Source organism: Flavobacterium adhaerens, from assembly GCF_040045115.1.
Taxonomy (GTDB): Bacteria; Bacteroidota; Bacteroidia; order Flavobacteriales; family Flavobacteriaceae; genus Flavobacterium; species Flavobacterium adhaerens.
Genome location: NZ_JBDLZX010000005.1, coordinates 115,343 through 230,685 on the forward strand (window position 1 = coordinate 115,343; position 115,343 = coordinate 230,685).

At 32.8% G+C, this 115,343-nt stretch carries 102 protein-coding genes and 1 tRNA gene (2 of these 103 running past the window's edge); 50 read left to right on the top strand and 53 right to left on the bottom strand.

Annotated elements, in window-relative coordinates:
- The 6 genes from ABEB18_RS08495 to ABEB18_RS08520 all read left to right on the top strand — a co-directional run.
- Window positions 1-697, top strand: the 3' portion of a protein-coding gene (locus ABEB18_RS08495; protein WP_348798839.1) for a glycoside hydrolase family 43 protein. The gene continues 440 nt to the left of window position 1, outside the view; only the last 697 of its 1,137 coding nucleotides appear in the window; its start codon lies off the left edge, out of view; it ends in the stop codon at window positions 695-697.
- 5 nt (window positions 698-702) lie between these two features.
- A complete protein-coding gene (locus tag ABEB18_RS08500; protein ID WP_348798841.1) occupies window positions 703-1,896 on the top strand; it encodes a BT3233 family polysaccharide utilization protein in 1,194 nt (397 codons plus the stop codon).
- Window positions 1,897-2,024: 128 nt separating this feature from the next.
- Window positions 2,025-3,944 carry a family 43 glycosylhydrolase gene (locus ABEB18_RS08505; RefSeq protein WP_348798843.1) on the top strand — a complete coding sequence of 640 codons (1,920 nt, stop codon included), beginning with the start codon at window positions 2,025-2,027 and terminating at the stop codon, window positions 3,942-3,944.
- A gap of 23 nt (window positions 3,945-3,967) precedes the next feature.
- Entirely contained in the window at window positions 3,968-6,382 is a 2,415-nt protein-coding gene (locus ABEB18_RS08510) for a glycoside hydrolase family 2 TIM barrel-domain containing protein (protein ID WP_348798844.1), read from the top strand.
- A gap of 10 nt (window positions 6,383-6,392) precedes the next feature.
- A complete protein-coding gene (locus ABEB18_RS08515) occupies window positions 6,393-9,482 on the top strand; it encodes a glycoside hydrolase family 2 TIM barrel-domain containing protein (RefSeq protein WP_348798845.1) in 3,090 nt (1,029 codons plus the stop codon).
- 10 nt (window positions 9,483-9,492) lie between these two features.
- Window positions 9,493-11,517, top strand: coding sequence for a DUF2264 domain-containing protein (locus ABEB18_RS08520; RefSeq protein ID WP_348798846.1), 2,025 nt, complete (start codon window positions 9,493-9,495; stop codon window positions 11,515-11,517).
- Between the two features lie 180 nt (window positions 11,518-11,697).
- Here the strand turns inward: ABEB18_RS08520 and ABEB18_RS08525 are convergent.
- Window positions 11,698-11,771 (bottom strand) — tRNA-Met (locus ABEB18_RS08525).
- A 153-nt stretch (window positions 11,772-11,924) separates the two neighbouring features.
- Between ABEB18_RS08525 and ABEB18_RS08530 the strand changes: the two genes are divergently transcribed.
- Entirely contained in the window at window positions 11,925-12,317 is a 393-nt protein-coding gene (locus ABEB18_RS08530) for an START-like domain-containing protein (RefSeq protein ID WP_348798847.1), read from the top strand.
- 52 nt (window positions 12,318-12,369) lie between these two features.
- The gene (locus tag ABEB18_RS08535; protein ID WP_348798848.1) at window positions 12,370-13,209 is read left to right on the top strand and encodes an aminotransferase class IV; all 840 of its coding nucleotides are present in this window, start codon (window positions 12,370-12,372) and stop codon (window positions 13,207-13,209) included.
- On the opposite strand, the gene ABEB18_RS08540 is transcribed toward ABEB18_RS08535, so the two are convergent.
- The 5 genes from ABEB18_RS08540 to ABEB18_RS08560 all read right to left on the bottom strand — a co-directional run bounded on the left by ABEB18_RS08540 (window position 13,201) and on the right by ABEB18_RS08560 (window position 17,769).
- Entirely contained in the window at window positions 13,201-13,761 is a 561-nt protein-coding gene (locus ABEB18_RS08540; protein WP_348798849.1) for a YqgE/AlgH family protein, read from the bottom strand. The two genes, ABEB18_RS08535 and ABEB18_RS08540, sit on opposite strands and share 9 nt — an antisense overlap.
- 126 nt (window positions 13,762-13,887) lie before the next feature.
- Complete coding sequence (locus ABEB18_RS08545; protein ID WP_348798850.1) at window positions 13,888-14,160, bottom strand: HU family DNA-binding protein; 273 nt, start codon at window positions 14,158-14,160, stop codon at window positions 13,888-13,890.
- A 180-nt stretch (window positions 14,161-14,340) separates the two neighbouring features.
- Complete coding sequence (gene fmt / locus ABEB18_RS08550; protein WP_348798851.1) at window positions 14,341-15,288, bottom strand: methionyl-tRNA formyltransferase; 948 nt, start codon at window positions 15,286-15,288, stop codon at window positions 14,341-14,343.
- Window positions 15,276-17,183 carry a RecQ family ATP-dependent DNA helicase gene (locus ABEB18_RS08555; RefSeq protein ID WP_348798852.1) on the bottom strand — a complete coding sequence of 636 codons (1,908 nt, stop codon included), beginning with the start codon at window positions 17,181-17,183 and terminating at the stop codon, window positions 15,276-15,278. Before ABEB18_RS08555 ends, fmt begins: the two co-directional genes overlap by 13 nt.
- Before the next feature lie 52 nt (window positions 17,184-17,235).
- The gene (locus ABEB18_RS08560; protein ID WP_348798853.1) at window positions 17,236-17,769 is read right to left on the bottom strand and encodes an AAA family ATPase; all 534 of its coding nucleotides are present in this window, start codon (window positions 17,767-17,769) and stop codon (window positions 17,236-17,238) included.
- Window positions 17,770-18,044: 275 nt separating this feature from the next.
- On the opposite strand from ABEB18_RS08560, the gene ABEB18_RS08565 reads away from it, so the two are divergent.
- On the top strand, window positions 18,045-18,716 hold the full coding sequence (locus ABEB18_RS08565; RefSeq protein WP_348798854.1) for an alpha/beta hydrolase: 672 nt from the start codon (window positions 18,045-18,047) through the stop codon (window positions 18,714-18,716).
- A gap of 32 nt (window positions 18,717-18,748) precedes the next feature.
- Here ABEB18_RS08565 and ABEB18_RS08570 read toward each other — a convergent pair whose 3' ends face one another.
- Both ABEB18_RS08570 and ABEB18_RS08575 read right to left on the bottom strand, forming a co-directional pair.
- Window positions 18,749-19,441: a TlpA family protein disulfide reductase gene (locus tag ABEB18_RS08570; RefSeq protein WP_348798855.1), complete on the bottom strand. Its 693-nt coding sequence runs from the start codon at window positions 19,439-19,441 to the stop codon at window positions 18,749-18,751.
- 166 nt (window positions 19,442-19,607) lie between these two features.
- Window positions 19,608-20,123 (bottom strand): DUF2892 domain-containing protein, encoded by a 516-nt coding sequence (locus tag ABEB18_RS08575; RefSeq protein ID WP_348798856.1) that lies wholly within the window; start codon window positions 20,121-20,123, stop codon window positions 19,608-19,610.
- A gap of 167 nt (window positions 20,124-20,290) precedes the next feature.
- Here ABEB18_RS08575 and rpmH point away from each other — a divergent pair, with 167 nt between their 5' ends.
- Together rpmH and carB are read left to right on the top strand one after the other, a co-directional pair.
- The gene (gene rpmH / locus ABEB18_RS08580) at window positions 20,291-20,452 is read left to right on the top strand and encodes a 50S ribosomal protein L34 (RefSeq protein ID WP_008464848.1); all 162 of its coding nucleotides are present in this window, start codon (window positions 20,291-20,293) and stop codon (window positions 20,450-20,452) included.
- A gap of 146 nt (window positions 20,453-20,598) precedes the next feature.
- Window positions 20,599-23,454 carry a carbamoyl-phosphate synthase large subunit gene (gene carB / locus ABEB18_RS08585; protein ID WP_348798858.1) on the top strand — a complete coding sequence of 952 codons (2,856 nt, stop codon included), beginning with the start codon at window positions 20,599-20,601 and terminating at the stop codon, window positions 23,452-23,454.
- A gap of 96 nt (window positions 23,455-23,550) precedes the next feature.
- Here carB and ABEB18_RS08590 read toward each other — a convergent pair whose 3' ends face one another.
- The 4 genes from ABEB18_RS08590 to ABEB18_RS08605 form a co-directional block, all read right to left on the bottom strand.
- On the bottom strand, window positions 23,551-24,390 hold the full coding sequence (locus ABEB18_RS08590) for an amidohydrolase family protein (protein WP_348798859.1): 840 nt from the start codon (window positions 24,388-24,390) through the stop codon (window positions 23,551-23,553).
- A 131-nt stretch (window positions 24,391-24,521) separates the two neighbouring features.
- The gene (locus ABEB18_RS08595) at window positions 24,522-24,965 is read right to left on the bottom strand and encodes an SRPBCC domain-containing protein (protein ID WP_348798861.1); all 444 of its coding nucleotides are present in this window, start codon (window positions 24,963-24,965) and stop codon (window positions 24,522-24,524) included.
- A gap of 142 nt (window positions 24,966-25,107) precedes the next feature.
- Window positions 25,108-26,001, bottom strand: a complete 894-nt coding sequence (locus ABEB18_RS08600) for a dienelactone hydrolase family protein (RefSeq protein WP_348798862.1) — start codon at window positions 25,999-26,001, stop codon at window positions 25,108-25,110.
- A 98-nt stretch (window positions 26,002-26,099) separates the two neighbouring features.
- The gene (locus ABEB18_RS08605; RefSeq protein WP_348798863.1) at window positions 26,100-27,584 is read right to left on the bottom strand and encodes a glycosyl hydrolase; all 1,485 of its coding nucleotides are present in this window, start codon (window positions 27,582-27,584) and stop codon (window positions 26,100-26,102) included.
- Between the two features lie 214 nt (window positions 27,585-27,798).
- Here ABEB18_RS08605 and ABEB18_RS08610 point away from each other — a divergent pair, with 214 nt between their 5' ends.
- The 5 genes from ABEB18_RS08610 to guaB all read left to right on the top strand — a co-directional run bounded on the left by ABEB18_RS08610 (window position 27,799) and on the right by guaB (window position 33,395).
- Window positions 27,799-28,818 carry a quinone-dependent dihydroorotate dehydrogenase gene (locus tag ABEB18_RS08610; protein WP_348798864.1) on the top strand — a complete coding sequence of 340 codons (1,020 nt, stop codon included), beginning with the start codon at window positions 27,799-27,801 and terminating at the stop codon, window positions 28,816-28,818.
- A 55-nt stretch (window positions 28,819-28,873) separates the two neighbouring features.
- Window positions 28,874-29,737 carry a hydroxymethylglutaryl-CoA lyase gene (locus ABEB18_RS08615; protein WP_348798865.1) on the top strand — a complete coding sequence of 288 codons (864 nt, stop codon included), beginning with the start codon at window positions 28,874-28,876 and terminating at the stop codon, window positions 29,735-29,737.
- A gap of 104 nt (window positions 29,738-29,841) precedes the next feature.
- Window positions 29,842-30,393, top strand: coding sequence for a hypothetical protein (locus ABEB18_RS08620; protein ID WP_348798866.1), 552 nt, complete (start codon window positions 29,842-29,844; stop codon window positions 30,391-30,393).
- Window positions 30,390-31,790, top strand: a complete 1,401-nt coding sequence (locus tag ABEB18_RS08625; protein WP_348798867.1) for a DUF5723 family protein — start codon at window positions 30,390-30,392, stop codon at window positions 31,788-31,790. Before ABEB18_RS08620 ends, ABEB18_RS08625 begins: the two co-directional genes overlap by 4 nt.
- A 132-nt stretch (window positions 31,791-31,922) precedes the next feature.
- Complete coding sequence (gene guaB / locus ABEB18_RS08630) at window positions 31,923-33,395, top strand: IMP dehydrogenase (RefSeq protein ID WP_348798868.1); 1,473 nt, start codon at window positions 31,923-31,925, stop codon at window positions 33,393-33,395.
- A 491-nt stretch (window positions 33,396-33,886) separates the two neighbouring features.
- On the opposite strand, the gene ABEB18_RS08635 is transcribed toward guaB, so the two are convergent.
- The 3 genes from ABEB18_RS08635 to ABEB18_RS08645 all read right to left on the bottom strand — a co-directional run bounded on the left by ABEB18_RS08635 (window position 33,887) and on the right by ABEB18_RS08645 (window position 38,037).
- Window positions 33,887-36,220, bottom strand: coding sequence for a T9SS type B sorting domain-containing protein (locus ABEB18_RS08635; RefSeq protein ID WP_348798869.1), 2,334 nt, complete (start codon window positions 36,218-36,220; stop codon window positions 33,887-33,889).
- A gap of 12 nt (window positions 36,221-36,232) precedes the next feature.
- Window positions 36,233-37,069 (bottom strand): ABC transporter permease, encoded by an 837-nt coding sequence (locus ABEB18_RS08640; protein WP_348798870.1) that lies wholly within the window; start codon window positions 37,067-37,069, stop codon window positions 36,233-36,235.
- A gap of 71 nt (window positions 37,070-37,140) precedes the next feature.
- Window positions 37,141-38,037 (bottom strand): ABC transporter ATP-binding protein, encoded by an 897-nt coding sequence (locus tag ABEB18_RS08645; RefSeq protein WP_348798871.1) that lies wholly within the window; start codon window positions 38,035-38,037, stop codon window positions 37,141-37,143.
- 175 nt (window positions 38,038-38,212) lie between these two features.
- Here ABEB18_RS08645 and ABEB18_RS08650 point away from each other — a divergent pair, with 175 nt between their 5' ends.
- Window positions 38,213-39,280: a hypothetical protein gene (locus tag ABEB18_RS08650; protein WP_348798872.1), complete on the top strand. Its 1,068-nt coding sequence runs from the start codon at window positions 38,213-38,215 to the stop codon at window positions 39,278-39,280.
- Window positions 39,281-39,282: 2 nt separating this feature from the next.
- On the opposite strand, the gene ABEB18_RS17510 is transcribed toward ABEB18_RS08650, so the two are convergent.
- From ABEB18_RS17510 to ABEB18_RS08685, 8 genes are all read right to left on the bottom strand, one after another.
- Window positions 39,283-39,525: a DUF1660 family phage protein gene (locus tag ABEB18_RS17510; protein ID WP_498371371.1), complete on the bottom strand. Its 243-nt coding sequence runs from the start codon at window positions 39,523-39,525 to the stop codon at window positions 39,283-39,285.
- Window positions 39,526-39,723: 198 nt separating this feature from the next.
- Entirely contained in the window at window positions 39,724-40,782 is a 1,059-nt protein-coding gene (locus ABEB18_RS08655; protein WP_348798873.1) for a nucleoid-associated protein, read from the bottom strand.
- 138 nt (window positions 40,783-40,920) lie between these two features.
- Window positions 40,921-41,463 (bottom strand): IS1096 element passenger TnpR family protein, encoded by a 543-nt coding sequence (locus ABEB18_RS08660; protein WP_348798875.1) that lies wholly within the window; start codon window positions 41,461-41,463, stop codon window positions 40,921-40,923.
- A 182-nt stretch (window positions 41,464-41,645) separates the two neighbouring features.
- On the bottom strand, window positions 41,646-42,245 hold the full coding sequence (locus tag ABEB18_RS08665) for an HPP family protein (protein WP_348798876.1): 600 nt from the start codon (window positions 42,243-42,245) through the stop codon (window positions 41,646-41,648).
- Between the two features lie 4 nt (window positions 42,246-42,249).
- A complete protein-coding gene (locus ABEB18_RS08670) occupies window positions 42,250-43,530 on the bottom strand; it encodes a chloride channel protein (RefSeq protein ID WP_348798877.1) in 1,281 nt (426 codons plus the stop codon).
- A 147-nt stretch (window positions 43,531-43,677) separates the two neighbouring features.
- Complete coding sequence (gene gloA2 / locus ABEB18_RS08675) at window positions 43,678-44,079, bottom strand: SMU1112c/YaeR family gloxylase I-like metalloprotein (RefSeq protein WP_348798878.1); 402 nt, start codon at window positions 44,077-44,079, stop codon at window positions 43,678-43,680.
- 30 nt (window positions 44,080-44,109) lie between these two features.
- Window positions 44,110-44,568: a YciI family protein gene (locus tag ABEB18_RS08680; protein ID WP_348798879.1), complete on the bottom strand. Its 459-nt coding sequence runs from the start codon at window positions 44,566-44,568 to the stop codon at window positions 44,110-44,112.
- An 18-nt stretch (window positions 44,569-44,586) separates the two neighbouring features.
- Complete coding sequence (locus ABEB18_RS08685; RefSeq protein ID WP_348798881.1) at window positions 44,587-45,048, bottom strand: DinB family protein; 462 nt, start codon at window positions 45,046-45,048, stop codon at window positions 44,587-44,589.
- A 144-nt stretch (window positions 45,049-45,192) separates the two neighbouring features.
- Here ABEB18_RS08685 and ABEB18_RS08690 point away from each other — a divergent pair, with 144 nt between their 5' ends.
- The 11 genes from ABEB18_RS08690 (at window position 45,193) to ABEB18_RS08740 (ending at window position 53,803) form a co-directional block, all read left to right on the top strand.
- Window positions 45,193-47,358, top strand: coding sequence for a TonB-dependent receptor (locus ABEB18_RS08690; RefSeq protein ID WP_348798882.1), 2,166 nt, complete (start codon window positions 45,193-45,195; stop codon window positions 47,356-47,358).
- Between the two features lie 162 nt (window positions 47,359-47,520).
- Window positions 47,521-48,141 (top strand): tetratricopeptide repeat protein, encoded by a 621-nt coding sequence (locus tag ABEB18_RS08695; protein ID WP_348798883.1) that lies wholly within the window; start codon window positions 47,521-47,523, stop codon window positions 48,139-48,141.
- A 21-nt stretch (window positions 48,142-48,162) separates the two neighbouring features.
- Window positions 48,163-48,585 carry a VOC family protein gene (locus ABEB18_RS08700; protein ID WP_348798884.1) on the top strand — a complete coding sequence of 141 codons (423 nt, stop codon included), beginning with the start codon at window positions 48,163-48,165 and terminating at the stop codon, window positions 48,583-48,585.
- Between the two features lie 66 nt (window positions 48,586-48,651).
- The gene (locus ABEB18_RS08705) at window positions 48,652-50,007 is read left to right on the top strand and encodes a histidine kinase (RefSeq protein WP_348798885.1); all 1,356 of its coding nucleotides are present in this window, start codon (window positions 48,652-48,654) and stop codon (window positions 50,005-50,007) included.
- Between the two features lie 2 nt (window positions 50,008-50,009).
- The gene (locus tag ABEB18_RS08710; RefSeq protein ID WP_348798887.1) at window positions 50,010-50,309 is read left to right on the top strand and encodes a 2TM domain-containing protein; all 300 of its coding nucleotides are present in this window, start codon (window positions 50,010-50,012) and stop codon (window positions 50,307-50,309) included.
- A gap of 13 nt (window positions 50,310-50,322) precedes the next feature.
- Entirely contained in the window at window positions 50,323-50,688 is a 366-nt protein-coding gene (locus ABEB18_RS08715; RefSeq protein WP_348798888.1) for a 2TM domain-containing protein, read from the top strand.
- Between the two features lie 2 nt (window positions 50,689-50,690).
- Complete coding sequence (locus ABEB18_RS08720) at window positions 50,691-50,996, top strand: 2TM domain-containing protein (protein ID WP_348798889.1); 306 nt, start codon at window positions 50,691-50,693, stop codon at window positions 50,994-50,996.
- Between the two features lie 16 nt (window positions 50,997-51,012).
- Entirely contained in the window at window positions 51,013-51,363 is a 351-nt protein-coding gene (locus tag ABEB18_RS08725) for a 2TM domain-containing protein (protein ID WP_348798890.1), read from the top strand.
- Between the two features lie 128 nt (window positions 51,364-51,491).
- The gene (locus ABEB18_RS08730) at window positions 51,492-52,262 is read left to right on the top strand and encodes a LytR/AlgR family response regulator transcription factor (protein WP_348798891.1); all 771 of its coding nucleotides are present in this window, start codon (window positions 51,492-51,494) and stop codon (window positions 52,260-52,262) included.
- Window positions 52,263-52,706: 444 nt separating this feature from the next.
- Window positions 52,707-53,183 carry a TlpA family protein disulfide reductase gene (locus tag ABEB18_RS08735; protein WP_348798892.1) on the top strand — a complete coding sequence of 159 codons (477 nt, stop codon included), beginning with the start codon at window positions 52,707-52,709 and terminating at the stop codon, window positions 53,181-53,183.
- Window positions 53,184-53,197: 14 nt separating this feature from the next.
- A complete protein-coding gene (locus ABEB18_RS08740; RefSeq protein ID WP_348798893.1) occupies window positions 53,198-53,803 on the top strand; it encodes a thioredoxin family protein in 606 nt (201 codons plus the stop codon).
- Window positions 53,804-53,860: 57 nt separating this feature from the next.
- Here ABEB18_RS08740 and ABEB18_RS08745 read toward each other — a convergent pair whose 3' ends face one another.
- The 8 genes from ABEB18_RS08745 to ABEB18_RS08780 all read right to left on the bottom strand — a co-directional run bounded on the left by ABEB18_RS08745 (window position 53,861) and on the right by ABEB18_RS08780 (window position 62,828).
- Window positions 53,861-54,631 carry a CDP-alcohol phosphatidyltransferase family protein gene (locus tag ABEB18_RS08745; protein ID WP_348798894.1) on the bottom strand — a complete coding sequence of 257 codons (771 nt, stop codon included), beginning with the start codon at window positions 54,629-54,631 and terminating at the stop codon, window positions 53,861-53,863.
- Window positions 54,632-54,796: 165 nt separating this feature from the next.
- Window positions 54,797-55,819, bottom strand: coding sequence for a COX15/CtaA family protein (locus ABEB18_RS08750; RefSeq protein WP_348799059.1), 1,023 nt, complete (start codon window positions 55,817-55,819; stop codon window positions 54,797-54,799).
- A 3-nt stretch (window positions 55,820-55,822) separates the two neighbouring features.
- Window positions 55,823-57,241 (bottom strand): CCA tRNA nucleotidyltransferase, encoded by a 1,419-nt coding sequence (locus ABEB18_RS08755; protein WP_348798895.1) that lies wholly within the window; start codon window positions 57,239-57,241, stop codon window positions 55,823-55,825.
- Between the two features lie 65 nt (window positions 57,242-57,306).
- Window positions 57,307-57,873 carry an L-threonylcarbamoyladenylate synthase gene (locus tag ABEB18_RS08760; protein ID WP_348798897.1) on the bottom strand — a complete coding sequence of 189 codons (567 nt, stop codon included), beginning with the start codon at window positions 57,871-57,873 and terminating at the stop codon, window positions 57,307-57,309.
- A 290-nt stretch (window positions 57,874-58,163) separates the two neighbouring features.
- A complete protein-coding gene (locus tag ABEB18_RS08765) occupies window positions 58,164-59,138 on the bottom strand; it encodes a glycosyltransferase family 2 protein (protein ID WP_348798898.1) in 975 nt (324 codons plus the stop codon).
- Window positions 59,139-59,199: 61 nt separating this feature from the next.
- The gene (locus tag ABEB18_RS08770; RefSeq protein ID WP_348798899.1) at window positions 59,200-60,792 is read right to left on the bottom strand and encodes a capsule assembly Wzi family protein; all 1,593 of its coding nucleotides are present in this window, start codon (window positions 60,790-60,792) and stop codon (window positions 59,200-59,202) included.
- 60 nt (window positions 60,793-60,852) lie between these two features.
- Window positions 60,853-61,803 (bottom strand): WaaS/CpsH family glycosyltransferase, encoded by a 951-nt coding sequence (locus ABEB18_RS08775; RefSeq protein WP_348798900.1) that lies wholly within the window; start codon window positions 61,801-61,803, stop codon window positions 60,853-60,855.
- Window positions 61,804-61,901: 98 nt separating this feature from the next.
- Entirely contained in the window at window positions 61,902-62,828 is a 927-nt protein-coding gene (locus ABEB18_RS08780) for a glycosyltransferase family 2 protein (RefSeq protein WP_348798902.1), read from the bottom strand.
- Between the two features lie 222 nt (window positions 62,829-63,050).
- On the opposite strand from ABEB18_RS08780, the gene ABEB18_RS08785 reads away from it, so the two are divergent.
- Entirely contained in the window at window positions 63,051-63,815 is a 765-nt protein-coding gene (locus tag ABEB18_RS08785) for a Kdo domain containing protein (protein WP_348798904.1), read from the top strand.
- On the opposite strand, the gene ABEB18_RS08790 is transcribed toward ABEB18_RS08785, so the two are convergent.
- Genes ABEB18_RS08790 through ABEB18_RS08800 form a run of 3 tightly spaced genes read right to left on the bottom strand, consistent with a single transcriptional unit; the run spans window position 63,796 to window position 66,668 of the window.
- Window positions 63,796-64,587, bottom strand: coding sequence for a glycosyltransferase family 2 protein (locus tag ABEB18_RS08790; RefSeq protein WP_348798905.1), 792 nt, complete (start codon window positions 64,585-64,587; stop codon window positions 63,796-63,798). The two genes, ABEB18_RS08785 and ABEB18_RS08790, sit on opposite strands and share 20 nt — an antisense overlap.
- Window positions 64,584-65,543, bottom strand: coding sequence for a glycosyltransferase family 2 protein (locus tag ABEB18_RS08795; RefSeq protein ID WP_348798906.1), 960 nt, complete (start codon window positions 65,541-65,543; stop codon window positions 64,584-64,586). The genes ABEB18_RS08790 and ABEB18_RS08795 overlap by 4 nt, the downstream gene beginning before the upstream one ends.
- A 57-nt stretch (window positions 65,544-65,600) precedes the next feature.
- Window positions 65,601-66,668 (bottom strand): glycosyltransferase family 9 protein, encoded by a 1,068-nt coding sequence (locus ABEB18_RS08800; RefSeq protein WP_348798907.1) that lies wholly within the window; start codon window positions 66,666-66,668, stop codon window positions 65,601-65,603.
- 125 nt (window positions 66,669-66,793) lie between these two features.
- On the opposite strand from ABEB18_RS08800, the gene ABEB18_RS08805 reads away from it, so the two are divergent.
- Entirely contained in the window at window positions 66,794-67,540 is a 747-nt protein-coding gene (locus ABEB18_RS08805; protein ID WP_348798909.1) for a glycosyltransferase family 2 protein, read from the top strand.
- A 69-nt stretch (window positions 67,541-67,609) separates the two neighbouring features.
- Here ABEB18_RS08805 and ABEB18_RS08810 read toward each other — a convergent pair whose 3' ends face one another.
- Entirely contained in the window at window positions 67,610-68,425 is an 816-nt protein-coding gene (locus ABEB18_RS08810; protein ID WP_348798910.1) for a 2,3,4,5-tetrahydropyridine-2,6-dicarboxylate N-succinyltransferase, read from the bottom strand.
- A gap of 181 nt (window positions 68,426-68,606) precedes the next feature.
- Here ABEB18_RS08810 and ruvX point away from each other — a divergent pair, with 181 nt between their 5' ends.
- The gene (gene ruvX / locus ABEB18_RS08815; RefSeq protein WP_348798911.1) at window positions 68,607-69,017 is read left to right on the top strand and encodes a Holliday junction resolvase RuvX; all 411 of its coding nucleotides are present in this window, start codon (window positions 68,607-68,609) and stop codon (window positions 69,015-69,017) included.
- Between the two features lie 113 nt (window positions 69,018-69,130).
- Window positions 69,131-70,627 (top strand): malate:quinone oxidoreductase, encoded by a 1,497-nt coding sequence (locus ABEB18_RS08820; RefSeq protein WP_348798912.1) that lies wholly within the window; start codon window positions 69,131-69,133, stop codon window positions 70,625-70,627.
- A gap of 65 nt (window positions 70,628-70,692) precedes the next feature.
- Here the strand turns inward: ABEB18_RS08820 and ABEB18_RS08825 are convergent, their stop codons facing one another.
- Window positions 70,693-72,915 carry an FUSC family protein gene (locus ABEB18_RS08825; RefSeq protein WP_348798913.1) on the bottom strand — a complete coding sequence of 741 codons (2,223 nt, stop codon included), beginning with the start codon at window positions 72,913-72,915 and terminating at the stop codon, window positions 70,693-70,695.
- A gap of 190 nt (window positions 72,916-73,105) precedes the next feature.
- Here ABEB18_RS08825 and def point away from each other — a divergent pair, with 190 nt between their 5' ends.
- The 3 genes from def (at window position 73,106) to mazG (ending at window position 75,167) form a co-directional block, all read left to right on the top strand.
- A complete protein-coding gene (gene def, locus ABEB18_RS08830) occupies window positions 73,106-73,693 on the top strand; it encodes a peptide deformylase (protein WP_348798914.1) in 588 nt (195 codons plus the stop codon).
- A gap of 83 nt (window positions 73,694-73,776) precedes the next feature.
- Window positions 73,777-74,262: a DUF5606 family protein gene (locus tag ABEB18_RS08835; RefSeq protein ID WP_348798915.1), complete on the top strand. Its 486-nt coding sequence runs from the start codon at window positions 73,777-73,779 to the stop codon at window positions 74,260-74,262.
- Between the two features lie 131 nt (window positions 74,263-74,393).
- Window positions 74,394-75,167, top strand: a complete 774-nt coding sequence (gene mazG / locus ABEB18_RS08840; protein WP_348798916.1) for a nucleoside triphosphate pyrophosphohydrolase — start codon at window positions 74,394-74,396, stop codon at window positions 75,165-75,167.
- 64 nt (window positions 75,168-75,231) lie between these two features.
- On the opposite strand, the gene ABEB18_RS08845 is transcribed toward mazG, so the two are convergent.
- Complete coding sequence (locus ABEB18_RS08845; RefSeq protein WP_348798917.1) at window positions 75,232-75,912, bottom strand: Crp/Fnr family transcriptional regulator; 681 nt, start codon at window positions 75,910-75,912, stop codon at window positions 75,232-75,234.
- Window positions 75,913-76,224: 312 nt separating this feature from the next.
- Here ABEB18_RS08845 and ABEB18_RS08850 point away from each other — a divergent pair, with 312 nt between their 5' ends.
- From ABEB18_RS08850 to ABEB18_RS08885, 8 genes are all read left to right on the top strand, one after another.
- Window positions 76,225-78,609: a heavy metal translocating P-type ATPase gene (locus tag ABEB18_RS08850; RefSeq protein ID WP_348798918.1), complete on the top strand. Its 2,385-nt coding sequence runs from the start codon at window positions 76,225-76,227 to the stop codon at window positions 78,607-78,609.
- Window positions 78,610-78,726: 117 nt separating this feature from the next.
- A complete protein-coding gene (gene ccoS, locus ABEB18_RS08855) occupies window positions 78,727-78,909 on the top strand; it encodes a cbb3-type cytochrome oxidase assembly protein CcoS (RefSeq protein WP_348798919.1) in 183 nt (60 codons plus the stop codon).
- 58 nt (window positions 78,910-78,967) lie between these two features.
- Window positions 78,968-81,145, top strand: a complete 2,178-nt coding sequence (gene ccoN / locus ABEB18_RS08860; protein ID WP_348798920.1) for a cytochrome-c oxidase, cbb3-type subunit I — start codon at window positions 78,968-78,970, stop codon at window positions 81,143-81,145.
- A gap of 15 nt (window positions 81,146-81,160) precedes the next feature.
- Window positions 81,161-81,328 carry a CcoQ/FixQ family Cbb3-type cytochrome c oxidase assembly chaperone gene (locus tag ABEB18_RS08865; RefSeq protein ID WP_348798921.1) on the top strand — a complete coding sequence of 56 codons (168 nt, stop codon included), beginning with the start codon at window positions 81,161-81,163 and terminating at the stop codon, window positions 81,326-81,328.
- A 28-nt stretch (window positions 81,329-81,356) separates the two neighbouring features.
- A complete protein-coding gene (locus ABEB18_RS08870; RefSeq protein ID WP_348798922.1) occupies window positions 81,357-82,277 on the top strand; it encodes a cbb3-type cytochrome c oxidase N-terminal domain-containing protein in 921 nt (306 codons plus the stop codon).
- Between the two features lie 64 nt (window positions 82,278-82,341).
- Window positions 82,342-83,760, top strand: a complete 1,419-nt coding sequence (gene ccoG, locus ABEB18_RS08875; RefSeq protein ID WP_348798923.1) for a cytochrome c oxidase accessory protein CcoG — start codon at window positions 82,342-82,344, stop codon at window positions 83,758-83,760.
- Between the two features lie 48 nt (window positions 83,761-83,808).
- Window positions 83,809-84,261, top strand: coding sequence for a FixH family protein (locus ABEB18_RS08880; RefSeq protein ID WP_348798924.1), 453 nt, complete (start codon window positions 83,809-83,811; stop codon window positions 84,259-84,261).
- Window positions 84,262-84,355: 94 nt separating this feature from the next.
- On the top strand, window positions 84,356-85,057 hold the full coding sequence (locus ABEB18_RS08885) for a sulfite exporter TauE/SafE family protein (protein WP_348798925.1): 702 nt from the start codon (window positions 84,356-84,358) through the stop codon (window positions 85,055-85,057).
- A 52-nt stretch (window positions 85,058-85,109) separates the two neighbouring features.
- Here ABEB18_RS08885 and hemN read toward each other — a convergent pair whose 3' ends face one another.
- The 3 genes from hemN to ABEB18_RS08900 all read right to left on the bottom strand — a co-directional run bounded on the left by hemN (window position 85,110) and on the right by ABEB18_RS08900 (window position 89,647).
- On the bottom strand, window positions 85,110-86,474 hold the full coding sequence (gene hemN / locus ABEB18_RS08890; protein ID WP_348798926.1) for an oxygen-independent coproporphyrinogen III oxidase: 1,365 nt from the start codon (window positions 86,472-86,474) through the stop codon (window positions 85,110-85,112).
- A 121-nt stretch (window positions 86,475-86,595) separates the two neighbouring features.
- Entirely contained in the window at window positions 86,596-87,069 is a 474-nt protein-coding gene (locus tag ABEB18_RS08895) for a hypothetical protein (protein WP_348798927.1), read from the bottom strand.
- 604 nt (window positions 87,070-87,673) lie between these two features.
- Window positions 87,674-89,647: a DUF349 domain-containing protein gene (locus tag ABEB18_RS08900; protein WP_348798928.1), complete on the bottom strand. Its 1,974-nt coding sequence runs from the start codon at window positions 89,645-89,647 to the stop codon at window positions 87,674-87,676.
- A 301-nt stretch (window positions 89,648-89,948) separates the two neighbouring features.
- Here ABEB18_RS08900 and ABEB18_RS08905 point away from each other — a divergent pair, with 301 nt between their 5' ends.
- Window positions 89,949-90,902, top strand: a complete 954-nt coding sequence (locus tag ABEB18_RS08905) for a hypothetical protein (RefSeq protein ID WP_348798930.1) — start codon at window positions 89,949-89,951, stop codon at window positions 90,900-90,902.
- Between the two features lie 4 nt (window positions 90,903-90,906).
- Here ABEB18_RS08905 and ABEB18_RS08910 read toward each other — a convergent pair whose 3' ends face one another.
- From ABEB18_RS08910 to ABEB18_RS08935, 6 genes are all read right to left on the bottom strand, one after another.
- Window positions 90,907-91,173, bottom strand: coding sequence for a hypothetical protein (locus ABEB18_RS08910; protein WP_348798931.1), 267 nt, complete (start codon window positions 91,171-91,173; stop codon window positions 90,907-90,909).
- Between the two features lie 45 nt (window positions 91,174-91,218).
- Window positions 91,219-91,605, bottom strand: coding sequence for a hypothetical protein (locus tag ABEB18_RS08915; protein ID WP_348798932.1), 387 nt, complete (start codon window positions 91,603-91,605; stop codon window positions 91,219-91,221).
- Window positions 91,606-91,730: 125 nt separating this feature from the next.
- Complete coding sequence (locus ABEB18_RS08920; protein WP_348798934.1) at window positions 91,731-92,480, bottom strand: shikimate dehydrogenase family protein; 750 nt, start codon at window positions 92,478-92,480, stop codon at window positions 91,731-91,733.
- A complete protein-coding gene (locus ABEB18_RS08925; protein WP_348798935.1) occupies window positions 92,480-93,877 on the bottom strand; it encodes a tetratricopeptide repeat protein in 1,398 nt (465 codons plus the stop codon). Before ABEB18_RS08925 ends, ABEB18_RS08920 begins: the two co-directional genes overlap by 1 nt.
- Before the next feature lie 146 nt (window positions 93,878-94,023).
- Entirely contained in the window at window positions 94,024-95,205 is a 1,182-nt protein-coding gene (locus ABEB18_RS08930) for an aspartate aminotransferase family protein (RefSeq protein ID WP_348798936.1), read from the bottom strand.
- A gap of 35 nt (window positions 95,206-95,240) precedes the next feature.
- Complete coding sequence (locus tag ABEB18_RS08935; protein ID WP_348798938.1) at window positions 95,241-96,869, bottom strand: OstA-like protein; 1,629 nt, start codon at window positions 96,867-96,869, stop codon at window positions 95,241-95,243.
- Between the two features lie 356 nt (window positions 96,870-97,225).
- On the opposite strand from ABEB18_RS08935, the gene ABEB18_RS08940 reads away from it, so the two are divergent.
- Complete coding sequence (locus ABEB18_RS08940; protein WP_438861441.1) at window positions 97,226-99,019, top strand: alpha-amylase family protein; 1,794 nt, start codon at window positions 97,226-97,228, stop codon at window positions 99,017-99,019.
- Here ABEB18_RS08940 and ABEB18_RS08945 read toward each other — a convergent pair.
- The 6 genes from ABEB18_RS08945 to ABEB18_RS08970 all read right to left on the bottom strand — a co-directional run bounded on the left by ABEB18_RS08945 (window position 99,003) and on the right by ABEB18_RS08970 (window position 109,179).
- Window positions 99,003-101,933, bottom strand: a complete 2,931-nt coding sequence (locus ABEB18_RS08945; protein ID WP_348798940.1) for a PAS domain-containing hybrid sensor histidine kinase/response regulator — start codon at window positions 101,931-101,933, stop codon at window positions 99,003-99,005. The two genes, ABEB18_RS08940 and ABEB18_RS08945, sit on opposite strands and share 17 nt — an antisense overlap.
- Before the next feature lie 268 nt (window positions 101,934-102,201).
- The gene (locus ABEB18_RS08950; protein WP_348798941.1) at window positions 102,202-104,220 is read right to left on the bottom strand and encodes a PAS domain-containing protein; all 2,019 of its coding nucleotides are present in this window, start codon (window positions 104,218-104,220) and stop codon (window positions 102,202-102,204) included.
- Between the two features lie 248 nt (window positions 104,221-104,468).
- Window positions 104,469-106,058: an MDR family MFS transporter gene (locus ABEB18_RS08955; RefSeq protein WP_348798942.1), complete on the bottom strand. Its 1,590-nt coding sequence runs from the start codon at window positions 106,056-106,058 to the stop codon at window positions 104,469-104,471.
- Between the two features lie 97 nt (window positions 106,059-106,155).
- Window positions 106,156-107,235, bottom strand: coding sequence for an HlyD family secretion protein (locus tag ABEB18_RS08960; protein WP_348798943.1), 1,080 nt, complete (start codon window positions 107,233-107,235; stop codon window positions 106,156-106,158).
- Window positions 107,236-107,243: 8 nt separating this feature from the next.
- The gene (locus tag ABEB18_RS08965) at window positions 107,244-108,563 is read right to left on the bottom strand and encodes a TolC family protein (RefSeq protein WP_348798944.1); all 1,320 of its coding nucleotides are present in this window, start codon (window positions 108,561-108,563) and stop codon (window positions 107,244-107,246) included.
- The gene (locus ABEB18_RS08970) at window positions 108,553-109,179 is read right to left on the bottom strand and encodes a TetR/AcrR family transcriptional regulator (protein WP_348798945.1); all 627 of its coding nucleotides are present in this window, start codon (window positions 109,177-109,179) and stop codon (window positions 108,553-108,555) included. Before ABEB18_RS08970 ends, ABEB18_RS08965 begins: the two co-directional genes overlap by 11 nt.
- Window positions 109,180-109,446: 267 nt before the next feature.
- On the opposite strand from ABEB18_RS08970, the gene ABEB18_RS08975 reads away from it, so the two are divergent.
- The gene (locus ABEB18_RS08975; RefSeq protein ID WP_348798946.1) at window positions 109,447-110,013 is read left to right on the top strand and encodes a DUF4494 domain-containing protein; all 567 of its coding nucleotides are present in this window, start codon (window positions 109,447-109,449) and stop codon (window positions 110,011-110,013) included.
- 76 nt (window positions 110,014-110,089) lie between these two features.
- Here ABEB18_RS08975 and yaaA read toward each other — a convergent pair whose 3' ends face one another.
- Complete coding sequence (gene yaaA, locus ABEB18_RS08980; RefSeq protein WP_348798947.1) at window positions 110,090-110,848, bottom strand: peroxide stress protein YaaA; 759 nt, start codon at window positions 110,846-110,848, stop codon at window positions 110,090-110,092.
- A 153-nt stretch (window positions 110,849-111,001) separates the two neighbouring features.
- Here yaaA and ABEB18_RS08985 point away from each other — a divergent pair, with 153 nt between their 5' ends.
- From ABEB18_RS08985 to ABEB18_RS09000, 4 genes are all read left to right on the top strand, one after another.
- Window positions 111,002-112,420, top strand: a complete 1,419-nt coding sequence (locus ABEB18_RS08985) for an adenosine deaminase (protein WP_348798948.1) — start codon at window positions 111,002-111,004, stop codon at window positions 112,418-112,420.
- Window positions 112,421-112,533: 113 nt separating this feature from the next.
- Window positions 112,534-113,745 carry an ATP-binding cassette domain-containing protein gene (locus tag ABEB18_RS08990; protein ID WP_348798949.1) on the top strand — a complete coding sequence of 404 codons (1,212 nt, stop codon included), beginning with the start codon at window positions 112,534-112,536 and terminating at the stop codon, window positions 113,743-113,745.
- A gap of 101 nt (window positions 113,746-113,846) precedes the next feature.
- Window positions 113,847-114,824, top strand: a complete 978-nt coding sequence (locus tag ABEB18_RS08995; protein ID WP_348798950.1) for a GNAT family N-acetyltransferase — start codon at window positions 113,847-113,849, stop codon at window positions 114,822-114,824.
- On the top strand, window positions 114,821-115,343 hold the 5' portion of the coding sequence (locus tag ABEB18_RS09000) for a DegT/DnrJ/EryC1/StrS family aminotransferase (protein ID WP_348798951.1). Its footprint extends 557 nt past the window's final position; only the first 523 of its 1,080 coding nucleotides appear in the window; the start codon lies at window positions 114,821-114,823; the stop codon falls past the right edge of the window. Before ABEB18_RS08995 ends, ABEB18_RS09000 begins: the two co-directional genes overlap by 4 nt.

Here is a 115,343-nt window from a genome sequence, read left to right on the forward strand (position 1 = left end):
ACCAACTGGTCCTTATCAATTTATTAGATCCTATAGACCAAATGCAGGTAATTGGCCTTTGGACTTTAATGAAGAATGGAAAAAATCGGTCAAAGGCGAAGATACGCTCAAATGGTGGACACCCAAATGGAGAGAAGAAATCAAGAAAGGACTTTTTGTGAGAAGAGATTTCAACAGAGGACAAATGTCTAGAGATATGCAACTTTTTGTTGATGACGATGGAAAAGCTTATCATATTCATTCAGCAGAGGATAATGTAACCTTGCACTTGAGCGAACTTACAGATGATTATCTTGACTTTACTGATAAATTCATTACAATTGCACCATCAAATCAAAATGAAGCTCCTGCATTATTCAAACAAAATGGGACTTATTATATGATAACTTCTGGTTGTACGGGTTGGGATCCTAATGCTGCAAGATCCTTTAAGGCAAAATCTATTTGGGGACCTTGGGAATCATTAGGAAATCCTTGTGTTGGCGAAGGTGCCGAAACTACTTTCGAATCTCAAGGAACGTACATACTTCCTGTTTCAGGGAAGAAAGATGCTTTTATTTTTATGGCCGATCGTTGGAGACCTAAAAATCCTATAGACGGGAGATACATATGGTTGCCTATTCAAATGAAAGATGGGAAACCTATTTTGGAATTCAAAAAAGATTGGAATCTGGATTTTTTTAATTTGAAAAAATAAACACAATGATACAAAAGGGGGCAAAATACAATTCATCACTACTCTCATTGGCTACAGTGCTATTTTCTATAAACTGTATTGCTCAAAAGTCGATTAAGATAACGGTTAGTAATCCGTCAAAATTTGAGCGTCAAGAAGTAGTGAGTATCCAAACTAAATCGATAACGGCTTTTTTAAAAGGAAAAAAAGCAGATGACATTCGAGTGATTGCTAATGATTCAAAATTGTCACAACCCTTACAATGGCTTGATAATGATGGAGACGGAACTAATGATGAGTTATTAATGTATGCCAAAGTACCTTCTACCAGTTCAATAGTTTATACTTTAGAAGAAAATAATACAATCGCCCTAGCCGAAAATAAAGTAGCTACTTTTTCTCGTTTTGTCCCAGAACGTACTGATGATTATACTTGGGAAAATGATAAAGTTGCTTTTCGTACTTACGGGCCTGATGCTCAAAAACGTACTGAAGAACACCGAGAAAATGGCACATTGAGTAGCGGAATTGATCTTTGGCTAAAGAGAACTGATAAGCTTATTATCGATAGTTGGTACAAAGGTTATCTAACCAACCCAATGTATTACCATAGTGATCGTGGCGAAGGTTATGATCCTTATCATGTAGGCGGAAGCCGTGGTACTGGAGGAACTGGAATTTGGGAGAAAGACAGTTTACAAGTTTCTAAAAATTTTGTGACGTACAAAACCATAACTACAGGGCCTTTACGAACTGTTTTTGAACTCACTTATAATCCTTACAGTTCCTTCGGAGTTACCGAAACCAAAAGAATTTCATTGGATGTAGGCTCTAATTTTTCAAAGTTTGAAATTAAATACAATTCAAATAAAAAATTACCAAACTATACCGTTGGGATTACTTTACACGATAAAAAAGGAGAAACCGAGGTTTTCAAAGATCACGGTTTCGTTTTGCACCACGAACAAATGGATGGTGTTTATTTAGGTGAAGCATTGGTTTTTCAGCCTAAAAATGTGCAAGATGTAATTGTAAATAAATCGAATACTAAAGACCAAAGCAATCTATTGGTGTTAACAAAACCTACAGGAGAAATTACGTATTTTGCAGGATTTGCTTGGGCAAAAGCAGGTCAGGCTACCAATAGCCAAGAATGGAAAGCGCTTGTTCAGCAACAAACCGAAGTTTTAGCACATCCGCTAAAAGTGACTATTAAATAAAATTTCTAAAAATTGAAATAACTCCTCAGAAGGTGTTTTGAAAATCTGATTTTTGTTATCAATTGATTTTTAAAGCGTATTAAAATTATTGAGGTTTGGAGTATTTTTTTCAAAAAAATAAGTGTAAAATGAACAAATATTTTTTAGCAACAGTTGTAGTGTTTCTTTTGAGTTTAACAGATTTATGGGCTCAAAATAATAATTTTGAAGGTTATTTATTTGCTTATTTCGAGGGCAAAGGTACTGGTGACAAGCAGGAACAATTGCGTTTTGCAGTAAGTCAGGATGCGGTAAATTGGAAAGCATTAAACAATAATAAGCCTATTTTAAATTCTAAAGATATTTCGGCTACTGGCGGAATTAGAGATCCGCATCTTTTACGTGGCGAAAAGGATGGCCAGTTTTATATGGTAGCAACCGATATGTTTACCAAGAAAAACGGTTGGGATAATAATCCAGGAATTGTGATGCTGAAATCGAAGGATTTAATCGATTGGAAATCATCTGTAATTAATCTGGAGAAACAATATCCTAAGAAATTTAAAAATGTAAAATGGGTTTGGGCGCCTCAAACCATTTTTGATCCAGTAGCAAAAAAATATTTAGTGTATTTTACTGTACGTTTTCATCATAATACAAAATTGGATTTCTACAGTGCTTATGCTAATAAAGATTTTACTGGTTTTGAAAAAGAACCAATCCTTATGTATAGTGCCAAAGATGGTGCAATTGATGGAGATATTATCTACAAAGACGGCACGTATCATTTGTTTTATAAAGGAAACACTAAAGATTCAGAAGGGAAAGAAATTAAAAATGGTATTAAGCAAGCAACTAGTAAGACTTTAAAAGGACCTTGGAAAGAAAGTTTCGATTATCTTGATTTTTATGCCGATAAAGAAACTGTTGTAGAAGGATCTTCTGTTTTTAAACTCAATAATTCTGACGAATATATTTTGATGTATGATTTGTATGCAAATGGGAAATACGAATTTCAACGAACAAAAGACTTGTATAATTTTACTAAAGAAACTGAATCGTTTACCAAAGATTTTTCGCCAAGACATGGTAGCGTTATCGGAATAACTAGAGAAGAAGCTCAAAAATTAAATGCCAAATGGGGTGGTGTTCCGCAACCGTTATTGATTAATAAAGACGGACTGTATCATTTCGAAGCCAAAGGAAATCCAATTATAGATTATAAATATACTGCTGATCCAGCTGCCATTGTCGAAGGAAATACTTTGTGGCTTTATACAGGACATGATTTTGCAGGAGGGCAAAAGGGCTATAAAATGAAGGATTGGTGCGTTTTATCAACCCAAGATATGAAAAACTGGACGGAGCACCCAATGCCTTTAGATATCAAAGAATTTACTTGGGCCAAAAGTGGTGATGCCTACGCAGGTCATGTTGAGAAAAAAAACGGAAAGTATTATTGGTATATCAGTACTAATTGGACAGGTATAGGTGTGGCGGTTTCCGATCATCCTCAGGGACCTTTCAAAGACGCATTGGGAAAACCTTTGCTAACCAACAAAGATTGTTTTGCATCAACACATTCTTGGGCTTGTATTGACCCAGCTATATATACTGATGAAAAGGGACAAAGTTGGATCTTTTGGGGGAATAGAGAGTGTTACTATGCCAAGCTCAAAGACAACATGATCGAAATTGATGGTGAAATTAAAAGAATGGAATTTGAAGGTCTTGATTTTACCGAAGCGCCTTGGGTACACAAATACAAAGGAAAATATTATCTGAGTTATGCTACAGGTTTCCCCGAAAAAATAGCTTATGCAATGGCTGATTCTGTAGAGGGGCCTTATGAATATAAAGGAATTTTAAATGAAATTGCTGGAAACAGTAATACCAATCATCAAGCAATTGTTGAATTTAATGGTCAGTCTTATTTCATTTATCATAACGGAGCCATTCAAACCGATGGTGGAAGTTATAGCAGATCAGTTTGCATCGAAAAACTAGAATATAATGCTGATGGTACCATAAAACCAATAATAATGACCACTGAAGGTATTAGAAAATAGCATAAAGAATAAATAAGACTCAAATGAAAACTATACGATTTTGGTTTATACTTTTTATGGTAACACAATTAGCTGTTACTTTAAATGCACAAAATGAAGGAAAAAAAATAAATAAACAACTTTTTGATTTCGGTTGGAAATTTAATCTAGGAGATGCTAATGAGTATTCTGCAACTGGTTTTAATGACAATAGTTGGAGAAAACTCAATTTGCCTCATGATTGGAGCATCGAAGGAAAATCTGAAAAAAATAATCCAAGCGAAGGTGATGGAGGATTTTATCCTATGGGGACAGGATGGTACAGAAAAACTTTCTCGGTTCCAGCTAGTTGGGATAATCAAAAAATAGCCATCTATTTTGAAGGGGTGTATATGAATGCTGAAGTTTTTATAAACGGAAAATCAGTAGGAATTCAGCCTTATGGTTATACTTCTTTTGAGTTTGATTTGACGCCACATATACAATTTGGTAAAGAAAATACCATTGCTGTTAAAGTCGATAATTCACAACAAAAAAACTGTAGATGGTATAGTGGATCTGGGATTTACCGCCATGTTTGGTTGAAAGTCAGGAATCCGTTACACATCAAAACTTGGGGTGTTGCCATTACTACTCCAGAGGTAACAAAGGAAAAAGCTACAGTACAAGTTAAAACCGTAGTTAAAAACGAATCTACTACACCTCAAACATTCTCTTTATCAGCAAATATTAGTAGTCAAAATGGGAAAAAAATTGTTTCCGAATCAAGCCAAATAACGCTTCAACCCAATGAAGAAAAAGAAATTTCTCAAAATGTTTTGGTAAAAAAGCCTTTGCTTTGGTCACCATCAAGTCCAAATTTATATCAAGCTAAAATTGTTGTTTCGAACAAATCGAATGAAGTAGATGTTGTGACTAAGAATTTCGGAATTAGAACAATTGCATTTAGTGCCGAAAATGGTTTTGTATTAAATGGTGAAAAAATGTTGTTAAATGGTGGTTGTGTTCACCATGACAACGGGGCTTTAGGTGCTGCAGCTTATGACCGCGCCGAAGAACGCAAAGTTGAGCTGATGAAAAAAGCTGGTTTTAATGCTTTAAGAACCTCTCATAATCCACCTTCGGAAGCTTTTTTAGATGCCTGTGATCGTTTGGGAATGTTGGTTATTGATGAGGCTTTTGATGGTTGGCGAGAAAAGAAAACCGATTATGATTATGCTTCTATTTTTGACAAATGGTGGAAACATGATGTAGAATCGATGGTGATAAGAGATCGTAATCATCCTTCTATTATCATGTGGAGTATTGGAAATGAAATTATAGAAAGAACAAAACCTGAAGCTGTCGAAACGGCCAAGATGCTTGCGAATGCAGTTCGAGCAATCGATCCAACTCGTCCCGTAACATCAGCTATGACAACCTGGAATCAAGGTTGGGAAATTTTTGATCCCTTAATGGCGGCTCACGATGTGGCAGGTTACAATTACGAATTAAATCGAGCCGAATCAGATCATGCCCGAGTGCCATCTCGAATTATTGTACAAACAGAATCCTATCCAAAAGATGCTTTTGCTAACTGGAATTTAGTTCAAAAACACAGTTACATCATCGGCGATTTTGTTTGGACAGCTATGGATTATTTAGGAGAATCGGGTATTGGACGTTATGTATATCCAGAAGAGCCAAAAGGAGAACATTGGGAAGCAAATCTATATCCTTGGCACGGTGCTTATTGTGGTGATGTAGATTTGATAGGATGGCGTAAACCCATTTCGCATTATCGAAGCATGCTGTACAATAATAATGAGAAATTGTACATGGCTGTTCGAGAACCGAATCCAGATAATGGAGCGATCACATTAACAAGATGGGCGGTTTGGCCAACTTGGGAAAGTTGGAATTGGCCAGGTTATGAAGGGAAAAATATAAATGTTGAAATCTATTCAAAATATCCTAAAGTGAGATTGTATCTGAATGGAAAAGTAATTGGGGATAAAGAAACAACTGTAAAAGAAGAATTTAAAGCTGTATTTTCTATTCCATATACAAGTGGCGAATTAAAAGCTGTAGGAATCGAAAATGGTAAGGAAAAAGAAGCTGTTATTTTAAAAACCGCTAAAAAAGCTTCTGTAATTAAACTTTCAGCAGATAGAAACAAGATAAAAGCCGATGGTCAAGATCTGTCTTATATTCAGGTTGATATTACAGACGAGGATGGAATTTTAGAACCAAATGCAAATAATCAATTAGAATTTAAAGTTTCAGGCCCTGCCGAAATTGTGGGTGTTGATAATGCGAATCTGAAAGATACCGATTTATATATTTCGAACAAAAGAAAAGCATGGAAAGGGAAAGCTTTGGTTATTATTAAGAGTACAAATGAGGTAGGAGAGGTTTCTGTAGAAGTAACAGGGAATGCATTAAAAAAAGCTTCAACAATTATAAAAACAGTGAATTAAGTTGTATAAGATGAAAAATAAAATTGTTTTCCTATTTGTTATAGTAGTAAATTTTTGTTCATTCGGTCAGTCTAATGAATGGCAAAATCCAAGAGTAAATGCTATCAATAGAACGTCCATGCATACCAATTATTTTGCGTATGAAAATTTAGATTTGGCCAAAAAGAATAGCAAAACCGAGTCAAATAATTATATGACCTTAAACGGTTCTTGGAAATTCAATTGGGTAAGAAATGCCAATTCACGCCCTACAGATTTTTGGAAAACTGGTTTTAATGATAAAGGCTGGTCCAATATAGCCGTTCCTGCTCTATGGGAACTCAATGGTTATGGTGATCCTGTTTACGTAAGTGCTGGATATGCATGGAGTAATTTTTTTAAAAATGATCCTCCAAATGTACCTTTAGATGATAATTACGTTGGATCTTATCGACGTGAAATTGTGGTTCCAGCCAATTGGAAAGGGAAAGACATAATTGCTCATTTCGGATCGGTAACCTCTAATATGTATCTATGGGTAAATGGCAAATACGTTGGTTATAGTGAGGATAGTAAATTAGAAGCAGAGTTTGATTTAACTCCTTATTTAAAGCCTGGTCAAAAAAATTTAATTGCCTTTCAAGTATTTCGTTGGTGCGACGGGACGTATTTAGAAGATCAAGATTTTTTTCGTTTTAGTGGTATAGCTCGTGATTGTTTTTTGTATGCTCGCAGTAAAAAAAGAGTTCATGATATTCGAGTAACTACTGATTTAGATGCCGAATACAAAGACGCAGTATTATCTGTAAAACTGGATTTGAAAGGAAGTGGAAATGTGAATCTAAAATTGATAGATGCATCAGGAAACCAAGTAGCTGCTACTACAACTAAAGGAAGCGGAAACACCACTATAAAGGTAACAGCTCCTCAGAAATGGACAGCCGAAACCCCTTATTTATATACATTGTTTACCGAAATGCAAGGCAGTAATGAAATTATTCCTGTAAAAATTGGTTTCCGTAAGATTGAGGCCAAAGGAAATCAGGTTTTGGTCAATGGAAAAGCGGTTTTGTTTAAAGGGGTTAATCGTCATGAAATTGATCCTGATAAAGGATATATTGTTTCTCCTGAAAGAATGTTGCAAGACATACAGCTTATGAAAAAATACAATATCAATGCTGTGCGTACTTGTCATTATCCAGATGATAATTTATGGTACGATTTGTGTGATCAATACGGACTTTATGTTGTGGCCGAAGCAAATGTAGAGTCGCATGGGATGGGGTATAAGGAGCAAACATTAGCCAAGGATCCGGCTTTTGCGCAAGCTCATTTGGAACGTAACCAAAGAAACGTACAACGCAATTTTAATCATACCAGTATTATCTTTTGGTCATTAGGAAATGAAGCTGGATTTGGACCTAATTTTGAAACTTGTTATAAGTGGGTAAAAGCCGAAGATAGTAGCAGACTCTGTCAATACGAACAAGCTCACGGAAATCAGTTTACCGATGTTCTTTGTCCGATGTATGCCAATTATGAGTACATGGAAAAATACGGAAAACGAACGGATACGAACAAACCTCTTATTCAATGCGAATATGCGCATGCTATGGGAAATTCTCAAGGTGGAATCAAAGAGTATTGGGATTTGATACGAAAATATCCAGCTCTACAAGGTGGATTTATTTGGGATTTTGTTGATCAATCGATTCATAAAAAAGGTTTGAATGGAGTAGATATTTACGCTTATGGAGGTGATTTTAACCGATTTGATGGCTCCGATTTTAATTTCTGTGATAACGGATTGTTCAATCCTGACCGTAAACCTAATCCACATTTGTTTGAAGTGGCTTATTATTATCAAAATATCTGGACGACTCCCGTTGATTTGGCAAAAGGTGAAATCAGCGTGTATAACGAAAACTTCTTTACCGATTTGTCTGCCTATTACATGGAATGGGAAGTGTTAGCTAATGGAAAGTCAATCCGAACAGGAAGAATTGATAATTTAGATGTAGCTCCACAAAGTAGCCGTACCATTACATTAGATATTGGGAATACGAGTCAAGATAAAGAGTGGTTGTTAAATATAACCTATCGATTGAAAGAAGCAACAGATTTGCTTTCGGCAAGGGAGGTTGTTGCCAAACAACAATTAATTTTGGTTCCATTCAAAGCGCCATCGTTGGAATTAAAATCAATTGAAAAGACAAATACGATAACAGTTATGCCTAGCATAATTACAAACCAAAGTAATTATTTAGTTATTAATGGAGAAAATTTCACAATTGAATTCAATAAAAAATCAGGGTATTTAAGTAACTATTTAGTCGATGGTGCCGAATTTATTCAAGAGGGCCAAGCGCTTACGCCTAATTTTTGGAGAGCTCCAACAGATAATGACTTTGGAGCAAATCTTCAACGCAAATTTGTTGCTTGGAAAAATCCCGAAATAAAACTTCTTTCTTTAGAATCAAAGATTCAAGATGGATTTGTTGTAGTAAAGGCTGAATATGAGATGAAAGAGCTTTCGTCAAAATTGAGTCTGACTTATACTATCAATAATGAAGGTTCTATAAAGATTTCTCAAAAAATGATTACCGATAAAACGGCAAAAATTTCACCAATGTTCCGTTTTGGGATGCAGTTGCAAATGCCAAAAAAATATGAAACAATCGAATATTATGGGCGTGGCCCTATAGAGAACTACAGCGATCGAAATAATTGTACCGACTTAGGTGTTTATTCTCAAAGTGTCGAAGAACAATTCTATCCTTATATTCGACCACAGGAAACAGGAACAAAAACAGATATTCGTTGGTGGAAACAATTGGATAAAACAGGAAACGGTTTGAAAATTATAGCTGAAGCGCCTTTTTCGGCTTCGGCATTACACTACAGTATAGAATCATTGGATGATGGAGAGGAAAAACAACAACGTCATTCTCCTGAAATAGCAAAAGCAGATTTTACTAATCTAATTATTGATAAAGTGCAAATGGGACTTGGAAGCGTAAACAGCTGGGGAGCTTTGCCATTGGAACAATATATGGTACCTTATGGAGATTATGAGTTTACATTTATACTTTCGCCTTTAAAAAATAGTTATAATTTTTAAAAATAATTTGATGCCTACCAAAGCCATGAATTTAAGTTTGACTAAATTAAAAATAGCATTGTTTTTGCTATTCAGTATATCCGTCTTTTCTCAAGAAAGGGGAACTGAAAATGTGTTTCAAATTGAAAATCCAAATTATGAGCTCAGCCCTTATACTGGAATGACCAAGAAGCACTGGAAAGATGCGGCGTTGTATTTACTTGAGGGGGCTTTTAGTTATGTTCATACTTTGGAAGATCCAATGAAGTTCCCGAAACAAGAAGGGAAAAGTTATCCAAGAAATGAAAATCAAGTGCCAACCGAAAAGTTGGAAGGCCTTTGCAGAACTTTGTTTGTTGCAGCTCCTTTGCTGAAAGAAAATCCCAATTTGGTAATCAATAAAATCAATGTTGCCGATTATTATCGTTATCAAATAGGGAAATTATGTGATCCTTTGAGCCTATCATACATAGTTCCTAGAGCAAAAAACGGTGGCCCAAGTCAGAATTTAGTAGAATTTGGCGCTTTGGCGGTTTCAATGCTTACTAATCCTGAAGTTTTATGGAAACCATTGCCACAAAAACAAAAGGATGATTTAGCCAAAATTATGTTGAGTTATGGTGATGGTCCTACAGTCGATTCGAATTGGAAATTCTTTAATGTTTTTGTTTTGAGTTTTTTCAAAGAACAGGGTTATACTGTCAACGAAAAATTACTGGTTGAATATTTAGAAAAGTCTTTAAAACATTATAGAGGGAATGGGTGGTACAATGATAGTCCGGCCTACGACTATTATAGTATGTGGGCTTTTCAGATGTATGGAGTGATTTGGTCGGAGTATTTTGGAAAGAAACATTATCCTGAAATAGCATCAAAATTTGAAAACAATTTTAATGATTTAAAAAATAATTACCCTAATTTATTCAGTAGAGATGGCGAAATGATTATGTGGGGTAGAAGTATCAGTTATAGAACAGGTGCTATTGTTCCTTTTCCGCTTATGGGTTTTCAAAATGATTCGAATACAAATTTTGGTTGGATGCGCAGAATTTCATCTGGTGTGATAAAACAATTTTTTACCCATCCTGATTTTATGAAAGATAGAGTGCCTACACTAGGTTTTTACGGTGCTTTTGAGCCATCTGTACAAATTTACAGTTGTAGAGGGAGTGTGTATTGGATGGGAAAAGCTTTTTTAGGACTATTAGTACCCGATGATAATCCGTTTTGGACAGCCAAAGAAAATAATGGGGATTGGGATACCAAATTTAAAAAGGATGAGGTGTATAATAAATACCAAGGCGATTCTCAAATTTTAATTACTGATTATCCCAATATTGGTGCTTCCGAAGTGAGAGCTTGGTGTCACGAAAAAGTAAAAGACGATTGGCAAAAATTTAGATCAACAGAAAACTACAATCGCCTTTCTTATAATAGTGCATTTCCTTGGCAGGCCGATGGCGAAAACGGAGAGGTAGCCATGAATTATGTCATAAAAAATAAAGAACAAAAATGGGAGTCTTTTAAATTATATTCTTTCAAGAAATTTGAAAATGATATTTATTTTAGAGATGTTGTTCTGGAAACTGATGAAAATATCAAATTTAGCTTGGCTGATATTCCTTTGGCTAATGGAATCCTGAGAGTGGATAAAAACAATTCAGATAAACCAATAGAAATGCGATTAGGGCATTATGCTTTGCCTAAATTAGATAAAGAAATTACTACGACAACTACAAAAGTTGATGGCTATGAAGTAACAATTATCGATAACGGTAAATACCAATTGGCAATGATTCCTCTTTTGGGTTGGGAACAATCCGAAGTTGTTACTGCCAAGGGATTGCATACTGAAAGCGAAGAAAGTTCGGTTATAGATGTAACGGCCAAATATGATCCTGAAAACAAAAAAAACAGCACATACGCTACTTTAATGCTTTGGAAAGAATCTGGAAAAAAATGGAGTAATAAAGAATTACTTCCTATAAAAAGTATTAAACAAACTAAAGAAGGAGTTAAGGTTGACTTTAGCGATGGAACTTTTAAAGTGATTTAAAATCTTTTTTTTAATTCTTATTCTTGAAATAACTTTAGAAAGCGGTTGTACCTGTGAGTTAAGTATAGCCGCTTTTGTATTTTAAATAAAGTAATGTTGTTAATAATATAATAATTGGTAATTTTTAAAAAAGACAAATAAAAAACCCTAACTATTTGACTAGTTAGGGTTTGTCTTTTGTAGCGAAGACGGGAGTTGAACCCGTGACCTCAGGGTTATGAATCCTGCGCTCTAACCAACTGAGCTACCTCGCCATATTAGGGTCAAATTCTGTCCCCTGAATGCGGGTGCAAATATAAAACAATAATTAGAGTTTGCAAGCAAAAAATGCAAAAAAAAAATTTTTTTGAAAAGGTTTTTTTTTTGGAGTAATAATCTATATATTTCGGAAATTAAAACAATGATTCATGAGTTTAAAAGTGCGTTACGAAATAGAGTTTCCAATAAATTCTTCCCCCCAGTTATTGTATCAATATATTTCGACACCATCAGGTCTTTCTGAATGGTTTGCTGATGATGTTAATTCAAGAGGTGAGTTCTTTACTTTTATTTGGGATGATTCTCAAGAAAAGGCAAGGCTGGCTTCTAAAAAATCTGGTGAGAAGGTAAAATTTAAATGGGTAGATGAGAACAATAAGGATACAGAGTATTTCTTTGAGTTGAATATTTTAGTAGATGAATTGACCAAAGATGTTTCGTTAATGGTTGTCGATTTTGCTAGTAAAGATGAGGTTGAAGAGGCTACTCAGTTGTGGAGTAATCAAATAACAGACCTAAAACATGTTATAGGATCGGTATAGTAATATTGTATATTATAACTTATATTTGCCTGAATTAATTCAGGCTTTTTTTATGATAAATTTTAACGGAACCATTGTGTCAGAAGACACAAATGTATTGGCTCAAAATAGAGGTTTTTTGTTTGGAGATGCAGTTTTTGAAACGGTTAAGATAGTAGATGGTAAAATTCTATTTTTAGAGGATCATTATTTTAGATTAATGTCTTCTATGAGAGTGGTTCGTATGGAAATCCCAATGAATTTTACAATGGAATACCTAGAAGAGCAAATACTTTTGGTGGTTAAAAATAACAATATAGAATCTTCTTCTAGAGCTAGGATTACGGTTTATAGAAATGCTGAGGGGAATTATCTGCCATCGAACAATATTGTTTCTTTTTTGATTAAAGCTGTTAAACTGGATACCAAAGCGTATGGGTTTAATGAAAAGGAGTATGAAGTTGATTTGTTTAAAGATTTTTACATCACCAAACAATTATTATCTTCTATCAAAACAACTAATCGTTTGGTGAATATCACAGGAAGTATTTATGCAAACGAAAATGGATTGGATAATTGTCTTTTGTTAAACGATAATAAAAATGTTGTTGAAGCTTTGCAGGGTAATATTTTTATGGTAAGTGGAAATAAATTGATTACTCCTCCAGTTTCCGAAGGTTGCTTAAATGGAGTGATGCGAAAACAAATTTTAACATTAGCCCAAAAAATAGGAGGTATAGAGGTAGTTGAAGAGATTATTTCACCATTTGATTTGCAAAAAGCAGACGAATTGTTTTTGACAAATGTAATTCTAGGGGTGCAGCCTATAACGAAATATAGGAAAAAGGATTTTTTAGTTAAATTTTCAAAAAGATTGGTTGAAGAACTGAATGTTGCTCTTGGTTTAATTTAGATAGGGATTTTCAGGGGCATTGGACCAAATAAGATATTCACCACCTAATTCCATAATTTGTTCTTTCCAGAAATGAACAGTTGATTTTCCTATTATTTTATTTGCATAATTGTTTTTGGTGATGATCCAAGAGTTGGCTTTCATTTCATCTTCGAGTTGATTTTCGTCCCAACCAGAATATCCTAAGAAAAAACGAATATTTTCTTTTTTGACTTTGCCACTATTGATGAGATCTTTGGTCGATTCAAAATCACCGCCCCAGTAAATGCCGTTGGAAATTTCAATACTATTGGGGATTAGGTCTGGAATGTTGTGAATGAAGTATAAGTTGTCTTGTTCTACTGGTCCACCATTGTAAATCTTGAAATTGGCTTGAATCTCTGGGATTAAATCGTTTATGGTGTATTTTAAGGGCTTGTTTATGATAAAACCAATTGAACCATCTTGATTATGATCGGCTAATAGGATAACAGATCGATTAAATGACAAGTCTCCTATTATTGAGGGTTCAGCAATAAGCAAATATCCTTTTTTTAATTTTTCTGAAATCATAAGGCTATATTTTTAATTAAATTTAGTAAAAATTAACCAGAGTAACCAAACTTTTCTAATCTTTATCGTTTAAAGGTAAAAAAAACCTTCCAATTGGAAGGTTTAATTATGTTAAGAAAACTATATTTAGTTTACAGCTCCTTCTAAATCAGCTCCAGCTTTGAATTTTACAACATTCTTAGCAGCGATTTGAATTGTTTTTCCTGTTTGAGGATTTCTTCCGTCTCTTGCAGCTCTTGAAGAAACAGACCAAGATCCAAATCCTACTAAAGATACTTTACCACCTTTTTTCAAAGTACTTCCTACATTTCCTAAAAATGATTCAAGTGCTAATTTTGCAGCTGCTTTTGTGATTCCTGCATCTGCAGCGATAGCGTCGATTAATTCTGATTTGTTCATAATAATTGAATGTTAATTGTTGGTTAAAATAATTGTTAATACAACAAAATTAGCAGTAAATACGGTGTGTGCAAGTGTTTTGTACAAAATTAGCTTCTTTTGTTAATAACTTGTTTTTATTGTTCATAAAGTAAACTAAATTTCTGTAAAAAGCTTACTTAATCCTTGTTTTTGTTGGTGTTAGTGCGCTTTTGCGTTAGCTGAAAATGCAAATCCATTTAACAATTCAGAAATTGTCATTTTCTTTTTACCTGGAAATTGTAAGCAAAGGATTTGAATGTAGCCATCTTTGGTTGCAATTTTTAGTTCTTTTTTAGAACTTATTATGGTGCCAGTATTGTGGTTGTGTGTTTCCAAGAGGGCTTTGGCTTCGTATATTTTTATAGGCCATTCTTCTTCTTTGTCTGTAAAATAACACCAAGCGGCAGGGTACGGACTTAATCCTCTAATTAAGTTGTGTATTTCAGTAGTCGATTTTGTCCAATCAATTTTGCAATTGTCTTTGTTTAATTTATAAGCCGTTTTGATATCTGAGTTGTCATTCTGAATTGTAGTGGTTGCTTTATTGGTTTCGATAAGTTTTAAAGTCTCGATAACCGTACTGCATCCTAAATGCATCAAACGATCGTGTAATTGTCCTGCATTTTCGTTGCTGTCGATTTCGGTTTCAGAACTTAGGATCATGGCTCCAGTATCAATTTTATCATCAATAAAGAATGTGGTTACACCAGTTTTAGTTTCTCCATTAATGATAGCCCAATTTATAGGAGCAGCTCCTCTGTAATTTGGTAATAAGGAAGCATGTAAATTAAAAGTTCCTAATGAAGGCATATCCCAAACTACTTTTGGTAACATTCTAAAAGCAACTACAATTTGCAAATTAGCCTCTAATGATTTTAATTCGGCAAGGAAATCTTCATCTTTTAAATTGGTGGGTTGCAACAGGTGTAAGTTGTTTTTTAAGGTATATTCTTTTACGGCCGAATATTTTATTTTTTGTCCTCTGCCAGCTGGTTTGTCTGCTGCAGTTATTACACCCACTACATTATAATTGTTCTGGATTAGAGTGTCTAGGATTCCAACAGCAAATTCTGGGGTTCCCATAAAAATAATTCTTAATTTTTCCATTCGGTTTTTAAAGTGTATTTGTTATTTTTTTGAATTACTATAAGATTGTTTTCTAACAGTTGTTGTAGGACAAAGATAATGTCGTCTGATGGATTTTTAATCTTGTTTTGAATATCTCTTGAACTCAAATCTTCATTTTGAAGTAATGTTAAAATGGTTTTGGTGAGTGCTCCAAAGTTTTTTTTGTGATTTTTTTGAGTGATACAGTATGAGCAAACGCCACAATTGTTTGGTGTTTTTTCTCCAAAGTATTCCAATAATAGTTTGCTTTTGCAGCTGTTTTTTTGCTGTATGTAGTTTAAAACAGATTCAAGTTGCTCTTTTTTTAGTTTGTTTTGGATTGATAAATATTTGGCCACCTTATTAATTGTCATTTCATCTTCCCGTATTTCATTAAAAATTAAGGAAGCATCATTGTTTTTAGAATGGTAATCAATGATGTCTTTGTCTCTCAATTTGTGTAAAACAGTAAGAACTTCAGCCTCTGAATGTTGAGATTTTTTGGCAATCAAAGGCAAATTGAATGAGGTCTGCATCTCATAAACACCAGGATAAGTTCTGAGAATCGTTAGGATTATTTCTTCGTCATTTGGATTTAAACTGGTGTATCGAATAACTTCTTTAGATTCGATTAAAAATTGTAAAGTGATTTTTTCTGAAAATTCTTGTGACAATGTCAATACTCCCTGGTTGTCAAGAAACTGAATTGCATTGTAAGTTTTTATAGTTGGGAAATTGTATTTGTGACAAAAATGATTCAGGTTAAAAGTATATTCTTCATTTATACCTTCACCATAAGCGATTTGAAAATAATTACATAATTTGATATATACTGTTGTCAAAAAAGCTTTATCTGGCAGAATAGTTATAAATTGACTCTCGGCCTGGATAGCATCTGAAGGACTTGTAAGTAAAATTGCGAATGCTTTTTCTTCATTTCTTCCGGCTCTTCCAGCTTCTTGATAGTAGTTTTCTAGATTCTCAGGAAGGTGAATGTGGATTACAGTTTTAACATTAGGTTTGTCGATCCCCATTCCAAATGCATTTGTAGCAACAATAACCTGGGCTTTTTCTTCCATCCAAAGTTGCATATTTTTATTTTTCTCTCTCAAAGTGAGACCTCCGTGATAATAGGTGGCATTGAAACCTAAGGTTTGAAGTTGAGAAGAAATATCTAAGCAAGATTTTCGATTTCGAACATAAATAATTGAAGGTTGAGGGTTTTTTTTGAGGATTTGTTCAATTCTGTGAAGTTTGTCTTCGACTTCAAAAACCATATAGGCAATATTTTCTCGTGCAAAAGATTTTGCAAATTGAACTGTGGCTTTCATGCCTAGTTCCTGTAAGATGTCTTCTTTTACTCGAGGTGTTGCTGTTGCTGTTAAAGCTAAAAAAGGAATTTTTTGAAAGTGGGTTTTTAAATTCGATATTTTTAAATAGGCAGGTCTAAAATCATGTCCCCACTGCGACACACAATGAGCTTCGTCTATTGTGATTAAATTGATTGGAAGGTTTTTTATGCGATCTAAAATCCAATCCGACTGTAAGCGTTCTGGGGAAATATATAAGAATTTGTAATTTCCAAACTGACAGTTATCAAGCAAATCAATTATCTCGTCTGATTTTATTCCTCCGTTCAAAGCGATTGCTTTAATTCCTCTTTTTTGCAAATTAGCAACTTGGTCTTTCATAAGGGCGACCAAAGGGGAAATAACTAAACATATTCCTTCGTTGATGAGTGCTGGAACTTGAAAACATATTGATTTGCCTCCTCCAGTTGGCATTAGCGCAAAAGTATCATGACCGTTTAAAACGGAGTCGATAATTTCGTCTTGTAAAGGCCTAAATTTTTTGTGTTGCCAATATTTTTGAAGAATTTCTAATGCTGTTGGCATTATTTCAAGTTTAGATTGGTTTTGGTTTGCATTGATAGCTTTCTATCAATTGCTAAATTTTATCTAATATAAAAAGAATTCTGTTATCGATGCTGTCTTTTGGGACTTCAATTAAGTCGTAACCGTAATTGGTATATGTTTTAACAAGGTGTTTGTAGATAGTTTGAGCTTGATCAAAATTTTCGTAACGCTGACTGTCGCTTTCGTAAATTTCTTCCCAAGGAGGTAAAACAAAGATTTTGGAATACTTATAATTGCGACAAGCGTCATCAAAAGATTTTGGGTAATCATCGCCTATGTAATCTAAATAGGCAACCACATCAGGTATTCCGCGGTCTATAAACACCCATTGGTGAGGCTCTTTTTGAGCATTTTGAAATTGCTTGATTCTTCCATCAAGTAGCATTTGGCTAAATAATAAAGGGTCTTCTAGAAACAGTTGTTCGATACCTCTTTTTTGAGCTTCAAGTGTTACTTCACGAGAAATTTCAGGATAACAGCAATATCCTTTTGTGATTAGTTTTTCTATTATAGAACTTTTTCCCGTACCAGGACCGCCAATGATAACAATAATTTCTTTCTGCACTTTTTCTAATTAAGTGGCAAAAGTACTCAAACTTATTGGTTTTTGAAATCATTGGTATTTTAAACATTCAAAAAAAAGTAAAATTGATTTAGAGATGTGCTAGTTCTTTTTTTATGATGTCATCGTTATAGATTCATTTAAATTTTTGTGAATATTGGTGTTGATTGGTAGGATTAAAGTTTTTAATCTTTAATTTTAGAGAGTAATTTAAGAAACGGACAGGTAGTTGTTGTTCGGCTTTTTTTTTGATTTTAATGGTGTTTAGAAATATAGCTATGAGTAAAATTCCAGTTTATTTTATGCCGGGTTTAGCTGCGGGTATAACTATTTTTGAAAGAATAAAACTTCCTGAAGATAGTTTTGAGATGTTTTTTTTGGAATGGGAAATTCCATTAGAAAATGAAACTTTGCAGGAATATGCAAAACGGATGAGTCGAAAAGTGAAACATGAGAATCCAGTTTTGATCGGAGTTTCTTTTGGTGGAATTTTAGTTCAAGAAATGGCTCGTTTTATCGAGGTCGGTAAACTTGTTATTATTTCGAGTGTCAAAACCAATTTGGAGTTTCCAAAGCGAATGGTTTTTGCTAAAAATACAAAGGCGTATAAATTGTTACCCATCAGCTTGGTTCAAAATTTTGAAAATCTAGCTAAATTTTCTTTTGGAGAAAAGATTAATAAAAGATTAGAGTTGTATGAAAAGTTTCTTACCGTGAGAGACGTTCGTTATTTGGATTGGGCAATTGAACAGGTGATTTTGTGGGATAGAACCGTTGTAGATCCTGATGTGATTCACATACACGGAGATGCCGATGATGTTTTTCCGATTAAATATATTAAGGATTGCATCGTGATTCCAAAAGGAACTCACGTTATGATTATTAATAAGTACAGATGGTTAAATGCAAATTTGCCACTTATTATTTTGGGTATATACAAAGATATGTAAAAGGGAGTCAGAGAGTCGGTAATTTATTTTCTTTAATTTGTGGTAAAAGTATTGTTTCTTGACGAAGTGTTTACAAGATTTTCGTTTATGTCTTTGCTAAAATAATTGTAGCTAGCAATAATAGCTTCTTTTATAGGTGTTTTTAATTTGGTTTTGTTTTCGAAATGCTTGATGCTTACAACATTTTTGTTTTCATCAAGAAATATTGAAGTCGGAAAACCTAAAGTGTGTTTTATAGTAGCTACTATTCGAGAATCTTTTGGGTAAAATTCATTGGCATAACAAACTTTTATATCATTACTAAATTTGAAGGCGATTTTTTTTAAATCGCTTTTTTTGTCCCAAAATACAACAATGAATTGCATATCGTTTCTGTGTTCTTTGGCAAGTATATTTAAGGCAGGAATTTCGCCTTTTGGAATTACGCACCATGACGAATAAGTAATGATGAAAACAGGTTTATTGATTCTGTTTATTTTTACATTTTTTTCTTTATAAACCTTAAGAGTGAAGTCGTCAAATTTAGTGCCTACTAATTTTGTTTTTACTAAAGAATCAAAAAGTCTTTTACCTTCTTTAATGTCATTGCTTTCGTAAGCATTATTCGAAGCTTTTTTGTAGGATTTAATATTTTGACGTATTGCATCAGAAAAATACATTATCGTATCTTGACTGTATGAAGAATACAGGTTGAAAAGGAATAAGATAAGTAGTGTTTTTTTCATAAAGTTTTGAAATCAAATAATTTGCCGAAATTATGTAATTATTAACACTTCAAAACCGATTTATCGATTAACAGCGAAAAAATCGGATAAAAGGAATTAAAAATACAAAAAAAAGCGTTCTAAAAAATAATAGAACGCTTTTTTGTATGAAAAATGATATATAAAACTATATTTTTTTCATCTGTTCTTTCATCATTGCGATTTGTTCTTTCAACATATTCTGTTTATCAAGCTTTTTGGCTTCATTCAATAAGTTTGTAGCCTCCAATTTTCTTCTGCGTGTCATAGCAACTCCAGCTAAATTTAATTTAGCAACCGCCAAATCCATATCCATAGATAAGCCAAGCTCAATTGCTTTTTTGAAATATTTTTCAGCCAAATTAATATTGGTTTGTGAATTCATAATACCATGTAGGTAATTGAAATAACCTTGTTGTTTTCGAACTAATGCTGTTTCTGGATTTTTGATTTGAGCCAACCATTTTTGAGCTCCTTCAAAGTCTTGTTTTCTAAGTTTTAAAAAGGCAAGTAAGATAAATTCGTTTTTGAAATATAAAAAAATTGGAATTGCTGATAATAAAATAAGAAAGATTCCGTTACCAATATTGCTTTCAGTAAATTGCCAAATGCCAGTAATTATGATAAGTCCAGCAATAATAAGTTTGATATTTTTATGAAACATAATGTATAATAATTTAGGGTTACAAAGATAGTAAAAGGATTTGAAAATATTTTTTAAAAACTACTTGCTAAAAAAAAAAGTCTTTGTATATTTGCACCCAGTTTTGGAATAACAGTCATCCCAAAATAGAAATAGACATTTAATTAAGATTTTAAACATATAAAGCAATGAGCAAGAGAACGTTTCAACCATCGAAAAGAAAAAGAAGAAATAAACACGGATTTATGGACAGAATGGCTTCTGCGAATGGAAGAAAAGTTCTAGCGCGTAGAAGAGCTAAAGGAAGACATAAATTGACTGTTTCTAGTGAACCTAGACACAAAAAATAATGTTTGTATAAACATACATAAGGCGATTACTTTTTTAGTATCGCCTTTTTTTATACCTTGTCGGTAAAAAATCTTGTAACATTCTAGTTTATAAAGTACTGCGAATGTTTTTTAATAGAAAATAACAACTACTCAATACAAATAAAATGCCTAAAGACACATCAATAAAATCAGTTTTAATAATAGGTTCAGGACCTATTGTTATTGGTCAAGCTTGCGAATTTGATTATGCAGGATCACAATCTGCACGTTCTATTCGTGAAGAAGGAATTGAGGTAATCTTGATTAACTCGAATCCAGCGACAATTATGACCGACCCCTCTATGGCCGATCATATTTACTTAAAACCTTTAACAACAAAATCGATTATTGAAATTCTGAAGGAACATCCACAAATCGATGCTGTTTTGCCAACAATGGGAGGTCAAACTGCATTGAATTTATGTTTGGAAGCTGAAGAAAAAGGAATTTGGCAGGATTTTGGAATAAAATTAATAGGGGTTGATGTAAACGCAATCAATATTACCGAAGACAGAGAGCAGTTCAAACAGCTTTTAGAAAAAATAAATGTACCAACTGCACCTGCAAAAACAGCTACTTCTTATTTAGAAGGGAAAGAAATTGCTCAAGAATTTGGATTCCCATTGGTAATTCGTCCTTCGTTTACACTTGGAGGAACTGGAGCAGCTGTGGTTTACAAAAAAGAAGATTTTGATGAGCTTTTAACTAGAGGTCTTGAAGCTTCGCCAATTCACGAAGTTTTAATAGACAAAGCTTTGATGGGATGGAAAGAGTACGAGTTGGAGCTTTTAAGAGATAAAAATGACAACGTTGTTATTATTTGTTCTATCGAAAATATGGACCCAATGGGAATCCATACTGGAGATTCGATTACAGTTGCGCCAGCCATGACATTATCGGATACCACTTTCCAAAAATTACGTGACTACGCAATTTTAATGATGCGTAGTATAGGGAATTTTGCTGGAGGATGTAACGTACAATTCGCAGTTTCTCCAGACGAAAAAGAAGATATCGTGGCAATCGAAATCAACCCTCGTGTGTCTCGTTCATCTGCATTAGCATCAAAAGCTACTGGTTATCCAATTGCAAAAATCGCTTCTAAATTAGCTTTAGGTTACAACTTAGATGAATTGCAAAACCAAATTACAAAATCAACTTCGGCATTATTTGAACCAACTTTGGATTATGTGATTGTGAAAATCCCTCGTTGGAATTTTGATAAATTTGAAGGTTCTGACAGAACTTTGGGACTTCAGATGAAATCTGTTGGTGAGGTTATGGGAATTGGACGTTCGTTCCAAGAAGCACTTCACAAAGCAACTCAATCTTTAGAAATTAAACGTAATGGTATTGGGGCAGACGGAAAAGGTTACAAAAATTATGAGCAAATTATCGAGAAACTAACTTATGCAAGTTGGGATCGTGTTTTTGTAATTTATGATGCAATCGCAATGGGAATCCCGTTGAGCCGTATTCATGAAATTACTAGAATCGATATGTGGTTCTTAAAACAATACGAGGAACTTTATACTTTAGAAAAAGAAATTTCTAATTATAAAGTGACTGATTTACCAAAAGAACTTTTACTAGAAGCCAAACAAAAAGGTTTTGCAGATAGACAAATTGCGCATATGATGAATTGTCTAGAAAGTGAAGTTCACGCTTTGAGAATGTCTATGAATATTAACCGTGTGTTTAAATTGGTTGATACTTGTGCTGCAGAGTTCAAAGCCAAAACACCTTATTATTATTCAACTTTTGAAGCTGAAATTGAAAAAGCTGACGGTGTACGTTATGTTGACAATGAAAGTATTGTTACCGATAAAAAGAAAATTATTGTTCTAGGTTCTGGACCAAATAGAATTGGTCAAGGAATTGAGTTTGATTACTCTTGTGTACACGGAGTTCTTGCTGCTAAAGAATGTGGTTACGAAACTATCATGATTAACTGTAACCCTGAAACCGTTTCTACCGATTTTGATACCGCTGATAAGTTATACTTTGAACCTGTATTCTGGGAACATATCTACGATATTATCCAACACGAAAAACCAGAAGGAGTTATTGTACAGTTGGGAGGTCAAACCGCTTTGAAATTGGCTGAAAAATTATCTAAATATGGTGTAAAAATCATAGGAACTAGTTTTGACGCACTTGATTTGGCCGAAGATAGAGGTCGATTCTCTGATTTGTTGACAGAATTGCATATTCCTTTCCCTAAATTTGGAATTGCCGAAACAGCCGATGAAGCTTCTGCTTTGGCTGACTCTTTAGATTTTCCATTATTGATTCGTCCTTCTTATGTATTAGGAGGTCAGGGAATGAAAATTGTAATCAACAAAAAAGAACTTGAAGAACACGTTATCAATTTATTGAAACAAATTCCAGGTAATAAATTGCTTTTAGATCACTATTTGGCTGGAGCAATCGAGGCTGAAGCAGATGCGATTTGCGATGCTGATGGTAATGTTTACATCATCGGAATAATGGAGCACATTGAGCCTTGTGGAGTACACTCTGGGGATAGTAATGCTACTTTGCCTCCTTTTAACTTAGGTGAATTTGTGATGCAACAAATCAAAGATCATACCCACAAAATTGCGAAAGCATTAAAAACGGTTGGTTTGATTAATATTCAGTTTGCTATAAAAGACGATACGGTTTATATCATCGAGGCTAACCCTAGAGCTTCTAGAACTGTACCGTTTATTGCAAAAGCTTACGGAGAGCCTTATGTAAACTATGCTACCAAAGTAATGTTAGGGCACAGTAAAGTAACCGATTTTGATTTCAACCCGCAGTTGAATGGATACGCTATTAAGCAGCCAGTATTCTCTTTCAGTAAATTCCCGAATGTGAACAAAGCATTAGGGCCAGAGATGAAATCGACAGGAGAAAGTATCTTGTTTATCGATGACTTAAAAGACGATCAATTCTACGAATTGTACTCCAGAAGAAAAATGTATTTGAGTAAATAAGCTCAAGTCTTTAGATATGAAAAGAGGCTGTTTAGACAGCCTCTTTTTTGTTGTTGTAATGTAGTTAAAAACAGTTGGTGATTTCTGATTTATTTTTTAAAGAAGGATTCTGCATTTTTGTAAAAAATCTTTTTTTTTCTGGGTTTGATTCAAGAAAGTTAGTTTGTTGACATTGTCAATTATTGGTTTGATAGGGCCATTGTCTGATCCAAACATAATCCTGTCCTCGAATCCAGAATCGATAAGTCTTTTCATAATGTAATGAAAGTCTGATTCTGAGAAAATATAAGGATTGTTTAGCGCAGAAATATCCATGTAAACATTGTTGTAGTATTTCATAATAGCAATGGTGTCGTCTAGGAAAGGAGCACCAGCATGCATTATCCATATTTTTAATTTTGGAAATTTTTGCAATGTTTCCTCTAATAAAATAGGACTACCTAAACTAACTTTGAAATTTGGAGCTCCATGGTCTGGTCCCGCTAAACCAAAATGGATTCCCACAGGGATTTCATATTTTTTAGCTAAGGCATAATAGGGATGCATTTTCGGATCAGAAGGCGAGATTCCGTAATATTGAGTTAAGACCTCACCAAGAAATTGTATTTTGTTTTCCTTCATTAAATTTTCAACCCAATTGATGTCGGGAAAATCACTCTGATTGTCAAAACAATTTTGAGAGCTGTATGGAACTTTGCCTTCAGGGCACGGCAACATCAAACCGTGTAAAATTCCAAATTTTTCATTCTCCTTATACTTTTGTTGCAAATTCCAGGAAGTGCTCACTGCCACTTTGTAAACCCCGTTTGAGGACAAATTGACTAACTGATTACTTGGCTCTTTGTCTCCATGAATATGGACATCAAAAATTTTTTGAGCCATTAGATGATTTATAAATGATAAAAGTAAAACTAGTGTCCAAATTGTTTTTTTCATACCAATGGTTTTAGTATTGCAGGTAACATCAGCCAGTAAAAAAAAGCTCAGTTTGCTTTCTTCAAATATAAGGAAAGAACATTTTGCGTGTGATTCTTGAAGAATGACAAACTTGATGCTGATTTTTGAGTTTAACTTTTTCTCATAAAATCAAAAGCGCCTTTTCTGAGTTCTATTCCATGCTCTAGATAAGCTTTCATGCAGGCGAGAAAATTGGCCCAGCCTTCGGTGTTGCCCAGTGCCCATTTTAAGTTGTTTTCGTTGAATTCTTTTTCACTTTCAGAAACTTTTACCACAGTGCTTTGGTCGGGTTGTGCTTCCAGAAAGATGCTTACAATGGTTTCATTGTCCCAAACAAAAGAAACCAATTTGTTGTTTTCGGTTTGAATGTCTTTTATCGGAAAACGTTCTGGGAATTCTGGGAATTTCCACGATAGTTCTGCGCCAGTTTCCAATCGGCCAGTGCTTTCAGATATAAAATAGTGAGTCATTTTGTCGGGATTGACGATGCCTTCAAAAACTTCTTCAATGGGCTTTTGAATTTGAATTGTTGCTTTTGCGGATAGTTTCATCATTTTTATTTTTTGTTGATTGTAAAATGTTTAATATAATTTTTGTAGAGACGGGTTTCAAACCCGTCTGTACAGTAAAAATTCAAATCCGTCTGTACAGTAAAAATTCAAATCCGTCTGTACAGGGAAAATCAAGATGCTGTTATTATTTCTTTTTCAGTTTTTGTTTGAAAAAATCGATAGTTCGTGTCCAGGATAGCGTTGCGGCAGCCTCGTCGTATCGAGGTGTTGAGTTATTATGAAAACCGTGATTGACTTTGGGGTAATTATAGACGGTATATTCGACTTTGTTCTTTTGGAGAATGGCCTCATAAGCTAGCCAGCCCTCGTTGACACGAGTGTCTAACTCAGCGTAATGTAGAAGCAATGGAGTTTTTATCATTTCGGCTTCTGCGGTAGTGGGTTGCCCTCCATAATAAGGTACTGCCGCTGGTAATGTTGGGATTTTCACCGCCATCATATTCGAAATCCAACCTCCGAAACAAAATCCGACTACGCCTACATAACCATTGCAATCGGGGTGGGTTATGAGGTATTGGTAAGCGGCAATAAAGTCTTCGAGCATCTCTTCACGTGATCGCTTTTTTTGGAGTTCCCTGCCAGCATCGTCATTACCAGGATATCCGCCAAGAGGGGTGAGAGCATCGGGAGCTAGGGTGATAAAGCCTTCTACGGCGGCTCTTCGTCCCACATCTTCGATATAAGGATTAAGGCCACGGTTTTCGTGTACGACAATGATTCCAGGTAACTTTTTTTTGCCTTTGACTGGTTGCGACAAAAGTCCTTTGATGGTACCGCCTCCTTTTGGGGATTGATAGGTAATATAATCTGATTTTAGTCTCGGATCATCAGGTTTTATGGTGATTGAATCGATATAGTTTGGGGTTATAAAACTAAGAAGCGACGGTACAGTGAGACTTCCGATGGCAAATAGCGATAATTTTTCGATAAACTGTCTTCGCTCGATTTTGTTATGGGCATAATCATCATAAAGGTCAAAAACTTCTTGACTAATGTCTTCTTTGGTTAGTTTTTTCATGGCTTTTCTTGTTTGAATCAACTAATTTAGGAAAAAAATGATTGAATTTATGTGGAAAAACGAGCTGGAACTGTCTATCTAAATTATGACAATTTGGTTTAGTTTTTAATCACTTTGAATGTTTTTTTAGTATTTCCATAAATAACAATTGCAGTATAAGTTCCAGGGGACAGATTATTGTCTATGGTGATATTTTGATTGGTATAAAAAGCATTACTAGAAAAACAAACACTACCTTTCATATCTATTATTTTTAGTTGAATGGGGTCTTTTTTGGCTGATCTTATTTGGATTTTAGTTTCGTTTGTAAATGGGTTTGGATAGAAAAACATTTTGTTGTTTTCTAGAGTTGTGTTAGGAATTCCGAGCGTACTTTCGTCAATGGCATCTATATAATTGAAGTTGAATTTTGATTTGTAATGAATTTTGATATAGTTCTCACCTTCGGGTAAAATTATACCACTAACGATTTTGTCAGTGTAAGATTGTAAATCACCAGTGGCGTCAAAAGTTTCATCTGTTTTTACGATAACCCCATTAACACTAATGTCGAATTTGCCAGCATCTAGCGAAGCAACTCTAAAGGTAAGCTGATAGGAAGCATTTTTGGAAACCTGTATCATATATTCGCCCCAATCACCAGGATCAACAAAGCAAACGTTCTGAACTGTACCTCCATCGGTAGTATTTTGTAAACCAGTTCCTCGTCTGCGATAGTGTTTGTTGGCGGTAATTCGGCCAGGAACATTCATTTTTTTGGAGGTGTAAGGAACATTCAAATAAGCAGTGCCTATTGGTTTTATTGTCCCGCTTGCAGCACCCAGTAATTGTCCTTCTAACATATCAGTCCAATCGGCAGGAACTCTACAAGTAAACCATGAATAGCGATAAATATCGGGATCGTTTTCAAATGACGTGACAACTTCTTTCATAAAATTAGTCTTGTCTGTTGCCGATTGTATTACTCTGTTTGCAAATTCGGTTACCCAAATAGGGCGATTGTATTTTTTTAATAAGCCAGTAACCCCAATCACAGAGCCTGCTGTATCATCATAAGTATGAAAAGCAATATAGTCAACCTTACAAGTTGGACAAAGACTAAAAAACTCATCATGCCAAGCAATTGGACTTTGATATCCTCCGTAATTGGAAGGACCATTGTAAGCTGGTGAAGCACTTACAATTTCTAATCCTTTTGCGGCCGCTATTTTTTCGATATTGGCCCAAGCATTTACGGCTTCTTGCGGAGTCAATCTAGCACCGTCATTAAAATTAGGCTCATTAAAAGCTAATAAATATTTGGTATTAGGTTTTATTGTAGCGATAAATGCATCTGGATTGTCTATTTTGCCCCAAGCCATAGGGACAAATTCTACTCCCATGCTTTCATAATCCGCACTTACGGTAACTTCAGGTGCAACAGACCAATTGTACCACCAAGAAATTCCAGATTTTAGAGCATTCATATCGGCAACGCTATGTTTACCATAAGCAACTCCTCTTTTAGGACTTACTTGTGCGTGACTGTTAAAACAAAATAAGGAGTAGATAAATGCAATGATGTAAAGCGTAATTTTTAGCATACTATAATTAATGTATTAATAAAAGAGTATTTCAAAAATACTTTAAAGAGTACTTACTTAGGAGGTTAAAAATCACATCAAAAACACATCAAGTTAGGTTTTGAGGTCAATTGAAAGTTTTTTTTGAATTTTAACCAAACAAAGTCTTTAAAAAGAAATCTATGCCTAAAACTGAAAACATTTCTTTACTTTTGTGCCAACCAAATTATAAGTTATGTACAAGATTTTTATTCGCCCACTACTTTTTTGCTTCGATCCAGAAGATGTGCATTATTTTACTTTTTCTTTTATCCGAATAGTTTCAAAAATCCCAGGGGTATCTTCTTTGATTCGATTTATTTACCAGGTAAATGATAAAAGATTAGAAACTGAGGTGTTTGGGTTGAAGTTTAAAAATCCGGTTGGATTAGCCGCAGGTTTTGATAAAAATGCTGTTTTATATACACAACTTTCTAATTTTGGATTTGGTTCTATCGAAATAGGTACGCTAACGCCAAAGGGACAACCAGGTAATGATAAAAATCGCTTGTTTCGTTTAAAAGAGGATTCTGCTATTATTAACAGAATGGGGTTTAATAATGATGGTGTTCTTGATGCTGTTGAACGTTTGAAAAAAAATAAAGGAGTATTGATTGGAGGGAATATCGGAAAAAATAAACTTACTTTAAATGAAGATGCTACCGCTGATTATGAAATTTGTTTTGATGCTTTATTCGATTATGTGGATTATTTTGTGGTAAATGTAAGTTCACCCAATACACCAAATCTTAGAGCATTGCAAGAAAAAGAGCCTCTAACAGCATTATTACAGACTTTGCAAAACAAGAATTTGGCAATGCCAAAATCAAAACCCATATTGCTTAAAATTGCTCCAGACCTTACCGATGAACAACTGTTAGATATCATTGATATTGTAAAAGATACTAAAATTGCAGGTGTTATCGCAACGAATACGACCATTTCTAGAAGTGGATTAAAATCTTTAAATCAAACTGAAACAGGAGGATTGTCAGGAAAACCTTTGACTTCCAGATCTACTGAGGTGATTCGTTTTTTATCTGAAAAAAGCAATAAAGCTTTCCCAATTATAGGTGTAGGGGGAATACATTCTGCCCAAGATGCTCTCGATAAATTAGAAGCAGGAGCAAGTTTATTACAATTATATACTGGTTTTATTTACGAAGGCCCTGCATTAATCAAAAAAATAAACAAAGCTATTTTGGCCAAAAAATAAGCCGATATTTTTTCTTTCTTTATAACACAAAACCTTTTTTATATATTTGATAGTTATGGAGGGTATAAAAATTATCGAATGTCCAAGAGATGCAATGCAAGGTATCAAAGCCTTTATTCCGACAGAGAAAAAGGTTTCTTACATACAGTCTTTATTGCGTGTAGGTTTTGATACAATTGATTTTGGTAGTTTTGTGTCGGCAAAAGCAATTCCGCAAATGCAAGATACTGCCGAAGTGTTAGCACAACTTGATTTGTCTAAAACACGAAGTAAATTGTTGGCAATTATTGCTAATGTTCAAGGAGCAGTTTTGGCTTCTCAGCACTCGGCTATTCAATATTTAGGTTTTCCTTTTTCAATTTCCGAGAATTTTCAAATGCGCAATACGCATAAAACAATTGCAGAATCTCTGGTTACCCTTGAAGAAATTTTAAATATTGCCGATAAGACCAATAAAAAAACGGTAGCATATCTTTCTATGGGATTTGGAAACCCTTACGGAGATCCTTGGAATGTCGAAATAGTGGCGCATTGGACTGAAAAATTGGCAGGAATGGGAGTCGAAATTTTATCACTTTCTGATACCGTTGGGAGTTCTACACCAGAAGTAATCGAATATTTATTTTCTCATTTAATTCCGCAATATCCTAATATCGAGTTTGGAGCCCATCTTCATACAACTCCTAATAAATGGTTAGAGAAAATAGATGCTGCTTATAAAAGTGGTTGTCGTCGTTTTGATGGTGCCATTCAAGGTTTTGGAGGATGCCCAATGGCTACCGATAGTTTGACTGGGAATATGCCAACAGAGAAATTGTTGTCTTACTTTACAGTTCAGAAAGAGAATACGAATTGTAGTCCAATGAGTTTTGAAAGTGCCTATAACGAAGCTTCAAAATTATTTAAAGCTTTTCATTGATTAAGAAGTCATATTTAATATTCAATAGACATTTCGTTTCTTTTTTTTTGCTATTTTAGTTTCAAAGTACTGCCTTGAGTACCTTGTAAACTCAATCTTACATTATGGAATTCCCTTGTTTTAAAAGAATATTTTTAATCACGACTGTAATCTGTTGTTTTTTTTCCTGTTCGAGTGATTTAGATTTTGAGCAAGCAAAAGATTTGAAAATTCAACCAGTATTTACAACCAATCTTGCTTATCAAAAAAAAGAGGCTACTGATTTTATTTCAAGTGGAACCGAAAATCCTATTGCGATCTATACAGCAGATGTTGATTTTCTAGAGAGCTCATTTATAGAAGAAGATTTGGTTAAAGCCGAATTGTATTTTAGAATAAAAAATACCGTCCCGAGAGCATTCACTTATGATGTTACTTTTTTTGATGTATCCAATACTCCAATTTACAATTTGAGAATAAATGTTCCTGCTTATGATGGAACTGAAGCTTTTGTAGAAAGAACAGAGACTTTCACCGAAGCTAATGTTGATATTATAAAAAATACGACTACTATGATGTTTTCATCCTTGATGCATTCGGGGACACCTATAACCATTGCAACACCAGGAAGGATAGAATTGAGTTCAAGTGCAACAGTTTATTTTGAAATCGAATGAAAAAAACCATTGTACTTTTAAGCCTCTTTATAGTGACTTTTTCTTTTTCTCAAAATAGAGAAATCCTATATAATTTTACACCTCAACCTCAAAGTTTATTAGTTAATCCTGGATCGGATGTAAAATTTAAATGGTTCGTTGGTGTGCCATTACTGTCGGGAATATCTGCAAATGTAGGTTCTACTGGTTTTGATGTTTATAGCTTATTTGCCGATAATGATATTGATTTTACGACCAAAGTTAAAAATGTCATAGCGACTACCAATAGTAATGATTATGTAACCGCAAATCAACAACTCGAAATATTTACAGCAGGATTTAGAGTAGGAGGCGAAGAGAACAAGTCGTATGTTTCTTTCGGGATGTATCAAGAATTTGATTCCTTTATTTATATCCCAACTGATTTGGCTGTTTTGTCTTTGTATGGAAATAATGACTATATAGGTAAATCTTTTAATTTGGGAGATTTGAGTGTGAAAACCGAACTGCTTTCTGTTTTTCATGTAGGATTCAACAAACAAGTAAACCAAAAGTTGATACTTGGTGCTCGCGGAAAAATTTACTCAAGTGTTTTCAATGGTAGATCTACTAATAATTCAGGTTATTTTGTCACCACTCAAGGCAATGATTTGATTTACAATCAGTCTATAAAATCAAATCTGCAATTGGATACTTCGGGAATTTCCAAATATTTAGATGAAGATTATGAGGGAGATGTTGCAAGTGATATGATTGATGATGCTGTTGATGGTGCTTTTTTAGGAGGAAATTTAGGTCTAGGTTTGGATTTGGGACTTACTTATTATCCAAAACGAAATATGCAAATAACAGCCAGTTTGGTTGATATAGGATTTGTAAATCACTCTAAAGATGTTGAAAGTTTTACATTAAAAGGCGATTATGAATTTAGAGGAGTAATCGATGAATTTAATTCGGATGGTACTGTGAAGGATGCGTATCACGATTTTAGAGAAGCTATTCCGTTGGATACTCTTTATCGTAAATATACAACACAACGTCCTCTAAAATTTTATTCATCTTTTCAATATTCTTTCGAAGAAGAAAGACCAACAGAATGTGATTGTGCAACCGATCAAGAATCTTGGTATCGAAATGCAGTTGGGATCCAACTATTCGGAATGAGTACACCAAGAGAACCTCTATTGGCACTAACAGCTTATTATAGACGAAGAATTTTAGAAAACCTTCAAATGAAAGCGACTTATACCATTGATTCGTATTCGGCCAAAAATTTAGGTTTAGGACTTACAACAAAAATAGGGATGTTTAATTTCTACGCATTAGCCGATAATCTGTTGTCGCTAGGAGATGTTTCCAAAGCTAATGCACTTTCATTTCAAATAGGAATCAATATTATTTCGGGAGGAAGTAATTAGGTCGAAAAGTGGTGATTTTTTTTCGTATTAAATTTTATTAAATATCCTTAAGGTAAATAAAAAAAAGTAATAAAAGAGGTTTTTAGCTTAGAATTGCTTACATTTGCACGCAATTCAACTAGAAATTGCAACATGATAGCACACAACTCCAAGATTATCGGCGAAGGTTTAACTTACGATGATGTATTATTAGTCCCTAATTACTCAAATGTGCTTCCTCGCGAAGTGAGTATCAAATCCAAGTTTTCAAAAAATATTACGCTTAATGTTCCTATTGTATCTGCTGCTATGGATACCGTAACCGAAAGCTCTATGGCAATAGCAATGGCGCAAGAAGGTGGAATAGGTGTTTTACATAAAAACATGACCATCGAACAACAAGCAGCCAAAGTTCGTAAAGTAAAACGTGCTGAGTCTGGGATGATTATAGATCCAGTAACCTTACCATTAACTTCTACAGTTTCAGATGCCAAAATGGCAATGAGAGAATATGGCATTGGAGGAATTCCTATTGTTGATGAAAATAAAATATTAAAAGGTATTGTAACCAATAGAGATTTACGTTTTGAAAAAAATGGATCAAGACCTATTGTTGAAATAATGACTAGAGAAAATCTAGTAACAGTAGCCGAAGGAACTTCATTAGAACAAGCTGAGGTCGTGTTACAAGGTCATAAAATTGAGAAATTACCTGTAATTAATGCTAAAAACGAGTTGGTTGGATTAATCACGTTTAGAGATATAACCAAGTTGACACAAAAACCAAATGCCAACAAAGATCAGTTTGGTCGTTTGCGAGTAGCTGCTGCTTTAGGAGTAACAGCTGATGCAGTAGAAAGAGCTTCGGCATTGGTAAAAGCTGGAGTAGATGCTGTAATCATAGATACTGCTCACGGTCATACTCAAGGAGTGGTAGAAGTATTGAAAGCGGTAAAAGCTAAATTCCCTAATTTAGATGTAATTGTTGGTAATATTGCCACACCAGAAGCTGCAAAATATTTAGTTGAAAGCGGTGCCGACGGTGTTAAAGTTGGTATTGGTCCTGGTTCTATTTGTACCACAAGAGTTGTTGCAGGAGTTGGATTTCCACAATTTTCAGCCGTTTTAGAAGTAGCTGCTGCAATCAAAGGTTCTGGTGTTCCAGTAATTGCGGATGGTGGTATTCGTTATACAGGCGATATTCCTAAAGCCATTGCTGCAGGAGCAGATTGTGTGATGCTAGGATCATTATTGGCAGGAACAAAGGAATCTCCAGGAGAAACAATTATTTTCGAGGGAAGAAAATTTAAATCTTACAGAGGAATGGGATCTGTTGAGGCGATGCAAGAAGGATCAAAAGACCGTTACTTCCAAGATGTTGAAGATGATGTCAAGAAATTGGTACCAGAAGGAATCGTTGGACGCGTGCCTTACAAAGGAGAACTAAACGAGAGTATGCAACAATTTATAGGTGGACTTCGTGCTGGTATGGGGTATTGCGGTTCTAAGGATATTGCAACTTTGCAGGAAACAGGTCGTTTTGTTCGTATTACAGCAAGTGGTATCAATGAGAGTCATCCTCATGATGTTACCATCACAAAAGAAGCTCCAAATTATTCTAGATAATTAGCAGTTTGATAAATAGAGAAAAAGAGGCTGTCTAAAAAGTCTTAAAAAAGTAAAAATCCCGAAAATTTTCGGGATTTTTTTATGTTTATACCTTCGGTTTAATAGTCAAAAATAGTTGGTAAAAAGGCTGTAAAGCATTATGGAATATGATGTTTTCGAAAGTTTATTGAAATTCGTTTCAATAAACTTTTTATTTATGCAAAACTCAAAAAAATAATATCTTGAGGTTCTAGGATAAGCAAGTTAAAAATAGACTTTAAGTCGCTATCCAGCAATAGTTCATTTTCCTGAAGATATTTTTTAATAGTACTGTCCAGTAAAAGATAAATTTGAAAAAAATCAAATCCAATTTTAAAGCATCAATAAATGCTGTTTTCATCAAAATTGACGAAGAAACAATTATATCAAATAGCTGCTTAAAAATCAAAATTATTCACAAACGAAAGGAGTTGCCCTTTAAGCAACCTCTTTTTTGTATTTCTTAATTGCTATCGGATTAAACTAAAATGGCCTTTAATGATTTTATCGTTTTCTATTTGTATCGAAAACCAATAATCATCTGCTGGTAATTCCTTTCCGTTAAAAGTGCCATTCCAACCATTTCCTGCTGGGTTTAATTGTTTTAATAATTTGCCATAACGATCAAATATGGCTATCATGGATACAGACAAAGTGTCTAAGTTTTGTATTTCCCATGTATCATTGAATCCATCATTATTTGGGGTGAAAAAGCGAGGATAATCCAATACAAATACTTTATAGGAAGTCGAGGTATTACAGCCATTTTTATCTCTGGCCGTTGCCCAGTATGTTCCAGCTTCTAATCCTCTGAAAACAGGACTGTCTTGGTAGGTGTTTCCGTCTAATGAAAATTCGTAATCCCCATTACCAGTATAGGATATGGTTATTGTATTATCATTTCCTGCAAAACTATTGACTTTCACATCTGTAATTGTTGCATTTTCAGATGAAATTACATTGAACTCTTTGGTTTTTTCGCAACCATTTGAATTGGTTACTATTACTGAATGATCTCCAGGGGCAGTAATAGTTGTTGTATTGTCTGTATCTCCATTATTCCACAGATAACTGGTGTAACCACTATCAACTGTTAAAGTAGCACTTGATCCATTACACAAAAAAGCATTTTCTTTTTCGAAATTTGCTGGATCGAAAACGTTTATGATTAGGGTTTCGGGTATAATTTTATAACAGTCAGAATTGTTTACAATTCGAGCATAAATAGTTTGTTGATTTGGAGTTGTGTTGGTGAATAGATTTGGTAATACATTTTGTTGAACGATGGCATCATTCATCGTTGCGTAATATTCTACAATTAAACCTGATGGTAGCCCATTTAGAATTTGTGGTGTAACTTTAGTAGTCAAATCAAATTGGGTAATTCCGTCTTGTAAAGCATCGGTGTCACAACTCTCAATAGGAGATTGCACAGCTACCACATTGTTGGAGACTGCCAAATTTACTGTAGCATAATTTACACAACCAAATTCATTACTAACTCGAGCATAAAGAGTTTGAGTTGCGCTTGTATTTGTGAATGCGTTTGGGGTTGAAATCGGATTGATTTTACCCTGAGCATTTGCCAATGAGGTGTGATAGATTACAGTTAAATTTGAATTATTGTTTTTGATAATATTATCTATTTTGGTTAAATCAAAAAGAGTTATTCCGTCACCATCATCATCACATTGGTACAAAGTTGCGTTGTTTAGAACAATTTGAGGAGCGTATTCTATTTTTATTTCATCCTCAGCTCTACAAGTCGAAGGATATAAAATGACTTTTACTTTATAAGTTCCAGCATTCGTAACGGTTAGTGATGAGTTGGTTTCGCCTGGTAATGGTGTTGTAGAACCATCTTTGTACCACTCATATGTGTAGGTAGAAGATAGGTTTGTGTCTATGGTATAACTTTCACCAAAACATAAAGGATTGTTGGTGGCTGTAGTACGATCTGGCCCTAAGTCCATTTTTGAAGAAAAACTTCCAGCTTCAAGGAAAATAGCAGAATCAAAATATTGTTCTTTATCATCAGCAATTACTAGTTTAATATGATACTTTTTTCCAGCAACTACATCGCTTTGAGCGTTTAATTTAATAGTTTGAGCGCTAAAGTTTATAGGGCTTGCGGGGGTGTTAAAACCATTAAAATACGATTCGTTTATAGCAGGACAACCAGAATGTGTGATACCATAATAGTCTGTGTAAGAGTTGGTAAGTAAGTGAACGTTTTGAGAAGAAACAGGTATGGAAGTTCCAGGAAGTACGGCTAAATTTTTATAATCTTCTGTGCTTCCGGCTTCTTTGATTAAAAATGCAAAACCATCTGAATATTCGCAAGGAAAGTAATACTGATATTCATTTGAAGCAAAAATATAATTAAAACTGATAAAGTTGGTCAGCGGAACAAAGTCAAATTCAAGCACAGTAGCATTTGTACTAGTTATACCTAAAGCCTTATCTAAATCGGGATCTCCTCCCCATAAATAATTTCCGCCACCAGATTGATCGCTAACATAAGGACCTACGGCGTTTTGGCTACTAGCAGTACTTAAGATAACTCCGTCTTTGAACGGGAAATTACTAGTTCCCGCATTGAAGTACCCGTAGCTTCTTTGCCCTTGTGTATAATTGTCCCCACTTGCAAAAGTGTTTTCTGTAGTGGCACAACTACTGTTGACCAAAACATTTTCGACCAATTCTTGTGCAGTTTTGTTATCTTCAATGGTGATGTACTGAGCCGAAACGATTGACGATATTGATAAAAAAAATAAGAGTATAATAGATTTTGTTGTAGTCATCTTACAAATATACTATAAATCTCTAGTTTTTAAAATCTTATAGGATAGGACTAAGAATATTGTTGTCCAGCACAAAACGATTACAATATCAGAGAAATGAACACTATAGTCTTTTATGTTTTCAACACCAATTTGATTGCCAATTGTTTTTGCCAAATTGGTTCTTGTAGCTGGTTCTACTATCAAATTGGCCATAGATTCTAATGGGAAAAATTGTGTGATATAATCAGCTGTTTTGCCTTCTGGAAATACACGAAAGTTCAAAATCCCTTTAGCAATTGCTTCTATAATATTCCAAACCAAAAGAAAACCTAGAGCAAATGCTGATCTTTTAACTAAAATTCCCAAGAATAGGCAAAAGGAAAAAAAACCAATTAGCTTTACAAAAAAAGCAATTAGATATTCTAAATCCGAAAATACAATACCGAGTTCTGTATAAGAAGAAAAGCTGTATCCTAAAATTAAGGTCATTATAAAGACAAAAATTGTAGAACAAATTGCAAATAAAACGATGGTTACAAATTTAGAGAGAATGAATTCTTTTTTGCTCAAGCCATCGATCAGATTTTGTTTTAAAGTGCCATAACTATATTCGTTGGCCATCATTGAAACTATAATAATAGCCAAAAATAGTTTAGCTATTGCGGCAACGTAAGTGTTAAAATGCCAAATGTAAGGGAAGTTAAAAATTCCCATTTCGGCAATTTGAAATTTAAATGCTCCGAATTCAAATTTAATGGAGGCAATCAAAGCAATAAAGGAAAGGAGTATAAAATATGTTAGTGTTAATACCCGACTGGCTTTGTTTAGCCATATTTTTTGCAATTCTATAGAGAGTAATCTTTTCATATTTGATTCGTTAGTCTTTGATCCAAATTATAGCGTAAGTAGTTATTCGATTTTGCGATAGTAAGAATGGTTTATTGCTTTTTGGTTAATTCTAAAAATTGTTCTTCAAGACTATTTTTACGTTTAACTAAATGACTAAGACAAATACTGTTGTCAAACAAAAATTGATTTAAATCTTTTGATTCTAATTTGTCTTTTAAATAAACCAAAACTTTGTTATCGGCCTTTGTAACTTTGTCTATAGCAGGGTGACTTTGCAAAACGTTAATTAATTTGATAGAATCATCAGCTTGTAGTTCAAAGAAACCTTCGTTTGCCGAAACCCCATCAACTGGCCCTGAATAGAGAACTTCGCCTTTACTTAATACTAAAACATGTGAACAAACTTTCTCGACTTCGTCTAATAAATGTGATGCCAATAGAATTGTTGTGCCTTGAGCAGCAATTTTTTTTATAATATCTCTAATTTGATGAATTCCCTGGGGGTCTAGGCCGTTTGTTGGTTCGTCTAGAATTAAGATTTCAGGATCATTTAATAGGGCAGAAGCTATTGCTAAGCGTTGTTTCATTCCTAATGAAAAGGTATTAAACTTACTGTTTTTTCTGTCCTTCAACCCAACCAATTCTAATTTTTCGTCTATTTTAGAATAATTAATGTTCTTTATTTTGCAAACTAATTTTAAGTTTTGGGTGGCCGTCATATACGGATAAAAATTTGGCCTCTCGATTATGGCGCCCACTTTTTTTAAGGCTTCATGAGTTTGCAAATTACCGCCAAACCATATGTATTCGCCCGATGTTTTGTTGACTACATTAAGGACTATTCCTAAAGTGGTTGATTTTCCACTTCCATTAGGCCCTAAAATTCCATAGACATTTCCTTTTTCTATTTCTAGTGAAATGTCCTTTAAGGCTTGAAGACTACCGTAACGTTTGCTAAGGTTGTGTATTGAAAGGATTGTTTCCAAAATATATCGTTTTTTGTATAGGACGAATTTGCTTGTTTTTTGTTACTCTTATTGTTAATTTTTTATGTCAATACATTGAAGCAGATGATTTTTGTTGGGTTTTTATAATTTTAATAAAGTCTTGATCTTGAATAAACAGGGCTTTTGATGTAAATTTGTAGAAAATGTATTTAAAATGAATGACGAACCTTTGATGTTTTTTAAGAAACCGTGTTACCCTATTAATAGTGCTCTTTTAAATTATTTGGAACGATTTGATTTGGTGTCAAAAGAACCAGTAGTTTATGATGATCTTTTGAGGTTTGTAGGTTCTATTAGTGTATTTGATAAGAAAGGTCAAGATACTTTGTGGGTTAGAGTCTATTACAATGATTTTGAACGCGAGGAGATAGATCTAACTTTAAAAAAAGTATATTCCTTATTATATTCTGATGGGAATACCGATATTTTGCAATACCTAAATGTAGATGCAATAGACTATTGTACTTTTGGAAATTCGAAACCATTTCGAATAAAAGTGCGAAATATTTTGAATGATAATTATACTCATTTTTATATCAAAAAAGCAGATTCCTCTAGGATTTATGGATTGGAATTAGAACATTTATTATCGCCATACAAAATTAATTTCTTGGTGTTTAAAGATACTTTGATTGAAGAGCATATTACAGGGATACCAGGAGATGTTTTTATGAAAACCTTTTTGCCAAGATGTACCGAAACAGAAAAAGCACAAATTGCCAAAGAGTTTGTGAAGTTTAACGAGCGATGTATGATTCGATTATTGGGAGATATGCGATCGTATAATTATGTAGTTATCCCAATTCACGATTTTGATCAAATTGTTTTCAAAATTCGCCCAATTGATTTTGATCAGCAATGTTTTGAAGGCAATTTTAAAGTATATCGCCCTCAATTTTTCAAAGAGAACTATCCAATGATTAAAATTGTAAAGGAAAAACTCCAAGACAGATCGATAGAGCAGTACAAAAATGAAGAGCGCTCGGCTTTAGCCAAAAGAATCAATACAGCCGAAAATAGGATAAAGATTCTAATGAAAATTATGAGTAATGATCATATTTCGAATGAGGAAAATCTCGCTCAGCTGAAACTAGAATTATATCGTTATACAAACGATATGAATTTTAAAAATGCAAAATCCATGGGAAGTGTTCTAAATGCCGCTTTCGAATTTGTTACACGAAATTTTAATAACGTCAATGTATTCAAACCAGGATTTTAGTTTTATAAAGAACCTAAATTTTTCCTGTTGAAGTGCTTGAATAAAGTCTCATTTATTTCTTTTAACTCAGGAGTTAAAAATGTTTTTTTGTCTTGTAAATCATTTGTCAATTCCATATGGCAAACTGTGCATTTGAATTCTTTAAAATGATTTGTTACATTTCTGACAGTCACTATTTTATGTCCAAAAAAGGAACAAGATGTTTTTTTATCGGTAAATTTCGATATGAATTGTAAAAAGCTCATAGTGTGGTATTTAAAAATTCAAAACAAACATATATCAAAATGTTTTATACGTCAAATAAATCCGATGAAATACATGTTTTTGTTTTAAAAATAAGTTAATTATTACAATTTAGTTGTTTTTTGGGTTCAATTTAGTTGCAAAAAAAATCCTCAACTGTCTGGACAATTGAGGATTGTAGAATTGTTGTAGAAAAAAGTCTATGATTTTTGTTCTTTGTTGAAGTAAACCAGGTAATAGTACATTTGTTTTTCTTCGTCCCATCCTTTTTCTACAAATTTTTCAGCACTGTCAGGATTGATAAAATCCATTTTGATTTGAATGTTTGTGTCAAGGTTAATTACATTTTTGATAGACTTTCTTGCATCACTTACTGCTGCATTAGCAATTGGGAATGAGGTTATATCCTCGATACTGTATTTGTCTCCTTTGTCTTGTTTGTAATTTTTAAACTCTGGGATTAAATCAGGATTATCAATTACTTCATTTAAGAAATTGCTTTCTTCGAATTGATCGTTCTTTGCAAAGTAATTTACAGAACGATTCATAAACATTACTTCTTCTTTTTTGTCCTCAGCAGGGAAAACCACATCTTTGGCAAAGTTTTGACAGAATTTCAAATATTTTTTGGTAATGAAGTTTTCGTCTTCAAAAGCATCAACCGATAAAAAGTGTTCCAACCAGTATCTAGCGTCATAACGATTACTGTCAACAGATAAGATTTTGTAACCTTCTTCTTTTTTGTAATTAAAAATAAGACAACCTTTGTCTAATTTATTCAAACTTACACCGTGTTGTAAAATCATTTCCAACTGAGTTCCTTTTTCTTCAAACTGTAAAAAATCGGATTGGATTTCGCTTTTGAAAACTCCAATAGCATCAACTACATTGTTGTCAATACTTAAATTAGTTAGGTAAGTTACATATACTTCACCGTTTTTGATATGTGGATGATTGGATTGTTCAAAAAGATGTTTGGTTATTTTTTTGGAAACATCGTGCAAATTGCTTGGATTGGTAAAAATCTCAGTTGCATATTTGTACATCTCGTTATAGTCCAAATCTACTTCGTGAGAAAACTGAAAATAGTTTTCCTCTTTTTCTTTAAATGATTTAAAGAAAAATTCTTTCATCAACGGTACAATTTCGTCATTTAATTTAAAAGGTTCTTCTGATAAAAAAAGAGGCTCGTTGCGACTCATGTTTCCAACACGATGTATGGATAATGTTTCGATGTGGGTGTTGTATAAGTTGATCATATTTTTTTTTTTATTTTTAGATAAAAGAAGCAAGATAAAAGATAAAAGTAATCGTTTATTTAATTCCTTCTGTCTTTAATCTTGCTACTGATTTTCTATGTCTTTTTTGTAAAAGCTTAAGCTTAAATTTGTTCTATTTTAATTCCAATTTTCCTCAAAACCGTAATCTTCAAAGCTATCATCTCCTTCAAACATATCAAGGTCATCTTCGTCTAGATCGTCTTCAAATTCTCCATAAATGTCATCGTGCATACTATCTGCTTCAAAGTTTTTTTCTAAAGCTTCAGCAGGCATTTCGCCATGCGAAAATAAAGTTTCGGGATAGGTTGCTCCCACATGTTCCTCTTCAATAGCAGCAAGTTCCACAAGGAAAGTCCACATATTAATAAAGTCGTAAACATATATGATTTTGGTATTTTCCTGGTCTAAAATATCGGATAACTTGTAATCACTCATTATTCGTTGTTCACCCGGTACATCTCCAGTGTCAAAAAGTGAAATCTCATCTTCTTGGTTCCAGGTTTCATCACAAGTGTAAAAAGAGGCTACTTCCATTCCGTCAAAACCAAATGAATTAAAAATAGCATTGTGTAAATCTTCTAAAGTGTCTTCAGCAAGTATTGCTATGTCTCTAAAAATGTCTTCCTCGGCATCTAGAATAACTCTGAATTTATAAACCATAATCGTTGTTTTTATTGAAAGGACAAATGTAAAGTTAAATTTTAGATTTCATATGCTGATGTTTATTGTTTTTTTCTTGCGCATATGCAATTCATACAAGTACAATTGTTACTGAATTGAATGTGTGAATTCAAATTCATTTCAATTGTTTTGTAGCAGTGAGGCGAAAAAGAGGGAATTTTTTATTTAAGTCTAATAGATTTTGAAATTCTTTTACGAATCTTATGGTATCTTTTGTGAGTTGGGTAATATCTATTAGGAGTCATGTTGTTAAAAATTATAGCAACAGTTAATAAAATCATTACGCCAACAAATACAGGAGATAGCATGTACCAGTATCCTAAATCTTTAATTTTTTCAGAACCCATGATTGCAATAAGAGCAGTTGCGCCTCCTGGTGGGTGCAGGGTTTTGGTTATTTGCATCATAATGGTTGCAAATGAAACAGCCAGCGGAGCTGCGATCCAAAGAATATCGGGTGCAAGTTTTTGAACCGTCACGCCAACAAATGCAGAAACCAAATGTCCTCCAACTAAGTTTCGAGGTTGGGAAAAAGGGCTTTGGATGATGCCATAAATTAGGACACTAGATGCTCCAAAAGAGCCAATAAGATAAACAGCATCATTGCCTTTGAAATGAATAGATTGTATGTAAGCCAGAATTGCAATACCCACAAAAGATCCTAAAAATGACCAAAAATGCTCTTTCGAATCGACTAAAGTTTCTCTGTAAAGGATGTATTTTGTTTTGCGATATCCTCTTTTTATTTTTTGAACTGGCATGTTTTTATTTTGTGAAACTTGGTGAATATGAATAAACGGTATAAGGGTAAAGCATTTTTGCAGTATATTTTGAAATCAAACTAACGACAAGAATAGGTGCAAACAATGTATAATCGTTGATTAAACCACAAACCAAAAAGATAGCTGTAAAAGGCGCATGAATGCTGGCACTCAGAACCGCTGCCATGCCAATAATCATAAAATTTAGAGGGATTACTTGGGTATTGAAGTAGGTGTTTAGAACCGATGAAACCAGTAATCCTAAAAAAGCACCTATAAATAGACTTGGAGCAAATACACCTCCATCTCCTCCAGAAACCAAAGTAATCGAAGTTACAATTGGTTTTAGAATCAAAATTCCAATAAAGGTATAAGTTAAAGTTGTGGTCAAGGGCAATTGATTTGAATTGCCAAAAATTGTTTTTATCGAATGGTATCCTTCGCCGTATAATTGAGGAAAAATAAATAAGGATACGCTCAAAACAATCGATCCAATTATTATTTTGTAATAATGTTTCTCAATTTTTGCAAATTGTGATTTGAAAAATAATACACAACGCGTAAGATAAACTGAGTTCATCCCAGCTAAAATTCCTAAGAGAATAAAATACGGAATGGCTTTTAGATGCCAAGTTGTAATGGTTACATTAAATAATGATTCCTCTTTCAAAATAGAAAGCAATCCAAAAGCGATAGAAACTGCAATTACTGTAGATACTACATAAGCTCGTGTTACTTTTCTTGAAATTACTTCGATAGCAAATAAAATTCCTGCTATTGGACTGCTGAATAAAGCTGTAATTCCTGCCGCAACACCAGCACATATTAATTCGGTTTTGTATTTGCGGAATACATTTTCTTTTTGATGTGCTACTGAACCAATGGTTGCTGTGGCCACAACAGTAGAAATTTCAATTCCTGTTGATCCTCCAAAAATTACGGTAAGTAATCCGTTTATGAAATGAGATGGAATCTTGTAAGTTGGTAAATTTTTTGATGGGGATTGAGTACTTTCAAAAACTTCCTTGATGCCTTTGTTTTCTTTTTTCTTAAAGAGATATTGTCTTAAAAAATAAATTACAGATAATCCAAACACAGGAAAAATGATGTAATAAATGGGGTTTAATGATACTTCTCGTATAAAAATACTTTCATAGTGTTCTGTTGCCTTTTTTAATAATATTCCTAAGAACGATGACAGAAAACCAATTAAAACTGAAACTATTATTAATTTTCGAAGGATAATAAATTGATGATTTTTTTTGATTTTCGCCGTTTTGTTCATCAGAAGTAATTTTGTAAAAGCTATTTTTTTTGCAAAATTATGAAAAACAAAAGAAAACCTGCGTTTTCGCAGTAAATTTTACATTTTTTTTTACTATTGAAACATTCAGAATGATTGATTTAGTTTTAATATTGAATGCTAAAATTCTCAAAAAAAGATTTGTTGCTCGTAAAACTCAATTGGGGTATCGTCAGGATCAGCCATAAAGAAAAACTGTTTTCGGGTAAATTCATCTACTCTAATTTCTTCGGCAATACACCCTTTGTTTATGATGTAGTCTCTTGTCTCTTGAATGTTATTTACTTCAAAAGCCAAATGTCTTAATCCTGCTGCTTCGGGTCTGGATAAACGTTTAGGAGGGTTTGGAAACGAAAATAATTCGATTATGTAGTTTCCATTTAATGCTAAATCAAGTTTGTAAGATTGTCTTTCTTCGCGATAAACTTCTTGGATTACTGTAAGTCCTAAAATTGATGTGTAAAAATGTTTTGATTTTTCATAATCAGAACAAAGAATGGCAATGTGATGTATTTTGTTTAAGGAGATCATTGAGAAGGGGATGACTTTAATAAATAAAATTTAGAATTTTGTTTTGGCAATTTTATCGTGCAGTTTGGTAATTTCCTGCAAAGCCGCCGATGAATACCAAGGTGTCAATTCGGCTTCTAATAAATTGGCTTGTATGGCTGGGTCGGTGGCAACCAGTTTTTGGGCTTCTTCGATGGTTGTTACGTTAAAAATATAAATACCTCTATAGTTTCGGTCGTTTTTCATAAAAGGACCAGCAACAGCTAGTTTTCCTTCTTGTGCCAGTTTGTTTATGTTGGCCATGTGCCCCGCAAAAAGCTTTTGGGTTTCTTCTTTTGAAGTTGTTGTGTTACTACCTGATTTTAATAGGCAAAACACATATTGTTTCATTCCATATTCATCGGCACCCAAAGAATTAGCCATTTTTTCATCGTATTGGGTAGCAGTTTCTTGAGCAAAACAGGTAATACTCGCAAACAGGAATAAAACTAGGATTAGTAATTTTTTCATAAGGATATGTTTAAATGATTACGCAAGTAGCTTTTTTAAGATAACAATTTGTCCCAAATGATAAATATCGTGCTGAATTATTCCGTGAATATGCTCATAATAAGAGTGACCATTGTTAGTGTATATTTTTTCTAAATCACTGTCTTCTAATTTTTCAAAGTACGAATTCCATAATTCTTGTGTTTTTGCCAAACTTTGGAGAGACTGTTCCCATGCCGCTTCGGATGGATCTAAAATTGGAACAAAATAATTGTGTTCTGGAGTTGTGATGGTTTCGCCTTGCATACGCCTTAGAATATTTCGTCTCCATTGTATTAAGTGGTTTACAATTTCCCAAATCGTATTCAGTTTAGGATTTGTTTTTCGATAGGCTTGCTCTGCCGTTATATCTTTTAAGGTGTTGACCAAAGTAACTTCGAGCCAAGGATTTCCATTGTAAATGGACTGGTATAGGTTCAGAATTCTTTTGCGCTCAGACATAATGTGATTTTTTGAAGTTATAACTTAAAAGCTAAGTTACGAATAAGAAATTTACAACTCATCCATGATTTTCAACAATTGGGTTTTTAAATATTTTTTAACTAAAACGGTCAAAATACATTTGCTACATCAAAATCAACCACAATGAAAACTAAATTATTTTTTGCACTTGCATCTTTATTTATAACTACTTGCTTATTTGCGCAAAACACTATTTCAGGGAAAGTGATCGATAAAAAAGGCAAACCTATTTCTGGTGCTAATATTTATATTGATGGCACCTATGATGGAGCTACAAGTTCTGAATCAGGAGAATTTTCTTTTGAAACTGCTGAAAAAGGAAATCAATTTTTGGTAGTAAGTTTAGTAGCTTTTAATACTTATAGACAAGAAATAGAGGTGGCAAATTTTAATAACCAAACCATTAAACTTACCGAAAACATTAATGCGCTTGATGCGGTCGTTATTACTGCTGGAACATTAGAGGCTGGGAGCAAGGCGAGAGTTTCGGTTCTAAAACCACTGGATATTGTTACCACAGCTGGTTCGGCTGGAAACATTGTTGCGGCATTACAAACTTTGCCAGGAACACAAACCGTTGGGGAAGACGGAAGGTTGTTTGTGCGTGGAGGTGAAGCAAGCGAAACTCAAACTTTTGTTGATGGAATTCGAGTGCCCCAACCCTATGGTGCTACTACTAATAATGTTCCAACAAGAAGCCGTTTTTCGCCTTTTTTGTTTAGTGGAATTGCTTTCTCGACAGGAGGTTACTCGGCGGAATATGGGGAGGCTTTGTCTAGTGTTTTGCTTTTGAATACTGAGGATGAAGCCGATCACAATAAAACCGATATGGGTTTTATGACGGTTGGTTTGAGTTTAGGAAACACTCAAAAATGGGACAAAAGTTCTTTGAGTGTCAATATGATGTATGCGAATTTGGCTCCTTATCAAGCCGTAATTCCTCAAAACATAGAGTGGAACAATCCCTACCAATCTCTTGGAGGCGAAGCGGTTTATCGTTATAAATTTAATAACGGAGTGTTTAAATTCTACGCTGCTTTTGATTCGGAAAAATTCGATTTGAATCAGAAGAATATCAATTTCGAAAACCCAATCAGAACCGATTTAAACAATAATAATTTCTATTTAAATTCTTCTTACAAAGGAAATTTTGGAACAGGTTGGCAATTGACCACAGGATTGAGTTATGGGTATAGCAAAAACTTAACAAAGTATGACGTTAACCGTATTGATGCCGAGGAAAATGCGATGCAGCTTAAACTAAAATTGAGAAAGAATGTAACTGATTATTTTAAATTGTCATTTGGGGAAGATTATTTTATGACCAAATACAATGAGGGGTTTGATACTAATAGCTCAATTAGTGTAACGAATGGATATGATTCTAATATTGCGGCACTATATACCGAAGCTGATGTTTTGTTTTCTAAAGATTTAGCTCTGAAAGTAGGGTTGAGGTATTCGAACAATAGCTTATTAAACGAAAATAATATTGCACCGAGAGCTTCATTGGCTTACAAAATTTCAAAAAACAGTCAACTATCATTTGCTTACGGAAATTTTACTCAAACGCCAATTGTGGATTACATCAAATATTCAAAATACCATCAGTTCGAAAGCGAAAAAGCCCAGCATTATATATTAAATTATCAATTCACAAAACCAGGTCAGATTTTAAGAGCCGATCTTTATTATAAAAAATACGACAATTTGGTTCAGTACGATACTAAAGAATTGCAATACAATTCAGTCTTTAATAATAATGGTTCGGGTTATGCCAAAGGTTTAGAATTGTACTGGAGAGATAGTAATTTGTACAAGAATTTCGAATATTGGATTTCCTATTCCTATATCGATTCAGAAAGAAAGTACAAGAATTATCCAACCATGGCTACACCAAGTTTTATTGCGGATCATACGTTGTCAGTAGTAACAAAATATTTTGTAGAAGATTGGAAATCGATGATAGGGTTGACAAATAGTTTTAGTACTGGAAGGCCTTATAATGATCCCAATAAGACGCAATTTATGAGCGAAAAAACCAGAACTTATAACAGTTTGAGCTTGAGTTGGGCTTATTTATTGACAACTCAAAAGATTCTTTATTTTTCGGTTTCAAATATTTTAGGGAATCAAAATATTTTTGGATACGATTATGCTCGAAATCCAGATGCCAACGGTATTTACCAAAGACAAGCCATTGTACCAACTGCAGATAGATTTTTCTTTGTTGGTTTCTTTTGGACCATCAGTCAAAACAAAAATGAAAATCAGTTGAAGAATTTGTAAACTCTGCAATTCATCATCAAAAATCAACAATTCAGTAGTATTTAGTTTTTAAAAAATAAAGAGCAATTTACTTTTGAGATATAAATTGAGTTTCAATCATTAATAAAAGGGCTTAGTGCCAAATAAATCAAAAAAATAACTAATCAATAAAAACTAGAAATCATGACAAAAATTATCACAGCAATCGTTTTATTTATCTGTAGTTTATTATCTGCACAAACACAATTTGAAAAAGGAATGACAAAAGCTGGAGAGCTTTGGAAGGAAGGAAAAACAGACGAAGCTTCGGCTATGTACGAAAGAATCGCATCGGCAGAAAAAAGTAGCTGGTTGCCTAACTATTATGTTGCTTTGGTGAATACAACCACTTCTTTTTCGGAAAAAGATAAAACAAAAGCGTCTTTGTTATTAAATAAAGCTCAGGATGTTCTTGATGAAGAAATGATAAAAGACCAGGAGAATTCAGAGTTGTATGTAATGCAAGCGTTGATTTATACTGCTTGGGTGGTTCAAGATCCAATGACAAACGGTCAAAAATATTCGGCAAAAGTAATGGAGGCTTATGCTAAAGCTAAAGCATTAAACCCTAACAATCCTAGAGCTGTTTTTGGAGAAGCTGATTATCAATTGGGTGGTGCAAAATGGACAGGTGCAGATACTAAACCATTATGTGAACAAATTAATAAATCTATAGAACTTTTTGGTACTTTTAAACCAGAAACACCTATGTCGCCAAATTGGGGATTAGAAAGAGCTCTTGAAGTCCAAAAAACTTGTAAATAAAATAATCTTGACTATAAAAGTATGATAACAGTAAACCCATATTTGTATTTTAATGGTAATTGTGAAGAAGCTTTTAATTTTTATAAATTGATTTTTGAAACGGAGTTTATGTATATCGGACGCTATAAGGATGTACCACAAAAGGATAGAGATATTTTTCGTGAAAACGACAATAAAATCATGCATGTTTCGCTCCCAATTAGCAAGCAAATGACATTGATGGGATCTGATAATGTTGCTGTTTTTAAAGATGGTTTGGTAAATAATAAATTCTCATTATCAATAAATACCGATAAAAAGGAGGAAGCTGATGAGTTGTTTAAAAAGCTTTCAAGTGGGGGCAAGATAAAAATGGCTATGAATGAAACATTCTGGGGTTCTTACTACGGAATTGTTGAAGATAAATTTGGAATACATTGGAAGATTAGCTTTGAATTGAATTAGAAATAAAGAAGTTATATAAGCTATTATAAAAATTAAGTTTTTATCTTTCCTGAAAAGAATGTTAAAATGAAAGAATATAAAAATTCATTTGAAGATTTGAGAAAAGGCACTATGACCTATTTTAAGGTTTCTATGGTCTTTACAGTAATATTTTCAGCTTTTTTAGGAGATGATTTAAATGTCAAAAATGTACTGCTAACGTTTGTTTTAAGTTGTTTTTATTCCTTCGGATTGGGTTTTGGTAATGGCTATCTCAATATGCTTTTGGATAAAAAATGGGATTGGCTAGAACAGACAAATATAAGGGTGTATTATGGTGTTTTGGTTACCGTTTTATACACTATTCCAGTGGTTTTGGGAATTAATTATTTCATTTTTATTTTCTTGAAAAAAATGTCTATAGATGAGTTTTTTAGCCAAAACATGATATGGACACATCTTTTTTACATCATTTTATCGCTTGGAGTTTCTGCTTTTATGCAAGCCAGAAGCTTTATGATAAAATGGAAGCTTGCCTCAAAAAAAGAAGTCACACAACAGCGAATTATAGCGGGTACTGCCAATGCTAAATTTGAAACTTTAAAAAATCAAATCGATCCTCATTTTCTTTTTAATAGCCTTAACGTTCTTAGCTCATTGATAGAAGAAAACCCAGATAATGCTCAACGATTTACTACTTCTTTGTCCAAAATATATCGGTATGTTTTAGAACAAAAAGACAAAGAGTTAGTTTCAGTTGCCGAGGAATTGTCTTTTGCGAAAACCTACATGAACTTGTTGAAAATGCGATTCGAGAACAGTTTGTTTTATGAATTGCCCGAAACAATTCCTAATCCAGATGCCAAAGTGGTTCCGCTTTCTTTACAATTGCTTTTAGAGAATACGGTAAAACATAATGTGGTAAGTGAACAAAAACCATTGCACATCAGAATATTTATGGAAGGTGATTATTTGGCTATTCAAAATGATTTACAGAAGAAAGAAGTGTTGCAGTCTAGACAAGGTGTGGGGTTGCAAAATATCGTAGATCGGTACGGAATTATTACCGACAGGATGGTCGTGATTGAAGAGAATCTACAAACTTTTACAGTCAAAATACCCGTTTTAACAAAGCAAATTATGGTCATGGATACTGCTTCAAAATACAGTGAAAAAAGTGCTTATTTCAGAGCCAAAAAAAGAGTAGATGAACTCAAAGGATTTTATGGGAATTTATTTTCATACTGTTGTGTGGTGCCTTTTTTGGTTTTTATCAACTTGAGATTTTCTCCCGGATTTCACTGGTTTTGGTTTTCGGCAGTAGGTTGGGGATTTGGTTTATTAATGCACGCTCTAAAAATATTTGGATATTCTTCCAATTGGGAAGAGCGTAAAATACAAGAAATATTAAATAAAGAAGATGCTAAACGCAATTGGAAATAGTTATGGAACAAAATTTTGATGAAAAAGAGCGCTATCGTAAAGCGAGTCAAAAAGTAAAAGAGCTAAAAGAGTTTTATACTCATGTAATTTCTTATTTGGTTATTAATATTGCTTTGCTAGTGCTTAATTTGGTTACTTCTCCAATGTATTTATGGTCGCTATGGTCAATAGTTTGTTGGGGAGTGGGACTTGTTTTCCACGGATTAAAAACGTTTGATTATTTTCCTTTTTTCAGTAAAGAATGGGAACAGAGAAAAATCAATGAATTCATGGAGAAAGAAAAAAATACAAAGTGGAAGTAAATAAATTACTGCTATGGAAAGATTACAACAAACATTTGATCATACATCGAATCATGAAATTCCATTTGCTGAACGTTACGAAATGGCTTTTAAAAGAGTAAAAAGAGTTAGCGCATTTTACAATCATCTAATAATTTACATTTTTATAAGCATCGTAACAATAATAGCCAATGCTAATATTGATTTGTTTAAGCAAGGAATAATAGGAGATCCATGGTACAATTGGCGTACCTATTCTACAGCTTTGTTTTGGGGGATAATTGTGTTGGTACATGGGATTTTTATTTTTGGTCAAAATCTGCTTTTTGGATTGGATTGGGAAGAAAGAAAAATAAAAGAAATTCTAGAGAAAGATAAGAATAAACAAGTTTGGAAATAGTGATGGAAAATTTTGAAACTGAGGAAGAACGCTATGCTAGAGCCAAAGCTAGAGTCGCAGAAATAAAACGATTTTACCATAAGGTAAAATCGTTTTTAGTAATCAGTGTTATTTTGATAACCGTAAATCTAGTGACTTCTCCTAATCGCTTGTGGTTTTATTGGCCAGTATTTTGGTTGGGAGCAATTTTGGCTTATAAAGGTCTAAAAACCTTTGGTTATTTCCCTTTTTTGAACAAAGAATGGGAACAAAAAAAATTGAATGAGTTTTTAGAAGAAGAAAAAAATAAAAAACAGAAATGGGACTGATTTAATTTTAAATAAAATGGGAAAATTTAAAAGACACTTGAAGGAGTTGTATGGTGAGCAATACGAATTAGACGATGATTATCATATAGCGTATAAAAAAGTACAAAGAATCAAAGGATTTTATATTCATTTGATGGTTTACGTCTTGGTGAATGCTTTTATAATTTGTGGTAATCTTAATTGGTCAGATTTTGGGAAAGCAGAATTTTGGAATTTTTGGAATTTTTCAACTCTCTTTTTTTGGGGAATAGGTTTGTTCGGACATTGGGTTTCTGCTTTTGGACGTACTATTTTTTTTAGCTCCGATTGGGAAGAAAGAAAAATTAAACAATTCATGAAAGAAGAGGAAAGAAAAAAATGGGAGTGAAATAGTATTCAGTATTCGGTCTTTAGACTTAAATCTTAAATCTTAAATCTTGTTCTTAATATAATCATCAACAATTTTAGTCAGACTTAAATCTTTAAACAATCTTTTAAATTTTAAATAACTTTTCAATGACAACAATAATTATTGAAGACGAAAAACCAGCTGCAAGGTTGTTGCAACGTAAACTCGAAAAACAGAATATCGAAGTGGGAGTGATGCTTCATTCTGTAGAAGAAGCTTTGAATTGGTTTTCTCAAAATGAACATCCCGATTTGATATTTTTAGACATCCAATTATCCGATGGATTGTCCTTCGAGATCTTCGAAACTATAGATATAAAAAGCGCTATAATTTTTACTACTGCTTATGATGAATATGCATTAAAAGCATTCAAATTAAATAGTATTGATTATCTCTTAAAACCCATCGATGAAGACGATTTGGAAACGGCTATTTTGAAATTTAAAAGCCGATTTGAGTCTGTAAATTTTGTAGGAAATAAATCGATGCAATTAGACTTCGAGCAAATCAAAAAGATGCTTATAAACCCTTTTGAAAAAACATACAAAAAACGCTTTACCGTAAAAATAGGACAACATCTTAAAGTGATTTCTATTGATGAGGTCGAATGCTTTTTTAGTGAAAACAAAGGAACCTATATTCATACTTTTGATAATAGGGATTATTTAATAGATACAACTCTCGAGCTTTTAGAGCAAGAAATTGATCCAACTGCATTTTATAGAATCAGTAGAAAATTTATCATTTCTCTGAAAGCGATAAAGGAAATTTCGGTGTACAGCAATTCCAGATTGAAGATTATTTTGCCAACTTTTAGAGACGATGAGGTAGTTGTGAGTCGAGAAAAAGTCTCAGATTTTAAAAATTGGATCGGTTAAATTTTAATTATTTTTACGGTTTAAGTAGTTTTACTTAATGCACTGGTAATTAATTTCATAACTATTCAATATAGAGAATATCTATAGTGGTTTTTTGACTGTTTTTAGGTATTTTTAGCTCTTTTTTGGGATAAAAATCAGAATTTTAAATTTTGAAAACATGAAGTTGATATCACTTCTTTAAGAGTTGTTTTAGTAAAATAATGAGCTGATAAATTTCAATTTTTTATCAGCTCATTTTTGTTTTGAGACCTCACTTTCTACTTCTGTTTCTTCCTTTTAATCTTAATTGGGTGAAATTGTATTGAAGTAATAAATAATCAAAAATTATTATTTTTTCAATATTTAATAGTTTTTATCTACAAATAATTTTTTGTTAATTTTGATTTCAATACAAACTGAAGATTGTAAATTAGATCAATTAATTAAAATAAATCAATCAGTATGAAACGTCTTTCGGTCTTGTTTTTTGTACTTTTTTTTTCGTACCAAATAGATGCTCAAAATGTAAGAATTTTTGAAAATTACACAACGTTAGAAAAAGAAATTTTGAGTGATAAAAACACAATTTATGTAGTCAATTTTTGGGCTACTTGGTGTGCTCCTTGTGTAAAAGAATTGCCTCATTTTGAAAATTTAAATTCACAAAATAGGAAGGTAAAAGTAGTGCTTGTAAGCTTGGATTTTAAGAAACAATATGAGTCAACTTTATTGCCTTTTTTGAAACGAAAAAACATTCAATCTGAAGTCGTTTTGCTAACCGATAAAGATTATAATAGTTGGCTTCCTTTGGTCGATAAAGATTGGTCAGGATCTATTCCGGCAACTTTGATTCTTAAAGATGGAAAGAAAGTTTTTGCCGAAAGAAGTTTTTCTAGCGATCAAGAACTGGATGAATTTGTAAACAATAATATTAACTAAATCTCACAATAATTATGAAAAAAATGTTTTCTTGTTTAGCATTGGTTGCTGTTTTTTTTCTTTCAGCTTTTACAACTAATGTTCCAACGCCATACAAAATTGGTGATAAAGCCACGGATTTTAAATTAAAATCTGTTGATGGTAGAATGTATAGTATGGCCGATTATAAAGACGCTAAAGGCTTTATTGTGGTTTTTACCTGCAATCATTGCCCTTTTGCGGTTAAGTATGAAGATAGAATAAATGAATTGGCCAAAAAGTACAAATCAAAAGGTTATATTTTATTAGCTATAAATCCTAATGATCCTGCGGTACAACCCGAAGATAGCTTTGAATTGATGAAAACTAGAGCTAATGAAAAAGGTTTTGTTTTTCCGTATTTGTTTGACGAAGGCCAAAAAATATATCCGCAATATGGAGCTACTAAAACGCCTCATGCTTTTTTATTAGATAAAAACCTAGTTGTAAAATACATTGGAGCTATCGATGATAATGTTGATAGCGCTAGTGATGTAAAAGAAAAATACCTTGAAAATGCGATTGCAGCATTAGAAAAAGGAAAAACTCCTTCGCCAGAAACAACCAAAGCTATAGGTTGTTCTATCAAAGCAAAGAAATAGTTTTGTTGAAAATCGATTTAGAAAAGAGTAAAAACATAGGTTGTTTTTACTCTTTTTTTATCGGATATATTTTTTTCTGATTCCAATCAAAACAAATAATAATACCGAATAACTAATAAAAAAAGGCGCAATTAGCACCACTTTATTTAGACTAAGCAGTATGGCCATAAGTAGCAATTGAAATCCTAATCCGTAGAAAGAAAGTAGTGTCATAAACCAATTCGGAAACTTATTTACTTTGCAAGCATCATATTCTAATGTATAGATTATTTGATCGAAAATACCATAAAAAAGAGTATACAATGTAAATAGGATGTTTACCGCTTTTTGATTCTCCCCAGGTAATGCTTTCGGGATTTTATTTTCGAAAATATTACTGGTTTTATCGGCTCCTTTTGATTGATGTCTAATGATTACATAGTAGTAATTATAAAGTGTGCCTTGCAATTGAATACAGATAAATGCGATAAAAGTGATCCAAAAAGAAGTTTCGGAAACATGGCCAATAGCCAATAAAAGCAAAAAATTTAGAATAATATCAAATATACTATCGAGATATCTTCCAGAGTAAGAAGGGGTATTTTTTGCCCGAGCCAATTCGCCATCAATCGCATCGATAATTGATTTTAAAATGATAAAAAAAGCTGCAAAATAATACTGGTTTTGCAATACACAATAAACTCCGGCTAAACCACAAACTCCAAAAACTAAGGTTACTTGAATAGGAGTAAAACGAGTGCTTTTTAATTGGTTTGCAAAAAACCGAGCAAAAGGCCTACCGTAATCGGATAGATCAAGAAATTGATTTTGTACAGCTAGTTTCGGCATTTTAATATTTTTTTGAAATTATTAAGATGCGACAACAGGGTCGAATTACAAAAGTAATGCTATTTTAACAATTTGATAGCGTTGTCATAATATATAAATGCTAAAAACGCTTTTGGATACATCAGGGATATGCCAAAAGCGTTTTGAATTTGTAAATAGATATCGCTATTTGCTCAATCGATGCAGTGTGTAAGTCATTGCTGTTAGCAAAAAGAAAGCTACAATTTGATGTGTTAAACCCAACCAAAGAGGTACATGGTACAATAATGTAAAAACACCTAAACCGAATTGAATAAAAACGATAATTACCAAAGAATGGATTCCGTTTTTTTGAGGTACAGATAATGCAAATTTTTTACTTTTAAAGTATAAAGCTAAAATTAATCCTACTACTACATAAGCCATTGTTCGATGTACAAATTGAACGCCACTTTTTCCTTCTGTAAGTCTAAGTAACCAGCTGTCTTTTTCTAAAGCGATACTTTCGTGAAAGAATTGTCCGTCACTCATTAGTGGCCAATGATTATGTATTAAACCAGCATTTAAACCTGCCACAAATCCGCCGTAGATAATTTGAACAATAAGAAAAAAGAGAGTGTAACGCGCTAGTTTTTTTAAAGGAAAAATAATTTGACTCTTGTCGGGATATATCAAATCTAAGGCAACCCAAAGGGTGTATGCAAAGGTTATGAAAGCAAAAGTTAGATGCAGAGAAAGTCTAAAATGGCTTACATCTGGATTGTCTATCAAACCGCTTTTTACCATAAACCATCCTAAAAAACCTTGAAAACCACCCATAGCCAACAAGACCACACATTTTTTAATTGTTTCGCTAGAAAGACGTTTCCTGATTAAGAAATAAACGAAAGGAACGAGGAATACTAAGCCAATAATTCTGCCTATAAAGCGGTGAAACCATTCCCAGAAATAGATGAATTTATAATCATCCAAAGTAAAATCATTATGGATATTTATTTTTTGGTATTCAGGAAATTGCTTGTATTGCTCAAAAGTTTCTTCCCATTTTGCTTCCGTCAATGGAGGTAAAGTATCTGTTACTAAATGCCAATCGGTCATAGAAAGTCCAGAGTTTGTAAGTCGGGTAATTCCGCCCACTATTACCATAATAAACAATAGTAAACAACCTGATAGTAGCCAAATAATAACTGATTTATTTTCTTTCATGATTTTTTATTTATGTTTTTTTAATCCTAATTTTTCACCTTTTTTTACAACAAAATCATAAGCGGCTTGATAATCGTTTGCGATTTCGCCCTCTAAAATTGCTTCTTTTACGGCTTCTTTCAGAATTCCGATTTCACGAGATGGCTGTAGATTAAACAATTCCATAATTTCTTCTCCCGAAATAGGTGGTTGAAAATTTCGGACGTGATCTCTTTCTTCTACTTCGATAATTTTTTTTCTAACGATTTCAAAGTTAGCGTGGTATTTTCGGAATTTATTAGGATTCTTAGTGGTTATGTCGGCTTCACATAACGTCATTAAATGTTCGACATCTTCGCCAGCATCAAAAACCAAACGTCTCACAGCAGAATCGGTAACGATATCTTGAGCCAAAACAATTGGACGTGAACTCATGATAACCATTTTTTGAACAAATTTCATTTTGTGATTCAATGGCATATGTAGGCGTTCGAATATTTTTTTTGCCATTTTTCCGCCAAGAAACTCATGACCGTGAAATGTCCAGCCTTGTTTTTTATTAAAGCGTTTGGTGGGAGCTTTTCCGATGTCATGTAATAAAGCAGCCCAGCGTAGCCAAACATCGTTTGTATGAGGGCAAATATTATCAACAACTTCTAGGGTGTGGTAAAAATTGTTTTTATGGGTGTGACCTTCTATTTCTTCCACTTGGTTTAAAGCAGTCAATTCGGGAAGGATAATATCCAAAAGTCCTGTTTTGTATAGTAATAAAAACCCGACAGAGGGCTTATCTGTCGAAAGTATTTTGTTGAGTTCTTCGACTATTCGTTCGCCAGAAATGATTTTAATACGATGTGCATTTTGGGTAATAGAATTCAATGAATACGAATCAATTTCAAAGCCCAATTGCGTGGCAAAACGAATTCCTCTAAGCATTCTTAATGGGTCATCCGAGAAAGTAATGTCTGGGTCAAGAGGGGTTTTTATGACTTTGTTTTCTAAGTCAGAAATTCCCCCGAAAGGATCTAAAAGTTCACCAAATGTATTGGGATTTAAAGATAAAGCGAGAGCATTTATGGTAAAATCACGTCTATTTTGGTCGTCTTGAAGCGTTCCGTTTTCAACAATCGGATTTCGGCTATCAAGATTATAGGATTCTTTTCTTGCTCCTACAAATTCAATATCGGTATCTTCAAAACGTAACATGGCGGTTCCGTAGGTTTTAAAAACCTGAACTTTAGGTTTTTTAGGTAACAAATCGGATACTTTTAAGGCCAATTCGATTCCGCTCCCAACAGCAACAATGTCAATATCTTTTTTAGAACCCCTGTTTAAAAGCAAGTCACGTACAAAACCACCAATGACATAACTTTCTATATTAAGTTCTTGAGATGCTTTCGATATGATTTCGAAGATTTTATTATTTAAGGCTGATTTGTAAGTCATTATTATTTTTTAAAGTTTAAAGTTTAAAGTTGTGTAACTGAAAACTGAAAACTGAGTGCTGCAAACTATTTGCGAATCACTTTTACCTGACAATCATTCGTTAATTTGATGATTGTTGAAGGTTTTCCAGCAATTTTATCGTGGTGCAAATTTACAACATAGTCAACTCCTTTTATAATTTCTGGACTGATTTCTTTGAAACTTTTTGGTGTTGGTTGGCCAGAAATATTTGCCGAAGTAGAAACTAGAGGTTTTTTCATACGTTCCATTAGTTTGAAGCAAAATGGTTCCTTAACGATTCGCATGGCCAATGTGTTATCGGTTGCAATCAAATTTGAAGCTACATTTCTCGGGTTGTCTAAAACTAATGTAGTTGGATTTTCGGATACATCTATAATTTGCCAGGCTACTTCTGGAATTTCTTTGAAAACATTGTAAATCATTCTTTCGCCATTCATTAAACAAATCATACTTTGTGTTTCAGCACGTTGTTTGAGTTTGAAGATTTTTGCAACGGCTTCTGGATTAGTGGCATCACAACCAATTCCCCAAACGGTATCAGTAGGATAGAGGATGATTCCTCCTTCTTTTATTATTTCAAATGCATTATGTACTTCTTGATTGATATCCATTTTTTAATCTTTATTTAATCAATGTTTTAGTTTTATTACACTTTTTTTATCATTGTTTTTAGTTCGTTTTTATAATCATTTTAAAGTGGACAATGATATTGATAAGAAAAGCGCATTTTTTAGATTTTCTTTTCTAACTTTCTGTAAAAGGGTAATAAAATGCAAAAATAATATCTATTGCGATAATTTTGAGAAGTTAATCAATTAAAATTATTGATTACATTTTTGAAACCATTGCTAATAGTATCATCAAAATTGAATAGGAATTGAAATGTAAAAGAATATTGATCTTATTTTAATTGTCTTTTCCCTCTGATGCGATCTGATATTATTTTGAAAAAATAAAAAAGTGGATTGCATTTTTTTTGAATAGCACTCCATTTTTTGTACAAAGCTAAGTTGTTTTGGCTTATTTCCTCAAAATTGATTGGGCAGTTTCTTTTGGCATTTTTTGCAAAGACTCTAAATTTTAAATAATTGCGAAAATATGTTTTTGTTAATTGATTGATATCTTTATAGGTAGTTGGTTGTTGTTTTTCTAGAATATAGTTTGAAAGATTAATATGTCTTTGGGTGAGATTTTTTTTAATATTTTTTTTACCACCAATTTGTTGTTCCGAATGGATTCGGTATGAGATTAGATTTTCAGGGATGTAATTTAGTTTATTTCGAAAACCAATGTTAAGTGCAATCCATTCATCGTGATGGTATTTTTTGAGTTCTGGAAAAGGCAAGATGAAATCTTTAGCTTCTTTTTTGAAGCAAAGCGTTGCACCAGTAACCATATTTCTTTTAGAACTCATTAATTTAAATAAATCAATTGGTTTTTCTAATTGATTTTCAATAAAAAAAACGGCATCCCAGAGTGTGTGGTTGTAAATTGTTTCATTTTCGTTAATTATATCACCATTAGTAAAAACGCCCTCTAAAGATGGATTTGCTGAGAAATACTGGATGATTTTTTCTACTTTATTTTCTTTCCAAATATCATCTTGATCGCTCAAAAAAATATAATCGCCTGTACAGATTGTAATTGCTTTTTCAAAATTTTTTGTGCTTCCTAGGTTTATTTGGTTTTTGTATAAAAATATTTTACCAGGTTTTTTCAATTGAAATTGTTCTAGGATAGCTATCGTTTTGTCATTAGATCCGTCATCACAAATAACTATTTCGTCAACTTCCATAGATTGATTTAGAATACTTTCGAGTTGTTTTTGAATGTATTTTTCACCATTATAAGTACATAAAGCTACAGATAGTTTCATAATTAATTTTGCGTTGTGATCAGATGATAAATGGGGTTAATAGGCTAATGTGTTGTTTGTTTTACAATTGATACTGTAATGAAAGCTGAAATTGGGTATTGTATTTGTTAACTTCAAATTGGTATTGAAAATTTCTTAATTGAGAGAAATTCAATTTTGCTTGTATTCCTAAATTACCAATTTTCTTATAGGCATAAGTGTTTAGTCTAGCATCAACCCATTTATGATCGTAAAAGTCGTAGGCGTCATAATAAAAATCAAGGTTATGAGCATATCTTTCTAATTGAACACCCCAAACGAAATCTTTTTCCCAAACACTAACATCTAATGTTTGTAAATTACCACCTGGACCAATTCCAGCGCCTAAAACTTCTCCGCGGTTTGTATATCCGTGCAAAATGCTTCCATGCATGTACCATGCGCCAGCTGGTCTAACGATACGATCTGCAGTTTGTTCTAAATGTGTGGTTTCAAAACCTACTTTTAGATATTTGTTTTTGTATTTATTGAGCATGAATAATTTGTTGAATCCAAAAAGGTAAGCTCTAGAATGCTCTGGCGAATCGTACAAATCCCAAATGGTTGAGGAATGATCGTTCCATCCGTATTCTCCATAAAATTCAAATTTTGATTCTTTCATCACCCATCTAAAAAACAGTGAAGCCAATTGATCTCTATCTTTAGAATCTTCTTCTGGGAGGTGCTTTTTTTGGAAAGGATCAAAGATTGGAAAATAATCGGTAAATTCATGCCCCATATCTTCTCGATAGGTTTGTATGGTTCTGTTTAGCCCCAAAAATAAGCCTGGAACCCATTTTGGCTGGTAATTTATAGAAAGACCATTGATGTAACGCCAATCGGTAGATTTAGGGATTTCGTAGTCTATACCATCAATTATGAATTGTGATTTTGGACTTGTAAACCCTGATCCTTCTAGTTTACCTGAGATAATTTGCCCTTCAAAACTTCCTAAAAAAGTTTCGATTGGTTTGTTAGTTTTTAATGTGGCATGTAAAAACCCTGATGCTGTGTTGCTCATAAGTAATGAGTTGCGAACACCTGGTCCCCACCATAAATTTTCTGTCGAAACCCCAATTGAAAATTTTTTAATATTAAGCATGATGTTACTTTGCCCCCATAGTACTTTGCTATAGGATTGATCTCCAAAAGGAGCTGGTAAATCTGTGTGGTTTAAGTAAAATGCGTTGCGAATTCGTGCCGAATTAGATTCTGTCAAGGGAAAAAGATCATAATCAAGATTTGAGGCATAAACCAGTTCTGGCTTTAATTGAATACTTAAAATCCCGTGCTTAAAATAACCTCCAGCACTCAAATAGCTTTGGTATCCTTTGGTAGGAACCATCGCCCCGTCATTCCAATCATATGGTCTAAAAGTATTGTATTGCTGAATAAAAGTTATAGGGAGTACTTTTATTATTGTTTTTTTGTATTGCTCCTCGGTAGCTTGTGTACTATCAATAAGCTTTAAATCTAATGGTCTTAATGTATAAGATATAAGTGGGTTTGAATTGCCTAATAATTGTTCGTTTCTACTTCTTTGTTCTATCATATCAATAGATCCAACGGGTATGTTTTGTGCTTTTAATGATAATCCAGAAATTAAAAGAATTAAAATAGAGAAATGTACTTTCATGAATGTTTTTTTGTAAGTAATAAGGGGTATTTAGGATGCAAATATAATTATTTAAAATAGTTAATCCTGATTTAGAATTTTATGTAACCATTTTTTAATACTGTATTCTTCTACGATATGATTTGGAATCTTTTCGTAATCTGTATTGAAAAAAGTTAAAGGAATTATGGGGTTTTTCTCGTCTATGATTAAAATGTTGTTAGGGTTATAGAAATTATAATTTTGAATGTCTTTATTCGTGGTAATTAGTTTTTTTTCTAAACCGATACTTTCAAAAACTCTAAAAGTAAGTCCGTTTTGTTTATCTCTGTTGATGTCCAGTAAGACTTTGGCGTTTTGCAAATGCTCCCATACTTTGTTTAACGGAATAGGTTTAGAGGTGTATTCTAAGTTAGGATCCTGTTTTCTGTTTTTTTTATCATATATAACGATTTTATAACCGATATTATTTTCTTTTAAAGTTCGAGCTATTTTAGAAAGCAGTGATGTTCTTTTGTCTCTCGAACTGATATTGTAAAGATGTAACTGGTTTTTATTTGAATTGCTCGAATCCATCGGATAAATCCAGTTGGTAATAAAGTTTAAGTTGTATTTTTCGCAATCTTTTTTTTCAAACGAATAAACTTTGTCAAAGGCGTGAATAACCTTGCTTATTTTAGGACATCGTTCTGTACTGTCATTAAAAAAAGCAATAGATTTACGGCCAAATTTTTTAAATTCTAGTATAGAATCCGAATCAATAAAATCTCCTTTTATGGTTAAAATTAGATCTTGGAATTCATTGTTTTGGCTTAATTTGTTGAGTATTTCTTTGCCGTAATAAACTCCTTTGATGTTTTTTTTGAAGATTGTTTTCGAAATAAAGTTGTATATTTTGGATGATAAGTTGGTGTATTGATGTTTAAAGGCAAAGAGGTTAATATGACAAACAGTATGACCATTTTCTTCCAGTACATTTTTGAGATGCTCGTTTAATCCCCAGTTGTCATAACTTATTATCGTAATTTGCATAAAATGAATTTTGATATTCAAATTGCTACTTTAAAAAATCAACTTTCAATTTGATTAAAGTTTGAAAAAAAACTACCGAACAGTTTTTTAAAGTGCAGCTATAGTTTTATAATGGTTTGTTTTGTTTTTAGAGATTTACTTATAGGTGCTCCGTTGATTAATAAAAGAAAAAGAGTCCAGTTTTTAGGTTTGGTGATACTGCTAAAAAAATACTTTACTATCAGATGTAACAAGATAATTTTATGTCCGAAGAATCCATAGTATTTTCGAATAACATATAGCAGCGATATCTTTAATTCTTTCTTTATTGCAATCGATCTTTGTTCTGTGCTAGCTCCATGCAAATGAATGAATTTAGCTTCTGGAATTAAAAACGCATTTTTGTTGTTTCTTAGCAATCTTAGGCATAAATCTGTTTCTTCATAATAAAGAAAAATATTGGTGTCAAAACCTCCAATTTCATTAAAATCAGAAGCTCTTAAAAACATAAAACTTCCTTGAACAAATCCAACTTGAATAGGTTCTGTGTATTCTTTTTTTCTTTTTGGATATTTTTTGGGGTTAATAGACTCTAGAAAAAAGCGTCCAATGATTTCTTTTACAGGAGATGTAAAATGATCAAAGGATATTATTTGTTTTCCATTTTCATTATAGGCTTGACCTCCTGCAATTCCAATATTTTGGTTATGGTCTAAAGCATTTTTAAGAATCGATAAACAATCATTCAATAATACGGTATCATTATTTATGAAAGCATAATATTTTGCATTAGCATATTGAATACCATTCATATTTCCACCTCCAAAACCAGTGTTGATATTGCTTCTATGTAATTCTAGATTTGGTAAAGAGTGAGTATCACAATAGTTTTTTAGATGTAAATAATCTTCTTTTGCAGAACAATTATCGGTTATGATAATTTGATAGTTTAATTCTTTGGAGTTTTTTTGAATTATAGATTCTATACAATTTATAGTGTGTTTACTTGAATTGTAATTGATAAGAATTATAGCTATGTCAAACATATTGCAAATATTGGGTTGTTTTTGGATAAGGGTTTTTATTGGTCTAATTTTAAATTTTGATTAAGACCTAAAAAAGCCTTGAAGACTTTTTTTGTCTAATTGTATTTTGAAGTAATCAAAGTATAATTAGGAGAAATTTATAATTTGTCTTTTGGGCGAAATTACACAAAATATTTGAAGTTTAGGAAGCGATTCTTACTTTTGTAATCTAATATTTTTTCGATGAACTATATAGTATCACCTTCTTTTAAATCCATGAAAGATAAAATTTTACTTTCAATTTCTGATTTTAAAATCACAGGAAAACTGTTTGGTGATGGTAAAAGAAACATCATAAAATTGTTTGAAATTGAAGGATTGACCATGAATGTCAAATCATTTAAAATTCCTAATTTAATCAATAAGATTGCTTACCGATATTTTAGAAAATCAAAAGCCAGACGTTCTTTTGAGTACGCTACGATTTTATTAGAAAGAGGAATTGGTACTCCTATGCCCATTGCTTATCTCGAAAATTACAGTTGGTTAGGGCTAAAAGATAGTTATTATGCTAGCGAACATCTTCAGTGTGATTTGACTTATAGAGAGTTGGTCGAAATTCCGACTTATCCAGATCATGAAAATATTTTGCGACAGTTTACTCGTTTTTCCTATTCATTGCACCAAAAAGGGATCGAATTCAAAGATCATTCACCAGGAAATACTTTGATCAAATGCAATAGCGAAGGGGAGTATGATTTCTTTTTGGTGGATTTAAATCGAATGAGTTTTCACGAATCGATGTCGTTTAATCTACGTATGAAAAATCTTTGCCGATTGACTCCTGTAAAAGAAATGGTAGCGATAATGAGTAATGAATATGCTAAAATTTCTGGTGAATCAGAGGAGTTAATTTTTAATACCCTTTGGCAATATACTTCAGATTTTCAAGAAAAATTCTACAGAAAGAAACGATTAAAAAAACAACTTAAGTTTTGGAAGAAATAATTGTGTTTTCTTTCCAGAGCCTTCTTAATTCGTTGTAACGAACTGCTATAGAATAAGCGTTTAGGTAACAAATAATAATTCCTTTCTTGCCGTCAAGAATACCTAATCGAATGATATAATTGTATATAAAATTATAAATTGGATGCAAAATTTGAAGTAAATAGAAAGGTTTTGTTTTTTTTGCAAATTTTTCCTGAGCTTTGAATTTACCGTAAAAAATAATTTTGTCTTTGTAATCCTGATAAGATGCGTAAGAATGATGAATCAGTTTGTTTTTTAATGAACCAATTTTTCCATTAACAATTAGTTTTTCATGTACTAAGCGTTTTTCATCATATCGAGCAAGATTTTTATTGAAAAGCCTGAAAATTTTATCGGTTTGGTTACCACTATATTTAAGAATTTTATCCTGAAACATGAATGTTCTTTCAAAATAATAAGCGGAATAAATAGGGTTGTTTTGGAATGTTTCTAGTATTTCTTGTTTTAATTCGGGTGTTAGTACCTCGTCAGCATCTAAGAATAATATCCAGTCGTTTTTGGCTTGGGAGATAGCAAAATTTCTTTGAGCCGAAAAATTTTCAAATTCATGTTGTATAAAAGTTACTTTAGAAAAAGATTTAGCAATAGTTTCTGTTTCATCAGTGCTGTATGAATCAACAATAATTATTTCATCAGCAAAATCAAGGTTTGACAGTAAACTTTTTAAATGCTTTTCTTCATTTAAAGTTATGATTAAAACCGAAATTTTTATCCAATTGCCATCGGTCATAGTTTTTGATAATTTATAGATCGATTGCTCAACCATGTTTGCTTTTTGATCACGTCAACATAATAAATCAGTAGATTTTTCAGGATGTATCTGTTGGTTTTTAATTTTTGATTTGTAAACCAAAAGAGACTTATGACCGAAAGTGTGCTTTTTTCAATAAGTGTAAATAGTATAAGAAAAAAATGTGCTGGTATTTTTGACAATGACTTAAAATTATTGCTGATATAAACATGTTTCGAAATGAGTACTTCGGTTTTGCAAATGTGCATAGTTTTAAAATCATTTCGTGTAGAACCTCCGTGTTCATGGTGAATTGTAGTATTGCGGGTTACGGCAATTTTCATATTCTTTAAACTAATTTTTTTGCAAATTTCGACATCTTCATAATACAGCCAATAATCTTCATTCCATCCGTTTACTTGTTTTAATAAATCTTGACTCATGTAAATTACTGCTCCCGAAACCCAATCCGGATAAAAAACAGTTTCTTTTGTGTCAAAATGGGTACTTGTCTTTCTATATATATGTCGGCTTATACCAAATAGATGGAATAATGATGGGAAAATGTTTTTTTGATTGTAAAAATGATTATTCTTATTCCTTTGAAGACACGATAGAATTCCTATTTCGGGCTGGGTATTGTAGGTTGAGTACAAGACTTCAAGTGTGTTTGATGCGATTGTGGTGTCTGGATTTAAAAATAATAAATATTTTCCTTTTGCTTGTTTGACACCAAGATTACATCCGTATGCAAACCCCAAATTGCTAGCGCTTTTTATAAAAATAAAAGTGTCAAATTCTTTTTTGAAAGTCTCTAATTGATTGTCATCGGAAAAATTGTCAACAATGATTACTTCAAATTTTATATTCGAATTATTGGCTGATAGAATCGACTCCAAACATTTACGCAATGGATTCCAACTTTTATAGTTGACTATGATAATTGAAATATCCATTATCTTATTTGATTCGGTTATGGTTTGAATAGAAACTTTTAAATGCTATGATTCACCTTAAATGTTGTTGTTTATAAAGTAATCAATCTTGTCTTTAAACAATTCGGGTGCCAATAATTTATATAATTCTTTGTGGTTGTTCTTTATTTCCTTGTGGCTAATATCTACAAATAAATCAGGTCTAAAGTCTTTCAAATGAACTGAAATGTTTTTTAGGCCATCTTCAAAAGTTGCCCAAATATTTTTTTCTACAAAAGGTGAAAAAATGATAAAAGCAGGTTTGTTTAATGCTTTTGCCATATTGATTGCGCCTCCATCATTACCAATAATTAAATTACATTGATTCATGATTGCTATGAACGATCTTAAATCTTTTCCGAAAAGATCAAAACGAATTTTTTCTTTAGCTTCTAGTGAACAAGCATCATATATCAACTTAGCATCGTCAATTTGACTTTCAAAATAGTTAAAAAGTATGGTTACGTTTTCATGTTTGGCAACATATTCAACTACTTTGGTCATGTATTCTAATGGATAAGTTTTGTTTTTCTCACTTCCCAATAGGCTAATCATAATTATTTTTTTATTCGGATCGATATGGTGTTTTTCAAAAAGTGAAATGGTCTGTTTTTCTTCTTCAGGGTTTATAAATAATTTGGGGTAGGGGTCAAGAGACTCTTTCTTAAGATTTAGAGGTTCTAATAATAAAAGCCTGTTGTCAATTGCGAAACCATATTTTGGCTTTTCCGTATTTTTAAAACGCTTTAAATTATGAGTGTAGAAAAATTGAGTGTACCATTTGTAATAAGCAACTTTAATTTTAGACCCTGCAAACATTGTAATCAAATTAGTTTCCAATTTATTGTAAACATCAATTACAACATCATATTTTTTGGCTCTTATTTCAAAAATAAACTTGAATAAGGAAAAGTAATTTTTTCTAATTTTATGAGGAAGAGGAATTACGTTATCTATGTTAGAATTGCCAGTTAATACGTCAAGACTATTGGTGTAGCACATGTAATCAATTATGTGTTGTGGGTATTGTTGTTTTAAATTGTTACATATAATAGTGCTTGTCAGTACGTCGCCAATTCTTTTTTGTTGAATAACTAAAATTCTCATGTTAAATAAACTTAATTTAAATGCTAAAATACAAAGTATTTATAGATATTCGCAAAGGCAATATTTATAAATAGTATAATTATAGTTGAAAATATATATTTTTGTAGAAAAAAATAAATACCACAATGGCAATTAGCGGTTTGATTATTACTTTTAATGAGGAAAAAATGATAGGGAAGTGCATTGATGCGCTTTTTAAAGTTTGTGATGAAGTAATTATTGTCGATTCTTTGAGCAAAGATAGAACGGTTGAGATTGCAAAAGAAAAAGGAGCAATAGTAATAGAACAGTCTTTTTTAGGAGATGGGCCACAACGTTCTCATGGATTGCCCTATTGTAAAAACGATTGGATTCTTAATTTGGATGCCGATGAGTTTTTGGATGCCGATGCTGAACAATTTATTCTCAAAGGGGAATATTTAAAAGGAAACTATGATGCTTTTAGTTTTAGGGTAAAAAACTTTTTGGGTGATAAATTAATTGATTTTGCGGGTTGGTATCCAGATCATAAAGTTCGTTTTTTTAATAAAAAAACAGCCAGACCTTCAGATGCCAAAGTACATCAAACTATTGTGACTACGAATGAAAAGAAAGTTTCTGTACACTTGTTACACTATGGTTGGGAATCGTTGGAGCAGATCATTGCAAAGAAAAATCAATATTCGAGTTGGCATGCTCAACAGCTTTATGATGAAGGTTTTAGGATTACTTGGTTCAAACCCATCCTTAACGGAACCGTTGCATTTGTAAGATGTTATTTTTTTAAAAAAGGTTTTTTAAATGGTCTCGATGGATTGACTATTTCAATGATTCAAGCTTTTTTCTCCTATACAAAATATGCTAAACTGATTAAAATTCAAAAAAAGAAATAACACATTTTTCTTGAAAATAAAAAAGGTCTTAATTTTTTAATTAAGACCTTTCTCTTTATAAGTAATCGATTAAACTGCTACGTCGTATTCTCTCAACGCATTATTCAATGAAGTTTTCAAATCAGTAGATGGTTTACGAGTTCCAATAATTAAGGCACATGGAACTTGGAATTCGCCAGCAGCAAATTTTTTAGTATAACTACCTGGGATTACAACCGAACGAGCAGGAACAAAACCTTTCATTTCTACAGGCTCATCACCAGTTACGTCAATAATTTTAGTTGAAGCAGTTAAGCAAACATTTGCTCCAAGAACCGCTTCTTTTCCTACGTGAACACCTTCTACAACAATACAACGAGACCCTACAAATACACCATCTTCAATGATAACAGGGGCTGCTTGTAATGGCTCAAGAACTCCACCAATACCAACACCTCCACTTAAGTGTACGTCTTTACCAATTTGCGCACAACTACCAACAGTTGCCCAAGTATCAACCATTGTTCCAGCATCAACATAAGCACCAATATTTACATAACTTGGCATCATGATTACACCACTAGAAATAAAAGAACCGTAACGAGCAGAAGCACCAGGGACTACACGAACTCCTTTGGCAGCATAATCTTTTTTCAACAACATTTTGTCGTTGTATTCGAAGATTCCAGCTTCCCAAGTTTCCATTTTTTGAATAGGGAAGTACATTACAACTGCTTTCTTAACCCATTCGTTTACTTGCCATCCGTCACCTTTTGGTTCGGCAACACGTAATTTTCCTGAGTCTAATAATTCTATAACTTCTCTGATAGCATCAGTAGTTTTTACTTCTTGTAGTAAAGCTCTGTTTTCCCAAGCTTGTTCTATAATTGATTGTAATTCGCTCATTTTTTTAAAATTTTTAGCAAAGATAAATGGTTTTTTTATGAAAACAATATTGTGTTATATAAACTAACATTTTTACTTTTTTTGTTTCAAAAAGGAGAAAATAATTTAAGGATCTAAGTTTTTATGAATATTAGTAGTAACAATTTCTTATGTATCTTTGTTCTAATTATAATTTAAATAAATGCCTAGAATTCTCTCCATAGATTACGGACAAAAACGAACAGGAATTGCTGTTACTGATGAATTACAGATTATTGCTTCGGGACTGACTACCATTCCATCAGCCACCACAATTGATTTTTTGAAAGATTATTTTGCTAAAGAAAATGTTGAAGCAGTACTTATTGGCGAACCTAAACAAATGAACGGCGAACCCTCGCAAAGTGCTTCAATAATCAAAGGTTTTGTTACACATTTTACCAATCATTTCCCGGATATGAAAGTGATTCGGATGGACGAACGTTTTACGTCTAAAATGGCTTTTCAAACAATGATTGATAGCGGACTCAAAAAGAAGCAACGTCAAAATAAAGCACTAATTGATGAGATTTCGGCTACTATAATGCTTCAGGATTACTTGAATCAAAAATAGGTTTGTGTTTTTAACAAAATCTTTTGCAGATTTAATGAATTGTAACTCGATTTTAATTTTTTTTTGTGATTTTTAGAACTAATTTTGCAACTCCTTAAATAAAACACAAAAAAATGTCCGATACAACAATACGATCCTCTTCCGATGTAGTTTTAATTGGAGCAGGAATAATGAGCGCTACTCTTGGTTTGATTTTGAAAGAATTACAACCAGATTTAAAGATTGATATTTACGAAAGATTAGATGTCGCTGCTGCAGAAAGTTCTGACGCTTGGAATAATGCGGGGACAGGACACTCTGCTTTTTGTGAACTGAACTATACTCCAGAAGATTCGAAAGGAAAAATTAATCCCAAGAAAGCCATTAGTATTGCTGAACAATTTGAAGTTTCTAGGCAGTTTTGGGCGTATTTAGTAAAAGAAGGAAAAGTAAACACTCCTGAAGATTTTATAAAAAGTATTCCTCATATTAGTTTTGTTTGGGGTGATAAAAATGTTGAGTTTCTTAAAAACAGATTCAAAACACTACAAGCAAATCCTCTTTTTGCAGATATGATTTTTAGTACCGATGTAACAGAATTGCAAAAATGGATGCCTTTGATTATGGATGGTAGAGATCCTAACGAAAAGGTAGCGGCTACTTCTATGAAAGTTGGAACCGATGTTAATTTTGGATCTTTGACAAGAAGTATGTTTGCGTACTTATCAAAACTAGATAATGTAACAATTCATTACAGTCATGAGGTTAAAAAACTCAGACAACGTGAAGATAAGTCTTGGAGAATAAAAATTACTGATTTAGCTTCAAATCAAAAGAAAAAAGTATATACTAAATTTGTTTTCATTGGTGCAGGTGGAGGATCTTTACCACTGTTAGAAAAAGCAAATGTGCCAGAAGGAAAAGGATATGGAGGTTTCCCGGTAAGTGGCCAATGGTTGAAATGCACAAACCCAGAGGTTATAGCCAAACATCAAGCTAAAGTATATGGTAAAGCTAGTGTTGGAGCGCCACCAATGTCTGTTCCTCACGTTGATACTCGAATGATAGATGGAGAAAGAGCATTGCTTTTTGGACCATTTGCGGGATTCTCAACTCGATTCTTAAAAAACGGATCGTATTCGGATTTGCCTTTATCTATAAAACCTAATAATGTTATTCCGATGATTGTAGCGGGATACAAAAATATTCCACTTACTAAATACTTGATTCAACAAGTTCGTCAATCTCCAAAAGATAGAATGAATGCCTTGAGAGAATATGTTCCTGGTGCTAGATCTAAAGATTGGAAACTGGAAAGAGCAGGGCAACGTGTTCAAGTAATCAAAAGAGATGAAGAGTTAATTGGTAAATTAGAATTTGGTACCGAAATTATCAATACTTCCGACGGAACATTAGCTGTTCTTTTAGGCGCTTCACCAGGTGCTTCAACTGCTGTTTCTATCATGGTAGAGCTAGTAGGGAAATGTTTTCCAAAGCAGTTCAAATCCGAAGAATGGCAAAACAAAGTGAAAGCAATGATTCCTTCTTTTGGTCAAGAATTAAATAAAAATGCTGAATTATTGGCTACAGTTAGAAAAAATACTTCAGATGTTTTAAAATTGAACGAATAAGTTCTAAGGATTTAATACTCTAAACGGTTTTTAGTTTTCATTATTTTGAGACTAAAAACCGTTTTTTAGTACTCCATAGATTCCTTAAGTTTTTTAGTGTTTTTCAAAATACTTTCGGATAAACTGGTAAGCCAAATTAATTGTTCAATTACCAATTGAGCTTCTTGCATTTTTATAATAAAGGCTTCCTCATTAATGTTATCGGCTTTTTTCAGTTCGTTTGCACGAATGTTTTTTAATTCAGTAAAGCGATTGGCAATTTCTTCTTTGTATTTTTCGTCGTGTTCGAGTATTTCTTTATTTTTTAAAAGGTCTATAGATTGTTCGAGGTTTTTTAATACTTTTTCGACCACAATGGTTAATGCTTTAGACGATGGGGTTGTTTTATGCGATTGTGTATAAGTGCCTAATGATGCAGTCGATGAAAGTAACGAATGATTGAGTTCGGTTAACTTATACAATAGCTCTATGTTTTTTTGTTTGGATTTTGGTTCTTGCGACATTCTCTGGAACGAAGCCATAAGATTACCAATTTCTATAAAAGCATTTTTTCTAGCTAATCGGTATGAGGTTGGAACTTCTCCTTTTTTAGTATAAAACGTAAAAATTTCTTTGAGATAATCTCGATTTGCAATTATTGATTTCTCTAAATATTCTGGAGCTTTAATATATTCCCAAGAAGGCCATAAAAAATGATTAGCAAAGTAAGCCAAAAAGGCACCAGTAAGCGTATCGGCTACTCTAAACTGAATAACATCTAAATAATCTGTGGTCAGAATACCGTACAAACAAACGATGTACATGGTTACAAAAGTGGCGCTAACTGTGTAATTAGTTTGCGCAAAAGCAAAGCCTAGAAGCATACAAAGTACGGCCAAAATGCTTAATAAATAGGGGTCAGGCATCAAATATAAGATGCTAAAAGCAATTACTCCACCAATAATAGTTCCAATAACACGCTGAATGGAGCGTTGCTTGGTCAATCCGTAACCAGGTCTCATAATGATAATAATGGTCATTATAATCCAATATGAATTCTGAAAAGACAACAGTTTTCCAGCAATGCCCCCTAAAATTATAGCGATAGTTAATCGAAGAGAATGTTTAAATATAGTTGATGAAAAACTTAGATTTTGAATCAGCGTGCTGATAGGATAATACTGAGGTGTCAAAAACTTTTGTAAATCCCTGTCCTTTCTTTTAAATTCATATTTATTAGAAACCGATGTAAAAGCCCCTTCGATTATTTTGATTTTTTCGATTTGTTTTTCGGCATATTCAAGCATTGTTTTGAGCATCAAGACACCTTCTGCCGCATCTATTTTTCCTAATTGATTTTCGTATTCGTTAATTGAATTTTCTAATTCTGCTAAAAGTTTGAATAATTTGCGTTGCGGAATATAATTGGTTCTTTTTACAATGTTTTTAGACAATTGTTTTAGGGTAGAGGCTAAGGTGTAAGCAAGATTTTGGTAGTTAGAAAGTATTTTGGGATGATTATCAAATTTTTGGTTCAATCTATTGTGATCAAATGAAGTTGATAATGCTAATTCTAATATTTCTACCAATGATACAAAAACGATCAGCATCTTGCGGTTTTGATTAGAAGATACGGAGCTAATTTGTTTTCCAATTAAAACACTTCTAATATTTTGATGAATATCATTGAGTTCAACCTGTAAGTGTAGTTGTTTTTCGAGTATTGATTTTCTGTCGGCAGTGCTATTCCATAAATCACCTCTTAATTTTAAATATTTAGAGGTTAGTTTGATGCATTCGGCCACTTGCAATTCGGCATAACGATTGGGTCTTATGTAATAAAAAAGTAATGATGTTATAAGATAGATCATTCCACCAGTCAAAATTAATGCCGAATATTTGAGCATTTCCCATCCTGTATGCATGTGTGAAAAGGAGAGTGAAGCGGTCATTAAAGCAGAAAATGAGGTAAATGTTGCTCTTTGTCCATAGACAGAAAGCATTGCCAATACAAATATTAATATCGGAAAAAAGAAATAAAAAAAATACGGATAGGGATACGTAAGATTGATTAATAAATTTACACCTGCTATCAAAAAAGCGGTAACCAAAATTCCGTTTATTTTATGTTTCAAGCTGCTAGGAATGTCACACGGATAGGTCAAAAAAGCACCAAGCGCTATTGTAAAACCAATTTCAAATTGTCCAAAATAAGTGAGTATCAACACAGGAATTACTGAGGCTGTAGTGGCTTTTAGGGCATTAGTAAAGTAGATGCTATCGGTAAATTTTTCTATTTTGGTAATCATGCAAACGGGTTTGTAGCTAATATAAGATGTTATTGGTTACTATTGGTTTTGTAGAGGTATTTAAATTTAACAAAAATATGCTAATTATTGAAGAGAGTTAAGTCATTATCTATTTTTTTACTACTTTTGCGACCTTAATTAAAGGGAATTTTTCCTTTATTTACGCTAGTTATTAATAAATATAAGTCAAATGATATTACCAATTATAGGATATGGTGATCCTGTTTTGAGAAAAGTAGGAGAGGAGCTTACACCAGATTATCCCAATTTGAAAGAAGTTATTGCAAACATGTACGAAACCATGTATAATGCAAGTGGAGTAGGTTTAGCTGCCGAACAAGTAGGATTGTCATTGCGTTTATTTGTTATTGATACAACCCCTTTTAGCGATGACGAAGATCTAGAAGATTCAGAACAAAACAAGCTGAAAGGATTCAAAAGAACTTTTATTAATGCTAAAATAATAAAAGAAGAAGGTGAAGAATGGGCTTTTAACGAAGGTTGTTTGAGTATTCCCGATGTACGTGAAGATGTTTATAGAAAACCAACGGTAACAATTGAATATTGTGAAGAAGATTTTGTCATGAAAACCGAAGTTTTCGATGGTTTGATTGCTAGAGTTATTCAACACGAATACGATCATATTGAAGGGATTTTGTTTACCGATAAAATTTCGTCTTTGAAGAAACGTTTGATTCAGAAAAAACTAAAAAATATCACCGAAGGAAAAACATTTCAAGACTACCGAATGAAATTTTTTGCTAAAAAAGGAAGATAGTTTTTAGTAAGCAGTTGTGTCTCGATAGTTTCGAAATTAGTGTTCAGATTTTTGATTAAAAAAATAAATAAAATAATAATAAAATGAGTTTAGAGAAAATATTAGCGATTTCAGGAAAACCAGGTTTATATGTTTTAAAAGTACAAACACGTACTGGTTTTGTAGCTGAGTCATTATTAGATGGAAAAAAAATAACAGTAAGTTTGAAAAGTAATGTAAGTTTATTGTCTGAAATTTCTATTTATACTTATGAAGGTGAAAAACCTTTGGCCGAAATCATGCAAAAAATTGCAAACAAGGAAAATAAAGGTCAAACTATTTCTCACAAAGAAGATAATGCAACATTATTGGCTTATTTTAGAGAAGTATTACCAGAATATGACGAAGAAAGAGTTTATGCTTCTGATGTTAAGAAAATTGTAAGCTGGTACAACACGCTTCAAGCAAAAGGATTATTGGTAGATGAGACTCCAGCAGCTGCTACCGAAGAAACAGCTCCAGTTACTGAGGAAGTTGTTGAAGCAAAACCAAAAGCAACTGCTAAAAAAGAAAAAGCAAAGAAGGAGTAATTAGTTCTTAGTAATTAGTAAAAATGTTTGTGCTTTTAGACTAATAACTATTCACTAACTACTAAATATAATAATCCTGTCAAGATATTTTTCTGACAGGATTTCTTATTTTTACCAAAAACTCGATTCCGATGAACTCTAGACAAAATCAACTACAAGCATTCGAAAGATTATTAGATATTATGGACGATTTGCGTGAAAAATGCCCTTGGGATAAGAAGCAAACGATACAAACTCTTCGTCATTTGACTATAGAGGAAACTTACGAATTGGGCGATGCGATTTTGGATAATGATTTGAATGAAGTAAAAAAAGAATTGGGCGATTTGTTATTACATATCGTTTTTTATGCCAAAATAGGAAGCGAAACCAACGATTTTGATATGGCAGATGTTTGTAACGAAATTTGTGAAAAACTGATTCATCGCCATCCGCACATTTACAGTGATGTGGTAGTAAAAGATGAAGAAGAAGTAAAACAAAATTGGGAAAAACTAAAACTCAAAGAAGGAAAAAAATCTGTATTGGAAGGGGTTCCTAGAAGTTTGCCAGCACTTGTAAAAGCCAGTAGGATTCAGGACAAAGTAAAAGGTGTTGGATTTGATTGGGAAGAACCACATCAGGTTTGGGACAAAGTACAAGAAGAATTACAGGAATTGCAAGCTGAGGTCGAGGCCGGAGATCAAGATAAAACGGAATCCGAATTTGGAGACGTTTTGTTTTCGATGATAAACTACGCTCGATTTTTGAATATAAATCCCGAAGATGCTTTAGAACGCACGAATAAAAAATTCATCAAGCGTTTTCAATATTTAGAAAGTAGAGCCAACGAATTGGGCAAACCTCTTAAAGATATGACTCTTGCTGAAATGGACGTATTTTGGAATGAAGCTAAGAAAATGTAGAATTCAGAATTCAGATTTGAGGTTTCAGAATTCAGTTATGCAATCTACCAACTGCAATCTGATTTTAGTCTGACATTTTTCTAAGCTTATTCAAATCTTTAAGGATGATTTTTTTTCCCACTAATTCTATAAGTTCTAGCTTTTTAAAATCAGATAATAATCGGATGCAACTTTCTGTTGCAGTACCTATCATACTTGAAAGTTCTTCGCGTGAGAGCTGGATTTTTAAAGTTTTGTCAGCATTGGTGCCAAATGTATCATGCAAATAAAGTAAAGTTTCAGCCAGTCTTTCTTTTACTGATTTTTGTGCCATAGCAACCATATGTTCATCGGATGATTTTAAATCTCCGCAAATGCTTTTCATCACATTCATAGAAAACTGATTGTTTTTGTCAAAGAATCCTAAGATTTCATTTTTGGGAATAAAGCAAACATGCATGTCTTCTAATGCGATTGCGCTTAGATTTGCAGGTTCGTCACTTATCATAGAACGTTGCCCTAGTAATTCACCTTTTGAAACTAGTTTTACGATTTGATCTTTGCCATTTGGGCTTAATTTGGTGAGTTTGCACACTCCGTCTTTAACGCAAAATATTCCATTTACATTTTCCCCTTCTTCAAAGATATTTTCTCCTTTTTTGATGACTTTAGAGGTTTTGCACTCCGAAAGTTTGATAAGTTCATCTTTGTTTAGAGCCTTTAGGGAACTAAATTCTCTCACAATACATTGTTCGCATTTACTCATGACTGAATAGGATTTTCGTTTGCAAAGTTATACATTTATAATTGAGTTTGATAGTAATTTTAGATAATCGCAAAAAAGACTTTGGCTTTTTTTGAGTTCTAATCGCAGTAATATCTCCCGATTTAGAAAAAAGGCTTTTTAGCTATAGCTTTTATTAATCCGGAATAAAACGGAGAGCAGGCATCCTGTTTTAAGAAAGACTATTGTTTTGTTTCTAAAAGAATAGGTATTGAACTTTTGGTATATGATATTTATCATTGTTTTGGATAGTATCAATTTGTGAAATTTGTAGCGCCAAATTAAGGTTTGTTTATGAGAAAAGAGAACTGTTTTCACTGTGGTTTAGCGATAGTAAAAGAGGATGAAATTGTTTTTGAAGAAAAAAAATTTTGTTGCAAGGGATGTAAAACGGTTTACGAGATTTTCAGCACAAATGATTTGACTTGTTATTATGATTTTGAAAAATCGCCAGGTGCTACACCGCAAGAAATTGAAGGGAAATATGATTTTCTAGACAATGAGAGTATTGTATTGAAGTTGTTAGAATTTAAAGAAGATACAACAGCTATTATTTCGCTTAATATTCCGCATATTCATTGTAGTTCCTGTATTTGGATTTTGGAAAATTTGCAACGTTTGCAAAAAGGAATTAATACCTCTCAAGTTAATTTTCCCGAAAAAAAGGTTCGCATCAATTACAATTCGGATATTGTTTCGTTAAAAAGCATAGTCGTTTTGTTGAGTTCTATAGGATATGAACCTTATATTAGTTTAGAGAATTATGAGTCTGGCCAAAATAATGTAGATAGAAGTTTGATTTACAAACTTGGTGTTGCATTTTTCTGTTTTGGAAATATCATGTTGCTTTCGTTTCCTGAGTATTTTGATGTCAAAGAATTTTGGTTAGACAATTACCGCCCTTTTTTTCGTTGGATGATTTTTGCTTTGTCGCTGCCTTCTTTTCTTTATTCGGGGAGTGGTTATTATGTTTCGGCTTATAAGAGTATCAAGTCAAAAATGCTCAATATCGATATTCCTATTGCATTGGGAATTGTGGTGATGTTTGTTCGTAGCACTTTTGATATTGTAATGGATTACGGTTCGGGTTTTTTTGATAGTTTGACGGGCTTGATTTTCTTTATGTTGTTGGGCAAAATGTTTCAAATTAAAACGTATAGTTTTTTGAGTTTTGAGAGAGATTTTAAATCCTATTTTCCTATTGCTATCACCAAAATAAATACCGATGCTACCGAAGTAAGTATTCCTATTTATGAAATTGAAAAAGGGGATAGGTTGCTGATTCGTAATCAAGAATTGATCCCCGTTGACGGAATTTTAATCTCTGATAAAGCCGAAATCGATTATAGTTTTGTTACAGGAGAAGCGATCCCGATTACCAAAAAATCGGGAGATAAAGTTTTTGCTGGCGGAAAACAAATAGGAAAAGTCATGGAGATGGAGGTTTTGCTTTCGGTTTCTCAAAGTTATTTGACTCAGTTGTGGAGTAATGATGTTTTTCAGAAAAAAATAGAACAAAAACACAAAACCATAACCGATCAAATTAGTCGCTATTTTACGCCAATTTTATTGCTAATAGCTTTTGCAGGTTTTGGATATTGGATATTTATTGACGCCAATACTGCTTTCAATGTGTTTACGGCTGTGCTGATTGTAGCTTGTCCTTGTGCTTTGGCATTGACTGCACCTTTTACAATGGGAAACATGTTGCGAATTTTTGGGAATAGAAATTTTTACCTGAAAAATGCTTTGGTGATCGAACAATTGGCAAAAGTAGATACTATTGTTTTTGATAAAACGGGTACTATAACCACCAATTCAAAATCTAATATTACATATGAGGGGGAAATATTAAATGAGAACAATATTGCTTTGATAAAAAGTGTTTTACGAGCCTCTAACCATCCTTTGAGTAGAATGTTGTACGATTTTTTGCCAGATGTAAAACGCATACCGTTTGATGTATTTGAAGAAATCACAGGCAAAGGAATCCAAGCCACAATAAATGGGGTTTTGATACAAATGGGATCTGGAGATTTTGTTAGGGGTGCTTCCTCAAACGAAAGTATTCAGCAAACGGCTGTACATGTCAAGATAGGTGGGGTATATTTGGGGAAATATATTTTTAATAATGAATATCGAGAGGGATTATCCGACTTGTTCTCTAAATTGAGCAAGCATTATCAGGTTAAGGTTTTGTCTGGGGATAATGATGGAGAGCGTACGGTTTTAGAAACGCTTTTGCCCAAAGGAACCGAAATGATTTTTGATCAAAAACCAGAGCAAAAATTACAATTTATCCGAGAACTACAGTCAAATGGGAGGAATGTTATGATGGTGGGTGATGGCCTTAATGATGCAGGAGCTTTAGCCCAAAGTAATGTTGGAGTTTCTATCTCAGAAAATGTCAATGTTTTCTCTCCGGCTTGTGATGCCATTTTAGATGCAAAAGAATTCAAGAAACTCAATTATTTTTTAAAATTATCCCAAAAAGCCATTTTGACAATCAAAATGAGTTTCGCAATATCTCTATTGTACAATGTTGTTGGATTGGGATTTGCAATAACAGGAAATCTCTTGCCTTTGGTAGCTGCAATTATTATGCCTTTGAGTACAATTACAATTGTAAGTTTTGTTACTTTGGCTTCTAACTACTTTAGTAATAGTAATTTAGAATAATTCAAAATAATTCACAACGTTTTTTTTTATAAATTTAACTGTGTTCCTATGAAATATGATAATTGTCATTTTTTATAAAAGACGATGCACATACTTTTGTTAAATAAATATTAAGATATGAGCGTTATATATTTGTTAATAGCAATCAGCATTTTTGTCGCCATTTGTTTTTTTATAGCATTTGTTTTTGCGGTAAAATCTGGTCAATATGACGATGATTATACCCCATCGGTTAGAATTCTTTTTGACGACGAATTAGTCAAATCCTCAACTAGCGAATCCGAGATTAAAAGCGAGTAAATCTTTTGAGTTTTACTGTTGTTTACCTATTTCATAAACTTTAAATACAATTATATATATGGAAATGCAGCAATTTTATTACGACAACAAAATTGTAAAAAAGTTCATTTACGCCACCATACTTTTTGGAGTAGTCGGGATGTTAGTTGGACTTATTTTGGCTACAATGTTTCTTTTTCCAAATATGACCGAAGGAATTTCTTGGTTGAGTTTTGGACGATTGAGACCTTTACATACCAATGCGGTAATTTTTGCTTTTGTTGGTAACGCAATGTTTGCGGGTATTTATTATTCGTTACAACGTTTGCTAAAAGCCAGAATGTACAGTGATTTCTTGAGTAATCTTAATTTTTGGGGATGGCAATTGATTATTGTTGCTGCAGCTATCTCTCTTCCTTTAGGTTATACTTCTTCAAAAGAATATGCCGAATTAGAATGGCCTATAGATATTGCAATTGCTGTAATATGGGTGGCTTTTGGTATCAATATGATTGGAACGATGCTAAAAAGGAGAGAACGTCACTTGTATGTAGCTATTTGGTTTTACTTGTCCACGTTTATTACGGTAGCTGTTTTACATATTTTTAATAGTTTGGAATTGCCAATTTCAGCAATGAAAAGTTATTCTGTTTATGCAGGTGTTCAGGATGCATTGGTACAGTGGTGGTACGGACATAATGCAGTTGCTTTTTTCCTGACAACACCATTTTTAGGACTAATGTATTATTTTGTTCCAAAAGCGGCCAATCGTCCGGTGTATTCTTATAGGTTGTCTATTATCCACTTTTGGTCTTTAATTTTCTTATATATCTGGGCTGGGCCGCATCATTTGTTATATTCTGCTTTACCTACTTGGGCTCAGAATTTAGGGGTTGTTTTCTCTGTAATGTTGTTGGCTCCTTCTTGGGGAGGTATGATTAACGGATTGCTTACTTTGAGAGGAGTTTGGGATAAAGTACGTGAAGAACCTGTTTTGAAGTTTTTTGTAGTTGCTATGACAGGTTACGGTATGGCTACTTTTGAAGGGCCAATGCTTTCGCTTAAAAATGTAAATGCTATTGCACATTATACCGATTGGATCGTAGCTCACGTGCACGTTGGGGCTTTAGCTTGGAATGGTTTTATGGCATTTGGGGTTATATATTGGTTGATCCCAAGAATGACCAAAACAAACTTATACTCTACAAAGTTGGCTAACTTCCATTTTTGGGTAGGAACTTTAGGGATTGTGTTATATGCATTGCCATTATATTTAGCTGGTTTCTTACAAGCTTCTATGTGGAAACAGTTTAATCCAGATGGTACTTTAACCTATGGAAATTTCCTTGAAACAGTTACTCAGATCATGCCAATGTATTGGATGAGAGCTATTGGAGGTACATTGTACTTAATTGGAATGTTAACTTTGGTGTATAACATCATTCAAACTGTGCGAGCAGGAAATGAAGTAGAAGACGAATTGGCCGAAGCTCCTGCATTGGTAACCATAAAATCTGGAAGAATTAAAGGTGAAAAATTCCATTCTTGGTTGGAAAGAAAGCCGATTAAAATGTCCATCTATGCTACAATTGCAATCCTAATTGGAGGAATAATTCAAATTGTTCCTACAATTATGGTGAAAACAAATATTCCAACCATTACAAGTGTTAAACCTTATACACCATTAGAATTAGAAGGAAGGGATTTGTATATCCGTGAAGGTTGTGTGGGTTGTCACTCTCAATCGGTTCGTCCGTTTAGAAGCGAAGTTGAGCGTTATGGACCACAAGCAAAAGCAGGTGAATTTGTTTACGATCATCCATTTTTATGGGGATCAAAAAGAACAGGACCCGATTTGTTAAGAGTTGGAGGGAAATACAACGACAACTGGCATTTCAATCATTTCTGGAGTCCTCAAAGTACATCTGCTGGTTCTATTATGCCTAGTTATCAATGGTTGTTTGATAATAAAGCGATGGATGTTTCGATGACTGAGAAGAAAATGAAAGCCATGAAGAGTTTGGGGGTTCCTTATTCGGATTTACAAATTACTAACGGACTGAAAGACTTGAGAGCACAAGCTATAGCTATAGAGGAAAATTTGAAAAGCGATCCTGATTTTGTAAAAAATTATGAAGAAAGTAAAAAGAAAGCAATTGCCAAAGGCGAAGAATTTGTTCCAATGAACCAAAGAGAAATTGTAGCATTAATTGCCTACATGCAAAGATTGGGTACTGATATTAAAGTGAAAGAATAATAAAATCTGAAAAGTATGTTCGAACAAATAAAACACAACATGGAAACTATTGCAGGTGTCGCAATTTTTCCAGTACTATCGCTACTAATTTTCTTTTTCTTTTTTGTTGGATTAGGAATTTGGGTGTATTCGTACAAAAAAGAAACAATAGAAGAGATTAGTCAAATCCCTTTGAAAGATTAAATTGTTCAATTTCAAAAAAAGATAAATAATGAAAAAAATTATTCCATCCTATATAAGAGTTCTGGTTCTGTTTTTTGCTGTTTTTGGAGTGATCGAGTATTTTATCGATTCAGGAAGTCAGCCGGCTTTTATAAAATATCCTATGGTTTTGGTGTTTTTGATAGTCTTGCTTTTTGTATTAATTGCAATTGAAGTAACATTATCGGCAGTAGATAAAATTAGTTATGCTTTATTATCAGATGCCGAAAAAGCTAAAATCGCTGAACAAGAAGCATTGGATACTAAAAGCTGGTACGAGAAATTAAAAGAAAATTTCACACAATCGGGTACAGTCGAGGAGGAAAAAGAATTGCTAATGGATCACGATTATGATGGAATCAAAGAATTGGATAACAATTTGCCTCCTTGGTGGGTATATCTGTTTTATGCTTGTATCGTTTTCGCTGTGATATATTTAGTTCGTTATGAAATAATGGGAGCTCCTGATCAAGATGCTGAATTGAAAGCTGAATTAGCGCAAGCCAAAATAGAGGTTGAAGAATATATGAAAACAGCACCCGATTTGTTAGATGAAAAATCGGTAACATTATTGACAGATGCAGATGCTTTAGGCAAAGGAAAAGAAATCTTTACAACAAATTGTGCAGCTTGTCATAGAGCCGATGGAGGAGGACAAATTGGACCAAATCTTACCGATGATAATTGGATTTTAGGAGGAGGAATCGAAAAAATATTTCATACGATCACTAATGGAGGTCGTGACGGAAAAGGGATGATTGCTTGGAAAGGGACTCTGAAACCAAAAGAAATCCAAGCCGTTTCGAGTTACATCATCTCGTTGAAAGGGAGCAATCCACCAGATCCAAAAGCAGCCGAAGGTGATGTTTGGGTAGATGGAAATTCTCCAGCAGCAACCGCATCTGCAGTTGATAGTACACAAGCAAATTAATTTTTCAGTAAAAGAGCCTTGCGAAAGTAATCTTTGCAATGCTCTTTTTAAATGTTTATAAAAAATGGCAACTATTCCAGACGAATCTTTTAGAGATAGCATTGGGACAATTGATAAAGAAGGTCACAGAAAGTACATTTATCCCAAAAAACCTTCAGGTAAGTTTTTTAACTATAGAAAATGGGTGAGCTATTTTTTATTGATTGTTTTAATTATAAACCCCTTTTTAAAAATAAATGGGAATCAATTCATGATGTTCAATGTTTTAGAGCGTCGTTTTAATATTTTCAGTTTCCCTTTCTGGCCTCAAGACTTTTACATTTTTGTTTTGTTCATGGTCATTGGAGTTGTATTTATCCTTTTATTTACCGTAATATTTGGTCGAATATTTTGTGGATGGATATGTCCACAAACTATTTTTATGGAAATGGTTTTCCGTCGAATTGAATATTGGATTGAAGGCGATAGAGGTGCACAAACTCGTTTGGCAAAACAAGAATGGAATGCAGAGAAGATTAGAAAAAAATCGATAAAATGGTTTATATTTCTAGTGATTTCATTTGCAATAGCCAATGTGTTTTTAGCTTATTTAATAGGTAGCGATGAGTTATTTCGTTTGATAAAATCAGGACCTTTAGCCAATATAAGTACCTTTGTATCATTGTTGATTTTTACCGGAGTTTTCTATTTTGTATTCGCATGGTTTAGAGAACAAGTTTGTATCATTGCTTGTCCATACGGAAGATTACAAGGTGTTTTGTTAGATAAAAATTCTATCAATGTTGCTTATGATTTTGTTCGAGGAGAAAAAGAAGCAGGTAGAGCGAAATTCAATAAACAAGAAGACCGAGAAGCCTCTGGAAAAGGGGATTGCATCGATTGCAAACAATGTGTTCATGTGTGTCCTACAGGAATCGATATCCGAAACGGAGTGCAATTAGAATGTGTAAACTGTACGGCTTGTATAGACGAATGTGACACCATTATGAAGAGTGTTGGACTTCCAGTTGGTTTGATTCGTTATGCTTCTGAAAATGAAATTGAAACAAAATCTAAGTTTAAGTTTACAGCAAAAATGAAAGGATATACCGCTGTTCTTGTTATTTTGGTCGGAATACTAACAGGTTTGTTGTTTTTAAGATCCGAAGTCGAAGCAACGGTATTTAGATTGCCAGGACAGTTGTATCAACATAAAGGAGATAATATTAGTAACGTATATACTTTTAAGATTATTAATAAAACTAATAATGATATTAAAAATATTCACTTTAAATTGGTCGGTATAAAAGGAACTTTGAAGGTAGTGGGAATTCAAGAACTGAAAGTTTCTAAACAAGGAATGGTAAGCGGAACAATGTTTATTGAAATCAATAAATTTTTATTAGAATCTGATCGTACCCAATTAGAAATTGATCTCTATGAAGGTGATAAAAAAGTCGAAACTACCCATACAAACTTTTTAGGACCTCGTAGTTTCGATTAGTTTTAAGGGGTTCAATGAATTATTATTTAATATTTTAAAAGTATAAAAATGAAAAATAATTGGGGAACGTATGTGGTTATTGCCTTTGCGCTATTTATCAGTTTTATCATGTATTTTGTTATCAAAGTACAGTCAGATAGTAAATATGATAATGATTTAGTTGTAGAGGAATATTATAAACATGATGCTCATTATCAAGACGAAATGGCTCGAATTCAAAATGCTCACGATTTAACTACAAAACCCGAAATCGAGGTAGATGTAAAGGAAGTTGTAGTGGTTTTTCCAGCCAATTTTATTCCAAAAGATATTAAGGGAACAGTTTCTTTTTATAGAGCTTCAAATAAAAAATTCGATTTTGTGGTTCCTATTTCATTTACAAATTTGGCTTCGTTGTCTGTACCAAAAAACAAGTTTATTGGAGGTGAATGGCAGGTTAACATGGAATGGCAATATCAAGGCAAATCCTTTTTAACAAAGGAAAAAATTTATATAAAATAGTAAGAATTAAGAATTAAGAATTAAGAATTAAGAACTAAGAATTTTTGTAATTAAATCTTAGTATTTCTTCCTTTATCTATAATCTATAATAAAAATGCTTTATACGGCTTTAATATTTGGACTTATTAGTAGTTTTCACTGCATAGGAATGTGCGGTCCTATAGCTATGATGTTGCCAGTTGAGCGAAATAATCCTGCAAAGAAAGTTATACAAATTATGACTTACCATTTGGGTAGATTAACAGCCTATGCAAGTATCGGTTTGCTTTTTGGATTACTAGGAAGAGGTCTTTTTTTAGCGGGAATACAACAGCAATTGTCTATTTTTATTGGTGTAGCAATGATTTTGGTGATTTTAGTTCCTGAAAAAGTCTTGTCTCGTTACAATTTTTCTAAGCCAGTTTATAAATGGATTTCAAGAATGAAGCAGATGCTTGGAAGTCAGTTTAAAAATAAAAGTTTTAAATCTCTTTTTGTTATCGGGTTGCTTAACGGTTTTTTGCCTTGCGGAATGGTTTACGTTGCCTTGTTTGGTGCTTTTGCGATGCAAAATGCTAGTCTTGGAGTGCTGTATATGTTATTGTTTGGATTAGGAACTGTTCCTTTGATGAGTTTGGTAGTTTATGCAAATTCATTTTTAACAGTTTCGTTTCGCAACAAAATTCAAAAAATCATTCCTTATGTAGGTGTTGTTATAGGCGTGTTATTTATACTTAGAGGTCTAGGACTTGGGATTCCTTATGTTTCTCCCTCAAATATGAGTTTGTTTATACAAACAGAAGCCAATTGTCATTAATTGGCTTTGGTTGTAAATTGATTTTATAGAAGAAAAGATAACGTTTTTATTATCAAATAGTCATAGAAAACAAGGTTGTTTCAGGTGTTTTTCTTTTCAATCTCAAATCAAATGCCATGCAAATGTTTCGAACGTAAGGCTTACCTTTTTCTGTTACCAGCATTTTGTCTTCTTGAATTATTACGAGTTCATCTTTTACCATTTCGTTAAGTTGTTCAATAATTTCTGGAATTTCAGGAAGATAATCCTCAGAGTTTTTCCAGCTGGTTTCAAAGTGACACATCAAATTTAGAATATGTTTTCTAATTATAAGATCTTCATTATTCAAATGATGTCCTCTGTAAATGGGAAGTTTGTTCAGTTTTAATAATTGATAGTATTCTTCTAGACTTTTTACATTTTGGGCAAAGCTATACCAGCTATCACTTATGGCCGATACTCCTAAACCAATCATCAATTGTGTTTTAGATGAACTGTAGCCCATGAAATTCCGGTGCATTTTTTTATTTTCAAATGAATCGTAAAGGCTGTCTGACTTTAATGCAAAATGATCCATTCCAATTTCATAATAATCATTTTCAAAGAGCAATTGTTTGCCTTTTTCATATAGTTTTCTTTTTGCATCATCTTTTGGGATGTCTTCATCACGAAACCCCCGTTGACCATTTCCTTTTATCCAGGGTACATGGGCATAACTGTAAAATGCCAATCGATCAGGTTTTAACGAGTTTGTTTTTTCGATAGTATCAACAACATCTTCGATTTGTTGAAAAGGTAATCCGAATATTATGTCATGACCAATTGAGGTGTAACCTATTTCTCTTGCCCAAAATGTCGTTTTGGCTACATTATGAAAAGGTTGAATTCTGTGAATGGCTTTTTGAACTTTTTCGGAGTAATCCTGAACTCCAAAACTTACTCTTCTAAAACCTAAATCATACAATTTTTGCAAATGAGCATAGGTAGTATTATTTGGATGTCCTTCAAAACTAAACTCATAATTATCGGCTTTTTCAGCAATAGTTAGTATGCCTTGAATTAATCTCTCAAGATTTTGTATCGAAAAAAAAGTAGGAGTCCCCCCGCCTAAATGTATTTCTTTGATTTTTGGCTTTTTGCCTAAAATTTCGCGATAAAGGGTCCATTCTTTTAAGACAGCTTCAATATATGGATTTTCAACTTCATGATTTTTGGTAATACGTTTGTTGCATCCGCAAAATGTACACAAGCTCTCGCAAAAGGGTAAGTGTATATACAAGCTAATGCCTTCTTGAGTATTACTTTCTTGAAAAGATTTCTTTAAAGTTTCAATCCAAATTTGATTAGTAAACCCAGACTCATTCCAATATGGTACGGTAGGGTAGCTGGTATATCGGGGTCCGGGAACATTATATTTTTGGATAAGTGAAGTTTTCATTTTTCGAAATTTAGAAACATATCAAAATTAGAGTTGCTTTTTAATATTTCAAATGATAATTATCATATTTACCAAACATTATTTACAAAAAAGAGGTTCATTCCGAACCTCTTAGATATTCTTATGCAAGACAATCATCAATTGCTTTTACCCATTTTTCTGCAAATTTATGATCTTCATATAAGCAGTTAAAATCGAGATAATGATTTTCGACATCATAAATCGGAATCATTTCTTTTTTCATACTGTCTCTGTGAACCAATTCTATTTCAATTTTTGAAATTTCTTTTGATTTTGAGTCATTGGTAAGAACCTTGTTACATAAAAGAATATGATTTAAATCTACAAAGTAGATGGTTTCTTTTTTATAGCTAAAATCGATAAACAATAGACCTCTCTTTTTAGAATCTAAAGAAATAATTTTCTTGTTTTGTTCCTCTGTTAAGTCAAAATTATAGTGATTATTTTTACTGTAGGTTTTCTTTATTTCGTTAATTTTTTTTCTGCTTGATACGTTGGAACGGAAAGCTATTATTAAAGGAATACCCATTAGAACTGTAATTGCAAGTCCTATCATTGTTACAGAATTGTCCATGTTTTGTTTTTTGTGATTGTATATAATGATTTGTTTCTTAACTCAGGCTGAATTAAAAAGGATTTTAAAAGTTGGTATAACTTTTATAAAACGGAATCATAATGATAAATCACCAATGGTAGTGAAAAGGAAAAAGCAAGACAGAAACTTTATAGCTTTTGTTAATATCTTCGTTTGTTAAGGTAGTTTCAAGAGCATTGTTATTGAGAATAAACAGTGATTGGAAATAAATGGAATTCAACTGTAAGCCAACAAGAATACGGTTGTTGTGTTTAATGACTGGAGTTCCTCTTTCTACGTTAGGTAGAACAAACGAGTAAAGACTTATGTGCTTTTTGGCAAACTTAGAGCTGTTTTCTTTTGTAAAAATAAGAGTCGTACTACGGTTTGCACAATAGGCAAAATTCAATTGGAACAGGAGTCCAATAAATACGATATATTTCCAAAAGTTGTTCATTTGACAAATGTAAAAATAGGTTTTCTATTGGCTCAATTATTTTTGGTAAATGAAAGTTAAAAAAGGGTTTTGTATTGTTGATTGGATAAAAAAAGCCTTAAACAGTTTGGTTTAAGGCTTAGTTGTTTTTTGGAAAAAAAAATAAAGTTATTCTGGTTGGTTTAAGTTTCTTAATTGTTTCAATTTTTCTTTCCAGACATCTAAACTTTCTTTATGGATAGCGATGTTTTTGCGAACTTCTAATACGATAGAATTTTCTTTTTTAGAATTTTTGGTGTTAGCAAAAAACTGAATGTTGTTTTCCAATTGAAAAATTTCGTTTTGAACTTCTTCAATTTTTCTCATAATGAAGATTTTCTCGTTGTCAATTTTTCGAGTATCGTTGCTTTCAGATAAGTTTTCCATTCTGTTCGAGAAACGCATCATCTCAGTATCTTTTTTACTAAGACTTAGTTTTTCGAATAAGGCATCAAGGATTTTGTTAAATTTTCCTTCGATATGTCTTCTTGGAAATGGCACTTTCCCAAAACTTTTCCAAGTTTCGATGTGTGCTTTTATAGCATCTAAATCGGTTTTATGTTCACCTGTTAATTGGAATTCTCTAAGCGTTTCTAGATAAGCTTTCTTTTTGTTAAAAGATTCAACTTCTTCAGCGTTTTCAGTGTTTTTGTGTTCTTTTAACTTGTCAAAATAATGATTACAAGCTTCTCTAAATTCGTTCCAGATTTTGTCGGAATATTTTCTTGGAACATGACCTATTTTTTTCCAGTCTTCCTGGATTTGTTTCATAATAGGTGTAGTATTTTCAAAATCAACACTCTCTTGTAATTCTTTAGCTTTTTTAACCAAAGCTATTTTTTTATTAAGATTATCGTTTTGATCTTTTTTGATGTCTTTGTAAAATGAATTTTTAAAACTATTAAAGTTTCGTACAGCTGTTTTAAAGGCTGCCCATGTTGCTTCATTTACATCGGTAGGCACTTTTCCTGCTGCGAAAAATGCTGTACGCAACGCTTCAACTTTTTCAATTTGGGTTAACCATTGGGAGTGAGCGTTTACTTTTTCAGTAGCTAAACCTTCAATTTGAGCAATTATATTTTTTTTCTTCTCAAGGTTTTCAAGTTCTGTTCCTCTAAGATTTTCAAATAAAATCTCTCGTTTATCATGCATTTTTTTGGTCAATTCACTGAATTGATTCCAAATTTCATCACGATATTCTCTAGAAACGGGCCCTATATCTTCTTTCCAAATACGGTGTAAATCTTGTAGTTCTCTAAAAGCTTTGTTTATATCGGCTTCTTTTAGTAACTCTTCGACACGTGTTATGATTTTTTGCTTTTGTTCTAAATTGTATTTAAAGTCAATATCTCTTGCTTCTCTATCCAAGTGCAAATAATCGTAAAAATTTTCAACATGAAAATGATAGTTATTCCAGACATGATTGTATTTATCTTTTGGGATAGCTCCTGCATTTTTCCATCTTTCTCTTAATTCATTAAAATGATTTAAGGTGTCTTTGATATTGGCCTGTGGATTGATTAATTCTTTTAACTCTTCAACAATTGCTAATCGAACTTCTAAATTAGTTTTTAATTTGGATTGCAAACTCTTGAAATGAGCATTTTTGTTTTCTTTGAATTGATTGTAATATTGATCAAATTTCAATTTTAAAGGCAAATGATATTGAAATTCTTCGTTAGGGTCTTGGTTTTCTTGATAAAATTCTTCCCTCTTTTCTTCAATTAGATGGTTGTATTTGGATAAGAATGCTTTTTTAATTTCTTCAACATGCTCTTTGATTGACATTACTTTCTCATTTGTAACCAAATTTTTCAATTCGTTTACAAGAGTATCCATTGGCAATGCTTCATAATCAAGCATCGGAATATCATGACGCTCTTTTAGGGTCTCGTCTTCACTCTCTTCGGCATTAGTTTCGGCAATGGCTTCAATTACAGTTTGCTTTTCATCCGTCACTGAATTAGTTGACTCTTGAATTGCTGAATCTTCTTCGACTATAATAACTGTTTCAGATTGAATTGTTTCTTGCAATTCATTTACTGGTTTTCCGTCTGACCCATTATTGTTAACAGCCAGGTTATCATTCTTTTCTTCTAACATTTTGTGAATGTTTAAGGTTTTTATTTTTTGAAAGCGAAAGATACTAAAGGTCAGTCAAAATACAAAATAAAACTTTTGGATATAGTTAAATTATTAAGTTATTTCTTTCTTTTGTTGAATTGTTTTGAATAATTATATTTATCTGTCTTCTTTTTGGTGAATTTCAATAAGCAGAAGTTTGTAGCCAAATGAAATTTTGAGGAAGTTTTCAGGGCATTGCAAATTATTAGCATTATTGTATTTTAGCTTAAAATACTCATTAATACTATTTTATATAAAAAAATCTAAAAACAACTTTTGAATGAAAATGAAATCTTTAATTGCAATTGTTTTGTGTTTAATTCTAACTTTTTCCTTGGTTTCTTGTGGCGATAAAAAAGGATTGTCGTACAAATCGAATTCAACTTTGTCAAAACCTCATACAGCAAATGAAAGTGTTCAGAATTTTGTTCAGTATTCAGACTATTCAGTTGCTCGAATTATTAATTGTGGACAAAATGCAATTTCGGATAAGGGAAAGGTTTTTATTCTTTTTGATGGTACTAATCAAAATCAAGATCTTGCAGTGCTCAATTTTAGTGGTTGGAATCATGCAACTAACGGTTCCGCAACTGAATGGGGAAATTTAAAATTAGCTGGAAGTTATTATGATTTTAACACCACCGCCAACAAAAATAAGAGTTGTAATACTATAAGCACTATTGATATTGTTCTTTTAAAAAAGATAGCCGATTGGAATCATCAGCATTCTAATGGCTTTGAGTGTACTGTACTAGCTAAAGGTTTTCGTTTTGCTGATGTGCAAAATATTGTTTTTGATTTGAAAATTAATAGCTCTAAAACCAAAATTCCCACAATTGAAACTATCAAGACAATCTATAGTAATTATGTGCCTGAATCTGTTGTGGATAATTTAGATGATGCTAAAGTTAATATTGGAATTACATTAAGTGATAAGACAAATTATAATGCAAGTATCATTTTTCAATTGGATCAAGAGGTTTTAAAAGATCAGTGGATTCGTGTTATTGTGCCAGCAAACAAATTGTCTTTCTATCAGGAAATAGACTATAAGAAGACACCTAAATCTTTAAATGATTTTAGCGATTTGATTATTAATAGGCTACTGGTTGTTGCAGAAACCAAAAAGGGTTCTGTGCTAAGAGGAAATATAAAAGACTGGAATGACAATGTTCCTGAAACGTTTAAAGAGATGGATTTGAGTTTTAAGAAAATAGAATTTCAGTTAAAATGATGTTCTAATTTAGTTTGTTGAATTCTGTTATATATTCATAACCAAACTTACCTTTGATGGTGCAAATTTGAATTTCTTCTCCTTCTTCGAAAAGATTAAATCTTGTTTTTCCGACAGAAAATCGTTCATTGTTATTGTTAATTGATAAGTAAATATAATATTCAGTGGTTTTGCCACTACTTTTTCCTTTACGTTCTATTTTGTAATTTTTATAGGTTTTTACTCCGTCTGAAAAGGTGTTGTTTATAAAACTGATCAAAGCTGAAGTCAACAAGAATAATCCAATGAATAATCCTAAATGAACTGTAAATCTTCTTTAGCTTTCATAGTAAACACTTGGGGATTTTGTTTTAAGAATTGCGGTTAGAATAATTGCTATAATTATTCCGATGCTTCCTCCTGTCCAAAAAAGTTGGATGCCATTTATGGTATTGTCAATATTTCGTATGGTAAATAGTTGACTTAATAAGCCGATGAAAAATAATGTATTAGAAGAATAATATACGAATTTGTCGAATGATTTGGTTTTCGATTCATAATTTATTTTGGGAGGAAAAAAATCGTCAACGATTAACTGAGAAAGTGCAATAATTTGCAATAGCTGATACATCCCAAAAAAGAAAAAGGGCAAAGGAACAAGTCTAAATTCGTCGTTATTATCACCAAAAATTAGTATTGGGATAATGCAAATTCCAATATACAAAAGTTTCTTGTAGAAATTTTTTCGTATTTCAGAATTTTGATTTGAGAAAAAATCTTTCTTCCGTTTCGTATTGCGGCTTATTGATTTGTGCACAATTTTCTATGCTTTCAACTAACTTGTATTTTTTATTTGTTCCAGATTTTCCAAGCTTTTTCAGCTTGTAGAATAAGCATGTCTAAACCATTTTTTGTAATAGCTCCTTTGGCTTTGGCTTTGACTAAAAATGTTGTTTCGGCAGGGTTGTAAATTAAGTCGTAAGCAATGTGTTTTTCTGTAAAATATTCGTAGGGAATAAGCGGGAAAGCCTCAATGTTTGGGCTGGTTCCTACAGGCGAACAGTTGATTATAATTTGATAATTGTCAAAAGTAGTGGCATTAACTAGTGAATAATCAATGCAGTTTTCTTTCGCCTGACGGGATACAAATGTGTAAGTGATACCTAACTTGTCTAAGGCAAAAGCAACTCCTTTTGATGCGCCGCCAGTGCCTAGAATAAGTGCTTTTTTGTGATGAGGTTCTAATAAAGGTTCTAAAGATTTTTGAAACCCGTAATAATCAGTATTGTAGCCTTTTAGTTTTCCTTTTTTGGTGAATTTTATAGTGTTTACGGCGCCAATTTGAGCCGCATTTTTTGATAGTTTATCTAAGAAAGGTATAATGGTTTCTTTATAGGGAATTGTAACATTTAGTCCGTTGAGATCGGTATTGTTTTTTCGCAATTCTGTAAAATAATTAATATCTGGGATATCAAAATTTTCATAGGTAAAACCGCTAAAAAGCTCTTTGCTAAATTTTTCTGTAAAATATCCTCTGGAGAAAGAGTAACTAATATTACGGCCCAATAAGCCAAAACGTTTCTTTAAAACTTCAATCATTATTGTTTGTTGTGTTTATCAATATAATTACGTACCATTTTTTTTGCCCAAACTACAGGGAATAAATCTTCTAGAAGAATGTAGTTTTCTGGTTTCAAACGTAAAGCATTGCTCAAGTGAAATTTTGCTTTGATGTTGTCTGAAAGCATGAAATACAAACCAGCCAATCGGTATTCAACTTCGTTTTCTTCAGGGAAATATTCTGAAGCCTGTAATAATGTTTGGATGGCGCTGTCAAATTCGCCTAAAAATTGAAGGATGTCAACCCAAAACAGCCAAGTGTCGAGTTGGTAATCTCCAAATTCTACGGCTTTTCTGTATCCAAATTCTGCTTCTTCAAACAAATTCATTTGCTTGTTGATGGCGGCAAAACGTTTCCAGTATAGTTTGTTTTGATTGTCAATTGCTAATGCTTTGTTGACATAAAACAGTGCTTTTTGGTAGTTTTTTTGACGAACATAAAAATCAGTTATTGCAATCCAACCTTTATCTAGCAAAGGATCTTCGTGTACGGTTTTGTTGAAAAATTTAAGTGCCAAAACTTTGTTTCCCAATTTTTCATAGCATTTTCCAATTCGCAATAAAGCATACGATGTAGCATCGTCTAGCTCTAATGTTCTGTTGTAGTTTTCTATTGCTAAATCGTATTTTTTTAGGCGTTCCAAAGCTTTTGCTTTTTCCATAAACGCTCCTAAGAATTCTTCGTCTATAAGAGTAGCATATTCAAATGCATGAATAGCACTTTCATATTCTTTTAATCCATAAAACAAACGCCCAAGCTGATGCCATGCAATTTCGCTATAAGGGTTTTTGTTGATGTATTTGTTTAAGTAGGTTATCGCTTCTTGATTTTGATCTAAAAACTCATAACAATATACAACATTGTATAGAGCCGATTGATCTTCAAGATCTTCTTCTAGACATTTAATGAAGTTTTCTTTGGCCATTTCAAAATTGTCCATAAAAAGATATTCCATTCCAATCAAGTTATAAACATCGGCATAATCATCAGTGTATTGTAATGCTATTTTGAGCATTTCAACTGCTTTTTCATGCTGATCCCTTTTAGAACAAATATTTGCTTTTTGGATGTAGATTTCTTCGTTTGTTGGCTCTATTGCAAACAACTCATTCAATAACTTTTCGGCTATTTCGAGTTTGTCTTCGTAAATTAGCATTTCTACTTGAACTAGCTTAAGACCGCTGGAGCGCGGGTGTTGTTCTAATGCTAATTTTAGAGCTTTTTTGGCCAATGCGGACTTGCCCATATCGAGGTAATGAAGAATAATTTCTTCAAATTCTTCGGAGTCAAAAAAGAGCACTTTGTTGGTTTTCAACATAGACTCAAATTTTGATAGGGATAAGTTATACTCTTCTTCTTCGTTGCTTAACTGCATACTATCTGTTTTTAAATTATCCTAATCTTAAAATTAGGAAAAACGTATTGTTGAAATGAGGAAGAATTCTATTTGTTGTGAACAATTTAATTAACAAGTTGCAAAAAACATTAATAATGCTAGAGGTTAATTACAAGTTCAAAAAATTAATTCATTATTTCATTCATTACTTCGAGAATTATAGCACAGCCTTCTCGAATTTCTTCTTCGGAAATGGTTAATGGTGGCGTTATTCGAATGGCACAACCTTCAAAAAGTAACCAAAACAGGATTAAACCTCGGTCTTGACATTTTAAAATCACTTCATTAGTAATATCAGCACTGGCAGTCATAGCTGCTAGCATTAGTCCTCTTCCTCTGATTTCTTTTATCAAAGGATGTACCAAAAGTGATCTGAATAGTTTTTCTTTGGCTAATGTGTCTGTAATTAAAGTAGTTTCAGTTAATTCTTTCAAAGTAGCCAGACAGGCTGACGCAATGACAGGGTGACCTCCAAATGTGGTGATATGACCGAGTTTTGGGTTGACAGTTAGTAAATCCATCATTTCTGAGGATGCTGTAAATGCTCCTACTGGCATTCCACTCCCCATTCCTTTTCCCATTACAACAATATCGGGAACAACATTGTAATTTTGAAATCCAAATAGCGCTCCAGTTCTTCCAAATCCAGGCTGAATTTCATCCAAAATCATTAATGCACCTACTTCCTCGCATCGTGCTTTTACCTTTTGTAGAAAATTATTTTCAGGTTGTATAAACCCAGCTCCTCCTTGAATGGTTTCTAATAAAATTCCAGCGGTCTTTGAGGTTATTTTTTGTAAATCTTCTTCGTTATTGAAAGTGATAAAGTCGATATCCGGTAGCAATGGTCGAAATGCTTGTTTGCGTTCTTCAAACCCCATCACACTCATTGAACCCATGGTGTTGCCATGATAAGCATTGTGACAAGAAATTAATTGACTCCTGCCAGTAACTCTTTTGGCCAATTTGAGTGCCCCTTCAATAGCTTCGGTTCCAGAGTTTACCAAATAGGTTTTGCTTAATGGAGCTGGTAGGAGTGAAGCCATCAATTTGCAATATTCAACAGCTGGGCTTTGCGAGTATTCACCATACACCATAACATGCGAATATTTGTCTAATTGCTTTTTTATAGCATCGTTTACTCTTTTGTTTTGGTGTCCGAGGGTGCAAGCAGAAACTCCAGCAACAAAATCTAAATATTTGTTGTTACGGGTATCATATATATAAGATCCTATAGCATGAGAAACTTCCATGCCCAGTGGGTAAGGAGATGTTTGCGCTTGGTATTTTATGAAATCTGGATTCACTTTTTTTTATTTAAAAGTTTAAAACTACGACTAATTTATTTTTTTTTATTCTTCTTATCGTAATTCAAAGTTTCTTTGCGAACCTTCATGGGGGTACTTTTCTTGTTTTTGTCTTTTTGAGTGGCTTCGATAATTTTGAGTTCCTCTGTATTTTCTTCTTCGGTAAAGACATCGTCTTTAGATTTTACTCTTTCGTCACCCCGCCATTTAAACCCTTTGAGGATACTAGCGTTTACGGGGAACTCATTCTCGGGGTATATATCCCCATCTACTTGGGTAAAAAATGTAATAGCGTCTATATCTTTTTCGTTGAAAATAATATTGATTTTACTACAGATGTTTTTGTTTATCATAAGTTCCTGAGCATCGTTCCTTTCGTAGTATATAACCTCTGCATTTTTGATAATATCTACATCATGAAGTTTACCGTTTATGAGTTTGCCGTATAAATTTTGCCCCTTGGTCTGGTTGTATCCGGTTCCGAGTGTGTCTTTTGAAGCAATAAAAGCATTGTTTAGCACTTTGAGAGAATCTAATTTTTGGGTTACTTTATCGCCAATAAGATGCATGACATCGCCAGTGATTTGACTTTCTCCATTCCATAATATAGGATTTCCGATTAGTTTGGTCAATGCTATTTTGGAACTAGAGTGTATCGAATCGCATTTTCCGCTCATGTCTGTTTTGTAGAACCGAACATTATTAAATGCTCTAATTATTCTGTTGTTTTCTTTTCCAGTTACCAGGAGTTTTTTTCCGTGAATATATAACGAATCGTTATCAACAAAATTTACGGCCAATGCTCTTTTGGTCACAAACATAGAGTCTTTGTTTTTGTATAATTCGGCATAATGTCCTTTGACAATTCCTCTATTGATGGAGTCGGTTATTTTTACATTTCGGGTAGCCGAGGCAAATTCTTTATTTCGATCATAATACAAGCTATCACCTTTTATGATCCGATCGTCGTATTTTATGTAGGATTTATCTAAAAAATGGGCGAGATTTTTTTTGGTATCATAAAATCCTTTTTCAGTATAAATATAATTGGTTTTACTGGTAATTGTTGAAGGACCAAACAGGTACGAATGTCCTGAATTACTGTAATAATCTAGATGATTCGACTTTATTTCGTTGGTTTTGTTGGTAAGGGTGACAGCGGTTAAAAATTGAAATTTTTTCTGTTTTACAAAATATCTTCCTGATTTGCTTTTTAGCGTATTGTCTTTATTGATAATGGTTCCTTGCGTATTGTAGAAAACTTCTTGTGTATTTCTGTCAAAATTGATAGTGTCCGTTGATAGAGTAGTATCTGGAGAGCTCATTATGGCATTTCCAGTTGCAAAAGCTTTTTTTAATTCGCCACTGTATTCTGCATAATTACTATTTAAGTACAATGTGTCGCCTTGAACCAATTGTACATTACCAAATGCTTTTAAGTAGTTCTCTTTTTGAAAAACATAAGCTTTATTGCAAGTCAAAATTACACCGTCATGACTTACTTTGACATTTCCGGTAAGCAAAAGAGCATCGGGGAACTTTACTTCATCAACATCGGCAAAGTCTGATTGTTCTACGATAATTTTTTTGGGAGCTTGTGCCAAAATTAGGTGTGCACTAAGTAAAATTAGGCTATAGATAAGGAAATGTAAAGATTTCTTCAAGGGTTTTAATTTTTTTGTAAATTTATGAAAATTGAAATAAACCTTATGTGTATTAAGATTTATTTATAAAAGTTTAGCAACTGGATGAAACGGTTCTTTCTAGGGAAAATGAAATAGTTATAAACAAATAATTTACCTATCACGTTGTAGTTGTTTTTAAATTTGATAAATGATAGACGACTACAGGTTTTTAGAGTTGTTTTTTTACAAAAAGGATTAAATTTATTGGCTGATATGGATAAAAAAAGTATCAATTATATATTTTTAATTTAAAAATAATGAACACGAAAAATATTGTAATTTGTGGCTTGAGCATGGTGTTTCTTGCAACAGGATGTAAAATTAAAAATGTTAATATGAGTACAGAAAAGAACGTAAATCTTCTCGAAAATAAAGCAGTTGTCTATCAGGTTTTTACTCGTTTATTTGGTAATACCAACACCACCAATAAGCCATGGGGGACGATTGAAGAAAATGGCGTAGGTAAATTTGATGATTTTACTGATAAAGCTTTGTTAGAGATAAAAGATTTAGGAGTTACTCATATCTGGTACACAGGTGTTCCGCATCACGCTGTAATAAGGGATTATACCGCAATTGGAGTTTCTAATGATGATCCCGAAGTGGTAAAAGGAAGAGCTGGATCTCCATATGCAGTAAAAGATTATTATAATGTAAATCCCGATTTGGCCGTTAATCCTGAAAAGCGTCTAGAAGAATTTGAAGCGTTGATAAAGCGCACTCATAAAGCTAATCTTAAAGTTATTATTGATATTGTTCCTAATCATATTGCTCGAAAATATGAAGGAAAAAATAACCCTAAAGGGGTTAGAGATTTTGGTGCTGATGACGATGTTACTGTAGAATACAAACGAGACAATAATTTTTATTATATCCCGAATACTCCATTTCAATTACCAGATGGTGATAAGCCTTTGAATGGAGAAAGTAACCCACTTATTGATGGTAAGTTTGAAGAAAATCCTGCTAAATGGACAGGAAATGGTTCTCGATTGGCAAAACCAGATAAAAACGATTGGTACGAAACGGTTAAGGTAAATTATGGGGTTCGTCCAGATGGATCCAAAGATTTTCCAGAACTGCCAGAAGGTTATGATAAACGATCTTCTAAAGAGCATTTTGAATTTTGGAAAGATAAAAGCGTTCCGAGTTCGTGGATTAAATTTAGAGATATTGCATTGTATTGGACCGCAAAAGGGGTTGATGGTTTTCGATACGATATGGCCGAAATGGTTCCGTATGAATTTTGGAGCTATATGAATTCGGCAATCAAAAATGTTAATCCGGATGCTTTTTTAATAGCCGAAGTTTACAATCCAAACGAATACCGCAATTATATTCATTTGGGAAAAATGGATTACTTGTACGACAAAGTGGAAACTTATGATAAATTGAAAGACATCATTCAAGGAAAAACACCTCCCGATGGATTGTCTTATATACAAAAAGGGTTGGCTGATATAGATGTTCACATGCTTAAGTTTTTGGATAATCATGACGAACAACGTTTGGCAAGCCCAGAATTTGCAGGTTCTCCAGAAAAAGGAAAGCCAATGATGGTGGTTTCTACCATGATTTCAGCAGCTCCTATAATGGTATATTTTGGTCAGGAAGTAGGGGAGGCCGCAAATGAAAATGGCGGATTTGGTTCTCATTCTAGAACTTCAATCTTTGATTATGTTGGGGTTCCAAACCATCAAAGATGGATGAATAATGGCGCTTTTGATGGAGGGCAACTTACATCAAGTGAAAAAGATTTGCGTGATTTTTATAAAAGATTATTGAATTTTTCTTTAAAAAGTTCTGCTGTAATGGGACAATTTGAAGATCTTCAAGAGATAAATCGTAACGCAGGACTTGGATACAATCCGAATCATATTTATTCTTTTGTACGTTGGTCTGATAATCAAAAATTAATAGTGCTTACTAATTTTTCGGCTACCATTTCAAATAGTTTTGAATTAAAAATTCCTAATGAAATTATTTCCAAATGGAATTTGAAAGAGGGTAGTTATACTATAAAGGATCAATTATACGGTAAAAATGCTGTTGAATTGGTAATCGAAAATGGTGAAGGAAAAGCAAAAATTAGCCTACAACCTTTGGAATCCTTTATTTATCAGCTGTAACTTTTTGAGGAAGCCATTTTTCGATAATATAACTCAGACAATTTTCGACGATTGGTTTAGAAACGTAATCATTCATACCGTATTCTAAGCATTTGTCTTTTTCGCCGACCATAATTCCAGCGGTTAATGCAATTATAGGAATAAGATCACCATTTTTTAGTGTTCTGATTTCGCGTGTTGCTTCATATCCGTTTTTTATGGGCATTTGAATATCCATTAAAATCAAATCAGGTTTGTTTGTTTCAAATTTTTCGATACCTTCCTGTCCGTCCCAGGCTTCTAATATCACCACATTTGGAATAATTTTCTTGACCAAGGTTTTAGCCAATAACATATTTATTTTATTATCTTCTATAATCAAAATTTTGTAAGAAGATGTTCTTTTGGCTGGATTATCAATTTGTATGGGGGTAGGAACAGGAGTCGATTCTATAAATGTATCCAATATTGGAGCTACTTTTTTAAATTTTATTGAAAAGTAAAAATTGCTCCCATCACCATATTTGCTTTTGAGTTGCAAGTTGCTTTTCATTAATCCTAACAGTAAATTAGAGATTGCCAATCCTAAACCTGTTCCTCCAAACTTTCTAGAAGTAGCACTGTCTTCTTGAACAAATGAATTGAATATTTTCTTTTGATTGTATTGTTTGATTCCAATTCCGGTATCTTTTATAGAGAATTTTATGGTCGAATTTTTTTTGCTTGATTTAATTTGTTCAATATCTAGTCGAATGTGACCAAATGAAGTGAATTTTAGAGAATTACTAATTAAGTTAACCAATATTTGTTTTAAGCGAACAGAATCGGCTTGAATGTATTGCGGAACATTTTCATTGATTACAAGTGTTAGGCGAATGTTTTTTAGGTTTGCTTGATGCTTAAACAATTCTATGACTTGATGTAACAGTCGAAAAAGATCAATATCTTCTAGCAATAATTCTAATTTACCAGATTCAATTTTAGAAAAATCCAAAATGTCATTAATTATTTCCATTAGAGAATTGGCAGAAGCATTAACCGTTGACATGTATTCTAATTGGTTTTTTTCGAGGTTGGTTTTCATTAGCAAATCAGTAAAACCAATAATTCCGTTTAGTGGAGTTCTAATTTCGTGACTCATATTAGAAAGAAAATCGGATTTGGCTTTACTGGCTTCTTTGGCTTGTATGGTAGCTTTTTTTAACTCTATATTGGTTTGATAAAGTTGCTCGTTTATTTCTTCGTATTCGATGTATTTTAGGTATAGATTTTTTTCATTTTTTTCAGCAATTTCTTTAGCATTTATCAATTCAAATTGTAGTGATTTATGTTCGGTTATGTCCTGAATGGTTCCAACAATAACTGTTGGTTTGTTTTCTTCATCCCATTTTAAGTTTCCCATTACATGCACCCATCTTTCTACTTTGTCATTTATTCTAATGATTTTGAATTCCTTGTCAAATGAATTTTTGTTTTCAATCATTTCTTTTAGAAAATAATTTTTTAGATTTTCTTTCCAATCTGGATGAATCAATTCGGTCCAGGTTTCTAAGGTTAAATCATAACCATCATCTATTCCTAATATTTTATTTAATAAGTCGGTACGTGTCCATTTGTTGGTGTTAACATCAATACTATAAGTCCCCAATTGTGCAATGATTTGAGTTTCTTTTAGGAAAAGTTCACTTTCCTTGAGTTTGGCTTGAGCCTTTTCTTTTTCGGTTATGTCTTTTACAAATAATAAAATTTGTATTTCTGAAAGTTTTACAGCATCTATAGACCAGCGATGCAAACTGCCGTTTTTGTGTTTAAAAGGAAGAATGCTATTGTATGTTTTTTTATTGAAAAGTTTTTTAAAAATGGTGTCAACTTTGTCAAGATGATTTTTTGGGGTTAATTCCTTTAATGATTTTTTTAGCAAAGTTTTTTTTGAATAACCTGTTATTTTGGTTACTGCTGGATTTACTTCTATAAAATTTCCCTGCTTATTGATTACGATAACTCCATCTGGAGCGTTTTGAACATAGTTTCTAAATTTAGCATTGCTTTCTTGTTCTCGTTTTTTTTCTTTAATGGCAAATACTTCTTTTTCTTTGTTTAAAAAATCGATCTCTATTAGTTTTTTTTCAGTGATATCTTGAGTTGTTCCTCTTAGGGCAACAACTTCGTCTTTATCGTTCACAATAGGAATACCAGTTCCAAAAATCCATTTAATCCTATTGCCTGGAAGGACTATTTTGTGGGTAACTTCATAAGGTAATTTGTTTTTTATGCAATCATCTATTTTAGAATTGATAATTGCTTTGTCTTCGTCAGGAACATGATTAAAATAGTTTTCAAACAAATGAGATTTTGGTACATTATCCATTTCAAAAATGCGATGAAGCTCTTTGGACCAGATTAGATCTTTGTTGATTAAATTAAATTCCCAACTCCCAATTTTTGCTAATTTTTGAGCATCGTTTAGCAAATTTTCGCTTTTGGTTAATCGTTCTTGAAAGTTTTTGATTTCGGTGATGTCTCTTCCTATCGAATAGATTAATTTTTTTTCGGGATTAATGATTGAAGTCCACTGTACTGTTATGTTTTCTCCTTTTTTGGTAATTATTCTGTTTTCAAAAGTAACTGTGGTTTTGTCATTTAAAATTTGCAATATTGCTTCTTCTGTTTTGCGAATATCTTCGGGATGCATGTAATGCTCAAAAGAATTCTTGAGAAGTTCCCGTTTAGAATACCCTAATTTGTTGATGAAAACAAGATTAAAATCGACTAAGTTTTTATTTAAATCAGAAACACAAATAAAATCGGATGTTTCTCTTGTGAAAAACTCATAATTAGTAATAGAGTCAATCTTTTTTTGGAGTACAGAAATCGTGTTTTCTTGTTTTTTTAATTTTTGTAACAACTCCTCAACTGATGGTAGTTTTTCTTTCATAGGTTGATGTTTATTGTTAGGGCTCAAGTAATTATCAAATAATAGATGTATTACTCGTTTTATGTTTTGTATAGAAAACAATGAGTTGCAATTGATTTTTGAAGAATACAATTCTGTGCAACTAAATTAATGCGTAAGTAAAAATACTTGTAAGCGGCTTATAATTATACTTAAAGATATGGAATTTATCTTTAATAAATATTGTTGTAGTGAAGGAATTATTTCTTAGAAAGCTTTGCTATTTTTTTATTGACTAGAGAAGTCAGTATTATTCAGTTTTTAACCATTTTTTGAAAATATCTTCTAAATCCTTTTGAATTATTGGTTTAGATAAATAATCTGACATTCCGTGGCTTAAACATTTTTCTTTTTCACCATTCAAAACTCCAGCTGTCAAGGCAATTATAGGAATATGTTTGGTAATTGTAGATTTTTTTATAGATGTTGTAGCATCATAGCCGTTTAGAACAGGCATTTGGATATCCATTAAAATAATATCGGGTATTTCAATTTCCGAAAGAGCGACTGCATCGTAACCGTTTGTTGCTTCAATTATAGTACAATTGTTTAAGATTCTGTTGACTAAAGTTTTAGCCAGAAGCATGTTGATTTTATTGTCTTCGGCAATTAATATTTTGAAGGTTTTAATTTTTTTAGATTCAATAGGTTTATTGTCTAAATGAACATCGGTTTTATTGAGTTTCTCTTTTTGTTTTTGTGTTGCTTTTTCGAATGCAATTACAAAAGTAAATTCGCTTCCTTCTCCGTAGTTGCTGCTTAGTTTGAGTTCGCTATTTTTTAATGCCAAAAGCTGACTGGTAATTGCTAATCCTAGACCAGTTCCTCCATATTTTCGGGTAGTTGTATTATCTGCTTGAATAAACGATTGAAAAATTTTCTCTTGGTTTTTGGTTTTAATTCCGATTCCAGTATCAATTACCGAAAATTTTATTTTAGAAGTCGTTTCGTCGGTATCGATTTGGTCGATAATCAGTTTTATATGTCCCGAAAAAGTAAATTTCATTGCATTGCTTAATAAGTTTACAAGAATTTGTTTTAAGCGGAATGAATCTCCATTGATAAATTGCGGGACATTATGATTGATGTGAAGAAGCAAATCTATTTTCTTGTAATTGGCTTCATATTTGAATAGTTTTATGATCTGATTTGATAACTCATAAAGGTCTATTTCGTCTTTATTCAATTCGAATTTTCCAGATTCTATTTTAGAAAAATCGAGAATGTTATTAATGATTTCCATCAATATACTGGCAGATTCATTAACAGTTGTTAGATATTCTAACTGATCATTATCAATTTTGGTTTTCAATAATAAATCAGTAAAACCTACAATTCCGTTAAGCGGTGTTCTGATCTCATGGCTCATATTAGCTAAGAAATCAGATTTTGCTTTGTTAGAAGCTTCAGCTTTTTCTTTAGCCTTTATAGTATTTTCGATTTCTTTTTTTTGGGTAATATCTTGAACAACTCCTTTTAGGGCGACAACATTGTCGTTTTCATCGGTTATAGAGATTCCGGTGCAAAATACCCATTTGACGGATTTATTGGGTACTATAATTTTGTGTTCCATTTCGTATGGGACTCTGGTAGCGATTGTGTTTTCTATATTTTTTGTTAATATTTCCCGATCCCTTGGAAAAAAACTCGCTAGAAATTTAGGATACAATTCTGGATCGTTTGGAATTTTTTCGAATTCAAAAATTTTGTATAATTCGTCCGACCAATTTAACTCTTGCGTAATCAGATGAAAGTCCCAACTTCCTATTTTGGCAATTTTTTGGGCTTCGTTGAGTGATCTTTCGCTAGATAATAATTTTTCTTGTGTTTTTTTAAAAGCAGATATGTCTCTAGCGATAGAATAAATTAAATTGTTATTTGTGTTTAAGCTCGATTTCCACTGTAAATAAACCGATTCGCCATTTTTTTTGATATATCTGTTTTCAAAATCCATTACAGCTGTTTTTCCTTTTAGGGAATGAAATGTTTGTATGGTTTTTTCGAGGTCGTCTGGGTGAATAAAATTATAAAAAGGTTTAGATAATAGCTCTTCACGTGTGTATCCTAGTGTAGTAATGAAACCCTCATTCACAATTTTGAAATACGAATCAAGGTCGGCTATGCAAATCAAGTCTGGGGAGTCTTTGATGAAAAGTGCTAAATTGTCGATGTCATTTTTTTCGTTATGTAGTTTTTTTATTTCTTGTTCTTGCTCCTTAATTTTTTTAAGAAGTTCATTGTACCCCAGCTTGTTTATTGACTTTTCCATTATTGAATTCTGTATAACTGTAATTTTGACACCTCTATATTTTTTATAAATATACAGTAGTCTAATTAATTAAAAAAGAAAACAAATTAGTAAAATATAAATTTAACCTTCTTTTATTTTGTAAGGATAGTTTTGTGTAAATTTTGAACCGTTATTTTTGATCTTGAATTTCTATAAACAAAAAATCCGATTCAAAGTAGAATCGGATCTTTCGATTAGTAAGCAATTAATTGAAAATTGTTATTTTTTTAATGCATAGCATCAGCAGGGTTTACTTTGTTTTTTCCTTTTTTAACTAAAAGAATAATTGGGATGCAAAGTAGAAACATGATTCCCAACCAAAGAAAAATATCCATATAAGCTAAAACTGTTGCCTGTTTCATTACGGAATAATCCAATGCTTGATAGGCTTTGTCTAATGCTTCATTGCTAGTGAAACCTTTGGACATGAAATTTTGTTGCATGCCTTGAATTTGTTGTTGTACTTGGTATTTACTGGGGTCTAAATGCGAAACTAAGTTTACTCGATGTTCTTGACTCCAGCGGGTAATAAATGTTGTAATAATCGCAATACCAAATGAACCTCCTAGTTGGCGCATCATTCCGGTAAAAGCAGCTCCTTCGCCGATATGTTTTCCTTTTAAAGTAGAAAGCGAAAGAGTTGTAATTGGCACAAATAGTAATCCTAGTCCAATTCCTCTCAAAATTAATGGCCAGTATAAATGTTCTACACCTGTATCGGGAGTCATATTTTCGTACATCATAAACGTAAAGAAGAAAAAGATTAAAAAACCTACTGCAACCATATAAGTCTGCGGAACTCCTTTTTGAATTAAATTACCAATAATAGGCATCATAAAAGCGGTTGTTATTGACCCAGGAATTAATAAAAGTCCTGCATCTGTTGCAGTCCATCCCAAAACAGATTGTGTATATATTGGGATAATTAAGGTAGAACCGTACAGTCCGAATCCTAAAATAAAACACATAACTGTACCAATTCTAAGGTTTCCATCTTTTAGAACGCTTAGGTTTACAATTGGATACTTATAGGTAAGTTCTCGCCATATAAAGAGTATTAAACCCAATACAGTTATTATACTCAAAATTAGAATTAACGGATCGTTGAACCAATCGTCTTGTTGACCATGTTCTAAAACAAATTGCAACGAACCAATAAATGCAGCTAGTAATACAATTCCCCACCAATCTACTTGATTGGATTTCAATTTTTCGCCATATTTAGGACTTCTTACGAACGAAATAGCCAAAACGGTAGCAATAATCCCTAACGGAATATTGATGTAAAATATATACGGCCAAGAGAAATTATCGACCAAATATCCCCCTAAAGGCGGCCCTAGTGTAGGCCCTACAATAACTCCCATGCCGTAAATAGCTTGAGCCATACCGCGCTTTTCGACTGGATAACTTTCGGTAATAATGGTTTGTGCTGTTACCAATAATGCTCCTCCTCCCATACCTTGAACGAATCTAAAGGCAACCAATTCCCAAATATTGGTAGCATTACCACATAGAAAAGAACATGCAGTAAAAATTATAATAGAGGCTACAAAGTAATTACGTCTTCCAAATTGTTGAGATAACCAACTCGTCATTGGGATTACAATAACATTTGCAATTGCATAAGCGGTAATTACCCAAGCGACATCGGTTAAGGTAGCTCCTAGACTTCCTCGCATATCGGTAAGTGCGACATTTACGATGGTGGTATCAACGATTTCTAATAAGGCACAAAGTACCGCTGTTATCGTGATCAGAACACGTCTATAACCGTATTCTACTAAATCGTCGTCTGCTATTGTTGCTTTTGTCATTTGTATAAAATAAAAATTAGATAGTTAGACTTTTGGATTATTAGATTTTTCGAATTCATAATCTGAATTCTGAAATCTGAATTCTGCAATCTAAAAATTACTTCAAATGAACATCCACTTCAACATTCATACCCGGACGTAATAATTTTACTTTTTCGGCATCATTGTTGGAATCCAAACTGATTTTTACTGGTAATCTTTGAATCGTTTTTACGAAGTTTCCTGTAGCATTATCAGGAGGTAATAAAGAAAAACGAGATCCAGTTGCTGGTGAAAACGAAGTTAAAGTTCCTTTAAATTCATAATCAGGATAAGCATCTACTTTCAAACTTACTTTTTGTCCAATCACCATTTTGTTAAGTTGGGTTTCTTTAAAATTAGCCACAACCCAAGCTTCGTTATTATTAATAATGTAAAATAAAGATTGCCCTGCTTGAACTAATTGTCCTGGTTGAATGTCAATTTTTGAAACCTGACCATCAATTGCGGCTGTAACTACAGTATAAGTTAAGTTCAATTGAGCTGATTCTAATAAAGCTTTTGCTTTTTTAATATTGGCAGCTGCAACAAGAGTTTGTTTGTCAGAAACTCTAGATTTAGCCTCAATCACTGATTTTTGATAAGAAGAAGCTTTTTGTTGCTGTTCTAGAATTCGTACTTGACTTTCGGCTTCTTGTTTGGCAGCCAATGCTTGTTCGTATTGTTGTTTGGTAATCGAATGGTTTTTGTACAAATTCTCATAACGAACATAGTCGTTTTTAGCTCTCCCTAATCGGATTTTGGCACTTTCAATATTACCTGCTGCCGATTGGACATTGGCATTAGAAACAGCTATACTTGCCAATGCGCTTCCAATATCTTCTTTGGCCGAAGCAAAATTACTTTCTGCTGCCAAGTAGGTTGCATTAGCTTCTTCAATTTTTAATTGATAATCTCTTTTGTCAATGGTAAATAAGGTGTCTCCTTTTTTTACATAGTCATTATCTTTAACATAAACCTTGCTAACATAGCCCGAAACTCTCGGGATTATAGGGTTCATGTTTTTTTCAATTTGCGCATCATCGGTTTCCTCGTGATTGCGTGCATGATTGTATTTTATAATTCCGTATGTTCCTCCTACAAGGACTAAAACCAATAGGATTATAGTGAATTTTTTGTTTGTTTTTTTCTTTTCCATGGTATTGGTTATATTTTAGAAAGGTTGAAGGTTTGTGATAATTGACCAGTAGTTGATAGTAATTCGTAATATTTTTGAATAACATCTACCTTAGCGATGGTTTCACTAATTTTAGATCGAAGTTGTTCTATATCTGCATCCAATAAATCGTTTGTATCGGCAAGCCCATTCTCGTGTTTGTCTTTTACAATTCGATAATTTTCTACCGATTGTTCTACTGCTTCTGTTAAAACAGCATTTTGTTTGATAGCCAAATCATAATTGGTAATGGCTTGTTGTACTTGAATTCGGATATTATCTTTTAAAATTTCTTCCGAATCTTTTACTTCAAGAGCTTTGCTTTTGGCAATTTTTACTTCAGTACCGTTTTTTAGAATTCCACTCAAATCATACGTAACACCAAGCCCTAAAAACATTGCGTTTTCTAGTTGCATAATGTGTTGGATGTTGAATGCAGCATAACCACCTGTTATAGCAACAACAGGGTAATATCCTGATTTTGCCATGTTGATATTGTTTTCTGATGCTTTTGATTGGAATTGTAAAGCCTCTAGGTCTTTTCGATTTTCTAGAGCAGGTTGCTCACTTGTAGGAACTTCACTTTTAGGGAAATTGATTAAGTCGTTTTCGTTGACTACTAATTTTGTTCCTGATGGTAATTTTAATAAAGTTACCAAATTATAATTCAGTATAGTTTCGGTATTAAGTGCTTCATCTAGGGATAATTGCAGTTTTGAAACTTGCAGTTGTGCTTTCAATAAATCATTACGAGGAATGATTCCATTTTTTTCCATTGCCTCAAAATCAGTTACACGTTGTTGTGCACTTTTTTGATTTTCTTTTATCAATTCAATGGTTCTTTGAGCTTTATAAAGATTGGCATAATGATTTATGACTCTCATAGCTACATCTTCTTTGGTTTTAGAAGCCATTGCTGTTTCTGCTTGATACAAATTATCCTGTAATTTGATACCATTGTGAATTTTCATTCCTGCAAAAATTGGTACTTTTAGACTGGCTTGACCAACTGTTACGTGACCAGGAACCGGAATATCTTCGCTTCCAGTACTTAAACTAGATGTAAAAGTAGGTTCATTTAAACCAAGAAATTGTCCAGAAATTGCCAAGTCTGGATATTGATTGTTTTTTACCGATTGTAATTCGTGTTTCTTGGTATCGACTTTGGTGTTGGCCAATGAAACTTCATTACTTTTTGTCCAAGCCAATTGTATTGCTTCTTCTAGCTTCAAATTGGTTTTCTCTTGGGCTGTTATGGTTGTAACTCCTACGAAGAAACTTCCAAAGAGTACTAAATAACTAACTTTCATGTGTTAAGAGAGCTTTAATTGTTTGTTGAATATGCATTGTTAGAGTTGTTTTGATATAGTTGTCGTATTTTTCTTCGGTGTCCAATTGAAACAAATTCTCATAAAAAGGTCTGTTCAAGTGAAAATGAAAATAAGGACCTAAAATACTCGGTATCAGTAAAGGAATATTGATATTTTTTTGGAACATTCCTTTTTCTTGTCCTTCCGAAATAATTGATTTCATCGATTTTAGATTGGCCATTTTTAAATCGGTAAAGGCCTTTAGATTTATGCCTCTTTTATTTGAAGAAAATTCAAAATGTAAAATCTTATAGATACATCTATTGCCATTGATTGTAGTTATGTACATACCAATGAGTTTGTTTATTTTTTCTAAAGGATTCAAATCCTCCAGAATTAATTGATCCAATTGTAGTTTGACGTTTGAAGCTCTGTGAAGAACTAAGGATTCTAATAATTGCTCTTTTGATCCAAAATAATAGGAAACCATGGCAACATTTATTTTAGCTTCTTTAGCAATATCTCGTACTGATGTGCCATCAAAACCTTTTTCTGCAAATAGCGTTTCGGCTACTTGTAGAATTTGAATTTGTTTATCGTTAAAATCAGCTTTCAATTTTATGCTTTTTAAATTCAGTGCAAAATTAAACAAGTGTTTAAATTAAACGATCGTTTAATTATTTGTTTAACTTTTTTTTAACTTTTTTAAAAGTTAATATGTCAGTTTAAAGTTAGTTATATTTTTTTGCATTTTACGATTGTTTTTGTGTAATTAATTGGTTTTCAATACAAATGTAAATTGTGAATATCTATTTTATGAATTGTATGTTTTTTTTTCTTTAAAATCTATCTTTGACATCCGATAAAAAAAAAAATGAAATCTATGAGTGCAATTTGGTACGAATGCAAAGTAAAATACAGAAAAACAGACGAAACTGGTAATCAAAAAGTGACTACCGAACCCTATTTGGTTGATGCTTTGTCTTATACAGAAGCCGAAAGTCGAATTAATGAAGAAATGAAGGCTTATATCAATGAAGAATTTAAAATCACTACTATAAAGGTGGCTAATTTTGCTGAGATTCATCCATTTGAAAATACTGATCGATGGTTTAAATCTAAGATTTCGTTAATTGCTTATGACGAAGAAAGTGGTAAGGAACGTAAAACCAACATGTATTTCTTGGTTCAAGCCAATGATGTAAAAGAGGCTTATGATAACACTGTTCATACGATGAAAGGAACTATGGGCGATTATACTATTCCTGCTATTGCTGAGTCACCTATTATGGATGTATTTCCTTATTTTTCTGGTGAAGAAGATGAATTAGAACAACTAGAAAAGTTTAATACTCTTAAGAATTCTAAACCTGAAGTTATTAAGGAAGAGGATTTTGAAGATCCTATGGAGTTTGAAACTGCTTTAGAGGAAGAAATTGAAGCAGAGTAAAGTATAAAAGCCACAAATTTTAACAATCAAAATTTGTGGCTTTTTGGTATAATATTCTAAAAGATATACTTACAGATTATCTAGTAAAAACTAAATTATTTCCTTTGGATAAATTGGAGTCAAATTGGTAGCCTTCATAATTAAAGCCTTTTAAATCTTCAATTGTTTCTGCATTCGTGTCTAAAATATAACGAACCATTAATCCTCTTGCTTTTTTGGCAAAAAAACTAATCATTTTTAGTTTACCGTCTTTATAGTCTTTGAATTCAGGTGTGATTACAGGAACTTTTAAACCTTTGGCATCTACAGCCGAAAAATATTCATTGCTAGCCAAATTGATAAATAATTCGTCTTTTTTGAGTTCTTTATTTAATGAATTGGTAATTGTTTTTTTCCAGAATTCATAAAGATTTTTACTTTCGCCAATTGGTAATTTGGTTCCCATTTCTAATCGATACGGCTGAATCAAATCTAATGGTTTCAAATACCCATAAAGCCCAGATAATATTCGCAATTTGTCTTGTAAATCATCTAATTTTCCCACTGGTATCGAATAACTGTCTAATCCTGTATAAACGTCTCCATCAAAAGCGTAAACCGCTGGTCTGGCATTTTCTGGAGTAAAAGGTGTTTTCCATTCTTGATTGCGTTTCCAGTTCAAATCGGCCAATTTATCCGAAATAGACATTAATTCAGATAATGATTTAGGCGATTGTTGCTTCAAAACTTTATGGACTTGTCTGGATTCTTTCAAAAAAGAAGGCAAACTATGTAATGGGGTTGGCAATTCTTGTTCAAAATTTAATGATTTGGCAGGCGATAATACAATTTTCATAGATAAAATATTATTTGACCCAAAAATACAAATTGAAATTTAGAATTAGGAAACATTAAATTGAATTGTTTAATAGCTAGATAGAAAATTAAAATAGAGTTATTATAAAACAATTTGTTGGATGTTTGTTATATTTGCAAAGAAATATAAAAAATGAAATTATTTTATACTTCACTTCTCTGTATCCTTTTTCACATTGGATTTTCACAATCAGTAGATCAATATTTCGAAAAAATAAGAAATAACGAAGTAGCTCTCACGGCTTTCTTTTCTCAAATGCCCAAGGGTGGTGATTTGCACCATCATTATTCGGGTTCTATTTATGCCGAACCTTTATTAAATCACGCTATTGCAAAAGATTTTTATCTCGATACTTTAAGTATGACAGTGAGTCAAGAGAAGCAAATTGGTACCAACTGGGTATTGTTTTCGACTTTACAAAAAAACGGCCAATTAGATTTATACAAACAAAAAATAATCCATAAATGGTCTATTAAAGACTTTAATTATGTTGATTACCCTTCGGATAAGCAGTTTTTTGAGTCTTTTATGAAATTTGAACCAGCCACTCAGGGCAATTTTGAAGCAGGTTTAGTAGAATTAAAAAATAGAGCAATCAAAGAAAATGTAAGCTATATCGAAACTCAATTATCGACTATTCCTTGTGCAATACAGACTAATGATTTGGTTCAATACAACACTTATCTGAGAAAACTTGTTGCTGATAAAAATGAAAAAGCTCTGATGAAATCTTTGGATTCGCTGTACACTTTTTTCATAAAAAAGGATGCCAAAAAATATGCAGCAGACTTCAACACCAATTTCGTCGAAAAAATGCATTATAATCTAAAAATTGATGATAAACAGTTTACAATGCGTTATCAAAATTTTGTTCTGCGATTTATGGAACCAGTAGATTTGTTTAAAAATCTAGTTGTTGCTTTTCTTTCAGCTGATAGTAGTGAGCTTATGGCGGGTGTGAATATCGTTTCTCCAGAAGATGGCGAAACTTCGATGAAAGATTATGAATTACACATGCTGATGTTTAAATATTGCCATAGCCGATTTCCAAAAGTAAAATATACTCTGCACGCTGGAGAACTCACCTTAGGTTTGGTGCGTCCCGAAGAATTGTCATGGCATATAAATGCTGCTGTACATACTGCTGGAGCTAATAGAATAGGACATGGAGTAGATATTGCTTATGAAGATAAAAGTTATGATTTGTTGCGATATATGGCTAAAAATGATATTCCTGTCGAAATCAATTTGGTTAGCAATGAATTTATTTTGAAGGTAAAAGAGAGTCGTCATCCTATTTTATTATACAAAGAATTTGGTGTGCCAATTATGATAAGTACTGATGATGCTGGAATTCTAAGAACTAATATGACAGAACAATTTGTTTTACTAGCCAAAAGGTATCCTAGTATTTCTTATGCCGATATTAAGCAATTTGTTTACAACAGCATCAACTATAGTTTTATTCAAGAAACTAAGGTGAAAAAGCAACTATTAAAAGATCTGGAAGGTAGATTCAAGCAATTTGAATCTAATTTTCCTTTAAAATAATTCTAAAAATAGACTTATAAGCTTCTCAATTGGAGGCTTTTTTTATCCTATTAAATTGCATTACAGTTCTAATTTCACCAACTTTGGAGATTCATTATCAATTCAAAGTAAAAATGAAACATTGGGATTTACTTTTATCCAATCAGGTAGATAAAGGAGAATTTATAAACACAGTATTATCGGGAAATAGCCAAGGTGAATTGTCTTTTTTTAATGGGTTAAAAGGAATTTTATTTTCGGATATTGCCATTAAAAAATTAATTGAAGAAGAATTTCGTCATCAATCGATAGAAGCAACTGTTGAAGCTAACAGAAACCTACGTACGTTTTCATCAGGCGAACGAAAGAAAGAATTTTTAAAATATTGCCTCAATCAAAATCCTGATTTTATCATTCTCGATAATCCAATGGATCATTTGGATCATGCTTCGCGATTAGCATTAGCATCAGAAATTCAATCCATTTCAACATCTGTAAGTGTTATTCAATTGGTAAATCGTTCCGTTGATTTACTTTCATTTATCACCAATAAAGCGCAAATCGATGATAATTCATTTGAATTGAAGCCAATAAAATCTGTACAATCATTAGAAGATAGTAATTATCATATCCCAATTTATGATGAGGTTTTTAATGATGCTGTTCTTGTAAAGATGAGAAATGTATCGGTTTCTTATGACGAAAGGCCTATTTTAGATTCTATTTCTTGGACAATAAACCAAGGAGAGTTTTGGCAACTTATTGGGCCAAATGGATCTGGGAAAAGCACTATTTTATCTTTAATTTCGGGCGAAAACACCAAAGGTTATGGGCAAGACCTAGAGCTATTTGGTAGAAAAAAAGGCAGTGGTGAAAGTATTTGGGAAATCAAAAAGAAAATTGGTTTATACTCAACTGCCATGACCGATTTGTTTGAAAGAAATGCCACTTTGGAGCAAATGATACTCTCTGGTTTTTTTGACTCAATAGGATTATATACTCAACCCACAACATTGCAACGAAAAATAGCTTCGCAATGGTTGGATTTGATTGAAATGGGTGCTTTCAAAAACAAAATTTTCAATAGACTTTCAACTGGACAGCAACGATTGGCACTTATAATTCGAGCCGTGATTAAGCACCCTCCTTTGTTAATTCTAGATGAACCATTAGAAGGATTAGACGATCATAATGTGGCATTGGTAATTAGGCTTATCAATACCATAAAAAAACAAACCAATAGCACTATTTTGTTTGTATCGCATAGAGTCGAATCGAATCTTTCGCCTAATGCAGTCTTAGAATTAATTCCAAGTCCTACAGGCTCTAAGGGAGTTATAAGATAGCAAGGATAAAAAGTTTTGATTCTCAGATTTGATGATTTTTTGAAATTTCGCCTTAGAATATTAGCGTAATTGTGTACATTTCCATTCTTTAATATGCCATTGTGAAAAACTACACTGTAAAACAATATCAGGAAAGTGATTTTGATAGCTGGAATACTTTTGTCAGCCAATCCAAAAATGCTACTTTTTTGTTTAATCGACATTTTATAAATTATCATGGTGATCGATTTGAAGATTTTTCGTTGATGGTTTTTGAGGATCAAAAAATAGTTGCCGTTTTGCCAGCCAATAGAGTAGGAGATTGCATCTATTCGCATCAAGGTTTGTCTTATGGAGGTTTAGTCTATAAAGAAAAATTAAAGCTAGCATCTGTGATAACAATTTTTAGATTGGTTTTGTCGCATTTGAATAAGAACAATATCAATAAAGCTTTCTTTAAATTACTTCCTTCAATATACCATCAAAAACCAGCAGATGAATTTAGTTATGCTTTGTTTTTGGCCGAAGCTCAATTAACCCGAAGAGATGCATTATCGGTAATCGATTTGTCAAAACCATTTCGATATTCAAAAATTAGACTTCGTTGTATTCAAAAAGGGAAAAACAATAATTTGATTGTCAAAGAAGAAGATGATTTTGAGGTGTTTTGGAATCAGATTCTTATTCCAAATTTAAAAGCGAGACACCACACAAAACCCGTACATTCGCTTGAAGAAATTAGGTTGTTGAAAAAGCGGTTTGATAAAAATATCAGACAATTTAATGTTTATTTTGAGGATAAAATCGTAGCAGGAACCACTATTTTTGAGTCCGAAAATGTCGCACATTGCCAGTATATTTCTAAGTTTGAAGAAAATGAAAATTTTGGAAGTTTGGATTTTTTGTTTGATTATTTGATTCAGGAAGTGTTTGCCTCCAAGCGTTATTTTGATTTTGGTAATTCAAATGAAAATAACGGAAAAATACTCAACAAAGGATTGTCCTATTGGAAAGAAAGTTTTGGAGCAAATTGTATAACACAAGATTTTTATGAAGTAGCTACTATTCATTATTCTAAACTTGAAAACGTGTTCAAATGATACCATTTTTAGACTTAAAAAAAATAAATGAACCTTATGAAGTTGAATTTCAAGAAAAGTTGAAATCGATTTTAGAGTCTGGTTGGTATATTTTAGGGAATGAAGTTCAAGAATTTGAAAACAATTTTGCCCAATATTGCAATGCCAAACACTGTATTGGGGTTGGTAACGGATTAGATGCTTTGGTCTTAATTTTCAAAGGATATATTTCGTTAGGGAAATTGCAAAAAGGTGATGAAGTAATAGTACCAGCCAATACTTATATAGCAAGTATTTTGGCAATTCTTCAAGCGGATTTGCTACCTGTTTTAGTAGAACCCAAAATCGAAACTTACACTCTTGATCCAAACCTAATTCAGGAAAAAATTACTTCAAAAACCAAAGCTATTTTAGCTGTTCATTTATATGGTCAATTGGCCGAAATGAACGAAATTACCGAAATAGCAAAACAGAACAACCTTTTAGTAATCGAAGATGCTGCACAATCTCACGGTGCTACTAGTGATATACAATCGGCTG

What these genes read in the sequence shown, in the direction of transcription:
- ABEB18_RS08500 (WP_348798841.1), top strand. Translation starts at nt 703, where the DNA reads ATGATACAAAAGGGGGCAAAATACAATTCATCACTACTCTCATTGGCT.
- ABEB18_RS08505 (WP_348798843.1), top strand. Translation starts at nt 2,025, where the DNA reads ATGAACAAATATTTTTTAGCAACAGTTGTAGTGTTTCTTTTGAGTTTA.
- ABEB18_RS08510 (WP_348798844.1), top strand. Translation starts at nt 3,968, where the DNA reads ATGAAAACTATACGATTTTGGTTTATACTTTTTATGGTAACACAATTA.
- ABEB18_RS08515 (WP_348798845.1), top strand. Translation starts at nt 6,393, where the DNA reads ATGAAAAATAAAATTGTTTTCCTATTTGTTATAGTAGTAAATTTTTGT.
- ABEB18_RS08520 (WP_348798846.1), top strand. Translation starts at nt 9,493, where the DNA reads ATGCCTACCAAAGCCATGAATTTAAGTTTGACTAAATTAAAAATAGCA.
- ABEB18_RS08530 (WP_348798847.1), top strand. Translation starts at nt 11,925, where the DNA reads ATGAGTTTAAAAGTGCGTTACGAAATAGAGTTTCCAATAAATTCTTCC.
- ABEB18_RS08535 (WP_348798848.1), top strand. Translation starts at nt 12,370, where the DNA reads ATGATAAATTTTAACGGAACCATTGTGTCAGAAGACACAAATGTATTG.
- ABEB18_RS08540 (WP_348798849.1), bottom strand. Translation starts at nt 13,761, where the DNA reads ATGATTTCAGAAAAATTAAAAAAAGGATATTTGCTTATTGCTGAACCC.
- ABEB18_RS08545 (WP_348798850.1), bottom strand. Translation starts at nt 14,160, where the DNA reads ATGAACAAATCAGAATTAATCGACGCTATCGCTGCAGATGCAGGAATC.
- fmt (WP_348798851.1), bottom strand. Translation starts at nt 15,288, where the DNA reads ATGGAAAAATTAAGAATTATTTTTATGGGAACCCCAGAATTTGCTGTT.
- ABEB18_RS08555 (WP_348798852.1), bottom strand. Translation starts at nt 17,183, where the DNA reads ATGCCAACAGCATTAGAAATTCTTCAAAAATATTGGCAACACAAAAAA.
- ABEB18_RS08565 (WP_348798854.1), top strand. Translation starts at nt 18,045, where the DNA reads ATGAGTAAAATTCCAGTTTATTTTATGCCGGGTTTAGCTGCGGGTATA.
- ABEB18_RS08570 (WP_348798855.1), bottom strand. Translation starts at nt 19,441, where the DNA reads ATGAAAAAAACACTACTTATCTTATTCCTTTTCAACCTGTATTCTTCA.
- ABEB18_RS08575 (WP_348798856.1), bottom strand. Translation starts at nt 20,123, where the DNA reads ATGTTTCATAAAAATATCAAACTTATTATTGCTGGACTTATCATAATT.
- rpmH (WP_008464848.1), top strand. Translation starts at nt 20,291, where the DNA reads ATGAGCAAGAGAACGTTTCAACCATCGAAAAGAAAAAGAAGAAATAAA.
- carB (WP_348798858.1), top strand. Translation starts at nt 20,599, where the DNA reads ATGCCTAAAGACACATCAATAAAATCAGTTTTAATAATAGGTTCAGGA.
- ABEB18_RS08590 (WP_348798859.1), bottom strand. Translation starts at nt 24,390, where the DNA reads ATGAAAAAAACAATTTGGACACTAGTTTTACTTTTATCATTTATAAAT.
- ABEB18_RS08595 (WP_348798861.1), bottom strand. Translation starts at nt 24,965, where the DNA reads ATGATGAAACTATCCGCAAAAGCAACAATTCAAATTCAAAAGCCCATT.
- ABEB18_RS08600 (WP_348798862.1), bottom strand. Translation starts at nt 26,001, where the DNA reads ATGAAAAAACTAACCAAAGAAGACATTAGTCAAGAAGTTTTTGACCTT.
- ABEB18_RS08605 (WP_348798863.1), bottom strand. Translation starts at nt 27,584, where the DNA reads ATGCTAAAAATTACGCTTTACATCATTGCATTTATCTACTCCTTATTT.
- ABEB18_RS08610 (WP_348798864.1), top strand. Translation starts at nt 27,799, where the DNA reads ATGTACAAGATTTTTATTCGCCCACTACTTTTTTGCTTCGATCCAGAA.
- ABEB18_RS08615 (WP_348798865.1), top strand. Translation starts at nt 28,874, where the DNA reads ATGGAGGGTATAAAAATTATCGAATGTCCAAGAGATGCAATGCAAGGT.
- ABEB18_RS08620 (WP_348798866.1), top strand. Translation starts at nt 29,842, where the DNA reads ATGGAATTCCCTTGTTTTAAAAGAATATTTTTAATCACGACTGTAATC.
- ABEB18_RS08625 (WP_348798867.1), top strand. Translation starts at nt 30,390, where the DNA reads ATGAAAAAAACCATTGTACTTTTAAGCCTCTTTATAGTGACTTTTTCT.
- guaB (WP_348798868.1), top strand. Translation starts at nt 31,923, where the DNA reads ATGATAGCACACAACTCCAAGATTATCGGCGAAGGTTTAACTTACGAT.
- ABEB18_RS08635 (WP_348798869.1), bottom strand. Translation starts at nt 36,220, where the DNA reads ATGACTACAACAAAATCTATTATACTCTTATTTTTTTTATCAATATCG.
- ABEB18_RS08640 (WP_348798870.1), bottom strand. Translation starts at nt 37,069, where the DNA reads ATGAAAAGATTACTCTCTATAGAATTGCAAAAAATATGGCTAAACAAA.
- ABEB18_RS08650 (WP_348798872.1), top strand. Translation starts at nt 38,213, where the DNA reads ATGAATGACGAACCTTTGATGTTTTTTAAGAAACCGTGTTACCCTATT.
- ABEB18_RS17510 (WP_498371371.1), bottom strand. Translation starts at nt 39,525, where the DNA reads ATGAGCTTTTTACAATTCATATCGAAATTTACCGATAAAAAAACATCT.
- ABEB18_RS08655 (WP_348798873.1), bottom strand. Translation starts at nt 40,782, where the DNA reads ATGATCAACTTATACAACACCCACATCGAAACATTATCCATACATCGT.
- ABEB18_RS08660 (WP_348798875.1), bottom strand. Translation starts at nt 41,463, where the DNA reads ATGGTTTATAAATTCAGAGTTATTCTAGATGCCGAGGAAGACATTTTT.
- ABEB18_RS08665 (WP_348798876.1), bottom strand. Translation starts at nt 42,245, where the DNA reads ATGCCAGTTCAAAAAATAAAAAGAGGATATCGCAAAACAAAATACATC.
- ABEB18_RS08670 (WP_348798877.1), bottom strand. Translation starts at nt 43,530, where the DNA reads ATGAACAAAACGGCGAAAATCAAAAAAAATCATCAATTTATTATCCTT.
- gloA2 (WP_348798878.1), bottom strand. Translation starts at nt 44,079, where the DNA reads ATGATCTCCTTAAACAAAATACATCACATTGCCATTCTTTGTTCTGAT.
- ABEB18_RS08680 (WP_348798879.1), bottom strand. Translation starts at nt 44,568, where the DNA reads ATGAAAAAATTACTAATCCTAGTTTTATTCCTGTTTGCGAGTATTACC.
- ABEB18_RS08685 (WP_348798881.1), bottom strand. Translation starts at nt 45,048, where the DNA reads ATGTCTGAGCGCAAAAGAATTCTGAACCTATACCAGTCCATTTACAAT.
- ABEB18_RS08690 (WP_348798882.1), top strand. Translation starts at nt 45,193, where the DNA reads ATGAAAACTAAATTATTTTTTGCACTTGCATCTTTATTTATAACTACT.
- ABEB18_RS08695 (WP_348798883.1), top strand. Translation starts at nt 47,521, where the DNA reads ATGACAAAAATTATCACAGCAATCGTTTTATTTATCTGTAGTTTATTA.
- ABEB18_RS08700 (WP_348798884.1), top strand. Translation starts at nt 48,163, where the DNA reads ATGATAACAGTAAACCCATATTTGTATTTTAATGGTAATTGTGAAGAA.
- ABEB18_RS08705 (WP_348798885.1), top strand. Translation starts at nt 48,652, where the DNA reads ATGAAAGAATATAAAAATTCATTTGAAGATTTGAGAAAAGGCACTATG.
- ABEB18_RS08710 (WP_348798887.1), top strand. Translation starts at nt 50,010, where the DNA reads ATGGAACAAAATTTTGATGAAAAAGAGCGCTATCGTAAAGCGAGTCAA.
- ABEB18_RS08715 (WP_348798888.1), top strand. Translation starts at nt 50,323, where the DNA reads ATGGAAAGATTACAACAAACATTTGATCATACATCGAATCATGAAATT.
- ABEB18_RS08720 (WP_348798889.1), top strand. Translation starts at nt 50,691, where the DNA reads ATGGAAAATTTTGAAACTGAGGAAGAACGCTATGCTAGAGCCAAAGCT.
- ABEB18_RS08725 (WP_348798890.1), top strand. Translation starts at nt 51,013, where the DNA reads ATGGGAAAATTTAAAAGACACTTGAAGGAGTTGTATGGTGAGCAATAC.
- ABEB18_RS08730 (WP_348798891.1), top strand. Translation starts at nt 51,492, where the DNA reads ATGACAACAATAATTATTGAAGACGAAAAACCAGCTGCAAGGTTGTTG.
- ABEB18_RS08735 (WP_348798892.1), top strand. Translation starts at nt 52,707, where the DNA reads ATGAAACGTCTTTCGGTCTTGTTTTTTGTACTTTTTTTTTCGTACCAA.
- ABEB18_RS08740 (WP_348798893.1), top strand. Translation starts at nt 53,198, where the DNA reads ATGAAAAAAATGTTTTCTTGTTTAGCATTGGTTGCTGTTTTTTTTCTT.
- ABEB18_RS08745 (WP_348798894.1), bottom strand. Translation starts at nt 54,631, where the DNA reads ATGCCGAAACTAGCTGTACAAAATCAATTTCTTGATCTATCCGATTAC.
- ABEB18_RS08755 (WP_348798895.1), bottom strand. Translation starts at nt 57,241, where the DNA reads ATGACTTACAAATCAGCCTTAAATAATAAAATCTTCGAAATCATATCG.
- ABEB18_RS08760 (WP_348798897.1), bottom strand. Translation starts at nt 57,873, where the DNA reads ATGGATATCAATCAAGAAGTACATAATGCATTTGAAATAATAAAAGAA.
- ABEB18_RS08765 (WP_348798898.1), bottom strand. Translation starts at nt 59,138, where the DNA reads ATGAAACTATCTGTAGCTTTATGTACTTATAATGGTGAAAAATACATT.
- ABEB18_RS08770 (WP_348798899.1), bottom strand. Translation starts at nt 60,792, where the DNA reads ATGAAAGTACATTTCTCTATTTTAATTCTTTTAATTTCTGGATTATCA.
- ABEB18_RS08775 (WP_348798900.1), bottom strand. Translation starts at nt 61,803, where the DNA reads ATGCAAATTACGATAATAAGTTATGACAACTGGGGATTAAACGAGCAT.
- ABEB18_RS08780 (WP_348798902.1), bottom strand. Translation starts at nt 62,828, where the DNA reads ATGTTTGACATAGCTATAATTCTTATCAATTACAATTCAAGTAAACAC.
- ABEB18_RS08785 (WP_348798904.1), top strand. Translation starts at nt 63,051, where the DNA reads ATGAACTATATAGTATCACCTTCTTTTAAATCCATGAAAGATAAAATT.
- ABEB18_RS08790 (WP_348798905.1), bottom strand. Translation starts at nt 64,587, where the DNA reads ATGACCGATGGCAATTGGATAAAAATTTCGGTTTTAATCATAACTTTA.
- ABEB18_RS08795 (WP_348798906.1), bottom strand. Translation starts at nt 65,543, where the DNA reads ATGGATATTTCAATTATCATAGTCAACTATAAAAGTTGGAATCCATTG.
- ABEB18_RS08800 (WP_348798907.1), bottom strand. Translation starts at nt 66,668, where the DNA reads ATGAGAATTTTAGTTATTCAACAAAAAAGAATTGGCGACGTACTGACA.
- ABEB18_RS08805 (WP_348798909.1), top strand. Translation starts at nt 66,794, where the DNA reads ATGGCAATTAGCGGTTTGATTATTACTTTTAATGAGGAAAAAATGATA.
- ABEB18_RS08810 (WP_348798910.1), bottom strand. Translation starts at nt 68,425, where the DNA reads ATGAGCGAATTACAATCAATTATAGAACAAGCTTGGGAAAACAGAGCT.
- ruvX (WP_348798911.1), top strand. Translation starts at nt 68,607, where the DNA reads ATGCCTAGAATTCTCTCCATAGATTACGGACAAAAACGAACAGGAATT.
- ABEB18_RS08820 (WP_348798912.1), top strand. Translation starts at nt 69,131, where the DNA reads ATGTCCGATACAACAATACGATCCTCTTCCGATGTAGTTTTAATTGGA.
- ABEB18_RS08825 (WP_348798913.1), bottom strand. Translation starts at nt 72,915, where the DNA reads ATGATTACCAAAATAGAAAAATTTACCGATAGCATCTACTTTACTAAT.
- def (WP_348798914.1), top strand. Translation starts at nt 73,106, where the DNA reads ATGATATTACCAATTATAGGATATGGTGATCCTGTTTTGAGAAAAGTA.
- ABEB18_RS08835 (WP_348798915.1), top strand. Translation starts at nt 73,777, where the DNA reads ATGAGTTTAGAGAAAATATTAGCGATTTCAGGAAAACCAGGTTTATAT.
- mazG (WP_348798916.1), top strand. Translation starts at nt 74,394, where the DNA reads ATGAACTCTAGACAAAATCAACTACAAGCATTCGAAAGATTATTAGAT.
- ABEB18_RS08845 (WP_348798917.1), bottom strand. Translation starts at nt 75,912, where the DNA reads ATGAGTAAATGCGAACAATGTATTGTGAGAGAATTTAGTTCCCTAAAG.
- ABEB18_RS08850 (WP_348798918.1), top strand. Translation starts at nt 76,225, where the DNA reads ATGAGAAAAGAGAACTGTTTTCACTGTGGTTTAGCGATAGTAAAAGAG.
- ccoS (WP_348798919.1), top strand. Translation starts at nt 78,727, where the DNA reads ATGAGCGTTATATATTTGTTAATAGCAATCAGCATTTTTGTCGCCATT.
- ccoN (WP_348798920.1), top strand. Translation starts at nt 78,968, where the DNA reads ATGGAAATGCAGCAATTTTATTACGACAACAAAATTGTAAAAAAGTTC.
- ABEB18_RS08865 (WP_348798921.1), top strand. Translation starts at nt 81,161, where the DNA reads ATGTTCGAACAAATAAAACACAACATGGAAACTATTGCAGGTGTCGCA.
- ABEB18_RS08870 (WP_348798922.1), top strand. Translation starts at nt 81,357, where the DNA reads ATGAAAAAAATTATTCCATCCTATATAAGAGTTCTGGTTCTGTTTTTT.
- ccoG (WP_348798923.1), top strand. Translation starts at nt 82,342, where the DNA reads ATGGCAACTATTCCAGACGAATCTTTTAGAGATAGCATTGGGACAATT.
- ABEB18_RS08880 (WP_348798924.1), top strand. Translation starts at nt 83,809, where the DNA reads ATGAAAAATAATTGGGGAACGTATGTGGTTATTGCCTTTGCGCTATTT.
- ABEB18_RS08885 (WP_348798925.1), top strand. Translation starts at nt 84,356, where the DNA reads ATGCTTTATACGGCTTTAATATTTGGACTTATTAGTAGTTTTCACTGC.
- hemN (WP_348798926.1), bottom strand. Translation starts at nt 86,474, where the DNA reads ATGAAAACTTCACTTATCCAAAAATATAATGTTCCCGGACCCCGATAT.
- ABEB18_RS08895 (WP_348798927.1), bottom strand. Translation starts at nt 87,069, where the DNA reads ATGGACAATTCTGTAACAATGATAGGACTTGCAATTACAGTTCTAATG.
- ABEB18_RS08900 (WP_348798928.1), bottom strand. Translation starts at nt 89,647, where the DNA reads ATGTTAGAAGAAAAGAATGATAACCTGGCTGTTAACAATAATGGGTCA.
- ABEB18_RS08905 (WP_348798930.1), top strand. Translation starts at nt 89,949, where the DNA reads ATGAAAATGAAATCTTTAATTGCAATTGTTTTGTGTTTAATTCTAACT.
- ABEB18_RS08920 (WP_348798934.1), bottom strand. Translation starts at nt 92,480, where the DNA reads ATGATTGAAGTTTTAAAGAAACGTTTTGGCTTATTGGGCCGTAATATT.
- ABEB18_RS08925 (WP_348798935.1), bottom strand. Translation starts at nt 93,877, where the DNA reads ATGCAGTTAAGCAACGAAGAAGAAGAGTATAACTTATCCCTATCAAAA.
- ABEB18_RS08940 (WP_438861441.1), top strand. Translation starts at nt 97,226, where the DNA reads ATGAGTACAGAAAAGAACGTAAATCTTCTCGAAAATAAAGCAGTTGTC.
- ABEB18_RS08945 (WP_348798940.1), bottom strand. Translation starts at nt 101,933, where the DNA reads ATGAAAGAAAAACTACCATCAGTTGAGGAGTTGTTACAAAAATTAAAA.
- ABEB18_RS08950 (WP_348798941.1), bottom strand. Translation starts at nt 104,220, where the DNA reads ATGGAAAAGTCAATAAACAAGCTGGGGTACAATGAACTTCTTAAAAAA.
- ABEB18_RS08955 (WP_348798942.1), bottom strand. Translation starts at nt 106,058, where the DNA reads ATGACAAAAGCAACAATAGCAGACGACGATTTAGTAGAATACGGTTAT.
- ABEB18_RS08960 (WP_348798943.1), bottom strand. Translation starts at nt 107,235, where the DNA reads ATGGAAAAGAAAAAAACAAACAAAAAATTCACTATAATCCTATTGGTT.
- ABEB18_RS08965 (WP_348798944.1), bottom strand. Translation starts at nt 108,563, where the DNA reads ATGAAAGTTAGTTATTTAGTACTCTTTGGAAGTTTCTTCGTAGGAGTT.
- ABEB18_RS08975 (WP_348798946.1), top strand. Translation starts at nt 109,447, where the DNA reads ATGAGTGCAATTTGGTACGAATGCAAAGTAAAATACAGAAAAACAGAC.
- yaaA (WP_348798947.1), bottom strand. Translation starts at nt 110,848, where the DNA reads ATGAAAATTGTATTATCGCCTGCCAAATCATTAAATTTTGAACAAGAA.
- ABEB18_RS08985 (WP_348798948.1), top strand. Translation starts at nt 111,002, where the DNA reads ATGAAATTATTTTATACTTCACTTCTCTGTATCCTTTTTCACATTGGA.
- ABEB18_RS08990 (WP_348798949.1), top strand. Translation starts at nt 112,534, where the DNA reads ATGAAACATTGGGATTTACTTTTATCCAATCAGGTAGATAAAGGAGAA.